Annotated in this window: 89 protein-coding genes and 1 other RNA gene (1 of these 90 cut by a window edge); 9 read left to right on the top strand and 81 right to left on the bottom strand. The window is 48.9% G+C overall.

All coding sequences use genetic code 11. The features are described 5' to 3' along the window. Nucleotides 1–81: 81 nt before the first annotated feature. Nucleotides 82–1206: a class I SAM-dependent methyltransferase gene (locus tag ABRS97_RS21040; protein WP_367817210.1), complete on the bottom strand. Its 1125-nt coding sequence runs from the start codon at nt 1204–1206 to the stop codon at nt 82–84. A gap of 88 nt (nt 1207–1294) precedes the next feature. Between ABRS97_RS21040 and ABRS97_RS21035 the strand changes: the two genes are divergently transcribed. The 3 genes from ABRS97_RS21035 to ABRS97_RS21025 all read left to right on the top strand — a co-directional run bounded on the left by ABRS97_RS21035 (nt 1295) and on the right by ABRS97_RS21025 (nt 4031). Continuing rightward, on the top strand, nt 1295–2254 hold the full coding sequence (locus ABRS97_RS21035) for a hypothetical protein (RefSeq protein WP_367817208.1): 960 nt from the start codon (nt 1295–1297) through the stop codon (nt 2252–2254). Between the two features lie 103 nt (nt 2255–2357). Then, nucleotides 2358–3455, top strand: coding sequence for a coiled-coil domain-containing protein (locus ABRS97_RS21030; RefSeq protein ID WP_367817206.1), 1098 nt, complete (start codon nt 2358–2360; stop codon nt 3453–3455). Nucleotides 3456–3542: 87 nt separating this feature from the next. Continuing rightward, the gene (locus ABRS97_RS21025) at nt 3543–4031 is read left to right on the top strand and encodes a hypothetical protein (protein ID WP_367817204.1); all 489 of its coding nucleotides are present in this window, start codon (nt 3543–3545) and stop codon (nt 4029–4031) included. A 47-nt stretch (nt 4032–4078) separates the two neighbouring features. Here the strand turns inward: ABRS97_RS21025 and ABRS97_RS21020 are convergent, their stop codons facing one another. Continuing rightward, a complete protein-coding gene (locus ABRS97_RS21020) occupies nt 4079–5410 on the bottom strand; it encodes a PhoH family protein (RefSeq protein ID WP_367817203.1) in 1332 nt (443 codons plus the stop codon). 119 nt (nt 5411–5529) lie between these two features. On the opposite strand from ABRS97_RS21020, the gene ABRS97_RS21015 reads away from it, so the two are divergent. Continuing rightward, the gene (locus tag ABRS97_RS21015; RefSeq protein WP_367817237.1) at nt 5530–6078 is read left to right on the top strand and encodes a YhcN/YlaJ family sporulation lipoprotein; all 549 of its coding nucleotides are present in this window, start codon (nt 5530–5532) and stop codon (nt 6076–6078) included. Here ABRS97_RS21015 and ABRS97_RS21010 read toward each other — a convergent pair. The 8 genes from ABRS97_RS21010 to ABRS97_RS20975 all read right to left on the bottom strand — a co-directional run bounded on the left by ABRS97_RS21010 (nt 6054) and on the right by ABRS97_RS20975 (nt 15028). Continuing rightward, nucleotides 6054–6332 carry a hypothetical protein gene (locus tag ABRS97_RS21010; protein WP_367817201.1) on the bottom strand — a complete coding sequence of 93 codons (279 nt, stop codon included), beginning with the start codon at nt 6330–6332 and terminating at the stop codon, nt 6054–6056. The genes ABRS97_RS21015 and ABRS97_RS21010 overlap by 25 nt on opposite strands. Before the next feature lie 179 nt (nt 6333–6511). After that, nucleotides 6512–6793, bottom strand: a complete 282-nt coding sequence (locus tag ABRS97_RS21005; RefSeq protein ID WP_367817199.1) for a hypothetical protein — start codon at nt 6791–6793, stop codon at nt 6512–6514. A 1-nt stretch (nt 6794) separates the two neighbouring features. After that, nucleotides 6795–7229: a hypothetical protein gene (locus tag ABRS97_RS21000; protein ID WP_367817197.1), complete on the bottom strand. Its 435-nt coding sequence runs from the start codon at nt 7227–7229 to the stop codon at nt 6795–6797. A gap of 18 nt (nt 7230–7247) precedes the next feature. Next, nucleotides 7248–7529, bottom strand: coding sequence for a YlaH-like family protein (locus ABRS97_RS20995; RefSeq protein ID WP_367817196.1), 282 nt, complete (start codon nt 7527–7529; stop codon nt 7248–7250). A gap of 119 nt (nt 7530–7648) precedes the next feature. After that, a complete protein-coding gene (typA, locus tag ABRS97_RS20990) occupies nt 7649–9490 on the bottom strand; it encodes a translational GTPase TypA (RefSeq protein WP_367817195.1) in 1842 nt (613 codons plus the stop codon). Between the two features lie 164 nt (nt 9491–9654). Beyond that, entirely contained in the window at nt 9655–10137 is a 483-nt protein-coding gene (locus ABRS97_RS20985) for a hypothetical protein (RefSeq protein WP_367817193.1), read from the bottom strand. Nucleotides 10138–10278: 141 nt separating this feature from the next. Then, nucleotides 10279–13149, bottom strand: a complete 2871-nt coding sequence (locus ABRS97_RS20980; protein ID WP_367817191.1) for a VWA domain-containing protein — start codon at nt 13147–13149, stop codon at nt 10279–10281. Beyond that, nucleotides 13133–15028 carry a VWA domain-containing protein gene (locus ABRS97_RS20975; RefSeq protein WP_367817189.1) on the bottom strand — a complete coding sequence of 632 codons (1896 nt, stop codon included), beginning with the start codon at nt 15026–15028 and terminating at the stop codon, nt 13133–13135. The genes ABRS97_RS20980 and ABRS97_RS20975 overlap by 17 nt, the downstream gene beginning before the upstream one ends. Nucleotides 15029–15126: 98 nt before the next feature. Here ABRS97_RS20975 and ABRS97_RS20970 point away from each other — a divergent pair, with 98 nt between their 5' ends. Then, nucleotides 15127–16344, top strand: coding sequence for an MFS transporter (locus tag ABRS97_RS20970; RefSeq protein ID WP_367817187.1), 1218 nt, complete (start codon nt 15127–15129; stop codon nt 16342–16344). A gap of 18 nt (nt 16345–16362) precedes the next feature. On the opposite strand, the gene ABRS97_RS20965 is transcribed toward ABRS97_RS20970, so the two are convergent. From ABRS97_RS20965 to ABRS97_RS20895, 15 genes are all read right to left on the bottom strand, one after another. Next, a complete protein-coding gene (locus tag ABRS97_RS20965; protein WP_367817185.1) occupies nt 16363–17244 on the bottom strand; it encodes a DUF58 domain-containing protein in 882 nt (293 codons plus the stop codon). Next, nucleotides 17241–18230 (bottom strand): AAA family ATPase, encoded by a 990-nt coding sequence (locus ABRS97_RS20960; RefSeq protein WP_367817183.1) that lies wholly within the window; start codon nt 18228–18230, stop codon nt 17241–17243. Before ABRS97_RS20960 ends, ABRS97_RS20965 begins: the two co-directional genes overlap by 4 nt. Nucleotides 18231–18268: 38 nt before the next feature. Further along, nucleotides 18269–19942 carry a hypothetical protein gene (locus tag ABRS97_RS20955; protein ID WP_367817181.1) on the bottom strand — a complete coding sequence of 558 codons (1674 nt, stop codon included), beginning with the start codon at nt 19940–19942 and terminating at the stop codon, nt 18269–18271. 52 nt (nt 19943–19994) lie between these two features. Further along, entirely contained in the window at nt 19995–20828 is an 834-nt protein-coding gene (locus ABRS97_RS20950) for an ABC transporter permease (RefSeq protein WP_367817179.1), read from the bottom strand. Further along, on the bottom strand, nt 20803–21756 hold the full coding sequence (locus ABRS97_RS20945) for an ABC transporter ATP-binding protein (RefSeq protein WP_367817178.1): 954 nt from the start codon (nt 21754–21756) through the stop codon (nt 20803–20805). Before ABRS97_RS20945 ends, ABRS97_RS20950 begins: the two co-directional genes overlap by 26 nt. Beyond that, nucleotides 21753–24173 (bottom strand): DUF7408 domain-containing protein, encoded by a 2421-nt coding sequence (locus ABRS97_RS20940; RefSeq protein WP_367817176.1) that lies wholly within the window; start codon nt 24171–24173, stop codon nt 21753–21755. Before ABRS97_RS20940 ends, ABRS97_RS20945 begins: the two co-directional genes overlap by 4 nt. A 119-nt stretch (nt 24174–24292) precedes the next feature. Then, nucleotides 24293–24973 (bottom strand): TerC family protein, encoded by a 681-nt coding sequence (locus ABRS97_RS20935; protein ID WP_367817235.1) that lies wholly within the window; start codon nt 24971–24973, stop codon nt 24293–24295. 54 nt (nt 24974–25027) lie between these two features. Then, the gene (gene thiI, locus ABRS97_RS20930; RefSeq protein WP_367817174.1) at nt 25028–26236 is read right to left on the bottom strand and encodes a tRNA uracil 4-sulfurtransferase ThiI; all 1209 of its coding nucleotides are present in this window, start codon (nt 26234–26236) and stop codon (nt 25028–25030) included. Beyond that, entirely contained in the window at nt 26233–27411 is a 1179-nt protein-coding gene (locus ABRS97_RS20925; RefSeq protein ID WP_367817173.1) for a cysteine desulfurase family protein, read from the bottom strand. The genes thiI and ABRS97_RS20925 overlap by 4 nt, the downstream gene beginning before the upstream one ends. Nucleotides 27412–27559: 148 nt before the next feature. Next, the gene (locus ABRS97_RS20920) at nt 27560–28258 is read right to left on the bottom strand and encodes a lytic transglycosylase domain-containing protein (protein WP_367817171.1); all 699 of its coding nucleotides are present in this window, start codon (nt 28256–28258) and stop codon (nt 27560–27562) included. Nucleotides 28259–28364: 106 nt separating this feature from the next. Beyond that, complete coding sequence (locus tag ABRS97_RS20915; protein ID WP_367817234.1) at nt 28365–29657, bottom strand: hemolysin family protein; 1293 nt, start codon at nt 29655–29657, stop codon at nt 28365–28367. 342 nt (nt 29658–29999) lie between these two features. Then, nucleotides 30000–30431, bottom strand: coding sequence for a hypothetical protein (locus tag ABRS97_RS20910; protein ID WP_367817170.1), 432 nt, complete (start codon nt 30429–30431; stop codon nt 30000–30002). A gap of 21 nt (nt 30432–30452) precedes the next feature. Continuing rightward, nucleotides 30453–30668 (bottom strand): DUF1540 domain-containing protein, encoded by a 216-nt coding sequence (locus ABRS97_RS20905; protein WP_367817169.1) that lies wholly within the window; start codon nt 30666–30668, stop codon nt 30453–30455. A 47-nt stretch (nt 30669–30715) separates the two neighbouring features. Next, the gene (locus ABRS97_RS20900) at nt 30716–31810 is read right to left on the bottom strand and encodes a glycoside hydrolase family 15 protein (protein WP_367817167.1); all 1095 of its coding nucleotides are present in this window, start codon (nt 31808–31810) and stop codon (nt 30716–30718) included. Nucleotides 31811–31891: 81 nt separating this feature from the next. Beyond that, nucleotides 31892–32392, bottom strand: a complete 501-nt coding sequence (locus ABRS97_RS20895) for a YpuI family protein (RefSeq protein WP_367817166.1) — start codon at nt 32390–32392, stop codon at nt 31892–31894. 150 nt (nt 32393–32542) lie between these two features. Between ABRS97_RS20895 and ABRS97_RS20890 the strand changes: the two genes are divergently transcribed. Further along, nucleotides 32543–34474, top strand: a complete 1932-nt coding sequence (locus tag ABRS97_RS20890; RefSeq protein WP_367817164.1) for a S8 family peptidase — start codon at nt 32543–32545, stop codon at nt 34472–34474. A gap of 56 nt (nt 34475–34530) precedes the next feature. Here the strand turns inward: ABRS97_RS20890 and ABRS97_RS20885 are convergent, their stop codons facing one another. From ABRS97_RS20885 to rsgA, 27 genes are all read right to left on the bottom strand, one after another. Further along, complete coding sequence (locus ABRS97_RS20885; protein ID WP_367817162.1) at nt 34531–34995, bottom strand: MarR family winged helix-turn-helix transcriptional regulator; 465 nt, start codon at nt 34993–34995, stop codon at nt 34531–34533. A 143-nt stretch (nt 34996–35138) separates the two neighbouring features. Next, nucleotides 35139–35585, bottom strand: an RNA gene (rnpB, locus tag ABRS97_RS20880) — RNase P RNA component class A. A gap of 76 nt (nt 35586–35661) precedes the next feature. Continuing rightward, a complete protein-coding gene (locus ABRS97_RS20875) occupies nt 35662–36771 on the bottom strand; it encodes a Nif3-like dinuclear metal center hexameric protein (protein WP_367817160.1) in 1110 nt (369 codons plus the stop codon). Then, nucleotides 36747–37511, bottom strand: coding sequence for a tRNA (adenine(22)-N(1))-methyltransferase (locus ABRS97_RS20870; RefSeq protein WP_367817159.1), 765 nt, complete (start codon nt 37509–37511; stop codon nt 36747–36749). Before ABRS97_RS20870 ends, ABRS97_RS20875 begins: the two co-directional genes overlap by 25 nt. A 3-nt stretch (nt 37512–37514) precedes the next feature. Further along, on the bottom strand, nt 37515–38345 hold the full coding sequence (locus ABRS97_RS20865; RefSeq protein WP_367817158.1) for a hypothetical protein: 831 nt from the start codon (nt 38343–38345) through the stop codon (nt 37515–37517). Between the two features lie 120 nt (nt 38346–38465). After that, on the bottom strand, nt 38466–39584 hold the full coding sequence (gene rpoD, locus ABRS97_RS20860; protein WP_367817157.1) for an RNA polymerase sigma factor RpoD: 1119 nt from the start codon (nt 39582–39584) through the stop codon (nt 38466–38468). Nucleotides 39585–39620: 36 nt separating this feature from the next. Then, the gene (gene dnaG, locus ABRS97_RS20855) at nt 39621–41468 is read right to left on the bottom strand and encodes a DNA primase (protein ID WP_367817156.1); all 1848 of its coding nucleotides are present in this window, start codon (nt 41466–41468) and stop codon (nt 39621–39623) included. A 52-nt stretch (nt 41469–41520) separates the two neighbouring features. Next, nucleotides 41521–41982: a YaiI/YqxD family protein gene (locus ABRS97_RS20850; protein ID WP_367817154.1), complete on the bottom strand. Its 462-nt coding sequence runs from the start codon at nt 41980–41982 to the stop codon at nt 41521–41523. Between the two features lie 90 nt (nt 41983–42072). Next, nucleotides 42073–42891, bottom strand: a complete 819-nt coding sequence (locus ABRS97_RS20845; RefSeq protein WP_483312486.1) for a pyruvate, water dikinase regulatory protein — start codon at nt 42889–42891, stop codon at nt 42073–42075. A 230-nt stretch (nt 42892–43121) separates the two neighbouring features. After that, nucleotides 43122–43871: a DNA repair protein RecO gene (gene recO, locus ABRS97_RS20840; protein WP_367817230.1), complete on the bottom strand. Its 750-nt coding sequence runs from the start codon at nt 43869–43871 to the stop codon at nt 43122–43124. 38 nt (nt 43872–43909) lie between these two features. Next, the gene (locus tag ABRS97_RS20835; RefSeq protein ID WP_367817153.1) at nt 43910–44062 is read right to left on the bottom strand and encodes a YqzL family protein; all 153 of its coding nucleotides are present in this window, start codon (nt 44060–44062) and stop codon (nt 43910–43912) included. Between the two features lie 104 nt (nt 44063–44166). Then, nucleotides 44167–45066, bottom strand: coding sequence for a GTPase Era (gene era, locus ABRS97_RS20830; protein ID WP_367817151.1), 900 nt, complete (start codon nt 45064–45066; stop codon nt 44167–44169). Then, complete coding sequence (locus tag ABRS97_RS20825; RefSeq protein ID WP_367817150.1) at nt 45063–45482, bottom strand: cytidine deaminase; 420 nt, start codon at nt 45480–45482, stop codon at nt 45063–45065. The genes era and ABRS97_RS20825 overlap by 4 nt, the downstream gene beginning before the upstream one ends. A 23-nt stretch (nt 45483–45505) precedes the next feature. Next, entirely contained in the window at nt 45506–46216 is a 711-nt protein-coding gene (locus tag ABRS97_RS20820; protein ID WP_367817148.1) for a diacylglycerol kinase family protein, read from the bottom strand. Next, nucleotides 46216–46731 carry an rRNA maturation RNase YbeY gene (gene ybeY / locus ABRS97_RS20815; RefSeq protein WP_367817228.1) on the bottom strand — a complete coding sequence of 172 codons (516 nt, stop codon included), beginning with the start codon at nt 46729–46731 and terminating at the stop codon, nt 46216–46218. Before ybeY ends, ABRS97_RS20820 begins: the two co-directional genes overlap by 1 nt. 120 nt (nt 46732–46851) lie before the next feature. After that, complete coding sequence (locus tag ABRS97_RS20810; RefSeq protein WP_367817226.1) at nt 46852–49080, bottom strand: HD family phosphohydrolase; 2229 nt, start codon at nt 49078–49080, stop codon at nt 46852–46854. 39 nt (nt 49081–49119) lie between these two features. Further along, nucleotides 49120–50085 carry a PhoH family protein gene (locus ABRS97_RS20805; protein WP_367817146.1) on the bottom strand — a complete coding sequence of 322 codons (966 nt, stop codon included), beginning with the start codon at nt 50083–50085 and terminating at the stop codon, nt 49120–49122. A gap of 6 nt (nt 50086–50091) precedes the next feature. Next, entirely contained in the window at nt 50092–51285 is a 1194-nt protein-coding gene (yqfD, locus tag ABRS97_RS20800; RefSeq protein WP_367817144.1) for a sporulation protein YqfD, read from the bottom strand. 48 nt (nt 51286–51333) lie between these two features. Next, entirely contained in the window at nt 51334–51612 is a 279-nt protein-coding gene (gene yqfC, locus ABRS97_RS20795) for a sporulation protein YqfC (RefSeq protein ID WP_367817143.1), read from the bottom strand. A gap of 195 nt (nt 51613–51807) precedes the next feature. Continuing rightward, on the bottom strand, nt 51808–52272 hold the full coding sequence (locus tag ABRS97_RS20790; protein ID WP_367817141.1) for a hypothetical protein: 465 nt from the start codon (nt 52270–52272) through the stop codon (nt 51808–51810). Nucleotides 52273–52335: 63 nt separating this feature from the next. Further along, on the bottom strand, nt 52336–53319 hold the full coding sequence (gene floA / locus ABRS97_RS20785; RefSeq protein WP_367817139.1) for a flotillin-like protein FloA: 984 nt from the start codon (nt 53317–53319) through the stop codon (nt 52336–52338). A 66-nt stretch (nt 53320–53385) separates the two neighbouring features. Beyond that, nucleotides 53386–54045 carry an NfeD family protein gene (locus ABRS97_RS20780; protein WP_367817137.1) on the bottom strand — a complete coding sequence of 220 codons (660 nt, stop codon included), beginning with the start codon at nt 54043–54045 and terminating at the stop codon, nt 53386–53388. 149 nt (nt 54046–54194) lie between these two features. After that, a complete protein-coding gene (locus ABRS97_RS20775; RefSeq protein WP_367817136.1) occupies nt 54195–54638 on the bottom strand; it encodes a GatB/YqeY domain-containing protein in 444 nt (147 codons plus the stop codon). Between the two features lie 8 nt (nt 54639–54646). Further along, nucleotides 54647–54820, bottom strand: a complete 174-nt coding sequence (gene rpsU, locus ABRS97_RS20770; RefSeq protein ID WP_010491812.1) for a 30S ribosomal protein S21 — start codon at nt 54818–54820, stop codon at nt 54647–54649. 112 nt (nt 54821–54932) lie between these two features. Further along, nucleotides 54933–55283: a histidine triad nucleotide-binding protein gene (locus ABRS97_RS20765; RefSeq protein ID WP_367817134.1), complete on the bottom strand. Its 351-nt coding sequence runs from the start codon at nt 55281–55283 to the stop codon at nt 54933–54935. A 97-nt stretch (nt 55284–55380) separates the two neighbouring features. Next, on the bottom strand, nt 55381–56847 hold the full coding sequence (locus ABRS97_RS20760; RefSeq protein ID WP_367817133.1) for a methyl-accepting chemotaxis protein: 1467 nt from the start codon (nt 56845–56847) through the stop codon (nt 55381–55383). 464 nt (nt 56848–57311) lie between these two features. Continuing rightward, a complete protein-coding gene (gene rsgA, locus ABRS97_RS20755) occupies nt 57312–58373 on the bottom strand; it encodes a ribosome small subunit-dependent GTPase A (protein ID WP_483312485.1) in 1062 nt (353 codons plus the stop codon). Nucleotides 58374–58569: 196 nt separating this feature from the next. Here rsgA and ABRS97_RS20750 point away from each other — a divergent pair, with 196 nt between their 5' ends. Further along, nucleotides 58570–60492, top strand: coding sequence for an FAD-dependent oxidoreductase (locus ABRS97_RS20750; protein WP_367817131.1), 1923 nt, complete (start codon nt 58570–58572; stop codon nt 60490–60492). A 140-nt stretch (nt 60493–60632) separates the two neighbouring features. On the opposite strand, the gene ABRS97_RS20745 is transcribed toward ABRS97_RS20750, so the two are convergent. The 8 genes from ABRS97_RS20745 to addB form a co-directional block, all read right to left on the bottom strand. Beyond that, complete coding sequence (locus ABRS97_RS20745) at nt 60633–61049, bottom strand: exosporium protein C (protein WP_367817129.1); 417 nt, start codon at nt 61047–61049, stop codon at nt 60633–60635. Nucleotides 61050–61162: 113 nt separating this feature from the next. After that, nucleotides 61163–62437 carry a hypothetical protein gene (locus ABRS97_RS20740; RefSeq protein ID WP_367817127.1) on the bottom strand — a complete coding sequence of 425 codons (1275 nt, stop codon included), beginning with the start codon at nt 62435–62437 and terminating at the stop codon, nt 61163–61165. Between the two features lie 636 nt (nt 62438–63073). After that, on the bottom strand, nt 63074–65026 hold the full coding sequence (locus tag ABRS97_RS20735) for a stalk domain-containing protein (protein ID WP_367817125.1): 1953 nt from the start codon (nt 65024–65026) through the stop codon (nt 63074–63076). 135 nt (nt 65027–65161) lie between these two features. Beyond that, the gene (locus tag ABRS97_RS20730; RefSeq protein WP_367817123.1) at nt 65162–66250 is read right to left on the bottom strand and encodes a chymotrypsin family serine protease; all 1089 of its coding nucleotides are present in this window, start codon (nt 66248–66250) and stop codon (nt 65162–65164) included. Nucleotides 66251–66414: 164 nt separating this feature from the next. Continuing rightward, on the bottom strand, nt 66415–69909 hold the full coding sequence (locus ABRS97_RS20725; RefSeq protein WP_367817122.1) for an AAA family ATPase: 3495 nt from the start codon (nt 69907–69909) through the stop codon (nt 66415–66417). A gap of 100 nt (nt 69910–70009) precedes the next feature. Beyond that, nucleotides 70010–71179 (bottom strand): exonuclease SbcCD subunit D, encoded by a 1170-nt coding sequence (locus ABRS97_RS20720; RefSeq protein WP_367817120.1) that lies wholly within the window; start codon nt 71177–71179, stop codon nt 70010–70012. A 24-nt stretch (nt 71180–71203) separates the two neighbouring features. Further along, nucleotides 71204–75181: a helicase-exonuclease AddAB subunit AddA gene (gene addA / locus ABRS97_RS20715; RefSeq protein WP_367817118.1), complete on the bottom strand. Its 3978-nt coding sequence runs from the start codon at nt 75179–75181 to the stop codon at nt 71204–71206. A gap of 26 nt (nt 75182–75207) precedes the next feature. Continuing rightward, a complete protein-coding gene (addB, locus tag ABRS97_RS20710) occupies nt 75208–78735 on the bottom strand; it encodes a helicase-exonuclease AddAB subunit AddB (RefSeq protein ID WP_367817117.1) in 3528 nt (1175 codons plus the stop codon). 210 nt (nt 78736–78945) lie between these two features. Between addB and ABRS97_RS20705 the strand changes: the two genes are divergently transcribed. Beyond that, nucleotides 78946–79389 (top strand): Rrf2 family transcriptional regulator, encoded by a 444-nt coding sequence (locus ABRS97_RS20705; protein WP_367817115.1) that lies wholly within the window; start codon nt 78946–78948, stop codon nt 79387–79389. Between the two features lie 478 nt (nt 79390–79867). Here ABRS97_RS20705 and ABRS97_RS20700 read toward each other — a convergent pair whose 3' ends face one another. After that, a complete protein-coding gene (locus ABRS97_RS20700; RefSeq protein ID WP_367817114.1) occupies nt 79868–80968 on the bottom strand; it encodes a citrate/2-methylcitrate synthase in 1101 nt (366 codons plus the stop codon). Nucleotides 80969–81363: 395 nt separating this feature from the next. Next, on the bottom strand, nt 81364–82731 hold the full coding sequence (locus tag ABRS97_RS20695; protein ID WP_367817112.1) for a class I SAM-dependent rRNA methyltransferase: 1368 nt from the start codon (nt 82729–82731) through the stop codon (nt 81364–81366). Between the two features lie 120 nt (nt 82732–82851). Here ABRS97_RS20695 and ABRS97_RS20690 point away from each other — a divergent pair, with 120 nt between their 5' ends. Further along, nucleotides 82852–83859, top strand: a complete 1008-nt coding sequence (locus ABRS97_RS20690; protein ID WP_367817110.1) for a Na/Pi cotransporter family protein — start codon at nt 82852–82854, stop codon at nt 83857–83859. A 284-nt stretch (nt 83860–84143) separates the two neighbouring features. Here ABRS97_RS20690 and ABRS97_RS20685 read toward each other — a convergent pair whose 3' ends face one another. The 19 genes from ABRS97_RS20685 to lepA all read right to left on the bottom strand — a co-directional run. Beyond that, nucleotides 84144–84569 carry an NUDIX hydrolase gene (locus ABRS97_RS20685; RefSeq protein ID WP_367817109.1) on the bottom strand — a complete coding sequence of 142 codons (426 nt, stop codon included), beginning with the start codon at nt 84567–84569 and terminating at the stop codon, nt 84144–84146. Nucleotides 84570–84657: 88 nt separating this feature from the next. Next, entirely contained in the window at nt 84658–85998 is a 1341-nt protein-coding gene (gene mtaB, locus ABRS97_RS20680; RefSeq protein WP_367817108.1) for a tRNA (N(6)-L-threonylcarbamoyladenosine(37)-C(2))-methylthiotransferase MtaB, read from the bottom strand. A 5-nt stretch (nt 85999–86003) separates the two neighbouring features. Continuing rightward, nucleotides 86004–86771 carry a 16S rRNA (uracil(1498)-N(3))-methyltransferase gene (locus ABRS97_RS20675; protein ID WP_367817107.1) on the bottom strand — a complete coding sequence of 256 codons (768 nt, stop codon included), beginning with the start codon at nt 86769–86771 and terminating at the stop codon, nt 86004–86006. A 126-nt stretch (nt 86772–86897) separates the two neighbouring features. Further along, entirely contained in the window at nt 86898–87569 is a 672-nt protein-coding gene (locus tag ABRS97_RS20670) for a site-2 protease family protein (protein WP_367817106.1), read from the bottom strand. A 10-nt stretch (nt 87570–87579) separates the two neighbouring features. Next, nucleotides 87580–88554, bottom strand: coding sequence for a 50S ribosomal protein L11 methyltransferase (gene prmA / locus ABRS97_RS20665; protein WP_367817105.1), 975 nt, complete (start codon nt 88552–88554; stop codon nt 87580–87582). A gap of 249 nt (nt 88555–88803) precedes the next feature. Next, complete coding sequence (locus ABRS97_RS20660) at nt 88804–89175, bottom strand: hypothetical protein (RefSeq protein ID WP_367817104.1); 372 nt, start codon at nt 89173–89175, stop codon at nt 88804–88806. Next, nucleotides 89175–89318, bottom strand: coding sequence for a YfhD family protein (locus ABRS97_RS20655; protein WP_367817103.1), 144 nt, complete (start codon nt 89316–89318; stop codon nt 89175–89177). Before ABRS97_RS20655 ends, ABRS97_RS20660 begins: the two co-directional genes overlap by 1 nt. 80 nt (nt 89319–89398) lie before the next feature. Continuing rightward, a complete protein-coding gene (locus ABRS97_RS20650; RefSeq protein WP_367817102.1) occupies nt 89399–90211 on the bottom strand; it encodes a hypothetical protein in 813 nt (270 codons plus the stop codon). Nucleotides 90212–90227: 16 nt separating this feature from the next. Further along, nucleotides 90228–91451 (bottom strand): ABC transporter permease, encoded by a 1224-nt coding sequence (locus ABRS97_RS20645; RefSeq protein ID WP_367817100.1) that lies wholly within the window; start codon nt 91449–91451, stop codon nt 90228–90230. Beyond that, entirely contained in the window at nt 91448–92125 is a 678-nt protein-coding gene (locus ABRS97_RS20640; RefSeq protein ID WP_367817098.1) for an ABC transporter ATP-binding protein, read from the bottom strand. Before ABRS97_RS20640 ends, ABRS97_RS20645 begins: the two co-directional genes overlap by 4 nt. An 83-nt stretch (nt 92126–92208) precedes the next feature. Then, nucleotides 92209–93939, bottom strand: a complete 1731-nt coding sequence (locus ABRS97_RS20635; protein ID WP_367817096.1) for an alkaline phosphatase — start codon at nt 93937–93939, stop codon at nt 92209–92211. Between the two features lie 1019 nt (nt 93940–94958). Then, nucleotides 94959–96080 carry a molecular chaperone DnaJ gene (gene dnaJ, locus ABRS97_RS20630; RefSeq protein ID WP_367817094.1) on the bottom strand — a complete coding sequence of 374 codons (1122 nt, stop codon included), beginning with the start codon at nt 96078–96080 and terminating at the stop codon, nt 94959–94961. A gap of 145 nt (nt 96081–96225) precedes the next feature. Further along, complete coding sequence (dnaK, locus tag ABRS97_RS20625; protein ID WP_367817093.1) at nt 96226–98070, bottom strand: molecular chaperone DnaK; 1845 nt, start codon at nt 98068–98070, stop codon at nt 96226–96228. 64 nt (nt 98071–98134) lie between these two features. Then, nucleotides 98135–98695 (bottom strand): nucleotide exchange factor GrpE, encoded by a 561-nt coding sequence (gene grpE / locus ABRS97_RS20620; RefSeq protein ID WP_367817091.1) that lies wholly within the window; start codon nt 98693–98695, stop codon nt 98135–98137. Nucleotides 98696–98785: 90 nt separating this feature from the next. Beyond that, the gene (locus tag ABRS97_RS20615) at nt 98786–100327 is read right to left on the bottom strand and encodes a TCP-1/cpn60 chaperonin family protein (protein WP_483312484.1); all 1542 of its coding nucleotides are present in this window, start codon (nt 100325–100327) and stop codon (nt 98786–98788) included. Then, nucleotides 100324–101355, bottom strand: coding sequence for a heat-inducible transcriptional repressor HrcA (hrcA, locus tag ABRS97_RS20610; RefSeq protein ID WP_367817087.1), 1032 nt, complete (start codon nt 101353–101355; stop codon nt 100324–100326). The genes ABRS97_RS20615 and hrcA overlap by 4 nt, the downstream gene beginning before the upstream one ends. A gap of 178 nt (nt 101356–101533) precedes the next feature. Next, complete coding sequence (locus ABRS97_RS20605) at nt 101534–102004, bottom strand: N-acetyltransferase (RefSeq protein ID WP_367817223.1); 471 nt, start codon at nt 102002–102004, stop codon at nt 101534–101536. Between the two features lie 160 nt (nt 102005–102164). Then, nucleotides 102165–103316, bottom strand: coding sequence for a radical SAM family heme chaperone HemW (gene hemW / locus ABRS97_RS20600; RefSeq protein ID WP_367817085.1), 1152 nt, complete (start codon nt 103314–103316; stop codon nt 102165–102167). Between the two features lie 74 nt (nt 103317–103390). After that, nucleotides 103391–104921, bottom strand: the 3' portion of a protein-coding gene (gene lepA, locus ABRS97_RS20595) for a translation elongation factor 4 (RefSeq protein WP_367817083.1). 284 nt of this gene lie beyond the right edge of the window; only the last 1531 of its 1815 coding nucleotides appear in the window; its start codon lies beyond the right edge, outside the window; its stop codon occupies nt 103391–103393.

Raw genomic sequence — 104921 nt, 5'->3', positions numbered from 1 at the left:
GTACAGCCTCCTCCATTTTCTTGAAGGACTGTACCTTTTTCGTATGAAAGGACTTTTTCAGTGGCCTCCTTTATAGTCGGGTCACCTTTTTTTCGTAGCTATAAACACTTTAAACAGCTCACTCATCTGATCGCTCAATAGCAACTGCCGAATCGCTCGATTTCGTTTGGATACATCACTAAACGGATTGGGGTCATAATGATCCCGTAGCTTATCTAAAATCCCCTGCTCAACAAGGAATTCACGTTGGGTTTCCAGGGTATAGCTTGTGAATCCACTCTGAAGAACCGCGCTCATGCACATACTGAAGTTTACATGTGATGTAATGTCCTGCCCTCCAGCATAAACGAAAGGATTGTCATGTGCCTGATGGTTGCGATAACACATCAAGGTGCCTCGGTGCCGGTGCGCAGCATACAACTCCTCAGACCGGTCGCCGTAATCAATCATGATGCAGCTACCGCTGTGCATTTGTTTAGCTATAGCACCAATCCAAACTTCTGCGTCGAGATTCAACTCCGCAATTTGTCCATCGATCCATTGAACTTTTAATCGTTCTATATAGTCTAATAGGGGTGCTGAATCAAGCAATAGCCATCTTTCTTGGAAAGCTTGACTTTGTTCGTGCCAGTGAACGAAAGATTCATAAAACTTGCCTTCTTTGTACTGGACCCGGTGAACAGGAAATGCATCGAGCAGTTCGTTCGCAAGGACATAAACGTTTTCACACGGGCTTTCGGCAAACCATTTTGCATCGTCCATAAAACGAACAATACCCAGGTGCGGCGCTAAATTGTGCCGCTGTACTCCCCTATGGTATGAACTTGACTCAATCATGGTATACATCAACTTTTCATATAAAGCAGGGGCTATCGCTTTTAATTCATCCAGCACATGAAGAGCTAGACGGCCTGTGCCTCCTCCCCATTCCACCAAATGAATCACCTGACTTTCGGCACCTGCCGCATTCTCTTGCTTGTAAATGAAGGATGCCACCATCTCTCCCATCACAGTGCCGATTGAGGAACTGGTGTAGAAATCCCCTTCTTTGCCGATTTTGGGACGCTCACTTCGATAATAACCGTCGGCTTCATGGTATAAACATACTTGCATATAATCCCGAAATGAGATCATTTGCTTTTCACTTTGGCTTATTAACGTTCTTAAAGCAATGACAACACCCGGAACTCCGAGCTCTGCGTTCAAATGAACCCCTCCAATTGTTTACTTGAAGACAAAAGAGCAGGAAAGCTTTATAATAAAGAAGCATTTACGGAAGGAGAGACATACTAGCATGTCCAACAAATGGTTTGCCTTAACGGTGATAACGGCCCTCAGTGTAACATCGTTAACCGCATGTACTGACAACACGAAAATTAAAGAAGCAGTCGAAACAGCGCTCAACAAGCAAAAGGAAATGAAATCATTTACGTTTGAAGGCAACTCAACGTTATCGATTAGCGATGCCTTATTGAAGTCTCCTAATCCACTGACGAATGGCTTATTATCTCTATTCAGGGAAAGCACCCTGGAATGGAAGGGGATTAGCAACATCGACCCTCTTCAATTTCAAACGGACTTCAAATTAACACCTAAGGGCTCTACATCCCCTTTCGAGATTCCAGTTCTCATTAAAGATAACAAAATGTATTTTAATATGCCAGCATTAAATAAAGCGCCTGACGAGTACTACGCTATTGATTTGCAGCAGATGAGCCAAAATAGCAAGACACCGTTAACGCTAGATAGCTTGAAAAATACATCACAGCTAACAACCTCGCTTGCCGGATTGCTATTTAGTGGAACAGACGCCAAATGGTTTAAACAAGAAAAAGATCCTGTTAAACTAAAGGACGGAACTATGGCTACATCGATAAGTATCGACTTAACAAGCAAAAATGAAAAAGAATTGAATGCCGTGCTTCAAACAAAAATGCCCGAACTCATCGGCCTGCTTCAGAATAACGGATTCCTCACCGCCGACAAAGCCGAACAGATGAAGAAAAATCAAACGCAACTGCAAGCGCCTGGCAAATGGCAGATCGCGATTGATCAGCAGGGTTTTATCCGCGATGAATCGATTGATCTCCACTTCTCTGTTACTGGAGATGACGGGAAAGCAGCAAACAATCAAATTTCTATACACCAAGCCTATGATGCTGTTAATCAAGCAACACCTTTAACAAAGGAAGTACCAAAAAACATTAAAAGTTTCGATGAAATTCTTAAATTAATTACGCCTGCAAAAAAATAATCGAAACCCGAAATACTTGCCCCTTTCCTGGGGTAAGTATTTTTTTGTGCTTCATTTAATAGAAATATATGATAATCTGTTCATAGGGGGAGAGTATGTTTAGATGAAATATAAAATAACTGCCATTCTCATGTCAGCCATTGTGTTGTTATACATTGCGTTTCCAACGTGTGCCGTTTGGGCGGAAGAAACGAAGGAGCCAATTAGTGAAGCAAAAGAGCTCGTACAAAAAGGATTGACCATTTACGAAATCGACAAAGAGGTAGCTCGATTAAACGAGCAAGACGCCAATATCGTAGAACAAATCCAACGAAATGAACAAGAGATAGAGAAGCAGGACAGAGATGTCCAAACCACGCGGAAACATGCCGCCAAAGTGCTAAGAGCTTATTATACGGGGGATCGTGATTCTATCTGGATGCTGATCTTCTCGGTAAACTCATTTGCCGATGCGCTAAAAATGTTTGAGTATTTACAAATGATTCTGAATAATGATCATCGGTCTTTATCTACTTTTACTGAATCGTTTACGAAGCTAAAAAACTTGCAGATTGACCTCGTTGCCAATCGCGGCGAGCTACAGAAAACAAAAGATAAGTATATGCTTCAACGCGAACGGATTGTTCGCCTACAGGAAGAGTTGGATAAACAATTAGCGGTCAGCGCACAAGCTAACGTGATTGAAGATCAAATAAAAAGCTTAAATACGCAGTGGAAGGAGCAAGGCGTTCCTCTTTTTCGAGAGTACCTGACGAATCTGTCCATCGCTTTCAATGAGCTTCCACATTATGTTACAGAAGGAAGCAACAAATACTTGGACTTATCCAACATTAAAAATCCAGTTATTACGATTACGGATGCTGATTTTAATACATATATTCATAATAAGAACGAATTGCTGCAGAACTTGCAATTTGAATTTACCGATGACCATATCATCGCCAAAGGAAAAAAAGACACCATCAGCATTAACCTTCAAGGGAATTTCATACTAAAAGAAAAACCGGATATGAATGAAGTTCATTTCATCGTCAATCAGCTTGAATTTAACGGATACCAATTGCCTGATACGACGATCGAAGATTTTATGAAAGAATTTCAGTTGGGGTTCGTACCTAAGAAATATATTAATTATTTAGATGTCGTAGGCGTCGAAACAAAGAACGGCTCTGCCATTGTGAAGTTAAAGCTAACATTATAAAGCGAAGCTAAACCCATCTCATTTGCATATGAATGGTGAATTCGTAATAATAAGACGTACGTCAAGTTGAAGTGAGGAAAGTAACAAATGGAACCCAAAATTGGATTGTTGATGGACCTGCCAGAAGGCAAAATTCCCGGATTCTACGCCCAAGTCATCAAGGCCCTCGCCGGCAAAGTCGAGTTATTTGATAGAGACAAAGACATGCTCATCGTGAACAATGAAGCGCAACTGACAGCCGCGCTAGGCGTAATGTCCCAATTTCATATTGAAACAGAACTCATGCAGCTTACTTTGTTGCCAGACGAATCGGAACTAACTGATTTATTTAGCGATTACGGGTTTATCAGCCGCGCAGAGCACTTCTATTTATATGCCAAGCTCGTCTGCTCGTTCATCTTCGCACCAAATAGCCCCCAAGGAGACACCGAGCAAGCGGTGCTGCAAATGGAGGAACATCTCATCGCGCAATACGAACATCAAGGTCAAAATGTGTACGTTGCTGATCGGCAGCTTACTGAGCTTATGCAAGGAATAGCGAAAGCTTACCGTTGTCAAATCGACATACGGAGTTAATCAAAGATAAGCCCCCATCCACTCGGACGGGGGCTTTTTTTCGTGCACTATAGCAAATCCGCAGCCAGTTGGGCTAAATGGGAACGTTCCCCGCGCTCAAGTGTAATATGGCCGCTAATTCCTTCCTGTTTAAAGCGTTCGACAACATAGGTAAGTCCATTGCTGGAGGCATCGAGATAAGGATGATCAATTTGATCAGGATCTCCAAGCAGAACGATTTTACTGCCTTCTCCAACACGGGATACAATCGTTTTCACCTCATGCTTGGATAGGTTTTGCGCCTCATCAATAATAATAAACTGGCCTGGAATCGAGCGGCCGCGAATGTAAGTCAAGGCTTCGACTTGGATGCTGCCCAGACCGGCAAGTATTTTTTCAATGTCTCCCGGTTTTTTCGTATCGAACAAATACTCTAAATTATCATAGATCGGCTGCATCCAGGGACGCAGCTTTTCATCTTTTTCACCAGGCAGATAACCAATATCTTTCCCCATTGGAACGACAGGCCGAGCGATCAGGAGCTTCTTGTATTTGCGTTCATCTTCAATTTTCATGAGGCCTGAAGCAAGGGTAAGCAGCGTCTTCCCTGTTCCGGCTTTCCCCGTTAGGGTAACAAGCGGAATATCGTCATTGAGCAAAAGTTCCAGCGCCATGCGCTGCTGTGCGTTGCGTGCCGCTATGCCCCAGATAGGCTCATTGCTCATAAACAGCGGCTCCAACTTTTTCCCTTCGGCATTTACTTTTAATAAAGCAGATTTGGAAGTGCCAAGCTCGTCACGTAAAATCACGAATTCATGAGGATGCAGCATATAACCTAAATTAAGTGAATTTACACTTAAGAACCGATAGGAGTAAAATTCATCAATGATAGACGGATGTACATGAAGCGTTATATACCCTGTGTACATATCCGTTTGGGCAACAATTCGGTCCGTCAAATAATCTTGGGCAGTCAAGCCAAGCACATCAGCTTTAATGCGAACCAGCGTATCTTTACTAACGATCACAACTGGTCTTGGCAGATCGCTCTCTTGTTCCTCCAAGTGATAATTAAGCGCTACAGCAAGAATCCGATTATCATTGGTAAGCTCTGCGAATGTCTCCTGCAGCTTTGCAAAACTTCTATGATTGAGCTCCACTTTAATGCTGCCGCCTTGTTCAAGGGTAATGCCATCAGACAAAGTCCCCTTTGCCCTTAGCCCATCCAACAACCTCGACACATGTCTTGCATTTCGGCCAATCTCATCAGCATTTCGTTTCTTTGAATCAATTTCCTCCAACACCACGGCGGGTATGACTACTTCATTGTCTTCAAACGCGAATAGTGCATTAGGGTCTTGAAGCAGTACATTGGTATCTAACACGTAAATTTTTTTCATATGTGTGTCCCCTCCCAGATTTGGCGTCAGATATTCGGTTGACATGGATGCATACATACAACCTAACTGTGCAGGACAAACTAAACGCGAGATTCAAGGAAAAGAAAGGAACGATGCTAGTGAGACTATTCTACCTAATGCTGTTGGTACTTTCCCTCGCTGCTGGCTGTAGTCAAGCGCCTAAGAATGGTGCTGCCCCCCCTCAAGATCCAACTAAAAATCAAGTTAAAGTGCAACAAATCGCTCCGCAAAAGCTTGAAATCAAAGATTCCAAAGCCGTCGCAGAACGTCTGGAGCAACTGGCCACCAGCATTCCTCAGGTCGAAAGCGCACATTGCGTAGTATTCGGCAATACCGCAGTCGTTGGAATCAATATTAAGAAAGACATGGATCGAGCAAGGGTTGGTACTGTGAAATATTCTGTAGCGGAAGCGCTCAAGAAGGATCCCTATGGCGTCAACGCCATCGTTACTGCCGATATGGACCTAGATCAACGCTTGCGTAACATACGCGATAATGTCAAAGCTGGAAGGCCCGTTACCGGATTCGCGGAGCAGATGGCCGATATTATGGGTCGCATCATGCCGCAGCTGCCTCGTGATATCCGCAACCCACCCAATAACCCAGTACCTAACGATACCAATCAAGTAGGAAACCCTAATCTCTGATTGCCGGAAAGATAACAAAAAGCCTGACTGCACACGCAGATCCAGGCTTTTTTTATGGCAACATAAACTTGTCCGTCCAGCTCCTTAGCTGCGCGGAACGCATTCGTTTTAACAGCATAATGCAGCGTAGTCATATCTTTGGCACTACCAGAAATAATCGCAAAAAGGCGATCATTTGCGTTCAAATGCAGAAACATCTCACTTGGCAGGACTGAGTTCAGTTGCTCCGGTAAAGTAGTGATGAGTTCAGCCATGTCGTTTGCGCCTCCTACTAGGTGGTTAGAAACGATCCTACGCTTTCAGTATAGCATAGCTAGGGGCAAGCCATCCAGCATTATGTATCCTATTTTCCAATCATGCAAACACTCCTTTAATCCCAGATATACCTTATTGTACGTTGGAATAATAAAGTTATGTCGCATAAGATTTGCGGCTATTGATTATTATATTTCGGATTGGAGCCAATGTCCGCTAGCAGTTTCTCCGCAGATTCACGATCAAATTGCTGCATTTTGCTAATCCCTTCTTGCTCGTAAGCAATTTGGATCGATCGTGCATTCTCTTGCTTTATGATATGATAGTTGCTAATGAAATGATCCTCTTCCAATATCACAGCGAAAAAATCGCGCGTCTCCCGAGCAGCCTCATCATCCGGTCTAGCTTCCAAAACAATATGCATTTGGAGCCAATTGAACAGCGCATCCTGCAGCTTCATGTTAGACCCCATCCTCTCTTAGCAAAATAACGTCCCAACCCGCTTCCAGCCAATTCAGCCAACTTCTCATCCAAAGCTGATGTAACTCACTCTGATTTCCGCTGTTATCAAGTGAAGCAACCAAACCGCAGGCTTCAAAAGTATCCAACATTCGATCCAAAAAGGCTGAAGCGCAATGTGATAAATGCAAAGGCTCTCCATCAAACACAATATCCATGGGGGTTCCTAATTCCAGCTGGACCAGCTCCGAACCGCATTGTTCCTCATCATCGCTCAATAAAAGGCTTGATTTAAACATCGGCAGCAGCCGGGGATGTAACTGATGAGCCGCATCCCGCAATTTGTTTAATTCGAGACTAGGTTCGCAGCAAATGCGTGAAGCCCCGAAACAAAGAGGCGATTTGTTAATAATTGGTGTCAACCAATATCGGGTCATGCATCCCACCTCCCCATGTTATTGACTGGGTCTCTTGCCGCTTCTCTTCTCAACAAAATAACGGACACGGACAAGCAACATGAGAAACACAGCTACTGCCAAGCTTAAAACAATGGGTAATCCAGCGACTTGGAAGAAAAGAAGCATGGCCGAGCCTACAGCAAGGAGTACATAAATAATAAGCGCCTTCAAGACAGGCAGCTTGCGTGTCCGAAACACTTTATTATACACATACGTCATAAAAACAAAAATTAACAGATAGGTAATGTAAATGTGATTACCAAACCATTCGGTTAACATCACGTTCACCCCATTCTTTCGTAGTTAAAATGAATACATACGAGCCCATACATACAGGGAAAGGGAAACGCGGCACTATACCGACATTTCCCTTTTCATTATGGAGCTTGCTCCTGAACTTACACGCTTGCTTCAGCTGTTTTACGTTGTTTCTCTGCGCGCTCGCGCTCGCTTTTGTTCAGGATCTTCTTACGAAGACGAACCGATTTCGGCGTGATTTCACAGTATTCATCATCATTCAAATATTCAAGCGCCTGCTCCAAAGAGTAAACGCGTGGAGTCTTCATTTTAACAGTCTCTTCTTTATTCGCTGAGCGAATGTTATTGACTGCTTTCTCTTTACAAATGTTGACGATGATATCGTTGTCGCGCGTATGCTCGCCGACGATCATGCCTTCGTATACTTCTGTTTGCGGATGCACGAACAGAATTCCGCGATCTTCAACAGACAGGATGCCGTACAACGTGGATGTGCCTGTTTCACTGGAAACAAGTACTCCCTCGTGACGTCCGCCAACGCCAGCCCCTTGATAAGGACCGTAGCTGTCAAAGGCATGGTTCATAATTCCGTAGCCGCGAGTCAGTGTCAAGAAGTTCGTTCTGTAACCGATCAAGCCTCTTGCAGGAATGAGGAACTCAAGACGTACGTTGCCGCTTCCGTTGTTAATCATGTTGACCATCTCAGCTTTGCGCGATCCGAGACTTTCCATTACGGAACCCATGCTGTCTTCAGGCACATCGATGATCAGACGCTCGATTGGTTCCATTCTTTGTCCGTCTACGACACGAATAATAACCTCTGGCTTGGAAACTTGGATTTCAAAGCCTTCGCGGCGCATGTTCTCGATCAAAATTCCTAAGTGCAGCTCACCGCGTCCCGATACGACGAAAGCATCCGGGCTATCCGTATCTTCAACACGCAAGCTCACGTCTGTTTCAAGCTCTTTATAAAGACGCTCGCGAATTTTACGGGAAGTTACCCATTTACCTTCACGACCCGCGAATGGACTGTTGTTCACAAGGAACGTCATTTGCAACGTCGGCTCGTCAATTTTGAGAACAGGCAACGCTTCAGGGTTAGCTGGATCTGCTACGGTTTCACCGATATTAATATCTTTGATACCCGAGATCGCAATGATATCTCCGGCAGCAGCTTCTTCAATCTCGATTCGCTTCAAGCCTGTGAAACCAAATAACTTCTCGATTCTTGCTTGTTTTGTTCCGCCTTCGCGCGTCATAACCGCTACCGTTTGACCTGCGCGGATTTTACCCCGGTTCACACGGCCTACACCGATACGGCCTAGGTATTCATTATAGTCCATCAAGGTAACGAGGAATTGCAGCGGTTGTTCTACATCCTCCGTCGGTGATGGGATATGGTTAACGATGGTCTCGTAGATAGCCGACATGTTCTCATCTTGCTTGTCAGGGTCTAGGCTGGAAGTCCCTTGAAGAGCGGACGCATACACCACATGGAAATCAAGCTGCTCGTCTGTCGCGCCAAGCTCAATGAACAGATCCAAAACTTCATCCACAACTTCAGCAGGGCGGGCGTTAGGACGGTCAATTTTGTTAACGACAACGACCGGAGACAGGTTGCTCTCAAGCGCTTTACGAAGAACGAACTTCGTTTGCGGCATCGTGCCTTCAAATGCGTCAACAACGAGCAAAACGCCGTCAACCATTTTCATGATACGTTCTACCTCACCGCCAAAGTCAGCATGTCCAGGTGTATCCACGATGTTAATCAAATAATCTTTATAGGAAATTGCTGTATTTTTCGCCAAAATGGTAATTCCGCGTTCTCTTTCAAGATCGTTGGAGTCCATTGCTCTCTCTTGAATAGCTTCGTTGTCGCGGAACGTACCCGACTGTTGAAGCAGTTTATCTACGAGCGTTGTTTTTCCGTGGTCAACGTGCGCGATAATGGCGATATTGCGAATCTTGTCTCTTGCATGCATGAATGTCAAACCCTCTCTACCCTATAATTTTCGTCTCTGTCCACAAAAGAAGCGTCGGACAAAAGCGCCGACGCTTGACATTTACACTTATTATACGCATATTCTCGACAATATGCAAGATAAAAGGCAATTACCATAAAATCTTTACAAGCTTAAATCTGCGTTTACCATACTTTGGGCTTCCGGAAAATCATCACGGCTCCTGCTAAAACAAGCAGCACAGCAATCACATAAATGCCGAGTTTAAACAGCAGCGTCATTCCAAAGAACACAGCAGCAATAATGCCCAAGACCATGGCTCCAATCCAAACGCCGCGATCGCTGCTCCGATCAAAGAGATGCAGCTCATATAAACCGACTGCTACGCCGAGAATGAACCCCGGCCACAAATAGCTCATCGAGCCCCAGCCAAATATATTGCAAAAGAAAAACATCAGTGAGTAAGTAGTTAAAATGCCACCCGGCACAAGCACGCCTGCCGGCAAGGAACGGTTAAAGAACAAGAAATGAAACAATAGTCCGGGTATGAGCAGTACAAGCGGCCACAGAAAATAAGCAAGAAAATGAAATACGCCGAGCTTACCCAGCAGCAATAGGACGGCCACACCGATTAAAAGAATCCCAATGGAATAGCTATTTCTAGCCAATTGAATCCCTCCTAATTCACATAAAGTGCGTTAGCTTTTCAGAACCGAGAAGGTAAACCGATTTGTCGGAAACGGATCGCCGCCGTATTCGACATCCTTCTACAAGTAGTGTATCGCACCTTGCCATAAATTGCTAGGCAGTTATTTGCTTCGGCGCCGCTTGGCTTCCAGCAAGCGGCTCATCGCGTCCGGCGGCGCTTCGCTCGCCGCCGAAGGCTCGGCTGCAGTCGCGCCAGGCGCCGACTGCGCGGGCTCAGTCCGCTGCTGCGCAGCAGCGGACCCTGCCGCTGGAGCGCCGCCTTCGGCGCGGCGCTCGCTCCCTAGCCGCAACTTGTGCTCCGCAAGCTGCTTCCTTTCCCGGAGACGCGCAAGCGGCGTCTCCGCCTTCGCCAGCGGGCCTGCCAGGACGGCCCGCTTCGTCCTTGCTGCCGCCCGGGCCCACAGGCCGGGCGGCAGCGAAATGCGGCGCGCTGCGATGTCGAGCAGCAGCAACAGAAGTGCAGCCATCAGCAGGTACTCGCTGATGGGCGTGAGCCGCTTCTGCGCAGCGGCAGCGAACGCGAAGGCTTCTTCCGGATGCTCTAGCGAAAGCATCCGGCCGCCTGTCAGTTCGGCAAGCTGCTTCAGCTTGCTGTACCCTTGGCCCTCCGTAATTCGATATTCCGGAGAATAAGGGATCACGAAACCGGAGGTGGAGCTGCCGATGACGCGCTTTTCCGTGCCTGCCGCACCGGCTTCTTCTGCAAGGAGTTCTGTCTTAGCGATATAGACGCCTGGCTTATCCACAGATAGTTGAGCTGAATATTCACCAGGCGCAGTCTGGTTAAAAGAAATTTCGCGTGACCCTAAGGACTCATCTGTTACCACGGCCCTCAGCTCTCCGCGGTTGGGAAGCCCGCTTTCACTTCCTATCTTCGCCTCCAGCGTCCATTCATTGCCGGACAAATGGCCGCTAAGCTCAAGCGGCGAAGCCTGGAATTGCGGAAAAGTCCATTTAATCATTTGCGTGAGCATTTGAGAAAATGCCGGCCATGCCACCCAATTCGCCGACCACGCCCCGGTAACATCACTCGTCCAAGCGACAGAGCGTCCTGAACCATACTGCCATCTTGCCAGTATCGGATCAGGCTCCGGACTTGAGAGCACTACCTCCGCCGCTTCTTTCGCGGTTGTTGCGATATATCCGTTCAGCACCGGCAGCCCCCCGCCAAGAAACCTGCTCCAATCGGATGCGCCGGAAAAAGCAGGGACAAAAGGTTGATTCACGACGTAGGTTCTGGAAATTAATACAGCTTCCCTGCTGAAAATAGCTGGAATTGTCGTCTGGTCCACAGCAGCATAGTATCTGCCTCTGGCCAATTCAGCAAGCTGCTTAAGTAAATTTTGATCTGCGTCCGTACCAATGGCAACGGTCGACATCGTAATGTTCTCTTTTTGCATACCCGCAGTCAAGGCCTCATAGCTTTGGTTCGTCGAGGATTGTCCATCCGTCAGCAAAATAATATGCTTTCGCTGCGCATCTACCTTTGACAACTTCGAGTATGCCTCCTCCACCGCGGTATAAATTTCGGTTCCGCCATCGGCCGGTATGGAATTAATTTTACGTAATACCCCCGCTTTGTCGCTTAGTTTTTGCGGCTCCACATACCATTGGGGCGACGAATCAAACCCAAGCACGCCGATCGTATCTTTGTCACGAAGCAAGTCTACGGTGCGGGAAGCCGCTTCTTGCGCTAACTTGATTTTATCACCGGCCATACTTCCGGACTTGTCGATAACGAGGACAATACCCAGTGACGGAATTTCACGCTTCCCCCGCAAATCCATATAAACTGGGAGCGCTCGCTCTATTGGCGTTTTGAAATAACCGCCAAGGCCATAACTGTCTTCGCCTCCCAGCATCAGAAGTCCAACGCTGTAATCACGAACAGCCTGCTCGATCATTTCCATCTTAGCTTGCGGAATTTGTGTAGCGGCCACATTGTTTAGAACGATGCTTTCATAACTTGCATAAGTCACAAAATCATTCGATAATAGCTCAGGCGGTATCGTATCGAAAGGGATAAGCGCAGATTGAAGCGCTGCCTCTACATTATGCGAGATACCAGGCTTCCCCTCCACGATAAGCACCTTCGGCGGTCCCTGCACCTTGCTAAACGCATAGTTCGTGTTATTAGCCGAAAGCTCGTCGCCGTCCACATATATTTCAGCCCGATATCGATGAAAGCCCGCTTCTTTTGCAAGCGACTGAACCGCATACCGATTCTCGCCTTTGTTCAGCGTTACCGCTTGGTTTGTCATTTCCCGGTCATCCTCAAATATGCGCAGCTGCGCCGAACCAGCTGTAGTCGATCGAATGACAGCTTCCAATGTATAGGCTTCCGCTTGATAAAGCTTATCCGGAACTCGCAGAATTTCAACAGCTGCATCTTTTTTTTCTTTGGAGGGAATAGGCACCACATCGACCCGCACCCCACGGTCACGCAGCAGCCTGCCTTGGCGCAATACATCGCCAACATTCTCTTCCCCATCCGATAACAAAATGACGTGGCCTTCCTGCCTGTTACTTAAAAGGCTCGAGGCAAGCTGCAAACCAGAAGCTATATTCGTAAACTGCGGATTCGTCTGTGAGCTGAATTGGAGGCCGTCCATTTTTCGAGCATCCAGAGATTTCTCCAAGGCCGCCTTCAAACCCAATGAAACGACACCTGCTTCATCTTCAGCCGAGCGAATCTGTACAGCCTCCCGAATCCACGCCGCTTCACTGCCCACTGTTTTGACGCTTGCAGAACGGTCAACAGCAAATACAACACTCTTGCGATTCATTAATGTGTACCACTGCGTACCCGCCAAGGCTAGCACCAGAAGAACCAGTACCGCCGACCGCAGAACGACAACGACTTTCTTCCGCCAACCCTGAAGCCTGTGAAGACCTCTCCACAACCACCCTATATAGAAGAATAGCGGTACCAGCGCTAACAGCGCCCACCATCGTTCAAACTGTATGCCCACGCCGGTACACCTCCCATTCCAGCAGCAACAAAATGAGCAGAGCTATCATCATCCATGGGACTAACGTCACTTCATAGCTGACTTCTTTTCCTTGCTCAACTGCTACATCAGGGTTATCTGCATTCAGCTTCATTTCTGTCTTTGCATTCACGTTTGATTCCCGCGCATCCATATAAACCTGAAGCATACGGGATTGAACCACACGGCCCTCTTTATTCATCTCGATGAATTGATAGAGCCCCGGCTCTGAGGGAACCGTTTGGTTCGCTAAAAGGACATCGGCATTTCGTTCCGCCGGCCATTCCTTTCCTTTTCCTGATTCCGGCTTCCACAATGCGTCCGCCGCCTCTGGATGCAGGGCGATTTCTTTTCTTTCCCCTGCAAGGCTTCTGCCTAAACTGCTTTCATGCGACTGCATCAGCCAATTCACTGTATTTTGAACGAGAACAGGGAATTCGGAACGCAAAGCAAAATCCGATTGCTGCAAAGAAAAGGTAAACGTTACTTGAGGAATACCCTCTTCCGTTCCAGCAAGGAGTAATGCGGTTGAATCCGAGGATACAATCGCTTTCTCCCAAGGGCGTAAGTTGTATGTCTTAGCGCCGGTTACATGGACATCCTTAAGATGCACATAGCGAGTTAGCGGGTGATCGGCAACCGTATAGGGCGGCATTGCGGCAGCGCCTTTCGTATCGCCTGCCTCTATGGGAGAAGCGAATCTCCAAACCGGAGTTGAAGCAACTAGCTGTTTCCAAAGGTCTCCCTGCAACGCCGGCGCTTCCACACCATCCATAACAAGAATGTCAGGCTTATTTCCCAGCGGGAAGGGATAGGTCCCGTCCGCGCTCTTCTGAATCGAAAGTACATCAACCTTAGCTATGGCTAATGCTTTTTCTAGAAAGAGATTGCCTTCACCTATATATGCTGCGACTGCCGGGCCGCTATTTTCCGGGAAAGCATACGACGTATTGTCGGCTTCCAACCCGTCTTTGGTATCAATTTGCAGCTTGTAAACGCGTCCTCGAGATAAATGATCGATATAAATCGATTTCTGTTCTCCTGCCTGCAGTTCCGTCATTTCGACGTGCGCCGCTTTGGCATCTATCGAAAGGGTCGTTTGCACAGAAACGGGTGCGGATCCCCAATTTTTCAAAGCTGCCGCAGCTTGGAACTCAGATCCATCCGGGAGACCTTTTACCCCAAACTGAGGAATGCTTACATTAGATGCGGAGGTCTGATCAACTAACTCCATGAAGAGCGGCACAGAAAAAGAAGGACGATCAACTCCATCCGTCCATTGCCCATCCGTGTAGACACGGATCTCTGCATTCGTTTCCTTCTTAGTTAACGCTGCGGCAAGAGACAACGCTTCTTCTGTTTTTGTTTTTCCGTAAAAGGGAGCAATTGTACTCAGAGCCTTCTGCAGCGCCGAGAGGCCGTTTTGCTTTTCTAAAAGAACTTCCGGCTCATCTTTCATCACTAGCAAAGAAAACGCGCTGTCCGAAGCTTTTTCTCGGGCATAGGTCAGCATCGCCGCCTTCGCCTGATCGAGCCTTGTGCCATTTTCGGTAGAGGTTTGCATACTGGCAGATGCGTCAAGCACAAAAAACACATGAGCTTTCGCTGTGATTTTTCCCCGAATGAAAGGCTGCATCAGCGCAAGAACAAAAAGTAATGCCGCTAGCAGCTGCAGCCATAATAAAAGCTGGCGGCGCAGCCTTTGCCAAGGTCGATTAGCTTCTTGTTCGCGAAGCACGCGCTGCCATAGCAGGTGGCTCGAAACCTCTGTATCGACATAGCGCCGTTTCAGCAAATAAAGCAGGACAATGAAGAGCGCTGATAACGAAAACCAGAGCCCGCCTAGGAATGCGAAATGCATATGGCTCACCTTTCTGAACATATCTATGCGTTCGTATGCTGCGTTTGATTTCTTCAGCTGGGTATACTACCCGTTAGGTTACAATCATGGGAGGTAGCATGAAACGAACAGTTGCCGTCAACCGTAAGAAACCGCTTTGGACAAAAACTTTTTTGCTTACGTCCTTATCGAATTTGCTGCTATTTTTCAGCTTTCAAATGCTGATTCCGACGATTCCCACACATATCGCCCAACTGGGCGGCGATGATTTGCAAGTTGGACTCGTCATTGGCATATTTACGATTTCATCGTTATTGACCCGGCCTTTTGCAGGCAAAGCGCTTGATCTGCTTGGCAGAAAGCACGTTTTGCTGGTAGGATTGTCTATTTGCGCCTTATCCATTGCCGGGTACTCCTATATGGCTGCCGTTGCCCTGATACTTGCCGCCCGCTTCGTCCATGGCATTGGTTGGGGCATGTCAACGACTTCTTTAGGCACAGTAATCGCTGATGTCATCCCTGCGGAAAGACGCGGAGAGGGAATGGGCTACTATGGCTTGTCCAATACGTTTGCGCTCGCCCTCGCTCCATTAACCGGTTTATGGATCATGCATACATACGGCTTCCCGCGTGTGCTGCTGTTGTCCACCTGCCTAGCCGTGCTATCGATCTTCAGCTCGCTATTTATCTCCTATCCGAAGCCGATACCACTCGAAAAGCCGGCTCAAAGGCCAAAACTAATTGACCGCTTGTTTGAACGCTCTGCCATCATGCCATCTGCGCTGCTGTTCTTTACGGCAGTCTGTTATGGCGGCATTGTTACATTCATTACGCTGTTCGGCCGGGAAGCCGGCATTTCGAATGTCGGTTGGTTCTTCCTTTGCAATGCATCCATGGTGCTAATCGTTCGCCCAGTGACAGGCGTTCTCTTTGATCGGAAAGGGCCCGAATGGGTGCTTCTTCCAGGTGCATGTTTTACGATTGGAGGCTTGCTGCTGCTTTCCTATGCGCACTCGGAAGCAAGCCTGGCTGTTGCGGCTCTCTGCTATGGAATTGGCTTTGGCTCTTTGCAACCTGCGCTGCAAGCATGGACAATTGCCCGAGCAGCTCCGAATCGCAGGGGAGCTGCTAACGGTACGTTCTTCTCCGCAAATGATTTAGGCATTGGCGCAGGCGCGATGCTTTTGGGGACAATTGCCACGATTAGCGGCAGCTATGCGCTTATGTATCGCTATTCCGTCCTCTTGATGATCGCATTCCTGCTCATCTATGGATGGTGCCTCTGGCAGTCCAAACGAGGGATCCGATTCGTTCAGGGCGAGAGAGCTCCCAATTAACATAATCTACTATTCAATCTATCGGACCAGCCCGCTGCGCCGGAGTTCGCTTAGCAGGAAATCCTCTACCGGCACGCTCGTCGAGGCCAGCATATAAGTAATGCCTCGCTCATAACAAAATGCCCGCAGCTTTGACGTGTATTGCTCAGCGACTTCCCGATATGCCTCAAGCACCTTCCGGCTCATCGCCACTTCTTTGGCAGCTCCAGTTTCACTGTCAATGAGACGAAGCTCTCCGAGCAGCTCCGGAGCCAGCTCTTCAGGTGCCAGAATTTGTACGGCGACAACTTCCTGTTTAGCTGCAAGCAGGTAGGTCAAAGCTTCTTCTACACCTTGTTCATACAAAAAATCAGAGAACAACCAAGTCATCCCGGGTTGTTTGGGAAGATTCGATGGTTGGCGGAAGACAGCCCCTACATCTCCTGCACCCTCTGCCTGACACCCTGCCAGGAATTCAAATAACCTTACTGCGCTTCCTTTGCCGCGAAGCAGCCCAAGCTGTTTCGCAATGTCAGTTGTGAAAGCCGTCGCACTAACGCGATCATACCGGTTTAGGGATGTATAGCCAATTGCTGCGGCAAGCTGTCTGGCGTACTCCCATTTCCCCGCAAAATCCATGGATTTTGTTGCATCCAGGCACAGGTTAACCCGTAATTCCTGCTCATCCATAAAAAGCTTAATGAACGGCCTGCCCGTCCTCCCGTATGCGTGCCAATCCAGCTGACGCGTATCATCCCCAGGGGCGTACAGCCGATAATCGGCAAATTCCAGTGAAGAGCCATAAGCGGATGATCGCCTTTTCCCCTGCATCGTTCCTCGGATCCGATGCTTTGCTGCGATGCTTATCTGTTCCAAACGCAGCATAAGGGAGGGGCTAAGCAGATTCAATCTATCGCTCATCGGGCAGGCTCCGACGCGCTAATTACGGCTTGGATGATCGCATCCGGTGAAATGCCCATGGCTTGGCCTTCAAAATTCAGAAATAACCGATGCCTTAGCGCCGGAAATGCGACAGCTGCGAGATCCTGCTTTGAAACGTGAAAGCGGCCTCCCAAGAAAGCACGGACTTTGGAGACAGCAACCATCGATTGAACACCGCGGGGGCCGGAACCGAAACGTACGTATTTTTTGACAAAATCGGGCGCTGTCACTTCTTCGGGATGGGTATTCATCAGTAATTGGATAGCATAGTCCAGTACATCTTCAGCAACAAGGATGTCCTTCAATCCTTGTTGAATGTCTAGTAACAGATCACCATCTGCTACTTGCTCGGCACGGTGTTCCAGCGAAGATGTCGTACGCAGCACGATTTCTTTGAGTTCAGACTTCGTTGGATAGGTCACATGAATTTTGAGCAAAAATCGATCCAGCTGAGCCTCCGGCAGGGGGTATGTACCTTCTTGCTCCAGCGGATTCTGCGTCGCTAATACAAAAAAAGGAGCTGGCAGCCGATAGGTTTCAGAGCCGACCGTTACCGTTTTCTCCTGCATGGCTTCGAGCAGCGCGCTTTGGGTCTTGGGCGTAGCCCGGTTGATTTCGTCCGCGAGCACAACATGACCGAACAAGGGACCACGTTGAAACCGGTAAGTGGTCTCTCCGTGCGTGCCGAACTGAATGACATTCGTGCCCGTAATATCAGCTGGCATCAAATCCGGTGTAAATTGAATCCTGGCAAAGGTGAGATCAACCGTATCGGCGATCGTTTTGATCAGCATCGTTTTGCCGAGACCTGGAATGCCCTCCAGCAGCGCATGGCCGCCAGCCAGCATACACCACAGCAATTGTTCCACAACCTCTTGCTGGCCGACGATGACGCGCCCAATCTGATCTTTCATCTGGTTGACTGCCAGTCTCCAAGCTTCTAACTGCTCCTTTGATTCGATCATGGTCTCTTCTCTCTCCTCTTCAACCCTTGTTAAGCTGATTATCGTTGCGGTTGAATTTCCAAAAAATAATCCCGCACCAAGCTCTGCATCTGTTGCGGCAAATCCGACCGATTCAAGGAACTGGCCGCCTCCGCTGCATAATCGGCATATACGTCCTCGTACGGCCGCGATGCTCCATCCAAGGCCGGCACGGAGCCGCCTTGGCTCACTTCGCCGCCGCTGCCGCTCGTCGGACCGCCGTCAGCGAACGTGCCGCCTGTGCCGGAGCGCTCGCGCGGCGTCGCTACCAGCCCGCGCGAGCCTGCGCCGGTACCGCCCTGCGTGCCGCCTGCCCCGCTGCTGCCGCCAGTACCGCCTCCAGCTGGCCCGCTGCCGGACGCTCCGCCTGCGGCACCCGCCGCCGCACCCGCCGAGCCAGCTGCGTTGGCGCTACCGCGCAGCGCAGAGCTAGCCCCTGCTGCTGCGCTGGCAGGCACTGCGCTTGCGCCAGGCGAAGATGCGCCTGCAGCGAGCTGCTCTGCGAGGCCGGCTGGCGCCCACGCCTGGCCGGACTGCGCGCCGCTGGCGGCAAGCTTGCGGGCCTGCGGCAGCGCACCTGCGGCAAGGCTGGCCGCGGCTCCAGCCGCTTGTGCCTGCTGCTGCGCAAGCGCTTGCTGCTCCGCAGCGGCAGCCGCGAAGCCGGCCTGCAGCTGTGCGAGCGCAGCTTCTTCGCCAGCGCCGCTGCGCAGCGCGCTGGCAGCCTGCTGAAGCTGCTCGCGGAGCTGCTGTTCCGTCTGTGGCGATGCCGCGGCAGCCGACTCTGCAAGTCGCTCAAGCTCACTGGCAAGCTGCTGCTTCTGCTGAGGCGTCATCTGCTGCACCTGCTCACGTAGATTCGCCATCTCCTGCGGGATTCTCTCCTCTGCCTTTTGCTGCATCGCTTGCCCCAACTGGCGCAGTGCTTCTGTACGCTGCATGGCTTCAGCCAATTGCTCAGATCGAAGCTTCTGCTTTTCCAGATCATTCAACCCGCTTTGCAGCTTTTTCAGCGCTTTTTCCATGTCCTCCAGCGCTTTGGCAGAGGTGGAAGTTTGTGCAAGTTTCTGTTCTAATTCTTGCAAGGCTTCTGTCATCTGCTTCACAGCCGGGAGCGGCGATGGATGGGATTCCGCCTTTTTCACAAGCTCCTCGACTTCTTTCTTTTGCTCCTTCACCCATGCCTGCTCCTTAAGCGCTTGAGCCAGGATTGTGTCATTTGGATTGGGCAGAAGCAGAAGCACTCCGTAAACAACTGCTGCGCTTACTCCAACCAGACACTGGCGCCGCGTTAAACTTAGCGGTAAAAGATTGTTCAGCTCCGTCTCCACAAATTTGGAGACTCTTTCTTCCGCATCTTCGCGCTGTAGTTTGGCTAAGAGTGTAGTTTGGTCCCTATAGGCTAGCGCAGTAGATACGCTGTCATCCAGTCCGTTTTGATCAAGAAGTTTGGCCGCAGCCGTAGCATCCGGTCGGCGTAGTAGAAAATAGGCAGCTCCCATAATGAGCAGCGTGACCGCACTCCATACCGCCCCATATCGGTAGCCGGGAACGAGCAGCCATCGTCCAAGCAGCAGCCACAAGCATGCTGCACTAATAGCCATAGTAACGCTCAAGGTTAGAACTTTTAACCCCAAGGTTTTCCACATACGATTTCGAACGGGCTGCAGTAAGACATGCAAGTTGCTCAGCTTCACAATGGACCCTCTCCCTTCCATGTTTGTCCGCTTCTCAAAAGACGGACCTGCACTACTTTCCACGTTTCATAATCGGCCGCAGATAACGGATACTGAGCCAAATCAACAATACGGAAACCAAGGTGTACGCGCCGATAAACAGATGCCACATTTGCAGCCAAGTATGCCCTTTGAATAGTTGCTTCGCAAAATCAGGAATCATAATGCTTATCAACACGGCCATTGGATTAAAGCTCAGGAAGTATCCAAGTGTTTCCTCATTCATGCCCTTCCCACTGAACTGTCCGAAGAACAGGCCCGCCAGCGCGGTGAATCCAAAAATAAACAGAACAAAGCCATACGTAGCAATGACCGAGATGACCGTTTTTTTCAGAATGGTTGAGAAAAAGATACCAACAGCTCCAAACAGCAGCATAACAAACACATAAAACAGGAAAACGGATAAGAGCTGCCAAGGCGATACGCCTCCAAACAAAAAGACAATGCTGTAGAGCGGCATTGAGGCAACTACAGTCAAAAGCATAAAGCTAAGGGAGGAAAACAACTTGCTTAAAATAATCGCGCTCGAGCTTTGCTGCGTCGTCAGCAGCATATTTAAGGTCTGTTTCTCGCGCTCGCCACTTACGACTCCTGCGGTTAACCCCGGCGTCATGAACGCAATCAGCACCAGCTGAGCGCCGCTCAAGAAATAAAACAGCTCACTGCTCTTGGTTGTACTAAGCGCCCCGCCAGGTCGATTGCCCATCGAAATATAAGCAAAGCCAAGCGCCAGAAGACCGATGGCGAGTAAATAGACAAGGATCGAGATGGGAGATCGAACCGTTCGCATCCGCAAGCGGAATTCTTTCTCCATCACCGGATTAATCCAACTTAATTTGCTGCTCATCGTGCGCCCCGCCTCCCTTCGTTATTTCTAAGAATACATCTTCCAAATTAGTCAGCGCTTCATTGAAAGAAACAACTTGAAACCCCTTCTCGACAAGTTTCAAAAGTAACAGCGACTGGTCCTCGTCCCCGCCCCCAAAATGAACGTGAATTCCTTTCTCATCCGTAAAAACCATCGAAACGTGCGGCTGGTGTTCAAGGAATTCCGCAGCTTCTTCCCGCTGCCCGACGACTCGCACATGCAGGACGCGATTGGCTTTCATCCGATTCTGAATATCCGCCACTTTCCCTTTTGCGATCAGCTTGCCGTACTCAATAACGCCAATTTCATCAACCATTTCCGCTAGCTCCGGCAAAATATGCGAGGAGATGATGATCGTTTTCCCCATTGCCTTCAGTTCCTTCAAAATTTCCCGCATCTCAATGCGAGCTCGCGGATCCAAGCCCGATGCGGGTTCATCGAGAATCAACACTTCCGGCTCGTGTACAAGACATCGCGCTAAACAAAGGCGCTGTTTCATCCCCCTGGATAAGGAATCCACGTAAAAATCCGCTTTTTCTGATAAATTGACAAGATCAAGCAGCTGTGGAATAAGCTTCAACCGCTCCGCTCTCGGAATGCCATAGCTGGCGCCATAGAAATCCAGATATTCCGTAGCCTTAAAATTATCATAGACGCCAAAAAAGTCAGGCATATAACCAATTAACTTGCGAACTTCCTTCGGCTTTTCAGTAACATCGTAACCCCCAACCTTCGCAGTTCCCGAAGTCGGACTGAGCAGCGTGGCCAAAATGGACATCGTAGTCGATTTACCAGCCCCGTTAGGCCCGACAAACCCGAATACAGTACCTTTATCAATCTGCATCGTCAACGTATCCAGAGCTGTGAAATTGCCATACCTTTTCGTTAACGCTTGAATATCAATCATGGCTTTACTCTCCCTTCCATCGAAACTCCGGGGATACGAAACATCGTGTTATTTTGCAGCGTAGACGCCTTCATGCGTATGGAATTCCCTTCCAAAAGATAGGTCTGCAACTTTTCTTCTTCAAAGTCCATGTTTGGTTTCAAATCAAGCGTCTCCCATGCCTTGGATTGCGCATTCCAGATCTCAACATTCACGTCTTTATTAGGTTCACTTTGAATGTTCATCTTTTGGTAGGCGGCCCCAACGATAGCAGGCAATTTGTAGTCAAACGTAATTTCTCCTTCACCCATTTGCATATACGGGCCATTCTGGAAATTAAATGAGCTCACTTTCAAATGATTATCTGTAATTTCCGGAACCAAGAGTGAACTAGGGAGTACGATCTTCCCATCTGTCGCAACATAATCCATTTTCATATGTTGTACGACTAACGTCAACTGCTCTGCGGGCAGCTTCTTGCCGCTAGCAAGGGCTAGCGGTGTGTTATCCTTCATCCACCCCAAGATCATCGGTTCGAATCCGCCGGTCAATTTCGCTTTATCAAATAGATAGGCATCCAAGAGCGATCGTTGATGCAACCCGGCATCTATTCCACCGGATGAAGAATTCGGGAAAGCAACATTGGCAACATCCTGCGCATACGAAATGCCCCAGCCGGCAGCTGAGTCGAACGCCGCCGTGGCCCCTGCTTTAATGGTTCCAATTCGGATATACGATCGATTGATAAGAACAGCCGCATCCTCAAGATCCTGCTTAGTCGAATTGGTAACCTCGCCTTTAGCCGAGTTCCCTGAAGACATAGTTACTTTATAAGCCAAATTTCCGATTGGGACGGGGCTGTCTTCATCGATAACCATTTTACTTAGCGAAGAATAAGGAATGTTTTGCAAACGAACTTGCGTTTTCTCCTGCCCCGAACGAATGACAAGTTCGCTCTCTTCATTTATTTGCTGCATCGTATACACATCATTTTGCAAGAAAGGCCGTACTTCCGTAAGATGCGGGAATTCCATGTCCAGCTGACCGCCCTTGGGCAGGAAAACAGAGACCAAGGAATGCTTAACGCCTGACCCAGAGCCATCCATTTCAATCGTATGAAAAGCTTGAGCCATCATATTTCCCCGATTCGTTGCTCCGAATTGAAAAATGCCGATGCTCGTTACAATAGCGGCAACCGGAATAACCACCCAAGCCCACTCTCTCCGATCCAAGCGCCGTAGGACGAAATAGAGCAACGGCCCAACAACGATCGCATAGAATAGCATCACCCAAGCTAAAACAGCCAATTTAGGCGTCTGCAGCTCAGGGAAATATTCCAATGCATTATTCAGTTCCCAGTACGGTTCATTGCCTCGCATCTGATTCATCGAGTTCAAATTTGAGCGGTCCAAAGGCACGGCAAGTACCTGATCCCATAGCTTAGGGTTTCCATTCCAGGAGGCAAGCGGGTTTAAGGATAAATCATAGGCTGCATAAATAATCGAACCTGTTCCATAGGATTTTTGAGCATAGACCGGAATGCCACCTTCAGCTATAAAAGTTTCAGCGCCTGTCGTAAGCTGAGCAAGTGAAAGTGTGAATGGCTGCGGGATAAGCAGCTCTTTTTCACCCTTTTTCGCTAATTGAGGCAGATCTTGTACGGTTAGCGTACTTTTATAAACAACGGGAGCCATTTCGGCAAATGGCGCTGCAGTTTTAGGGTAACCCGCGCCCCCAGCCAAAATAAGCGATCCCCCTCGCTTTGTCCACCCCTGTATAGCCTGCACTTGTCCCTGAGTCAGCGTATCCGATGCGAAATCGTTGAGCACGATCACATCAAGACCGTCTAGTCCAAGCGCGGTTTCAGGAATGTCTGTTTGTTTCAGGTGCAGGACATTTACCTTTTTCCCCGATTGGTTGAGAAGCGCAAGGAAATTTAATGTATCTGCATCTCTCGCTAATACGCCAACTTGGATCGTGTCTCTGGGAATGTTGGAAGCCTCCAGATATGTATTCCCATCCAGTGTAAGCTTTTTGCCATTTTGAACCGAGTTTTCATAAAAGGATATTCGATTATTCCCCTTGGTATAAGGATAGCTTGGCAAATTCAGCTTAATCTCCTTCGTGCTGCCCTGTGGAAGCTCCACATGCTGTGCATAGCTGAAATCCTTAGCTCCGTTTGGATTGCCGATTTGAATAACAAGATCGCCAGATACAGCGCCCCCCGCATTTCGAAGCGTGATGACCGCAGGCGTCTCCCTTCCCTGTTTCACATTGGATGTCCCGAATCCCACTTGCGTTTGAATCTCAATTTTAGCTTCTTCTGCTTGTGCTGTGCCGCTAAAGATTGGATTCAGCTGAATCAGCAAGGCAAGCACCATTCCCAGTAAGATGCCGGTCATCCAAAAGGATTGTCCCCATTTACGACTTAAATTCACTTGTCAAACTCCCTTCTTGTCTTCAACCATCTACCTATCTAGACGGTAAAAATGGAAAAAAGTTTCAATAACAAAAAAACGCCAAGCTGGGATAAAGCTCAGCCTGGCGTTCATGACCACTATTCGTTTCTTGTTTTCATCTTATATGCGCGTGCCCATTTGATTGTAAAACCGATGCCAACAACCAGAACAGTTGTTGCGATCGGAATCAAAACATGGAGAAATTCATAGTCGATTAGGAACCAATCTATCATTTTCTCATCTTTGACGAACATTTCTCCCGCGGTATATCCAAGTATCGCAGAACCGATGTAGATCAGAATCGGATATTTATGCAGCAAGTTCATAACCAAGGTACTGCCCCAGATGATGATGGGAATACTGAGACCAATACCAAGAATTATGACTGTATTATTGCCATTACCCTTGGCGGCGATAGCGAGTACATTATCTAAGCTCATCACGAAATCCGCAACAATAATCGTCCAGATAGCTTTACCTAGCGTCGAAGCCTCACGTACGTTCGCATGACTATCGTCGTCGGTCAGCAGCTTGACCGCAATCCAGAACAGCAAGATCGAGCCCCCAGCTTGGATATATGGAATATCCAGCAAGCTCACGGCTACGAGTGTAAGAACTAAACGCAAGGCAATAGCGCCGAAAGCCCCCCACCAAATGGCGCGTTTGCGATCCTTCAGCGGGAGATTTTTGCTTGCCAACGCAATCACAACGGCATTGTCCCCACTCAACACAATATTAATCAACATAATTTGTAAAAACAAAATGAGCGCATCTATCATCATTCATAACCTCCACGGATGTGCTTAATTTGGGTGAATCATTTATTCGTTATTTTAAAACAAATGTTGTTCGGCAGACTCTTCCTTCTGGTTATGAACAATTGTTATCGTTTCTGTTCGCTGAACGGCTTGTTCGATAAGCTCCGGTAAGAAGGTCATGCTGTCCTCGATCTTTTCCACCATCCGCAAGTTCGGATTCGTACTAGGCGACGGCGGCAGGAACAACGTACAGCAGTCTTCGTAAGGCAAGATCGAAATGGGAAACGTCCCTATGTTCTCTGCGATCCGGACAATCTCTTGCTTGTCCATCATCATGAGCGGCTGCAAAATCGGCAGCGTGACGACCCGCCCGATTGCGTTCAAACTTGGCAACGTTTGACTTGCGACCTGTCCCAAGCTTTCGCCCGTAACAAGCGCCTCCAGACCTTCGCGGTCTGCAACCTTCTCAGCGATGCGGTACATCGCTCGGCGAATCAAAGTAACTAATAAATTATCCTGATATACCTTGTGGATAGATGTCTGAACTTCCGTAAACGGCACCATATGTAAGGTAATGGAAGTTGTGTAGCCCGCAAGCTGACGAGCTAACTCGATGACCTTCTCCTTGGCTCGCTCGCTAGTAAAGGGCATGCTGTGGAAATGAATGGCTTCGATTTCCAGCCCCTTTCGCATACCCAGCCAGCCGGCAACAGGGCTATCGATCCCGCCCGACAGCAAAAGAAGCGCCTTGCCGCTCGTTCCCAGCGGGAATCCCCCGGCACCATCCACGACTTCGGCGTATAGAAGGGCTCTTTCCTCGCGCAGCTCGATTCGAAGCTCCACCTCTGGATGGCGGACATCTACCTGTAAGCCAGGACAAGCTTGCAGCACGTAGCCTCCGACCAAATAATTCATTCGCTGAGAATCATGCGGGAATGATTTATTCACCCTTCGCACGCTTACCTTGAAAGTAGCTGGCTGTTTGGGCAAATCCTGCATCATGCGGAGCGCTAGCTCCTGAATGGCCTCCAGCTCAAGCGGAGCGTGATAGGCGGGACTAAAAGATGAAAGCCCAAAAACTTTGATTAAAGCGGCAGAAGCCTTCTCAAACGGCGCTCCCCCTAGCTCCACATATACGCGTCCATACTCAGGAATATACCTCAAATCGGGAAACGAAGCCAGTACCTTGCGAATCTGTGCCATGACACTATGCTCAAAGCGTTTGCGATTCCTGCCCTTAAGCGTCAATTCCCCTAGTCGTAAAATCATACAATCTGGTTTCATAATCGTTTTCCCCTTCTTGCTGTTGATCTCCTAAGCATTGGGGCAAGCTCATCCACAACTTGCCTTAGCGCACTAATAAATTCATCCGCTTCCGCTTCTGTATGTTCCTCTGAGAAGCTTACGCGGAGCCCGCTTAAAGCCAGTTCTCGGGTGCAGCCCATTGCCAGCATAACCTCACTAGGATCCGCTTCACCTGATGCACAAGCAGACTTCGTCGAAATGTAAATATTTCTTTGCTCTAAAGCATGCACCACAACCTCAGCCTTCATACCGGCAAAAGCAAAATGGACAATATGCGGGGCCATTTCGACTGCTAGGTCAGAGCCCGTTAACGTTAATTCAGGTATAGACGCGATTCCTTCTACGATTCGCCGTCTGACTGCGTAACGCCGCTCCGTTTTCGCCCCCCTATCCGCCAAGGTAAGTCTTAGCGCTTTCGCCATCCCGACAAGCAGCGGAACATTTTCCGTTCCGGACCGCAAGCCGTATTCCTGACCTCCGCCGGCTAGCAGCGGCTGCAGCAGCACCCCTTGTCTGCGGTATAGAAATCCCACACCTTTCGGGCCCCTGAATTTATGAGCGGATGCGCTGCATAAATCTATCCTGCATGCCTGAGGCAGAAATGGCAAATTTCCTATCGCCTGTATGGCATCTACGTGGAATACGACTTTCGGATACCCCGCCAGTATGGCACCTATCTCACGAATGGGCTGGATACTGCCCACCTCATTGTTTACATGCATGACACTTACAAGAATCGTTTCCTCGCAGAGCGCTTCTCGCAAAGCCTCCAGCTTGACTACGCCTTTATGGTTCACCGGCAGATAAGTGACACGAAATCCTTCGCGCTCTAGCTGTCGGAACACCTCACGAACAGATGGATGCTCGATTTGCGTCGTAATCAAATGGTTTCCGCGATTCCTGTAGCTATACGCTGCTCCTTTAATCGCAAGATTGTTGCTTTCCGTCCCGCAAGACGTAAAAATGAGTTCGTCCGGCTGAATGCCTAGTACCCCAGCCATGACCTCTTTCGAGTTTTGCAGCAGCTTCTCCGCCTGCATGCCCAACCGATGGATCGAAGATGGGTTCCCATAATGACCCTTCATTACTTCTGTTACGGCATCGATGACTTCCTCATAAGGCGGGGTTGTCGCCGCATAATCCAGATAAAGCATATGTTCTTGATTCCCCTCTATCTCTTTCCATTCCCACAATCATTCTCTTCACCATTAAAACGTAAAATCAACAATAACTCAAACATTCTATATCATTTGATCAAAAACACAAAAATAAGGAGCAGCGTGCGCCCCTTATTTCATAATTTTATAATGAAAAGCCCCGCTTGTAGCCGAGCACTTTATTGACATACGTTTGCGTCTCTTTCGGCAGTAAATGAAGTTTGTTCGCCAAATCTTGATCATCTCGAATACCTAGACGGTCTACACGATTAGGCCCTGCATTATAAGCGGCAAGCGCGACTCCTTCATTTCCATTGTACTTCTTTATTAATGAACTTAAGAAATGCGTGCCTGCATCCACATTTTGCTGAGGATCAAAGGGATTCGTCACGCCATACCCGCTGCCGGTTCCGTCCATGAGCTGCATCAAGCCTTTAGCGCCTGCTGAGGATACCGCACGATGATTGAAATCAGACTCCTGCTGAATCACCGCTTTGACAAGAGATGTATCTACACCATAACGCTTACTAGCGGCATGAATCAACTCGTCATACTGAGCGGCTGTCGACGCTTTGCTAACCGTTTGCAGAGGTGTGTAAGATTTACCTAAGGCACTTAGTGAATTGGGTAGCGAACTGCTTGCGGTTCCCAGCAAGGTCGATAGCTGGTCTTGGCCATCGCTGCCCGCTCCTGAGGTTCTTCCCATTACAGTGTCCAAAAGAGAGCTGAAGTCGCTCGAATCTTCTGTACTTGAAGTCGATGATCCCCCTGTTAATAAGCTGCTCTTATTTAACAGCTGAAGTTGCAGAAGTTCTTTCATAACTCTAGGATCAATGGCGTTCACCCTGAGACCTCGTTTCTGTCAAATGTTGTTGCTTCCATTGTACACGATTTGAGCCCTGACGACTAGACAAAAAAAGAAACAGCCCTCAGGCTGTCCCTTTCCCTTTTCAAGATATGTTCTGTTGCAGCAGCTCGGTTTGTTCGGTCATCTTCCGCACAATTACCCGCGAGATGCGCAAATGATCGGTCTCCTCCACGATGAACATTAATTCATCATTGTAAACAACTTGCTGATTTTTACTTGGCGGTATCTCAGTCTGTGAATAAATCCACCCGCCGATTGTATCGTAATCATCCGACTCAATACCGACACCAAAGTATTCGTTCACTTCATCAATTAACAGCAGTCCGTCAATCGAAAATGTGTTTTCATCCTTTATTTCAATCGTCGGGCGCTCTTCATCGAACTCATCTTGAATCTCGCCTACGATTTCTTCCATAATATCCTCCAGCGTCACTAAACCTGAAGTACCCCCGTATTCATCAATCAGAAGCGCCATTTGGCTCTTCCGTTTCTGCATCATTTTAAGTAAATCGCTAATATGAATAGAGTCCGGGACCGTCGTAATCGGTCGAATAATTTTTTTAATGCCTTTAAGGTTCGCATCTGGCTTTAACAGATCTTTAATATGGACGAAACCAATAATATTGTCTTTGTCCGGATCGCAAACGGGATAGCGTGTACGCATTTCTTTTATCGCAATCGCAAGATTTTCCGCATACGTGAGACCCGCGTACAGGCATTCCATTTCCGTTCTTGGAATCATAATTTCTCGGGCGGTCGTCTCTGCGAACTCAAATATATTATCAACAAGCGTAAGCTCTGTATTATCAATATGCCCTCTTTTGTGGCTTTCTTTCATCAGAACTCGAATTTCTTCCTCCGTATGGGCGACCTCGTGTTCAGTCGTCGGTTCAATCCCTGCACGTCGAAGCATCCAATTGGAAACCCCGTTCAGCATCCAGATGAAGGGATACATCATTTTGTGAAACACGACTAAAGGGCCAGAAGCAATTAACGTTACCTGTTCCGGTTTTCGAATCGCATACGTCTTAGGAAACTGCTCACCCAAAGTAATATGGAGTGTTGTCATCAACGAGAAAGCAATGATAAACGTAATGGTATGGAAGACGGAATCCGGTAAATGCAGCGGACCGAGAATCGGTTCCAATATTTTGGCAAACGTCGGCTCACCGACATAACCAAGTCCGAGCGATGTAAGCGTGATGCCTAGCTGACAAGCAGATAAATATGCATCGAGATTATTCATAATGCCTTTGGCAAATTTCGCATTTCGGTGACCTTCTTCTGCGAGCGAATCGATTCGGCTTCCTCTAACTTTCACCATCGCAAATTCTGCTGCCACGAAAAAAGCGTTCAATAATACCAGTCCGAGCATTAATAAAAAACTAATCAACGTTGCGGGTAAAGGATCATCCAATACCTTACCTATCCCCTATAAAGTGCTTCTATCACACCAAGGAGAGTAGGTACACCTCCCTTAAATGTCAATTTAAATTTTAAATATTACTTTTCATTATATAATAATACTGTAAGCAATCAAAGGTGCGTTTATGTCACCTGACGCCAAAAAGTACGAGCAAACGGGAGCATAGGGGCTAAAATGAGCCAACAACGGTACCTTACCCGCCATAGATCCTTCTGAAACCCGAATCTTCCGTTTTTTCATTTATAAACAAAAGAAAACAAGCCGATGGACTCGGCTTGCTTCGTATAACGATTATGCATATGGAATTAACAAAAAATAGGCAGCAACAGCGACTAACCCAAGCCCAATAGACCAGGAGCCAAGCGCTTTATTGCCGAAAAAAACCGCGATAATGCCTAAGATTACGCCTGAGACGCCTAATAAAACAGGCCACACAAAGAGAGAGGCTAACGCTACGAATAGCGCGATATAGCCGACTGCTTTGTTGCGAGTTACGGATTCGACCAGCTCCTCGATCTCTTCATCCTCCACAGGATCTGTGCGTGCGTCTCTTGCATTCGCTTTTGCAGAGCGGTATTGTTCCGCATAAGTAATTTTTCGCGCCGGAGCAGTAATCTCAGCCGCGTACTCTTCCTTATGGTTGAGTCCGCTCTCCATGCGAAGCTGGTCCTGCTGGAAGCGCTCCTTCGCTATTTTATCGAAGGGGACGTCGTCTGTTTTCATATGGCCTCCGCGACACTTCAGCTATTTGCTTTTTTTGGGCTCGAACGTATGGCAGCACGTATTCGCAGCTTTGCTTGCAGTATCCTGATGTTCGGAACCAAACGATTCTCCAGCAAATTCCTCATTGTAGTTGATGTTCGCGTGCTGATCCACTTCAATCATGATCGAATTCGCGTTGCAATTGTTGCCTTGCGTCCAATATTCGCAATTGGCAACTGCACATTTGACATCCGGCATAATGATCACCCCCCTAACAATTTGCCCGTCATCAAGGGGACCTATGCCTATTTCAGTTTGTTAGATAGCACCAAAAACATAGCTTGCGACCATAAGAGCGGCAGTGCAGGTTCCCCCCATTTGGTAACCCACTCTTCATAAGCAGAAGGATCGCGAAGATAGTCCGCTACCTGTTCAGGCAGTCTTCCCAGATCGTCAGCCTTACTGATGATCCATTCTAAACATTTAATTGCCTCTGGGCGGTCTCCCGTTTCAGCTTTCAACCAGCCATACCATGCGGTCAGAAGAATCCACTCTCCTCCCCCGTAATAAGTATCGGCAGCGTATCGCTGAATGCCTCCATGTTTCAGATCTTGCTCTATTGCCTGGACTGTTTGCTGCATGATCGGATCCTCAGGTCGACATACACCAAATGGAACTGATAACCATAATAAGCTAGCGTCCACCCCTGACAGCACAGGTTGCCAGACTTCATTCACACATTGAATTGACTTCACAAACCGACCGTCCTGAACGGCATGCGCCAATAAGAAGGCTTGAATCTGTTCAGCTCTCTCAAGTAAAGCCGGACGATGCTCAAGCTCTCCAATAGCTTTTAACCCGCCATAGACACAAGCTAAGGTAGCTGGATGTACAAAGTCGGGGAACTCTTCCCAACAGTCGAAATTGGGGTAATGCCAGAAGGTCATTAAATAATCGACCGTGATCTCAACACTTTCCCGAAGCTCTTCAAGAAGTGCACGATTCCCTGTAGACCGTATATGTTCTGTCAATCCCCACAACCAGGCGCCATAGCCATCCAACTGGAAATGCCCCCACTCGGAGCGGTCATCCCGGCCATCCAAGTAATAGCGCGTTCCGAGAAATTCGCTGCGATCAATCCATTCCTTCCGCTCATGCTTACCGATCAAAGCATCGACAATACTGCGCTTGTCCTTCAATACACGGTGTACCCAGCGATAAAACTTCTCCGAGCTTTCCTTTTCACCGGCCTGATCCATTCCGTAGGCAATGAAGGTCCCATCTCTGAGCCAACTATATGTATAATGGGTAAATAAAGGTGATGCGGCATACCCTCCCCGGGGATGCTGATTAAGTTTAATAATCGCCGTGCTGTTTGCAATCAATAGATCACGATCCATGGACATGCCTCCCTATAAGAAAAGAGATGCGCTTATAAAGTCGCATCTCTTGTTAGTCATTGTGTCTATAAACTCAACCAACTATACTTTTTCGCCTTGCATACGGCGTTGTGTAATATAGTCTGTTTCATAATAAGCCAAGTCTTCGCGCAGCTCTTCAAAAACTTTGGAAAGCTCAATCGTCAGATCGCGCACTTCGCGGGAAGGCTTTTTGCGGAAGCGAATAGCATCTTGTCCTGTATAGGCATAGCGGCCATCCTCGGAATAGCACTCGTTTTTGGGATAGAAAAATGTATTTACGCATGTATGATACACTTCATAAAGTACTTTTTCAGAAAAATCCACGTTAAACGTCGGACGACGCAAACAAACGCCTAATTTCTCATAGGCAACTTCGCAAAATACAAGCAGATGGCGTGTATCTTGCAAATAACCACGGTAAAACTCATCCATCGCCGGGTCATTTTCCACATTTAATTGGTTAAGTGAATGTTGATTTAGAAACAGCTCCATTTTGGCAGTTGTTTCTTTCAGTTTCGTACGCGTAGAATCACAAATATTTTTGACATTAAAAACAGCCATTCATGAAGACCTCCTCTAATTGCGCTATTCCTATCCTACCATAAAAAAGTCAGAAAAGGTATATGCAAAACTCTAGTTGGCATGCATAAATCAAAGCTCTGCACCTCACCCTAAAACTACAAAAGCGTTCAACCCGAGGAGGCCTATTTCATGTGGCGTTATGTATGTACATTCCTATTTGTATTAGGTTTAGGCATTTTCATGTTCACCGATCGGCACAATCCCCAAACAACGCCTGGACCTGAAGTCTATAGGGCAAAGTATGAAACTGCCAGCAAACAAACACTTCTGGATCAAGATGTCAAGCTCACCGATGATTTATGCAGAAGCCAATGCTCACTTGATTTCGCCAAAATGATCGGACGGATCGAAACCGGGGAGCCCGCCGCCCATGTGCTTAAGCAAATGAAATCCGGACATGAGAAGATGGATGTGCTCATTTGGTCGAAGCGCAATCAAGCATTAGATCAAGGCATAAAGGAAGGCGACCTGCCAAAAGTTAATACAGACCAGACTTCAAACTTCATGAAAGAGGCAAAAACAGCGGTTGATGCAGGCAAACATTATCAATCGCCGCAATTCGGCCAAGGCCAACACATCTACTTCGTGTTAGGACTGCCTTCAGATAAGGCCGATGGTTCTTTGATTGGCGTGATTCACCAGGATATTTTGCATCAGGTTGCCGATCATCAACGCAAAAATTTGCGGCTTGAGCCTTATCCAAATGAAAATCGATGGAAAGTGGAATCCGTCGATACGGACACATTGCAAGATAAAGTTGTTGATCATCCCGAAGATAATCAAGGCACGAGTCATTATCAGCAAAACGAAGTCGTCGTTCGTTTCAAGCAAAATCCTAGCGATGCTCAGCTTGCGCAAATAAAATCCGAAATCAAAGCTAACTATGTGCAAAAACTCGGATATACTTATGTATTTCGTACGGAAGGCATGGAAGCGAAACAATTAATGGCCTATTTTAAGAAATGGGATGTCGCTTATGTGGAGCCTCATTTCTTATATTTGACGAATGGCTATACCCACAGCGATCCCGCCAGCACCAGATCAGATGATTATTATTCAGATAGCACCTCTGCAAATTCAAGCACAATCAGCCAGAATTTCATGCCCAATGATAATTTGTACAGTAAATATCAATGGAACTTGCCTCTCATTGAGACGGTGCAAGGATGGCAGCTTAACCGCGGGGCCAAAGACGTGGTAGTCGCTGTTGTTGATACCGGCGTTGACTTGCAGCATCCAGACCTTCAGGGGCAACTGCTGCCCGGCTATAATGTGATCAGCGGCACCGATACTCCACAGGATGATGTCGGGCATGGCACTCATGTAACCGGCGTGATCGCAGCGCTCGTCAACAATAATTTAGGTGTTGCCGGCATGACTTGGTACAATAAAGTTCTTCCTGTTAAAGTGCTGGATCAAACTGGAGCCGGCAGCACATATTCGGTCGCTCAAGGTATTATCTGGGCCGCTGACCATGGCGCCAAAGTAATGAACTTAAGTCTCGGCAATTACGCGGATTCCGGCTTTCTTCACGATGCCATCAAATACGCCTATGATAAAGATGTTGCCCTTATTGCAGCTAGCGGAAATGACAATACGGAACGCCCAGGTTTCCCGGCGGCCTACCCGGAAGTGTTCGCAGTGGCTGCGACAGACGCTGAAAATAATAAAGCGCCATTTTCCAATTATGGCGACTATATCGATGTAGCTGCACCGGGGGTAAGCATTGCCAGCACATACCCGGGCAACCAATACGCAGCCCTGTCGGGAACGTCTATGGCTAGCCCGCATGTGACTGCCCTCGCTGCCTTGATTCGCTCAACGAATCCTGCACTTAAAAACACGGAAGTCTATGAGATTATGAGACAATCGGCTCAAGATTTAGGTTCTCCTGGAAGGGATGTCTATTTTGGTTTTGGATTAATCGACGTTGTCAAAGCCGTTCAGCTCGCCCAACAAGCAAAGGGCACAACAGCAACCTCGACCTCAACCTCAACTTCTTTTTTACCGCAAAGCCTGTCCCGCCAAATGGAGCAAATCCTCCAAAAATATACGTCTTAAGTGAATATGCAGAAACGCCACCCGATACGGATGGCGTTTTTGTATTCGCTGTAATCTTATTTATTCTCCCCTTTTAGAAAAAGCAGGCTTGTTTGGAGTAATCTAACGAGCTCTCTGCTATCTTTTTCACCCAGATGAGCGGCCAGCCCTTTAAACACATCAAAAAAATGCGCTTCCGTCACTTTGATCTGTTCTTCGCCCGATGTCGTAAGCCGCACTAATACAATTCTGCGGTCGACCGGGTCGGCTAATCGTTCCAGAAACCCGTTTTCCTCAAGCGCGCTTACAAGATGCGTCGCTCCCGCCGGCGTCATTTTCATAGCTTTGCTAAGTTCGGATATTTTGATGCCCGCAGAGTCAGGGCCAGCGTAATAGGACACTGTCGTCAACAGTCTGAACTCGCTTTGCCGCAAGCCTTTAAAGGACGCACTCGTATTGCTGGACCGTGTCAATTGACCAAATATGCATGCTAGTTCTTGAACAAGAACTGTCGATTCATCGTGAAGGTGATGATCACTCATGATAAGCCTCCCATTCGTTTAGCAAATAAATATGTACGAACTATATTAATGACGATTTGAAATGAATGTCAACAATGAGATTGGTATAACCACTCAGAAAAGTAAAACCCGCAAAGCGCGAAGCCTTGCGGGTAACCGACAGTATGGAAAGTTTGCCGTAAGCCGGGTTCTGTACTTCCAGTGGTCGTAACGGGCGTCTGCTCCCCTGCCACCATTGAAGCGACAATCATCTATCTAGGCCATACATTGCTGTACAGCTCAAGCGACCAACCCGAACGCGTCTCGGGCTAAGACTGCCGCTTCGAGAGCGGCTTGCGTTCCTCTAGGTCTTGCTCCAAGTGGGGTTTACCAGGATCTATGTCACCATAGAACCTCGTGGTCTCTTACACCACGGTTCCACCCTTGCCTGTGCGGTTGCAACCATAAGGTTGTCAACATCCGCAGTCATGAGACGGCGGCGCCATCGGCGGTCCATTTCTGTGGCCCTATCCTTCAACTCGCGTTGACTGGACGTTATCCAGCACCCTGCCCTATGGAGCCCGGACTTTCCTCTCGCATGTCGCCATGCCAGCGATTGTCTGTCAAACTTTCCGATGCATAGGCTAGTATACAAGGAATGCACATGAATTACAACTGTTGTTCGTTCCCTCGCTATCCAATATGAGCCTAGAGGAATTGAAATGGCTCCGTGTTTACTTCAGACGCGAGCACTTGCGTGTCTGTCTTTAGCAGCTGCGCGGCGAGATACTCAGCCACGCCGCGCTTCATGATCTTCTCGACGTTATGACCAACGTCGATGAGCGCAATCCCCGCCGCAAGCGCATCGTGCGCGGTGTGGTAGTCGATGTCGCCGGTGACGAGCACATCAGCGCCGGCAAACATGGCGTGCCGCATGTAGCGGCCGCCAGAACCGCCCAGCACGGCCACCTTGCGTATGGGCCGGGCCAGATCGCCGACGACGCGCACCGCCGGCACGTCGAACACCCGCTTCGCGAGCTCTGTTAGCTCGCGGAGCGTCGTCGCCGCGGGCAGCTTGCCCGCGCGGCCCAGACCGAACACTCTACCCTTGAGGTCCATCGGGTAGAGGTCATAGGCCACCTCCTCATAGGGGTGGGCCTTCAGCATAGCTTGAACCGCCTTGCGCTGTACGCTGGCGGTTACGATCGTCTCAACGCGTACTTCCTGTACGCGTTCCAGCTTGCCCGCCTCCCCGATATACGGGTGCGTTCCTTCCTGCGGCAGGAACGTACCCGTGCCGGGGATGTTGAAGCTGCAGTGGCTGTACTGCCCGATCCACCCCGCGCCCGCGATGAAGAGGGCATCCAGCACTTGCTGGTGGTGCGTCTCCGGGACGAACACTACCAGCTTCTGCAGCTTCTCCGTGTGGACATCTTCGAGATGCGTAAGGTCGGTGAGGCCTAGCGACGCCGCCATCATATCGTTGATGCCGCCTTCCGCCACATCAAGGTTCGTATGAGCGATATAGACGGCAATATCGTGCTTAATTAGTTTTTCGTATAACCGACCGGCCGGCGTATCAGTCTGCAGATGCGCAAGCGGACGGAAAATGATCGCATGGTGGGCAATAATGAGGTTTGCCTCAAGGCGAATCGCCTCTTCGACCACCTCATCGGTTACATCCAGAGCGACAAGCACTTTTTTGATCTCCTTTTGCAAGGATCCAAGCTGTAGGCCGATTTTATCGTCAGGCATCGCATAATGCTTGGGTGCCAGCTGCTCAAACAGCTGGATTACGGTTTGACCTTTTGCAAACAAGCGAGGACCTCCTTGATTTCGCGAATCTCCTGGCCGATTTGTTCAGCTTTGACTTTGGATGCTTCAGCCGAGGAATGTGATAATTGAGTCTGTATCATGTTCAGCTTTTCCAGCTCACTCTCCCATTTCTTAAACCAGACAGCGGGAGCCTCCGTTACCAAATATGGCCCCATTTGAAGAAGACGGAATTTGTCCACTGTCTTATGGCCAGGCAAGCTGCGGTTCTGGTAAAGCGACTGCAATTGATCTTTCAACTGTTTCTCATTTGGAACCGCCGTCAAGATTTCGTATATCTTCCCATCTTCCTCCAGAATAGCCTCTGTCTCCAGAAACCAGCCCTGCTCATCCAGCCAGCGCCTAACCTGATCTTCTCCCACATTAGGCTGTAAAATGAGTTTAGACACACCTTGCAGCTTTTCTTTGCCCGCATCCAAAATGCTGGCCATCAGACTTCCGCCCATACCTGCAATCGTAATCACATCCACTTCACCGGGCTCAATGACCGCTAAGCCATCACCGGATCTTACACTAATTGTTTTAGACAATCCACTTTCCAGAACTTGCCGCTTTGCCGCCTCATAAGGCCCTGGATTCACTTCCCCTGCCACAGCAAAGGTAACAACGCCATTCTGTGCCAAATAAGTCGGAAGCAGCGCGTGATCTGAACCAATATCGGCGAGCCTCGAACCTTGAGGAACCCGCTCCGCAATCATTTGAAGTCTTTCTGATAATTTCACCATGCTTCACATTACCCACTCTACCCATTTTTTACGTAACAAAAATAACGCGATTCCCGCTGAGACCAATTTCCCTGTAAACGATAATTGAATAACACGCGAGCTCATATCCACATCTACCAAAAAAGTTACCGCTTCAGGGGCAAACCAAACTAAACCACCGACCACCAGAAGAATTCCTGCTGCCTGCTTATTCGTATGATGCACAAGCCAAGCGATCCATATAAGTACTATACTAACTGGAATCCAGCTAATTTCAAGAGAAAACCATCCGGGGTACTCAAGCTTCTGGAGGAGCATCCATCCATATACAGCAACAAGCCCAATCCAACCGCAGAATTGAAAAATAGCCATACGCCCGGTCAGACCATTGATCAGCCAAACCAAACTACAGAAAGCAATATACCCCACATACACATATGACGAACTTACATCATAGCTGTGCATTAAGTACATACCAATAAAAAGCAATGAACTGGAAGCAAGACCATAAATCAGGTAACTTATAACAGGAGCTTTACTCTTTTGCTTGTATCCAAAAAAGTAACAAATCACGACAAAAAGAGTGGAAATTCCAATTTGCATTGGCATTCCAAAAGAGTTAAAATTAAGAGCAGATAAGGCTAGAGCGGTAATTACCGCCAAAGCGATTATCCAAATTTTCCAATTAATGTTTACTACTGAGGATGCGGATACACCCATTACCGATTTCGTTTTTTCCATTCCTTCGTCTACATATAAATTCATCAGAAAATCACAATAATGCTCTGGCAGCAGCCTGCTTCTACGCCAATGCTCGATTTCTTTTACAATTATTTTTCGTTTTTCGGCATCCATAGTACGCTCACCTTCCTACCTAGCTACTATATCGGAGAAATACAATAAAGCTATTAGGGGTTGTTTACACAAATAAGCAAAAAAAGACCCCACCACTTCGATGGGGCAGAGCTAAACACCTTATTCCAAGAAATCCTTTAATCTTTTGCTTCGGCTAGGATGTCTTAGTTTACGAAGCGCCTTCGCTTCAATTTGACGAATCCGTTCACGTGTAACGCCAAATACTTTACCAACTTCTTCAAGTGTGCGCGTACGTCCGTCATCCAATCCGAAACGCAAACGCAGCACATTTTCTTCCCGCTCGGTCAACGTATCCAGAACATCCTCAAGCTGCTCTTTCAGAAGCTCGTAAGCTGCTGCATCCGCTGGTGCCAATGCTTCTTGATCCTCGATGAAATCACCCAAGTGAGAATCGTCCTCTTCGCCGATTGGCGTTTCGAGCGAAACAGGTTCTTGTGCAATTTTCATAATTTCTCTGACTTTATCCGTACTCAAGTCCATCTCTTTGGCAATCTCTTCAGGTGTCGGTTCACGCCCAAGCTCTTGCAATAATTGACGAGAAACCCGAATCAGCTTATTAATCGTCTCGACCATATGTACCGGAATTCGAATCGTTCTCGCTTGGTCCGCGATTGCGCGTGTGATCGCTTGACGAATCCACCAAGTAGCATACGTACTGAACTTATAACCCTTGGTATGATCGAACTTTTCAACAGCTTTAATAAGCCCCATGTTGCCTTCCTGAATTAAATCCAAGAACAACATACCCCGACCTACATAACGTTTAGCAATGCTGACTACGAGTCTAAGGTTAGCTTCGGCTAAGCGTCTTTTTGCTTCCTCGTCGCCATTTTCAATCCGCTTGGCCAAATCCACTTCATCATCCGCAGAAAGAAGCGGTACACGGCCAATTTCTTTCAAATACATACGAACAGGATCGTTAATCTTAATGCCTGGCGGTAAAGCCAGATCATCATCGAAGTTAAATTCATCGCGTTCTTGCTCGTCAGGATTCATCGACATCTCATCGTCCGATTCATTACCTACATCGATGCCATGCTCGGAGAGCTGTTCGAAAAACTCATCGATTTGTTCCGGATCCTGATCGAAGGGAGCCAATTTCTCCATAATATCCTTGTAAGTCAGTGAGGACCGCTTTTTCCCCTGCTCGATAAGCTGGTCTTTCACCTGGTCCAGGGTTAATTCTGTCTCTAGTTCTGTACGCTGATCATTCGCCATAGTACGGACTCCCTCCTCCCTAGTCATACAGCAGTTCTAAGTTGACTTCAATTTCTTTTCTAGGGCAATAATCTCAATTGCAATTTGTGCAGCTCTTAGATGGTCGCCCGCGCGCTGGGCACGGACACTTTCCTCTTTTTTTCGTTCAATCTCTTCTTGCATCGGAACTTTGCGAATTTGGCGAATATAGTCGTCAATCACTTGTTCATTCATTCCGTGACCGGCTCCCATCATAACAATGGAGCTGGCTAAGCTCTCAAGCTGCTCATCCTGCAGCATGGCAATGTATCGGCTTGCGTCGGGCTCAGAGTTCTGAGCGTAGTAAGCATATAAATAAGCAGCTAATACTGCGTGAGCTTCAACATTAAATTCATCGCCTAATTGGGCTTCCACTTGATTACTTACGTCACGATCATGCATCATGATGGCTAGAAGCAGTCTTTCTGCATTGTGATAAGCGGGTAAAAGCGATGGTGTTTTCGTTCGTGTTCGTTCCGCTGTTCTCCCATTATTCATAACATTATTCCACAGATTTGGTTTCTTATCCCCGTCTGGCCGGTTTTTTTCCGATTGCAGCAAGATTTCATGAAGATCCAGCTTCATGGATTCGAAGGAAGAATCAGGAAATTCAGAAGCGAGCTGTTTCAAATAATGTTCACGTTCCATGGGCGAGTGAAGATCGGCAATCATCTTAACTGCGGTTTGCAGATAGCGAAGTCGGTCACCGTCCTCATGCAGCTTGAAATTTTTACGAACATACAAAAGCTTATATTTCATCGATGGCACGGCAGGCTCTATGATCTCCCGTACAAATCGGTCAAAACCGTAATTTCTAACATAATCATCCGGATCTTTACCGTCAGGCAGCATGGCTACATTAACCTGGCAGCCTGCTTCTTCCAGAATCGGAACACTCTTGAAAGCCGCGGATTGTCCGGCATTATCTCCGTCATAGCATACGACGACTTTGTCCGCATTGCGGTTCAATACTGCCGCGTGCTCCTTTGTGAGTGCGGTACCCATGGTGGCGACTCCGTTACTGACGCCTGCCTCCCAAGCTTTAATCACATCTACATAACCTTCAAAAAGCACCGCTTGTTGGAGCTTGCGCATATGCGGTCTTGCCTGATGCATGTTGTACATGGTCCGGCTTTTGTTAAAAAGTATGGATTCTGGACTGTTTAGGTATTTGGGCTGCGCATCGCCCATGGATCTTCCGCCGAATGCGATAACTTTACCGGCTGAGTCGCAAATAGGGAACATAATGCGTTCTCGGAATTTGTCCAAGAAACCATTGCCCTCTTGTCTTGCCGATATGAGTCCGCTCTTCTCCATTAACGGCAATGAAAATCCGCGTTTCTCCAACTGTTGAACAAGCGTATCCCACATCGCAGGAGCATAACCAATCCTAAACGTATCAATTAGCTTATCGGAAATTCCCCGCGAGACTAAATAGCCTTTAGCTACTTTGCCTTGCTCCGTATTGCCTAATATATAATGATACAAATTTGCAGCAAATTCATAAGCTTTCAGCATGGTTGCTTTCTCTGCCTGCAGCTCGCTCTGCTCTTCTGTTGTTTCCTCCCAAGTAATCGGAATATCGCTTTCTTCAGCCAGCTTAGTTACGGCTTCTGAGAAACTAAGACCTTCAATTTCCATTAGAAAACGGATGATGTTACCACCCGCACCGCAGCCAAAGCATCGATAGATCTGTTTCTCCGGCGTTACGGTAAAGGAAGGGCTTTTCTCCGAGTGGAAAGGACATAATCCTTTCATATAATGCCCTTGCTTGCTCAAATGTACATGCCGGCCAATCACATCAACGATGTCATGGCGCTTGAGGACAGCATCGATGACCTCTTCAGGTATGCGTCCGTACCTCATGTTGTTCCACCTGCAATTCATGTCGGTATTTCCGACTCATTACTATTCGCTACTAGATTTCAATTTCCTGCAACTGAACTAAAAGTTTTGTCAAACCATGTAGAAAATATTGGCGATCCTCATCAGTAAAAGGTTTCGGCCCCTTGCTGTGCTTGCCGCTTCTCCGCATTTTGGCAGAAGTATGACGGCGATCAAGTAAAAAATCAATCGTACTATCCGTATATTGCTGCCCTCGATTTGTTAAGCAAAACGAGCCTTTGGCCAGCCCCAACGCGGCAAGTCCGAAATCCTGCGTCACCAAAATATCGCCGCTATGAATATGATTGGCAATATAGAGGTCTACGGATTGATCAGAGCGATCCACCTGAACAATTTTGACGCCTGAACCTTCCTTCATCCGGTGATCAAAGGAAGCAACAAGCAATACTTGCACACCGAATTGCCTGCCTGCCTGCTCAATTTCAGCTTTTACCGGACAAGCATCCGCATCGACGATAATCGTTCTAGCCCGCATCTCACATCCTCCGATGCTCTGTCGAAATCTCTCCGTACTATTATATACGATGAACTTGTAAAAAATCCTGCTAGTAGGATGAGAAAACCTCTACTGGATTCGTTCGATATGATCCATGATCAGGCTAGCCGTCTCTTCAACCGCACGATTGGAAACGTCGAAAATGACACAGCCGATTTTACTCATAATTTTATCAGCGAAAGCCAGTTCTATTTTAATACGTTCCACATTCGCATAGGTTGCATTTTCTGCTAAACCAAGCGTTCGCAGACGCTCCTGCCGAATAACGTTCAATTTATCGGGGTCAATCCGAAGGCCGATAATCTTTTCTTTCGGAACCGAATATATAGCGGAAGGCGGCTGCATTTCCGGTACAAGCGGCACATTGGCGACTTTAAATCGTTTATGCGCCAAGTACATGGACAATGGGGTTTTCGAGGTTCGTGAAACGCCAAGCAGCACGATGTCCGCCTTTAGTATTCCGCTAAAATCTCGACCGTCATCATATTTGACAGCAAATTCTACGGCCTCGACCTTTTTGAAATAATCCTCGTCCAGCGGATGTATCATGCCTGGCTGCCTGCGCGGCTCTTGGTGCAGCGCTTGGCCGAGTGTGGACACGATAGGTCCTAGCAAATCAATATAAGGAATCTCGTATTCCTTTGCTTTGCTGATCAAATCGTCTCGAAGCTCTGGAACGACCAACGTGAAGACGACTATGCCGCCATGAGCCCGGATCGATTGCAGCACGCGATTAATTCCTTCGAAATCATGAATGAACGGCGCGCGCACGATTTCCACTGGCGCCGGGTAAAATTGCATGGCTGCCGCTCGCACGACAGATTCCCCTGTTTCCCCTACCGAATCTGAGACTACATAGACGCGAGTTGGTAATTGTTGATCCATCATATCCTTGTTCTCCTTCCTTTAGGGGTGGGGCCCTACATTAGTCATTAGTATGTATGCTTGGCTAGAACAGAACGAAAGCACAAGAAAAACCTCTACCGGGGTCTTACGAAGATGAGCGACCGCGTTTAGAGGCAGACTTTGATCACCAATATGCAGATGCATCCTTGATGAGACATTTTTCCACAAATAATATCAGAGCGTGATGCACATGTCAAACGGCGTTTATTTTGTCAGATGTTATACTTTTCCATTTGCTCAATAAATCCTCGCGATTTCCACTGTACACCGACATGCACATCCATATATGTGCGCATGCACTGTTTCAGTTGGGCCTTCGTTTCTTCTTTCACCTGCACGGCACCTAGCCTTCGCATATCCAATCTCGGGAATAATCTCAGCAGCTTTAAGGTCCCCTCCCAAATGGGGATGGAACCTGCATCTTTATGCCGGCAGCGCATGCACAACACCCCTCCCATTGCAGGGCTGAAGCTCGTAATCCCCGAATCCGCACCACAAGAGACGCAGGCATCCGTAACCGGCAGATAACCCGCCAAATCAAACATCTTCATCTCATATAGATGAATAACGATTTGCATATCTTTGCCTTCCTCGATGGCTGACAACCCCGCTTTAACTTGTTCAAACAAATAAGTACTGCCTTCTTCGTCGCCCAGCATCTTATCTGTCATCTCTACGAGATATGAGGCGTAAGCAGACATATGCAAATCCTCTCGCAAGGCATGATGGGCTTGGGTGATTTCCGCACTATTCAGTGAACCCATTTGGCCGCTTTGCTTGAAAAACACAAAATCGCCGTACGTGAAAAGCTGCGTAACGGCGGCATGTCTACTCTTTACTTTCTTGGCCCCCCGAGCCATGATGCTGACTTTGCCAAGCTCGGGAGTAAACAGACTAATGATCTTGTTCCCCTCTCCGTAGTCCATACTACGAAGCACGATCCCCTGTACACTGCGCAGCAAAATTGACATCCCCCATGAACGCCGCTCAGGACCTGATATCAGGCTTCCAGCCCTTCAAGCGGCTCTTCGTTACTTTGATCCTCTTCCTGTATATCCGTATCCATTCCAGGTTCTACGGTCACATGTTTATACAGTAGGTAAGCATCTACATCACCGGTCATTGAAAAATACTTCCACGAAAAGTCTTTCATGTGCAGCATCCTCCCCATCGATCGTGATAGACATAGGATGGTACGGAGGAGGTTTATCTATGCCTTGCAATTACTGGTATTGCGCATTGCCATAACAAGACTGATTATTCGTGGCGGAAACCGAGATCACGCAGAACGCGGTCTTGATTCCGCCAATCCTTTTTGACCTTGACCCATAGCTCAAGAAATGTTTTGGAACCCAATAATGTTTCGATATCTTTGCGGGCTTGTTTTCCGATCTCTTTGAGCAGACTGCCCTGCTTGCCGATAATAATTCCTTTTTGCGAGTCTCTTTCGACGTAAATAACGGCAGAAATACGAACCAATCCGCTTTCTTCGACGCGCATATCTTCAATCTGTACCGCGATGGAATGCGGAATCTCCTCCCGTGTCAGGTGGAGAATTTTCTCACGCACAAGCTCCGCGCAAACGAATTGCTCCGGATGGTCGGTAATTTGATCAGCAGGATAATACTGCGGTCCTTCCGGTAAATAGCGAACAATTTGCTCCAGCAAGGTTGTTACATTATTGCCTTTAAGCGCTGAAATGGGGATTATTTCGGCAAAGTTATAGAGGTCTTTATAACTAACGATAATTGGCAGCAATTCTTCCGGCTGAACGCGATCAATTTTGTTTAGAACCAGAATGACCGGTGTTTCCACATGTTTCAGCTGCTCAATGATGTAGCGATCGCCGCCGCCAATGCCTTCGGCAACATCGACAAGAAACAAAATGGCATCGACCTCTCCCAGCGTACCGTGAGCAACTTTGCTCATATAATCGCCTAGTTTAGAAGTCGGCTTATGAATACCCGGTGTGTCCAGGAAGACGATCTGGCCATTGTCCGACGTGTAAACACCATGAATTTTATTGCGCGTAGTCTGCGGCTTGTCCGACATGATAGCAATTTTCTGTCCGATAATTTGGTTCATCAATGTCGATTTGCCCACATTTGGACGCCCGATAATGGCAACGAAGCCTGATTTAAACTCTTTTTTGGTCACTGCTTTTCCTCCATTGAATGCAAATCTTTTGTTGTGAAAGCACCTGGCAATAACTCAGCGACAGTCGTCTGTAAAAAGTCGCCCTTTAGATTCCCCAAATATACGGGCATGTCCGGCTTGCAGAGCTCAACGAGGACTTGTCTGCAAACGCCGCACGGTGAAATCGGCCCTTCGGTATCTCCCATCACAGCAATCGCTTGAAAAGAGCCTGCTTGATTCCCGTCAGCAATGGCACGGAATAACGCCGTTCGCTCAGCACAATTCGTAGGCCCGTAAGCCGCATTTTCTACATTACAGCCGTGATGCACATGACCGTCCGCTCCCAGCAGCGCGGCACCCACTTGAAATTTTGAATAAGGCACATAAGCTTTTTTCATTGCTTCTGCAGCCTGTTGAATGAGTTCTTTAGGATCCATAGACACCATCCTTTCTGTTTATACTACCATTCCAGCCTATGCAAACAAATAAAAGCGAGAATGGTTACTACGGTACCAATCATTGCCCCCAGCAATAAAGCAGGGAATGCTCTCGTCTTTTTATCATATAAAATCATAAAAATAAGTGCAGATAGCGTATAAGCAAGCAGCGCCACAATCGTCATCTCGACGAATATCGCAATAACTGTAGACGCTGCAAAGGCAAGCGCGGCCAGCAAGCTGGGTCGCACGAGCTTCCCTTTATCAGAAAAACGCGTCTCAATAACAATGACAGTAAGAATAACGAGTGCGATCAACACCCAGATCGTCCCGGCTGAAACGGGCGTATCCTGCAGCTTCGTCTTGTGGAACCAGTAATCAATCGGCTCGTAGAAAACAACCATTCCAACGATGACGGCAAAACCCGCAGACACCAAGACGGACGCCGCGGCGACGTCCTTCGCAATCTTGGCAAGCGGGTGCCGGTCAGGCATTGCCAAATCCACCGTTTTTTCCACGGCTGTGTTGATAAGCTCCGTGACGATCATTAAAGTGACGGCTAATAAAATAAACAAGATATCCGTTCTGGGCAGCTGAAAAAACAGGGCAGCCAGTAAAACAAGAAAAGCAACGCAAAAATGGAATTTCATATTGCGCTGCGTATCAAGGGCATATTTGATTCCTTCGTATGCATACCGGAAGCTCCTGCGCCATTTACGGAAGCCGTCTGTCATTAGCGAGTCAGACCTGCTTTCTGCAAAATATCCTCCTGCTTGGCAAACATGGTTTTCTCTTCCTCATCGGTTTGATGATCATAGCCAATCAGATGCAGGAAGCCATGCACGAACAAGAATCCTAACTCGCGCTCAACGGAATGCCCGTACTCTTCTGCCTGGGCAATAGCGCGAGGCACGGAGATGATAATATCGCCCAAGGGCTCGATGAATGCTTCCGAGGCAGCCTCATCCTCATCGCCGGCTTCTTCCCCGTCCTCGTAATTGATTTGGATCTCATCTTCGCCAAACTCACTCATAGCGAAGGAAAGCACATCGGTAGGTTTGTCCATGTCGCGATATTGCTTGTTCAGCTCATGAATCGCTTCATCATCAACGAACGTAAGCGCTACTTCCCCTGCTGTTACACCTTCCAGCTCGCCTGCCAAGCTCAGCAATTCCTCAAGCTTTTGGATAAATTCGGGAGTGATCTCTTTGTCGTCTTGCTCGCTGCTCCATTCCAGCGTTAAATCCACACTTGCCATTGCAGCCGCCCCCTTCGAGTTTTCGCCAGAAAACTGGCTTCGTAAGCATGAGCTTAAAGATTTCGCCAGAAAATTGGCTTCGCAGCTTAAGCTCAGAATTTTTTATCAGCATTAGCTCCCCGTCTTTTTCGACGCCAGCTCATTCGGATATTCAATCCTTGAATGAAAAATGCCAAGCAGCGTTTCATTTAACGTTTTGGCGATCGTGTCCAGTTCCTTCAATGTTAAATCACATTCGTTGAATTGACCGTCGTCCAATCGTGATTTAATAATTTTGTGAACCATCGAGTCAATCTGCTCTAGGGTTGGATTGCGCAGGGATCGAACTGCTGCCTCGACACTGTCGGCAATACCAACAATAGCCGCCTCTTTCGACTGCGCCTTGGGTCCCGGATAGCGGAAATCCTCCTCGCGGAACGTCTTGTCATTATCCTCAGATTCGGCCAGTTTCAAGGCCTTGTGATAAAAATAATGCAGCAGTGTCGTTCCATGATGCTGCTCAGCAATGTCGCGAATAGGCTTAGGCATTTTGTAGTCCTTAAGCATTTCAACACCATCGCGCGGATGGGCAATAATAATCGATTTGCTCAAATTCGGATCAATTCGATCATGCGGATTCTCAATATTCGTTTGATTTTCGATAAAATAGCTCGGACGCTTGGTCTTCCCAATATCGTGATAATACGAGCCGACCCTGCACAGCAGCCCGTCAGCTCCAATCGATTCCGCAGCCGCTTCCGACAGGTTCCCAACCATCACGCTATGGTGATACGTACCTGGCGTTTCGGTTAGCAGCTTGCGCAGCAAAGGATGATTCGGATTGGACAACTCCACCAGTTTCAATGGGGAGAGAATGCCGAATGCGACTTCGAAAAAGGGGAGCAGCCCAATAACGAAAACAACCGTGAGAAGACCGCCTGCCGCAGCGAAGGAAAGCGACATGATCGCCTCCTTCTGGATGAAGTGATCTTCCATGAGCATCATGGCTGTAATCGTCAGCATCGAGAAGAAGGAAATCATAAGTCCCGCCTTCAGAATCGTTGCCCGTTGGCTCGCTCGCTGAATCGTAAACACAGCGCTAAAACATATGACTAAACTGACCAAACCATAACGAAAATCAAAAAGCAGCACATGCTCCGTATTAAAAATAATACTCGCCATTAAAGCAAACAAAACGGAGGAAATGAAAGCAATATGGGCGTCCAGCAGTATGGCGATTAAAATGCTTCCCAATGCCGTCGGAGCCAAATAGCCAATATACGGATAGTCCAAGTTCTGGCCCAGAGAAATAATTTTCATGCCAATAATATTAATGACAAAAATAAGAATAAACATTACAAGCTGAGAATTGTTATAAGTAATCGGCTGAGAACTCTGTCTCACGAACATGTAAATCACAAAAGAGAGCAAAGTCGCTAGTATCGCTAAACCTAACTGCGGGAGATGATTCGCCTTATCTTTCAGCAGCTCAAGCTTATCCAGTCTTGCATAGATCTCATCCGTGATCTTATCGCCAACATTCACCAACACTTCATTTTTGTTGATATAGACTGGCTTCACGCTTTCTCTAGCTTGTCCTTTGGCATCATCCGTACCCTTTTGGTCAAAAAATTTATTTGGCGTTATGACAGCCCGCACAATCTCCGTCACTAGTTCTCTTGACGTATTTTTCGTGAGATTCGAAGTATTCACAAGCTCTGCTACTTTCGCCCTCGCCGTTTGCGCGTCAAGAATCTGATCGTTCATCAGCTTCGATACAATTTCCTTGGTAACAGGCAGCATTGCCGTCAAGTCTTCCTTGGTCAAACGGGGAAGCTTGAAGTAAGCTTCTTCCGGCAAAGGGTACTGCTGTTCAGCAAGCCCCTGCTGCACTTGTTCGAGCAGCGAATCATTGTATTGACCGCTTTCGCGCAGCGATTTAATCGATTGATTTTCCAAATCGTTAATCAACTGCGGAATGACTCGGCGGTAAATGCTCACCTTGTCGTCGAATTTCACTTCTTCATCTGCGTTAATTTGCAATAATTTATCGAAAATAGCATCAATGAGCGCATCATTCTTCAAATTCACAACCCGATAGACAGGTTGAACGCGTTTGGCGGCATCTTCTTTCGCCTGTTCGGTAGCGACAGCATTCTCGATTTGTCTGGGTGCGTAGATCGTTTTCTCGCTGGTCGCGCCTAGCTGAATATCATAGACTTGCGGGACAAGCTTAGCATATAACGACATATAAAAAATGAGCGCGAGCAGGAGAAACAACACCAAGCGTACCCATGTGCTGTATTTCCATCCGATCAGCTGGTAATGAAATTTGCCTTTAACATGCACTTCATTTTTCATCACGGAGGTCATTCCTCTCTACATATCCACCGAGCAGGTTCATTTATCCTTTTCTTCGTTATAGGCCACTATAATTTTCTGTACGAGCGAATGGCGAACAACGTCCTGCTCATCAAAATGAATAAAGCCAATTTCCTCAATATCGCGAAGTATTCGGTTTGCTTCCACAAGACCGGAGTTCTTGCCGCGAGGCAAATCAATCTGAGTCACATCCCCGGTAATAACCATTTTGGAGCCGAAACCAAGACGGGTTAGAAACATTTTCATCTGCTCTGGCGTCGTGTTCTGCGCTTCATCCAAAATAATAAACGAGTCATCCAGTGTTCGACCGCGCATGTAGGCGAGCGGAGCGATCTCGATTAATCCTCTTTCAAGCGACTTCGCTACTTGATCTGGGCCTAACACATCGTTAAGAGCATCATACAATGGGCGCAAATACGGGTCAACTTTTTCCTGCAGATCGCCTGGCAAGAAGCCCAGGCTTTCCCCTGCTTCAACAGCTGGCCGTGTAAGTACGATTCGTTTGACCGCGCCTTCTTTCAGTCTCGTCACCGCCAGTACGACAGCCAGATAGGTTTTCCCTGTGCCTGCCGGGCCGATACCAAAGACGATGTCTTTCTTCTTGATCGTGGCCACATACTGGCGCTGTCCCATCGTCTTGACGCGGATCGGTTTCCCCCGATGGGTAGTTGTGATTTCGCCTTTGAACAAATCGAGCAATTGGTCCGCTTTCATTTGTTTCGCAAGTTCCACCGCATATTGAACATCGCGTTCTGTCAGTGTGTAATTATTGCGGATAAGCTGCAAAAGAACCTCAAAAAGCTGCTGAAGGGAGTTTACTTCGGCAGCAGCGCCTTGAATCGTTATTTCTTCTTCACGAGTAAAAATCTGCGCTTGAATTTCACGCTCGATCAGATGCAGAAACTTGTCCTGCGGCCCGAATAAAGCAAGCCCTTCAGCCGGATTTTTCAATGTTAATTTCACGGATTGCGCGTTTTCTACCAACAGGCCTCATTCTCCTCGTATCACAATGGGTTGTTCTTCAGCGATATTTTCTTCCACTTCAAAATGCACTTCCATATAAACTTTACCATTCTCTGTTTTCTCATGCAAAATTTTTTCGCCGGCCATGCGAGAATCCGTCCCCGCAGCCTGAAGCAATTCGGCTCTCGCCTGCTCTAAACTGTTCTTCTTGACAGTCGCTTCTTCGATGGGCTCTTCCGTATAATGAACCTCCATGACCTTCTCATGAAGCCACCCGATCGGCAGAGTAAAAGAGCGCCACTCCAACGTTTTGCGTTCAGAAAGTGTTTCGTATTTCTCAAATAGAAGCTTGCCGTATCCGCTTACCTGCAGCGCTCTTGTCCCAAAAACAAGATAATTGCGGGCTTTGGATTCTCCTGTGAATGCTTTATATGTTTTCGTTAAAGGCGCTTCGATTCGGGAGGTATACCACACAATCCCTCTCACCTTCCCGTTTGCTACCACAACTTGATTGTTCTGCTCGTCGCCGATGACCCCTGAAATGAGCACATCGCCTTTTCTCACATAGGTGTTCGGCTTAACCATAGGCCTGCCTTTCACCGATAAAATTTCAGTTACAAGCGCATTTTTCGATGCAACCAAATTTCGGGGATTCATCAGCGGCCCTTTATCCGGTATCGTCGCCTCCACGACTTTAATCGTAACATGCGTACCGCGAATTTCGACACCGACCCAAGCAGCATTCGGCAGCATTCCCTGAATTTCGCGCGATAGCTCCTCTGTATTTTTCAATCTAAATTTCCATTGGAATGTATGAATCCCTTGTTTGGAAGCTGCTTGCAGGATGTCCGCCTCTGCGATTCGTTCATTGCCCTCTACCGATATCTGCCAGACAAGCGAGGACAGGACGTACAGCGCAATGACGAATGCAGCCATCCCGCCTAAGAAAAGCTTGCGCCTGCCCAGCCTTTCCATAAAAAAAGGAAGCCCATGCCGCGACAGGACATGCACTCGACAGCCTGTCCGCTTCAACAGCGGCCGCAGCCGAAAAAAATCCCTTATGAGGATATACATTTCAAGCTTGCTGTCTCTCACGGGCTCGATATCCCACATCGATAATCCGCTTTCCATCATCGGATTAATGATACTGTCACAATCTTTGCCTCGCAATTGTATGCGCACATACCCTCTCAGCCGGGCAATGAAAATCGATTGCTTCATGAGGAAGCCTCCTTAAAGTTTTCGCCAGAAAACTGGCTTCGTAAGCTTTCATGGTATATACTTCACATCGTCGATTCTACCTTCGATAAACACTTCCTCAGGCAGGATCGCACGAATCACCAACTGGTTTCCGCTCACTTCCAGCTTGCCTTTCGTTAATTGGAGCTTCAAGGTTTCGCTTGAGAAATGAAGCACTCCCCGGTGATTCTCCACATAAAGCTGCATATTGCCGATCATCGTGATGCGCGGCAAGTCCTGTACGACATCCTGGGGGAGATCGAGGATTTTAGCTGTGAACTGGTTCCATTTGCGGGTCAAGCGACGCATAGCTGGGCAGTACCCCCTCTAACTAGATGATCATGGCGGCAGGAGCGCGCATAGACTTTCTACCAAATTATGCTGGAAGACCATGATTTATGTGAAAAAGATCCTGCCCCAGCATCGCGCCAGATAGTCAACAGATCAGCACAAAAAAGCCCCGTCTCCTTAAACAGGAGAGGGACCTGAGAATAGACCATTCGATTAACGGCGAAAAGGTTTCTTAGCTCTTGGCGGGCCGAGAATTTCTGACCATATCACACCTTGCAAAATTTGCTGACCTGTTGGTTGGTCGGGAAACAACCCAGGATTGGATAGCGATTCTGCAGGCATTAAAGCACTTTCAGGAGCAATTGAAGCTGTAGAGCCAAATGGCGATTCCTTCTTCTTCGGATTCGTCGAAGCTACCGCCGGCTCGGCGCCAGGTCGCATATACTCGCTCTGCTGCCTTATTGGCTGCATCGGTGATGCTTTGGGACTTGGCGCCAGTTTCGGTCTCTCTACGGGCTTACTCGCGTCCCCAGGACTCCCGCCGAATGAGGGCATTCCCTGCGGCTTAAAAGTTCTTTTATCCGCATGTACCCATTTATTTCTTATTTGGTAGAAGAGCGTCACAAGAATAATCGCAAGGTACCAATGTTTGAACAAGAACAAGATCAACTGTTCCACCGAGCACCCCCTTTAGATTTCTAACAAAAGCTTGTTATCATCAAACGTCAAGTAAACATCCCATTATATCTTATCGTTCTTATCCTCATTTAATTTGCCAAGTGTAGAGCGCATTTGCGTATCGGATTCAATGTTTTTAAGATTCATGTAATCCATCACGCCTAGTTTACCGCTCCGTAGCGCTTCCGCCATAGCTAAAGGCACCTGAGATTCAGATTCGACAACTTTTGCGCGCATCTCGACAACTTTCGCCTTCATTTCTTGCTCAGCAGCCACCGCCATAGCGCGTCTTTCCTCTGCCTTAGCTTGAGCGATCCGTTTATCAGCTTCCGCCTGCTCGGTTTGTAAGTTTGCCCCAATGTTTTTACCTACATCTACGTCAGCAATATCGATAGACAGGATTTCAAATGCAGTTCCCGCATCCAAGCCTTTGCCCAGCACCGTTCGGGAGATCAAATCAGGATTTTCCAATACATCCTTATGCGAATCGCTGGAACCGACAGTTGTAACAATCCCTTCCCCGACACGAGCAATAATCGTTTCCTCGCCTGCGCCCCCAACTAAACGGTCGATATTGGCACGAACCGTTACCCGTGCAATAACCTTGACTTCAATCCCGTTTTTCGCAACGGCGGATACATTTGGCGTTTCAATCACACGAGGGTTTACGCTCATCTGAACAGCCAACAATACATCGCGCCCCGCGAGATCAATAGCTGCTGCACGTTCAAATTCCAAATGAATTTTTGCACGGTGCGCTGCAATCAACGCGTTAACAACGCGGTCTACATTACCGCCTGCAAGAAAATGGCTCTCAAGTTGATTAATACTTAGATCAATGCCCGCTTTGGTGGCCTTAATCATCGGGTTTACAATTCTACTTGGCGTCACGCGGCGAAGCCTCATAGCGATTAATGTAATAATGCTGATGCGCACTCCCGATGCGAGTGCCGAAATCCATAACATAACTGGCACGACGCTTAGTAAAATGGCAAGCGCAATAATAATGACCGCCGCGAGAAGCAAGAAATACAAGCTTGGTTCCATAAAAGTAAATCCTCCTCATAGTTCGTTAATTAAGTTTTCGAAAAATTTACTCATAGCCAATTTCACTTACATCGACTGATCGATTTCTCTAACGACAACCCGCGTTCCCTCAACTTGTATGACAAGAACGGATTTGCCATTCGCAATAAAGGTCCCATCTGCAACGACATCGACCCTTTCTCCACCGATTTGGGCTGTCCCAGCTGGCCGCAATGGAGTCAAGGCTTCACCTTTCATCCCAACGAGATACGAATGATCAGGGCTGGAAATAAACCCCTTTTCCGTTGTCAACTGTTCTTTCAAAATAAAACGATTCCAAATGCCGCGATGCTTAAAGTATTTAATGGCGAATGCGATCGCGATAACAGCGATCAACAATGCTACGCCTAGCATGATGGCTGCTTCTTTGGGATCTGATGCCGCCATCAGAACTCCGCCAAATAGGCAGATTGCGCCTAACACACTTAAAATCCCGAAGCTAGGTACAACGAGTTCTAAAATCAAAAGCACGATACCAATGCCGAAGATCGCCAAATCGCCAAAGCCTGCGTAACCCGCTAAATAATAACCTAAAAAATAAAGCGCGAAACCGGCAATTCCTGCTGCGGCTAGCAGACCGCCGCTGAAAAAAAGCAGTTCCAGCGCAATGCCAACAATACCAACCACCAAGAGTACGGTTGCGGTAACCGGATGAGTCAGAAAGGCAGATAAATGATCAGCAAACATTGTCGTTCACTCCCTCCCTTAATTTTTCTCAGATCGTTTATCAATACTATGTACGTTTGAATAAGAGAACTGTTTCGTTTCCTTGGTAAAAAATAACAAAAGACCAGGAGAAATTACTTTCACCTGGCCTTTTCATACATATTTTCATTTTAGCCTAACAATTGTTGAACCAACTGATTGATAAGTTTACCATCAGCGCGTCCTTTTACCTGAGGCATTAATGCCGTCATCACTTTGCCCATGTCCGCTTTGGAAGAAGCACCAACTTGCTGGATGGTCTGCTGTACAATGGCTTTCACTTCTTCCTCAGAAAGCTGTTGCGGCATGTACTCAGCTAGAATAACAAGTTCTGCCTTCAGGTTGTCGGCCAGATCGTCTCTGCCGGCTTTCGTAAATTCTTGGAGGGAATCCTTACGCTGTTTGATCTCACGAGTAAGAACATCAAGCACTTCATTGTCATCTAAGGCTCTCTTCAGATCTATCTCTGAATTCTTGATAGTAGAACGAACCATACGGATCACAGAGAGTTTGAACTTGTCCTGACTCTTCATCGCTTGCTTCATATCTTCGTTCAATCTTTCGCTTAAGCTCATGTTGCCTCCTAGAACTTTCTCTTACGAGCAGCCTCTGACTTTTTCTTACGCTTAACGCTAGGCTTCTCATAATGTTTGCGTTTTTTAACCTCTGCTAGAACGCCATCCTTAGCGATGGAACGCTTAAAGCGACGAAGTGCAGCATCTATAGTTTCGTTCTTGCGAACTCGAGTTTCTGACACCAGTTTTCCCTCCCTCCGAACAGACCGTCCAAGACAAAGCGGTTCATCAAATCTCATTATAGGTTATAGTAATTAGAGTGTCAATCTGAAACTCACCAAGATTTTTTCTACCTTAGTTTGCGACTCCTAATGGAGCCAATTTGGCCCCTCCCATAAGATGATAATGGAGATGATGTACGATTTGTCCTGCGTTAGCTCCTATATTAGTAACAACGCGATAACCCGATTCTTCGACGCCTAATTCGCGAGCAATTTGCTGCGCGGCTTTCTGAATTTGACCAAGCACAGCCCAATCTTCCGAGGATGCAGCATCCAATGAAGGAATATGCTTTTTAGGAATAATCAGCACATGAATCGGAGCGCCTGGTTCAATATCGTAAAAGCCAAGCACCTCATCGTCTTCGTAAACTTTCTTTGAAGGAAGCACACCCTCAACAATTTTGCAAAAAATACAATCGCTCATCGTCTACACACTCCTACACATCGATAAAAACATCGCTACTTTATATTTTATCGAAATGCGAAAAAAAAAGCCAGTTTACCAATCTGTTTTTCATGGGCTAACTGTCAATCCATTCCTGTGCCAGATCAAGCGCCCGCTTAAAGCGTGATCGACCTTGATTAATCAGTGATTGCTGCGCTTTTTCATACTCACCCTGAAGCACCCATTTCGCATTCTGTTCCTTGACTTCATGAAAGGATTGCCAAGCCTCCTGCAACTTTCGAAAATATTGCAAATCTTCAGGCCTCATACTAGCGCCCGAAAGCTTCGCCGTACAAATTTGCAGCTCATTTTCAAGCACTGTTTTTTCTTCGTACCAGAGCCGGGAACGAACCTGATCACGGGATTCAATCATTTCCACCATAACAGCGCGGATACCGATTGCACGTTCAATCCAGGCATCCACATATGTTTTAAGCGGATGTGCATGGGCCGTTTGGGGCAGCTTGAACTGGGATACAGCTGATCTCAGCGACAAACTGCTGCGCCGCGCACCACGTATAGTTTCATTCATGGTTACGATACCGCGCTGCTGCAGCTCTGCGGATGCCAGCACTTCTTCGCTTCCTGCGGCTATCTGTTCAAACAGAGCGGACGTTCGATGCACCGTATCCGATACAGCCACAGTGCTGTCAGTAACGTCCGATATGGATTGATCCACGCTGTTTATACGGACGCACAGTCTTGTAATAAAAGCCTCCACCTTGCTGTACCGCTCGAATCCCTTGTCCATGACTTCCGCACCTGATTCGGCAGTATCCTTAATTCCATTTACGGAATTGGCGAGTGTATGCGCATAAGCATCTATGGTATGCAGATGTTCGCTGATATGTGAGGTTGCCATCTTCGATTGGACGGCAAGTCTGGATATTTCTTGCGCCACCACTGCGAATCCTTTGCCGTGTTCACCGGCTCTGGCAGCTTCAATATTGGCATTCAATGACAACAATTGCGTCTGGCCTGAAATCTCTTCCACCATTTTCGTTATTTCCGCGATTTTACCCAATGCTACGTTAAATTGCCCCATAGCTGTATGCATCTCTTTACTGTCTGCACTCAAATGACGCATACGTTCAGCCGCATCAGCGATTTCCTGCTTCCCTTCAACAAGCTCGTCCGATACACCAACCGCCCCCGATACAACGATTTCATTGTCGCGGCGTATTTGACCCAAGAGAGAGTGAATCTGACTCATTTGTGAAGCAGCTTCTTGGATCTGTTCAGCGGAATCTTGAATGCCTATTGTAATCTCCCGAATGGTGCTTGTCACACCTTCAACCTGATGAGAGATTGTGTCCGAGGAGGATCGAATAATCTCCATTTGATCATCCAGCTGTGATGAGGAACGGTCAACAATGCGAATAAGCGACTTCAAGCCCTGCGCGGTTTGATGTACCAAATCCGTGAACGCACGCTTCTTGCGGGGAGGCTCACTCTGTAGAATGGTCAAATCCCCAGAAGCTAACCGCGTGAGCAGTTCTGTTGAATGCTGCTTTGAAGAGGTCGAAAAGGAAATCATTTTCATAGAACTTCTCCCTTATGTCATATTTATGTTCACTTTAAAACGAAACACCAATATGTATGTAATGTTTTATTACACAATAATATAGCAATCTCTGCTGATTAAGACAATAAGTTTTCGAAAATATCCCAACTTCGGATTTTTATGTGACACTCAACTAACATGTATTGCGATAAACACTCAAACTAACGGGAAATTTGCACTAAATTCAAGCGTTAGGAAGTGAGGAAAGCAAAAAACGCCACGATTCATTCACCGTGACGCTCCCAAGTTAATATTTAGTAATATGTCAATATATGGTAACGCCAACAACCCTGCTAGCGGCACTACACAACGTACAAATCTTCGCCTAGGAACCCATAACCCGGACAAGAATACGGAAAACCATAGTATGGATACGCATACTCTGCCAACCGCATATTCATCTGTAGACAGATGGCTACTTGGAGCTGAAGAAATAGGCTTAATTAGCGATTGCGCTGACTTTTGGCCGCCTGATGGATCTTCTTCCATTTCGCTTTCTCGGCTGCTTGAAGCCCTTTATCTTCTTTACGCGCCAAATAAGCGAGTTCTTTTTGAAGCTTAAGGTAGCTGTTGAAGCGTTCCTGCTCAAGATCCCCCGTTAGGAGCGCCTGTTTAACGGCGCACCTGGGTTCGTTCTCATGTCTGCAATCTTGATAGAAACAATTAGCTCCTAGTTCTTCGATATCTTGAAAAGAAGCACTAAGCCCCTCGGAAGCATCCCACAACTGCAGCTCACGCATACCCGGCGTGTCGATCAGTATCCCTCCCCCCGGCAATGCAATCAGCTCACGGTGCGTCGTCGTATGTTTTCCTTTATCGTCGCCGTCGCGAATATCGCCGGTTTCCAAAATTTCCTTGCCATAAATGCGATTAACTAACGTGGACTTCCCGACGCCAGATGAGCCCAGCAGCGCAACGGTCTGGCCTTTGCCTACATAAGCAGCCAGTTCCGTTAGGCCGCGATTCTCGGCAGAGCTGATAATATGAATGGGAACGCCAACTGCTATCTCCGCTACCTTTGCGGCTTTGGCTTCTGAATCCTGGCATAAATCCGCCTTGCTCAGAACAATAACCGGATTCGCGCCACTCTCCCACGCCAAAACGAGATACCTTTCGATTCGCCGCACATTAAAATCAAGATTTAACGCAGTAACTAGAAATACGGTGTTTACATTCGTAGCGACTATTTGTTCATCTGTGACTTCGCCTGCTACTTTGCGGGAAAACTTACTCTTGCGCGGCAGAACAACATGAATCGTTGCCCGCCGTTCCTCTGCGCGTACAGAAAGCGCAACCCAGTCTCCTACGGCCGGATAATCCTCGCGACGCATGGCCAGATGGCGCATCTTGCCGGATACTTCAGCCAACGCTTCACCTGTTTCGGTTTGGACGCGGTACATATGTTTATGCTCTAAGGAAACCCGCCCCACACAGTATCCTTCTTGTTTATAGGGTTCAAAAGCTTCTTCAAAAAAGGGATTCCATCCCAAATCTATTAGGTTCAAACGTCGTATTCATCCTTTCCTGTGCATCTAACCCAAAGTATAGACTGAAGCATACGGCACTACACGGGAAACAATCGTTGTAAATTATTTTTTCTCCTTTATCAAAACAGGCTTAACAACGGTCAATTCTATTGTAGACTGACAGTCTAATTAGGCATATAATAAAAATAAATCGTGGTTGGAATGGAGTGAGCCGATGAGTCAGTTCATGAGAGCTTCCACCCGCAAAAAGCGGGATATGATGATGGAAGCCGCTTTAACCATGTTTATGGAGAAAGGGTACGAGAACGTATCCGTAGACGACATTATTGCTTCAACGAGTACGTCAAAGGGAACCTTTTATCACTATTTCAAAAGTAAAGACGCCATTATTTCAGCCATCTACAGCAAACAAATTGAATTGATCAGAGAATGGGTGAAACAGCCTCCTTCAAGGGTGCAATCGCTTGAAGGTCATATCAACCGGTTATTTGTAGACTTAGCGTCCAACATTTGCCAATATCCTAGGCTCATCCGCAGTTTACAAGCACTAGCTCTACAAAACGACACGGTCAAAGCGGAAGATCAGCTCCAAATGCGCATACTATCTGAAAGCTTGCTTCATTGGCTGCCTGAACCGAGAAAAATCGATCTGCTCGTAGGTATGTATCAAGGAACCATTCTCAAATGGTGCATCCAGGATAACGAAGATTTACTCTCCATGATAAGAAGCAACTTAGCCTGGCTATGGGCTGGCCTCCGTTCTGAGGAGCCCTACGCACAACTGCAGGTAGAACCAGTCCCCAAGGAGGAAAACAAAATGAAAGTAGCGATTATTGGCGGCGGCTTGGCCGGATTGACCGCGGCAGCTTATTTATCTGAAAATCCGCATGTTGAAGGTATCTTATTCGAACGTAGTCCGCAGCTTGGCGGGCGCGCGTTTACTTATGAAAAGGCGGGCTTTACCCTTAACTATGGCGCCCATGCCGTTTATGGCATCGACCGCCATACCTTATCATCCATGGAAAAAGAACTCGGGCTTTCCTTCAGTTCTAAACAGGTGGATAAACGAAAAGTGTTTTATGCCAAACATAACCAATTGACTCCTGCACCGCTAGACGCCATAAACCTACTCAGAACGGATCTGCTTAACACAGCTCAAAAAGTTCGTTTCGTAGGTGAAATTGCCGCTATCATCGCTAATATTCATAATTTGAAAAACTACGCAACATTGGCTGACTACTTAGCGGAATCGAATGCCGATGAGGATGTAAAAGAGTTGTGGGAACATCTCGTCTGCTCCAATTTCTTCATCGCGCCGGAAGATGCGCGCAACGTGTCCGGCGCAGTCATCAGTGAGTATTATCACAACCTGTTTCTTTCCAGTAAACCGGTGAACTACGTGCTAGGCAGCTGGGCGGTTATCACCAACCAATTAAAACAAAAAATGACTAGTTCCGGCAGATGGGAACTCGCTATTCAAGAAGGCGTTGACAGCCTGCGCTATGCGGATCGCAAGTTTATTTTGCAAACGAAAAACCGTGAAGAAGCCTTTGACAAGGTTATTTTCGCGATGCCGGTGCAACAGGTTGTGAAGCTGCTTAAAGCCACCGCATGGGAGCCATTCCTTGCCCCGTACGAATCGAATACGGCAACGGAAGTCATGGTGTATGATGTTGGACTTAGCCGCGTAGTCGCCAGACCTTTCAGCTACATCAGCGATATGGACAACAAACTGTTTATCAGCGACGTTTCGGCAACGGATCATACGCTCGTGCCAGAAGGCGGGCAGCTGCTGCAAGGTATCGCTTACTTGAGCGACCGTTTCGACAATGAGGAAGAGCGTAAAGCCTACCTGGAGAAAAAGACACTCCAAATGGAAGCTCTGTTCGATATGCATTATCCCGGCTGGCGCGATGTTACAGCGGTTAAACGGGTTTCAAAGAAGGCGATGGTTTCCAGCGTGAAAAACATTGCTTCCAACAACCTTTTGCCTACTCGCGTGGAGAATGTGCCCTTCTACTTCTGCGGAGACGGTTGCACAGGCAAAGGCGAACTTGCAGAACGCGCATTTTCCAGCGCCCGCAGCGCAGCCCTGTCCATTGTCGAAGAAGTCCAGCATGCGCTTCAAAACGCTTAATCAACAGCAAAAAAAGAGACCCACAGCAACGGGCTGGGGTCTAAGGTTATATATTTAAAAGGGGGTCGAGTTTTATTATAAACATGTTTCATTAATCTAAGATGAAAATTAGATTTCATTCCGATTACAAATAAAGTGAATTAGATTGCATCGATGACTAGTGCGCTAAGATTCAGAGGACCTATCACAGTAGCAGACAGGCCTGGTGTCAAAGACTCGACGGATAACGTATAACCATGGGAACCGAGAGGCGCAACGACATCAATTGCTTGCAGCGTAATCAGATAGTATTTTTCATAGCCCGATTCCAATCCTTGACGCCCGTAGTAGATTTCTTGAGCATCGCGGAAAATACGGAATAAAATGCTGCCTGTACCTGCATCGGCTCGCACACCCACAGTTGCTTTCAGCTCGACGACATTGGGGAATGCGCTGGTAATATTCACTCTGACTGCGGCAATTCCAACTCCTGCCGGCGTTTGAGGGACTGGGATTTGTACACCGTCGGTAACAGGGGTGACAGTAACACCTTCGTAGCTCAAAATTTGATTTGCCATATTCTATCAACTCCTCTCTTTGAAGATACTATATGTTATGAGAGTCATAGAGAGATAGATTGGACAAAACCATTAATTGCATGGTGCAAATGAGCACATTTCTCTTAAATGAACTAATAATCGTAAATAACATCTCGAGATAGAGAGAAGAAATATGTGTTATTACCGAATTGCACATCTGCCGTATGCGTTAATCGCATGTATGCATAGGTATAGTATGATTTCACCGCCGTCCCCGGCTGAAATCTTGCATGATATGGAGGATTAGTCAATTGCCAATATACGGTTTCCTCCGAATTCGTGAGCTTCTGCGAAGTAAAACTAAGGTCTCCATAACTGCTTGAATACCAAGAAACATTCCAAGGCAGCTTAACTGGATAATACCTCCACTCGCCATCTATGATTCTCGTATTGCTATCCAAAGGCCCCCATCCAGCAATGTCATCTTTCTGATAATAGGGAAGTTGGTGATATACGGCCAATTTTTTACCATAAGCCCCGTTATAACTATCTAAATACACGCTATCGTTGATGTAAAAAAGATCGTAATTGCTTCCTGTATCATGGCTGAAATTTCTATTTAAACTCCATTCGCTATAAAGCACCGATGCAATCACAGAAGCTCCTTCATAGTTTACATATAAATAATTCGCGTCGGTTCCTGTCAAGACGACAGCATCCGGTTCCGGTTCGGGATTACACTTCATACAAGGGTAGGGTCCATCGCCATCGCCTGGGGGGAGCATAGAGGCAACAGGTTCTCTATGTTTTCGTGCAATCATACTGACTGCGGAGAGCACAGATTGAATGCCTTCGTCATGACGAAGGGCAGAAGAAGTACTGGCGCCTTCTTCACCAGCTAATGTAATTTGTCCCATAAATAATTGATTCAAATGCCCATCTTTTTTTATTCCGAAAATTTGCAAATCTTTTACTTGCTTATCTTTGATTATTTTCTCTTTATTTTCAGGTACAAGCGTTATCCCAAACAAATGTTCGGCTGTAATAACTTTTATATGTTGGCCATACAAAAAAATCTGCTTTCCTTGATCGTACCAAGCTTTCACGGATTCTTGCAGGCCTTTAACTTCCAATAGTTCCCGTTCATTTACAGCAATCGTTCTCGGGGTATCACCGACTCCTTGCAGCAGACTTTTTATGGAATCGGAATCTTGATAAGAAGGTGACAGTTCCAGAAGAGCTTTTTGAAGTGTCTCATCCGACTTCCCTTTTATTGCTGTCAAACGCTCTATGGATTCCTTTGCTTGGCTATCAATGATCAACAATGGCGTCTTAGTTGCAGGAAGTTCCTTGCTTTCAGCCGCATGAACGGACGACATGCTAAATAGTAAACTTAAACAAATCAAGATAAATAACGTTTTATTCATTTTATGGACGTTCAATTCGCAAGAAGTAGAACCTGAGGTTGTGCCTCAGGTTCTTGTTCTAAACCCCTACGTCCAGTCATGGGGAGTGAATTGGGTATGGATTGGGCATGGGTTCCAACCGCTTTTTCCACCCCATACCCATTCCCTTTCTGCTCTACTTTGTGCTGCCTTCTTCTTCTCTTCCCCTAACCCGTCTTCCATCCGGTATTCCTATCCATGAACACCCCTATAAGAGTACGATTCCAGGTCCATTTCGCCTCCGCAAGCTTCGCAAAAAAGGTGCTGCCGGACCGCCTATTCCCCTTGCACAGCGATATCGACGGAACTACGGAGCCTTATTCCACGATAACGTCCCTTTTCTCCTCCTGAAGGGGAACTAGGGTGCGTTAAATGAGCGAAACGGTGCCTACAACCCAGCATTTCCTGCTCATAACGCACGGTAGTTCCGCGAAATGTCCCTACAACCGAAAGTACCGCCTCTTAACGCACCCACGTTCCGCTCACCCGTGCAAAAGACAAGCAATAACAGATCAAGGCGGCCTGACGACGGAGGCTATCTGTGAAAAAGACCCTTAGTAGTAACTAAGGGTCTCCAAGCTTTCCGTTTTTGATATATCCTCGAGTAGGCTGATCTCGTCATGGTTTTGTCGTCATGGTCACCGTCCGTACAGCACCGTCCCAAGTCACATTGGCTCCAAAAGCCTCCCCAACGAATCTCGCAGGTGCAACCGTGAATCCATTCACCAACTGCGCTGCCTCGTCTAATTGAAAAGCTTTCCCGTTCTTATAAGCGGTAGTCTGGCCCAGCGATAACTGGAGGGTTGTGCCGCTTTTTCTAGCTGTAATACTATGAGAAGCCGCATTATATTCTACAGTTGCTCCCAGAGCCTCAAAGATGGCGCGAAGCGGAGCCATTGTCGAGCCGTTCACGATAACAGGCGCTTGCTCAAACTTCCGCTCTTCTCCATCGATAACAATGGACACCTGTGAGGCAAGTTCGAAAGAACGAACAGCAACAAGATGATCCGATTTGTTGTATACACGCAGCTGAATCACGGAGTTTTCCGGAACTTGCCCCGCTTGCAGCTCCAATCCGTAAGGCATTTCCGTCTGTGACGCGATGACGCGGCCATTAAGTAGATACTCCACTTTAGCTATGTAAACATCGGGTATTTTCACAAAAGGAATCACCTTTGTCTGCTTCGTAAATGTTTGATGCCTGTCATCAATGGGCACATAACCTATGCCATCCGCCGGTTTAGCGCCTTGTGACACCTTCGACAGCAAATAAGGATTAGCGATTAGTTTGCTGTAATAGTTTTGTATAGCAGGCGAGTCGCTTAACGAATAGTCGTTCTTCGCATTCTCCATTTTTTGATCAACATTAAAATAAGTGATGGCTTTTAATCTCGGATATTTATAAGGCATAATCTCGTATAATCGTTGCAAATTGAGCTTGGCCCACTCCGTAAAATCCTCATCCGCCGAATGAGCGTAGTGCGGGACACCCGTTTCACTTAGCATTAGCGGCTTACGGTCCGCATAGGTGCTGTAAAGCCTGGCTAATCGCTCAACGCTGCTAGTCGCAATCATCGAGGGCAAGGAAGGATCACCATTCTCATAAGGTTCAATGTATAAGCTAACTCCCACCCAATCGACATAAGCATCACCCGGATAGTAAGGGTCGATATCGTTCGCTGGCACGTCCCCTGGACTCCATACCATCGCAATATTAGGAGCTTCCTCGGCGAACACGTCATGCAGCATGCGAAACTTCTCGATATACGCACTTGGATTGCCATTCCACGGCACCCATGCTCCATTCATTTCGCCGGCAAAACGCAAAAAGATCGGGATGCCAGCCGTTTTCGCGTCCTGCGCCCATTTATGCAAGTAACTGCCCTCCGACACAGGATCTAACCCGTCATCAGGCTCCCAAGCGATTTGCAAAGCAGCTCCTGCTTCTTTGGCTCTTCGGGCATACGCAGCCGGAAACGCTTGTCCCCAATGAGCATAAGCCAAATAAATGGCGTGCTTTTTGCCATAGACACCTTCTGTTTTTGTAAATAAATTGCCTACTTTAGGGTCCTGTTCGGCATACATGCCAAGGTAAGTGCCGAAAGCAGGCTCAAATTTGGCAAGTTGACCGTTACTAGGAAGTGCTGACGCTTGCAAATCCGTCTGATTCGCCTCTTGACGGTACAATTCTACGGTTGTTCGAATTTGATCTGCCCGCTGCAGCTTCACAGCTCCCCAATCTTTTCCCGCCTTCACCCAATTCTCGTTTTCCAATTCATAATAGCGAATGGCTTGGCCATAGTCGCCAATCTCATCAAAGTAAGCATCCAGCTTACCGTAAAAGAGCGCAGCGTTTTCCCACTCTCCTGTATCGCTGTAATAATTGGCCAAATATACCCAATGTTCCACAGCTCCCGCCCGATTTCCGCTTGCGACGAGAGAATCCGCCAATTGCCAATGATCCCACACCGCATCTGCACGGGCAGGAGCCGGAGCGATTGCCAGACTGGCAGCGAGCACACCAATGGCCAGAGCCTTTATGCCCGGTAGTTTCCTGACGTATTTAATCATGCAAAAAGACACCCCATTCTGTATGACGATCTAGTCTCTGTCAGTTGATACGCCGCGAATGCATAAAAGTAGCACGACCACACCCAGAAAACCACCGAGTGGGACTCGCTGGTTTCGAGAAAAGGTGCGATCGCGCTATTTGGACGATTTCACAAGCGTGGCGCGCGTCCGTTTATGCTGTTCCATCGTGAGAGGCTGTACATACAATTGTTTAGTGGCCGGAACAACCTTCACTGAACCTTCTTTGAACGTCCCTCCCGCAGCAGGAAGCGCCACTCGAACGCCATATGTGGATAGCACAACATCAATGGGGTTGGAAATTGAGCGTTTGCCATCCTCCGTACCCGCGAAGTTAAGCGCCGCCGCGTAACGGTCACTGGCCCGCAACCACACAGAACCGGAATCGCCTGGCAACGAAACAGCGCCGCTATCCCCTACGATGACAGATTGATTTCGGAATAGCAGCGTCCCCAGCGAACCTCCATAACTGACTCTAACGTCAACGTTGTTCGATTCTACAGTCCCGGTCACATATCCTGACGTCCGCCCGGATTTCACTAATTTCTGACCCACCGGATAGCTGGTCAAATGACCGGGAACCGTCACTAATTGGCCCGTGGAACTAATTAAATACCGAGGATTCAACAACCGATTGGCCCTAGGGATGGCAATAGCCGAATCTTGAAAATTATCTTGTCCCGCACGCAGCTTAACAAATTGATAAGCCCGTCCAATCGTGTCACGTCCAAGTACGCCTCCGTCAACAACGCCTGGCTGGACCGTTTCCGAGAATTCCGTGCTGTTGTCTTTTACAAGGACATGGTTATTGCTCAGGACGAACAGCCTGTTATTCTTTGTCACAATGAGCCCTGCTGTTCCCGTTGCGCCCATTTCCCGTTTGCCAATGCTGACACCTCCGGACACTGGCCGATATTTGCGTTTAGAAACATTTGCATTCGGCTGCGCCTTGAGATCGTGCTTTTTGAAAACGCCTGATGAAACAAAGCGAACGGGTATGGAAGTGCCGGCTTTAATCATGGTTGATTTAAGGTTATTTAAACTGGATGACATGATTTTCTTTTCTGTATACACGATAACGCTTGCTCCCAAGGCCGGTTTTTTGGGATCCGCATAACCGACTCCTACCGCAACAATCTCAGCTCTTTTCAGCAAAACGGGGGACAATCTGTTCTTGTGCTTCACAGCCTCATAAAAAGTCGCCATCGCTCTTCTCCTCTTCTGGTAAAGATGGTGCAGTGTATGCCAACTTGTACGATTTGGATTGAGGAGTTTACCTACAAGGCTTCTTATGCAAACAAAAAAAGGCTAACCGACAGATGAATCCGCCAGCAGCCTTATCGTTAAGTTTTGGTTGGAATGAATTTCTACTAAAGTTCTTCCACCACAATGCGGCTCCCTCGACCAGAAGGCTCAGCCGGATGGACGATAAGCTTACGAGGAAGTCTAGCTCTCAGTTCCGGCACGTGAGAAATAACACCAACCGCCAGTCGGTCCATATGCAGCTTCTCCAGCGCCCCAATTACCATGTCCAGCAGCTCTTGATCAAGTGTGCCAAATCCCTCGTCCAGGAAGAAAAACTCCAGGGGATACTCCCCCTTCAGCTGGATCTGAGCGGATAGCGCGAGCGCCAGCGCCAGCGAGGTGAGAAAAGTTTCACCGCCCGATAACGTGCTGACCGGGCGTTTGACTCCGCCGTTGGCATCATCGCGGATGACAAAGCCTCCCCCGGAGTCGACCTCAATCGCATAGCGTCGACGCGTTAATTCACCCAGCCGCTCCGAAGCGGCGCGGCTGACCTGCATGAGCTGCTCTTCGGCGAGGTACTCGACGAAGGCATTGGCCTTGAGCACGGCTTGCAGCTTGCCGAGCCTTTCCAGCAGCGCCGCCTGTTCCATCCGGCGCGTCTCCAGCTCACGCCATCGCGCATGCCGCGCAGTAAGCTCAGCTTCGCCCTGAACCGCTGTCGCGCGCGCCTCCAGCGCCGCCTCCGCCTGCGCCTTCGCGTTGCTCAGCTGCGCTTGCGACTGCGCCCACTCGGCCGCGCTCAGCACGCGGCCCTGCAGCTTCGCATCCAGCTGCGCCAGCTGGACGCGAAGCGCCTGCTCGCGCTCGCGGTGCTCGGCCGCGAGTGCAGCCCATTCGCGACGCTGTTCCGGCGCCAGCGTCGCAGCTGCAGCGGCTTCGCGCGAGGCGAAGCCGTTCTCTGCGAGCGCGGCGTGAATGCCGCGCTCGGTCTGCGCCAGCTGCCGCATGGCAGCGGCAGCGGCTTCAGTGGCGGCGCTGAGCTTCTGCGCCGCCAGTTGCTGTGCAGCGAGCGCCTCGGCGTGCGCAAGCTTGGTCATCTGCGCGAGCGAGCGCAGCCGTTCCAGCGCGGAGGTCGCCTCCGCGATGAGCTGCGGCACCGGCGCGCCGGGCGCGCGCTGGGCGAGCTGCCGCGACTTGTCGGCGGCGAGCTGCGCAAGACCCTGCAGCCGCTCGTGCAGCTGCAGGGCGGTCTTGTCCTGCTCCAGCGCGCTTAGCTGGAGCTCCTCGATCTTGACGAGCAGCCCGTCGAGGAACGGGATGCTCTTATCGATCCGGCCGCGCAGCTCGTCCGCGACAAGCTCGCCCGCGAGGAGCTGCTGAAGCTGCCCCTCCAGCGTATCCCACGACAGCTCCGCGTAGCGGTCGTGCCAATGGCCTAGCCGCTGGCTAGCGGCTAACGAAGCGGCGGCCAGCTTGCTTTCCAGCTCCGCATGCATGCCAACAGCCGCTTGTTCTTGCGCAGAAGCTTGAACAGCCTGTTGATCAACGATTTGGAACTCTTTTCGCAAATTGAGTAAGCGTTGCTCCAACTCATCCACTTGCCATTTATTGGCATCAAGAGCAGATTCAATCAACTTCCACGATGCTGAAACTGCCTCTATGCTTGTCTCCTGATCAAACAGACTCGCACTAGCCAAAGCCGCTATCTCACGGTCAGCAGCTGCTTCTCCCAGAAAAAGCTCGTTGCCGAGCCCAGCAACGACTTCCCCTAATCCAGGTTCATCTTCATGGCCAAGCGCTTTCGCTTGCTGGCTTAGCGATTCCGTTCTTTGCAGCAGCTGCGCATGCGTAAAATGCAGCTCCTTTGCAGCTTGCAAAAGTTCCTGTATTTGCTGAATCGACTCTTCCGTTATCTCGATTAAACCGTCCGATTTACTTCTTAATCCTTCTTGACTCACAAGGCGTCTGGGAGAAGGGTGCTCTGTTGATCCGCAGACCGCACAAGCTTCGCCCTTCACAAGCCCTTCGGCCAAAACTGCGGCAAGCGACTCTCTTTCATGCTGCTTCCACATGATCTTGCGTGCATCCAAATACACTTGAAGAGCAGGAATGAAAGCATTCAGCTCGCTATGATGTGCGTGAAGATCAGAACGAACACCCTCGGATTGCCGCAGCCATGCCGACATGTTCTTGCGGAAATCCTGCCGCTTGGCTGCCAGCTCTTCCTGGTTTCTTTTGCATGCCGCCAAGATCGTCGCCTTCTCATCCCGCTCTTTGCACAGCTCTCGTTCCTGGTCCTGCAAAAGCCCGATCGCTTTTTTCTCTTGCACCGCTTCTTGTAAATGCTGGCGGGAACTGGCGCTTGTCTCCACAAGCTTCAACTGCTCTTTGAGCTCGGCTTGTTTCGCAAGCGCTTTTTGTTTCGTTTCATTGGCCTTGCTTCGTTCAGCCTGAATAAGCTCATAACTTGCTCTCGCTGCTCGTTCCTGATTCTGCGCTTCCTGGATGTGAAGCTGCACTTGGTCTAACTCCAGCTGCAGCACCAAAGCTTGCTGCAACTGATCCAGCCGCAGCAGAAGCGGCCCCTCGTTGGCTGCCAGATCCTGCTGCGCTTGTTCGAAGGCAGCATTCGCCTGTGCGTAGCCAGTCTCCGCCGCTTTTTGATTTCGCTCAGCGATTTCGAGCTGAGCTTGCGCGTTCTGCACTTCTTTCGAGGCTAACGCCTGCTGTTCCAAATAGGGCCGTACACGTTCCGCTTGCTCCGCTTTTTGCAGCAGCGCTTCTTTCTCCCTAATCTCAGGTTCTTGATCATGCTGCTGCGCCGCTTCTTTTTCAAAAGCCGCCTTCTCGGACTGCAACTGAAATACCTGCTTCGCTTCTTCATAGACGACCTCTTGGCGTTCTAACGCTTTACGGCTGCGTTCCGCCTCTTGCTCTGCGGCCAAACGCCTGGCCTGAGCTTCCTCCAAAGCTTTCCCGGAGGCGTCGCCAAGTCCTTGCTGTTCAGCTGCCAATTGTTTGACGACACTGTCTGTTTCTTTCGCTTTGGAACTGACTTTCCCGCTAAGATGATCGCCATAATGCTCTAAATGGAACAATCTTTGCAGCATTTGCCGGCGATCTTTGCCTGTAAGCGTTAGAAATTCCGCGAACTTTCCTTGAGGCAAAACAACGGCTCGTGTAAAATCCTGCATGGACAGCCCTAATACGCCCTGTACTTGTTGATTCACTTCCCCCGCTTTATCGGCAAGAACAATCGTTTCTTCTCCCCTGATATGTAAAAGCCGGGCAATCGTACCGTTAATCGATAGCTCTGAACCGCGTTTGAATTGCCTCTCAACCCGATATCGTTCCGTGCCGGCTCCATTCGTCAGCTCAAAGGTAAAGGAGACGAACAACGTTTGCTCCGCATGATTCATAATCGCCTGCGTGCCTCCGCTGGCTCGCTCCACCTTGCCATACAACGCTAATGTGATGGCGTCTAGAATCGACGATTTCCCGCTGCCTGTAGGACCGAATATTCCGAACACGCCTGCATCGACCAGCTGGCTGAAATCGATCGTCTGCAACTCGCGGTAGCTTTGCAAACCGGACAATTGTAACTGGATTGGACGCATTGTTCACTTCCTCCTAAGTGCTTTCCTTGTAGAAAAGCTAGCTTTGCAAGCAGTAGCTGAGTTAGGTTCGCAAGGTTGATACCTTGCATAATTCTTGCAACTAGACTTCTGCCGCATCATTTTCCTGCAACAGCTCCAGAAATAGCCGCACCAATTCCGGCTCAGGCTGAGCCCCCCCGGTTTGACGCGCGTAAAAGCGCGTAAAATGCTCTTCCATCGAAAGCGCTGCAATTGGCGCAGCAACCCTTGCCGCTTCGATCTCCGGATAGACCGGACGAATATGAATAAAGCCGTCAAAGGCTTTGCGCAGCGACTGAATCTGTTCGATCGACATGGCTTCACTCATCGTAATTTCCAGGTCGATCCAAGCGGTCGCATCACGCCCTTCTTCCAGCCACTGGTAAACCTGCTGGACGCCTTCCTTTGCTTTCCAGCTTACAAGCGGACGGCCCGCTGCAATAAATATTTCCTGCGGCTCTGCCGTTTGACCCGGAGCTAAATCGAGCACGGTCACCGACTTCGCTTGGCCCGCTTCTGAAAAGCTGTATGCGATCGGAGATCCGCAGTATCGGATAGGTGAAGCGGCTTTCACGTTTTGCGGCCGATGCAAATGGCCAAGCGCGACATACTGCGCCCCTGCGCTCAGCGCTTGTGTGTCAACCGTGTAGGCGCCGCCAACTTGAATAGGTCGCTCCGACTCCGTTTCCTGACCCCCAAGGACATACAAATGACTCATAATCAGATTCACCGTACCCTTTTCGAAAAAATCCGCCTGGCGCCGAATGAGCGCCCCGACGCGTTCCGAATATTTACTGCGCAGCGCTTCCTCTTCCGCTACGTCGGAGAGCAGCTCTTTCAGCCGTGATTCCGATGGATACGGCAGCGCGATCACTTTGGCTAGTTCACCCGTTCTTGCGATGCCTATCGATTGAATATCCGGCACAGGCAGTCCAACGAGCGTAATTCCCTGTTTCGCAGCAAGCGGCCCGGAAGCTGCAAGGCGATCCGGATGATCATGATTGCCCGAAATGATGGCGACATGACGTTTACCCCCGCCCGATAACCTCGCAATCCCTTCATAGAAGAGCTGTTCGGCCACTGCCGGAGGATTCACCGAATCGTAAATATCACCGGCTACCAGGACAAGATCAATTCGCTGATCTTCAACGATGTTCACAAGCTCGTCTATGAACGCGATCTGCTCATCGATCCGGCTACGTCCTTCCAGCGTTCGGCCAAAGTGCCAATCGCCGGTGTGTAAAATTCGCATCCCTCAGTTCCCCCTTCCTCGCACTCACATTTCCAACAACATGGCCCCATCAAAGAAATATAAGTATTTGCCCGTTACTGAACGCTTCCAAATATGTTCCACGGCCTGCGTATATAACGTAATTTGCGTGTCATACCGCGCTCGCAGGTCTTCCTTGCTACTGCCCCTTACCGCATCTGTTTTATAATCAACCAGCACAAGCCCCTGCTCATCCTCGAACAAGCAGTCAATAACCCCTTGAACAAGTACGGTTTCTCCAGTCGTGGAACAATCCGAAGCCGTGTATACGTCGTCAGCCGGCAAGCCGTAACTGAATGGCACTTCGCGTTGAACGTTCGCCGCTAGCAGCATGCGCTGTCCGATTTCTGTTTGAAAAAAGTTCAAAATGACAGGAATGTCGACCACTTCACTCTGCCGCACAGTTAACGTTTGTTTGCCCAGCATGTCGTCTAATGTTCCTCTAACGCTGGCTTCCGTTGGCATGGCGCCTAGCGACAGATTCTGCATGACCGCGTGGACAACGGTTCCTTTTTCAGCGGCTGTCAGTTTTTTCTCCTCCATGAATCGAGGCCTTCGCCATAGGATGGACGCTGATTTCGACGGAGATTCCATGGACGCATTACCCATTAGGGTTTCTGTCTCTACCAAAGGGAACTCAAGCTCACCAACTACCCTGTTTTGTTCAGACAAACGCTTCATTTCCGACACAGTCGTTTTAGCAAAAAGCTTGTGGGCATCCGGGTAAGCATACGACCAGGAAAGCTGTTCCTGAAGCCACGATCCCCAGTTACCGGAAACCGTCATCGGCTGAATGCGGCGAATAGCTTCCATGCGCCCCTCATCAGGGAGCAGCTGTTCTTGCTCCTCGCTTTCGGCAGTTTGCAAGCTCTCCGGTGTAATCACCGTCAACTTCCACTCGGAAGCGTCATGCAGAAGTTTCACTTCCGGCGATGCCTCGCTGATGCCAAGACGCTCCCTCCACGGCGCAGCATCCGGATGGCGCAGCACAGCGGGGCCGACCCAATCGAGGTAGCTTTTGGCTTTAGCCAATTCAAAGTCCGGCAGATACCATTCTGTTCTGGATAAATGACGTCCCCATTGGCGCAGCTGTTTGTCGAGCGATTTGACGGTGCCAAGCAAATACAGCTTCTCTCTGGCTCTCGTCAACGCTACATACAGAACGCGCATTTCCTCGGCAAGCAGTTCCAGCTTCATGCGCCTTTTGATCGCAAGCGAAGGCAAAGTCGGATAGCTGACCCTGAGCGCCGTATCGACAAAGCGAGGGCCAAACCCCAGCTCCTTATGCAGCAGGAACGCGTCATTCAAATCACGCTGGTTGAACATTTTCGCCATCCCCGCTACGAAAACGACCGGAAACTCCAGCCCTTTACTTTTGTGAATGGACATGATTCTAACTACATCTTCCTGCTCACCTAGCGCTCTCGCCGTTCCAAGATCGCCTCCGCTCTCTTTCATCCGTTCGATAAATCGCAAAAAGCGGAACAGCCCGCGTAAGGATGTGCTTTCATACTGTCTGGCCCGGTCGTACAAAGCTCTTAAATTCGCTTGTCGCTGCAGCCCGCCAGGCAGCCCGCCGGCAAAATCATAATAGCCTGTTTGCCTATAGATGTTCCAAATCAGATCAGCCAGCGAGCCCTGTCTCGCCTCATGACGCCACAGCTCCAGCTGATTCAGGAAATGAGTCACTTTTTCCAGCAATATGGATGGCTCGCTTTCCTCAATTCCGCGCTTCGCTTCCTGGGCAAACTGCTGCACCGCTTCAAAGAAAGGCGCCGACTTATTCGCAACCCGCACTTGCGCCAGCTCTTCAGCCGTTAGCTGCACAACCGGCGAACGCAGAACTGCCGCCAGCGGCACATCCTGATACGGATTGTCAATCACCTTAAGCAGAGAAAGCATGACCTCGACTTCTGTCGCGGAAAAATAACCCGTGCTCAAATCCGCGTAGGCGGGAATGCCCTGCCGCTTGAGCTCCTCAATAATGACTGGCGACCACATCTGGGTAGCCCGGAGCAGAATGACAATGTCCCGATACGTTACGGGACGAGTGCCGCCTGTCCGTTTATCAAATGCTTGGAAAGGCTCCTGCTTGCCCCCATCGCCCAAAAGCTGCCGAATATGACGCGCGATCGTGCGCGCTTCTAATTGGGCTGTCTCCAGCTCCTGCGCTTCTTGCACAGGATCCAAAGCAGCAGCCGAAGCCTCTCCGCCTTGATCAGCCTCGGTACTTTCTTGATCTTCCGACTCGCTTTCAAACGCATCGCTTTTGTCCAGCGCATCTGCCGCACGATCGACGATGAGCATTTCAACCGAGCAATCCGAGCCGGGAGCTGGATAGCCCGCTCCATAAACAAGCTCTGCCCGTTTGTCATATGCGATCTCTCCAACCGTTTCATTCATGATTTGCTTAAACAAAAAGTTGACCGCATCGACAACTTGAATCCGGCTGCGGAAGTTGCGCGCCAGATCAATTCTGCCGCCTTGGCCCAATTCCAAGGCATCCTCTTTATTGGACCGATACGCTTTATATTTTTCGAGAAACAGCTCAGGCTCGGCGAGACGGAACTTGTAGATACTTTGCTTGACATCGCCTACCATGAAACGGTTGCCCGGTTTTGTATTCGAAATTAATAAAACAATGGCTTCCTGCACGCGATTCGTGTCCTGATACTCGTCAAGCAGCACCTCCGCGAATTGCTTGCGATAGGCAAGTGCCGGTTCCGAAGGATAAAGCTCATCAGGCGTTGAACCCTCCGCACACAAAATTTGCAAACAATAATGCTCCAAATCGGCAAAATCAATTAACCCTTTCGTCGCTTTCGCTTCTTGATACCGCCTGCCGAAATCGAGCACAAGATCAACCAAGGTATGAAGCACTGGAGCGAGCTCGGCGATTTCTTCCCCAAACTGTTCCGGCGTCCTTCCAAAAAGCTCCTCTTTGATTTTGTTCACTTGCTCCTTCGCCCGATTGCGCAGCTCCTTCACTTCTTCTTGAAGCTCCTTGTCGTAATCGTAGCCTTTGCACGCTTTCAGCTTTCCGAATTCTACGGTCTGAAAACCTCGGTACAAAACGGACCACGGATAATCCGTCGTCTCAAGCAAATTCTCCACCAGCAGCAAATCCTCGCGCAGGTTGTCCAAATAGGGAGCCGGCCCGCCGGGCAGCTCAGCCAGCTGCTGCGCCTGACGTAGCAAGTCTGCCGCTCCTTCCAGCTCCAGAGACAGGTCGCGGATCAGACTCCGCTCCCAAATTGAATAATCCGCCGGCGCCATCGCAGCGGCTACATAAGGCAGCGCCTCCTGCATAGCAGAGGCCGCTTCATCGCTCGCCTCCTGAGGAACCGGCGGCGGCCCAAACATCGAAGCCGTCGTCCGCAGCCAATGCTCTGGCCACGGATGGCTGCGTGACACATCATACAGCTTTTGCACAAGCTGCATAATCGCGTCGTCGTTACGCTCGCCGCTGAACGAATCGACCAGCCGCCAGAAGGCGCTGTTCTCTCCGCTCGCAGCGTAGTACTGCTCCAGCATCTCGCCCAGCAGATCCTGCCGCAGCAGCTCGGCTTCCGTTTCGTTCGCGATCCGAAATCCGGGGTCCAAGCGGATGAGGCTGAAATAGCGCTGCACAACTTCCAGGCAGAAAGAATGCAGCGTCGTGATCGAAGCGCGCCCCATCAAAGCCAGTTGCTTGCGCAAATGCTGAGAACCTGGCTGCTTCGTCAGCTCCTTTTCCAACGCTTCGCGAATGCGGTGCTTCATCTCCGATGCCGCTGCTTTCGTAAAGGTCGCGACAAGCAAGCGATCTACATCTATCGGCTCCCATTCGTTCGAAATGCGGCGAATGATCCGCTCTACAAGCACCGCCGTTTTACCTGAACCGGCCGCAGCGGCTACGAGCATATTTTGACCGCCGAGTGTGATGGCGTCCCACTGGTCATCCGTCCATGTGCTGCCCGGCGGCTTTGGTTGCTGTTTATTCACTTCGCATCTCCTTCCTGCTGCTTCGGTCACGTGCCCGCGCTTTGCTCCAGTTCGGACCAGAGCTGCTCTTTGCCACGCTGCCTCCATACGTTGATTTCATTGCCTTCGAATAAAGGATCAAACTGACAAACCGATTTATACGAACAGTGCAAACAGGCCGTCTTTTTGCCCAACCGGTACGGCGCGATATCGACATGTCCGTCGGTAATGCCCGTCCCGATCATCTTGACCTGCTTGCGCACATATTTACGAAGCGTATCCCACTGCGCATCCGTAGCGACGGAGGAACTGGAATAAAAGCTGCCGTCTTTTTTCAAAGCGACCGGAATGAGCTGGGAATGACCTGCGGCATGAATGAGCTGCTCGTCCATCAGACCGGCAACTTCAGCGTCAGCTGTGATCAAACCTTTCATTTTATACCGCTTGCGCAGCTCCTTCTCTACCTCCGCGGGATCCAGCGCATTTTTTTGCTGAAGCATCGGGTTATGCACGTGGAAATAAAGCACACCCGCCGGCTTCGCCGGGATACCGAGCCACTGCTCGGCATGTGTAATGATAACGTCCAGATACGTCAGCATTTGGAGCGAAAGGCCGTAGTACACCTCAGAAAGCTGCAATGAGGTTTGACTCGATTTATAATCGATGACGCGCAGCAGCACGCCTTGTTCGCCATCCGCCCGATCCACCCGATCGATACGACCGATAATTTCCATTGTGCAGCCGTTGTCCAATTGGAACGTAAGTGGCGGCAGCTCCTTGCCTGGCCCAAAATCGATTTCCAGCCCCAGCGGCTGAAATTGTCCGCGTTTCGCATGCTCGCCCAGAACAACAGCCGCTCGTCCCACGACCTGCTTCAGCTTCCTGGCGATGTAAGCGTAGCGGCTTGAGCTGAGCAGAATTTCTCCCTGCAGCCTCGGAGCGAGCTCGTCCACGACTTGAGCGGAACGCTCCATACAGGCTTCCGCAGTAAGCGAGCCCCAGTCAAGCTGGTCCTGCTGGAGATTTTGCACAAATTGATTCAGCGCCGCATGAAATAATTGCCCGATGTCCGGAGCATCCAGCCGGTATACACGTCTCTCTTTCAGTCGAAGACCGTGAGAGAGGAAGTGTGAAAACGGGCAAGCCACGTATTTCTCCATCCGCGAAACGCTCGCCCGCAAATGCTGTCCGTACAAAAGTTGCCTTGTCGAAGCGCTGAGACCAGCCTCTTTATTCGTATACTGCAGCGCGCCCGACAGGGATTGCAGCTTCATTCGCCACTCCGGCTGTGCCACATACCAGTTGTATGTTTCCCACCAGAGGTCAGCCATGCGCCCTCCCAACATCCAATGCTTCATGCGAACAGCCAAATAGGAAATCGCTTGGCTCGGATGCGCAATGTAAGCCGCTTGCTCCATCTCCGCCGATTCGTTCGAAGGCTCAGCGAGCAGAAGCGGCTGCTCCGTACCGGGAAACAGTTGGCGCATTTGTTTAATCAGCTCCGAAGGAAGCAGCGATTTCCCCTCTTCATCAGCGAGCGGATAGCTCATCCACAATCTTTTGCCTGGGACGGTCAGGGACGTATAGATGATGAACTGCTCGTCCAGCAGTTTGCGCCTGCTGCCATCAGCCATCGGCAACCCGGAGTCTGCCAGCACTTCCCGCTCCGCTTCGGTGAGGACGCCTTTTTCAATCATCTGAGCGGGAATAACGCCGTCGGTAACGCCCAGCATATACGCATAGCGAATACCGCTGGAACGCGTCCGATCCATGCTGCCGATCAGAAGTTGATCCATAGATGGCGGTACTAATCCCAGCTTCATGCTCTCCATGCCGGTCTCAATCAGTCCCGTGAAAAGCTCCAACGGCAGATGATCCTCTCCCATCGTCTCAACGAGCTGGTCGAGCATATCCATGACGCTGTTCCACATTTGCCCATGCTCGCGGGCTTTTTCGGGCTTGCCGTCCTCCAAAGCCGATTGACGCCAAGCCTCCATTTTGTCGGGGGCCTGCACTTCAACCAGAAGTTCGTACAGTGCCTCGACCTGATCTTTCACGGAATGTGCTTGTTCCAGACGTTTGGAAAATGTGAGCAAGGGCTTTACAATCCATTCCTTGCTCAGATTCAACTGCTGCAGTGCCTCAGTTTCGTCAAGAAGACTCTCATCCGTTTGCTCCAAATTCGCCCGGAGCTTATAGGTCCATGGCTTTCCGTCCGTCCATCTGTAGCCTCCAATGCCAAAAGCCAGCACATAGTTTTCCAGCTTGTCCATGTGGTGACGTTTGGACGCGGCCTCTACCGGGAGCAGCAGATCTGTTTTCACACACCGGAATATGGCATCGTAATGCCAGTTATGCTGCACAACCTCCAAAGCCGAACGGATGAATTCAACAAGCGGATGATGAAGCACCGTTCGCTTCTGGTCAAAAAAATGAGGGATGTCATAATCGGTTAGAACCGCCTTCAATAGATCCTGATACCCTTCCATGTTGCGCACCATGATCGCGATATCCCGCCAGCGCACGCCATGTTCCCGCACAAGCTGCAGCATATCCCTCACTGCGCCTTCGACTTCAGCCCGGCGATGCACAGCCTCTTGAATCACCAACTGGTCGCTTAACTTCTCGTTGGGAGATGGCATATATCGCTTAGCGCCCCCCCCAATCCGCCGATCAAACATACGTTCCAAATACGCGAGCGCAGGACTGTCCTGGAAACGAGGGGAGCTTTCCGGTGCAAGGAGCAGCACTTCAGCGGCGTCCAGCCCCAGCTGCCATATCTTCTCTTGCAGGCGCACCATCGTTGTCGCTGTCGGATGAAACAAATCCAACTCATCCGGCGTATCGCCCGCTTCCAGTGACCGATCCAGACAAAGCGTAATCGTTACGTCCTTACAAGTGGCAAAAAGCGCTCCCAGCACAGCGAATTCCTGCGGTGTGAAGCCGTGAAAGCCGTCGATCCAAATCGATGCCGAGCGCAAATAAGCGGAATGCGGAATCTGTTCCGCCAGCAGCGTTAAGTAATCCTCCCCATCCAGATACTGTTTAGCAAGCTCCGACTGAAACGCTCGATAAACAAGTCGGATATCGGACATTTTATCCCGAAGCAGGCCGCTTTCTCCTAGGGTGGTCACTCGCTTGGTTTCATGCTCATCGAGCTGTTCCGCGGTGACGCAATAGCGCTTTAATTCTGTAAATAGTTGATTAAGCCGATCGACAAAACCCATTTGCTCAGCCGAGTGCCCGAATAAGCGAAGCTGATCTTTCTGTTTATGTAAAATGCTCGTCAGGAGCAATTTTTTTCCTGTGTCGTCAATTGGAAGTCTGGCCGTACCGCCTTCCTCCTGCATCACCCGCCAAGCTAGGCGGTGAAAGCTCAGCACCTGCGCGCGAATCATTCCGCCAATATGCGGATCGGACACAAGCGCATGCTCCGCCTGGAACGTCGCTTGCTCAGGCACAAGCAGAATAAGAGGATCGCCTTCAGGCTCTGCGGTCAATCGCTGCTTCATCTCTTCCAGGCAGCGTGCGCTTTTCCCGCTTCCCGCTCGGCCGATCACAAATCGAATAGACATGCATGTGCCTCCTTAAAGGTTTGCTATATTAGCAAACCTAGCATCGTAAGGATACTCAAAGGTTTGCTTTAGCAACTAGTGTTCTCTTATTCTATCACATTTCTAGCAGGAAGGAGGGGTAGCAGATGATGGGGCTGATCTTTGACAAAGGCATCCTTGACATTCCTCCCCGCTGTAATTAAAATATGTACAACAAAGAGGGTGAAACTTATGAAAAAGTTCAGCAGCCGCTTCACCATTGGTGTCCATATCTTGTCGCTCATTGATATGGAAAAAGGCGAACACTGTACATCAGAATTCATTGCCGGCAGCATTAACGTCAACCCTGTCATCGTGCGCAAGGTGAGCGGGATGCTCAAAAAAGCAGGACTTCTCCATGTTAGACAAGGCGTCGGCGGAGCCACGCTGGCCAAACAGCCGGACGCAATCACATTGCTTGATATTTACCGCGCGGTCGAAGTGGCTGAAGAAACGGACTTATTCCAGTTTCATGAGCAGCCCAATCCGAATTGTCCGGTCGGCAGCAACATACAATCTGTCCTGCAGTTGAAGCTGCAGCAGGCGCAAGCTGCGCTTGAGCAGGAATTAGCGCATGTCACTTTAGATCAGGTCGTGCATGACCTGGCAGACAAAATCAGCTCCTTGAAGAGCTGATTTTTTTATGCCTGCTACGCTTCAGACTACTGCATAGTAAGTGAAGAGCCTGGTACGCCTGGGTTTAACAATATCCTACTACAGCCCGTCGAAAGCTTCTATGGAGATGAAGCAACCACAAACTACACGTGTACGGCTTGAAACCAACATGATGAAACATGTCTGCGGAACACAGGGATCTTATTTCTGTGTGTAATCGATTACAATTTGTGTCCGCGGAACATAGATGCCTTATTTCTGCAAATAACTCGATTTTTATACGAAAACAACTAGAATAGCGAACCTATAATCCCTCCCCCTACCAAAAGGGAGTTGCTTCATCAAATAAAGGATCTATGTTCCGCAACATCTCCGCCTTGCTGCACCTCAAGGGCTACTACGCAGAAAAGCTGTCTACAGCACCACGAACCATTGGTGTGATCGACAGCTTTTCGAAAAACAAGATCAAATTTACAAACCCACATATCAACCAAATACTCTACTCTGGCATTTTCCCAACATACACGGACTGCGGCCGGAAAATGCGATTGCAGCTCGCTTGTTCAAGCAAGTGCGCTGTCCACCCAATGATTCGGCTTACCGTAAAGGTTGGCGTGAACAGCGGCTTTGGCATGGCAACTGCGCGAAGAACAGAAGCCGCGTAAAACTCCACATTCGTATAGAGCTTTCTTCCTGGTTTGAATGCTTGGAGCAAATCAACAGCTGTCTTCTCGACATGAATGGCTAGTTGGAACCACGGATCCTCCGAAGATAATTCCGTCGTAATCGTACGCAGCGCTTCTGCCCGAGGATCCAACGTCTTATAGATGCGATGCCCAAAGCCCATCAGCCGCTCGCCAGCTTCAAGCTGCCGACGGAGCCATTGTTCCGCATGTTCCTTCGTTCCGATCTCGTCCAGCATATGAACAACCTCTGAAGGTGCACCCCCATGAAGCGGACCTTTCATCGCTCCGATTGAAGCGCAAAGCGCTGAGGCAATATCCGATTGCGTGGACAACACCACGCGTCCGGCAAATGTAGAGGCATTCATTCCATGTTCCATCGCCAATATGAAGTAGACCGTTAGCGCCTTCACATGCGCTGGCTGCGGAACAGTTCCGGTGAGCATGTAAAGGTAATTCGCCACATGGTCAAGATCTGGGTGCGGCTCAAGGGGAGGCAGACCCAAAGATTTCCGATAACGGTAGGCGATAATGGTGGGCAGGAGCGCCGAATATCGCAGAGCGGCCTCTGATTGGGGCGGCCAAGATCGGCTTATGCGATCTGCCGCGCCCGACGCGGATACCGCGGTTCGCAATACGTTCATCATGTCGCATTCTGCAGGTAGCAAATCCAGGATTGCAGTTAGCTCAACTGGAAGCTCACGGCAGCCTTTCCATTTTGCACAGAAATTTTGAAGTTCTCTCTCTGAGGGAAGCTCTCCGGTCCACAATAAATAAGCCGCTTCTTCAAAGCTTGCTCGAAGCGCGAGCTCTTTTGCCTCGTGGCCTCGATAAATTAACAAGCCTTTCTCCCCATCAACCAATGACAATTCAGTCTCTGCAGCAACAATGCCTTCTAAACCTGTAACGGATGCCATCTTATTGTCCTCTCCTTCAGATGAAGCTGAAATCACTTGATTTTCTTCATCTTACTGGAGGTTTACAACTTTATCCAATTCATCTTTTCTTACCGTGTGATAAATAAAAATATATTAAATAATTTTATCGATCATATTATTTTATCAAATCACTTTCTTTCACGCGCACTTCTGCCTTACGCTCCATGTGCAGCATCAATCGGAATGTACAGGTCTAACTCGGGGCTCTCCTCCATCGGATCATTAAATCTTTCGCCATACCACTCCAAATCGATGCCCTTCACAACTTTATAGCCATTTTACGGCACGGGAACAACCTCATCGTACTGGCTTGCCCTTAGGCAATGTCAAGCGCACAAAAAAGCAAGGCTTCACAGCCCTGCTTCGAAATACCGTTATTTGCTGCGCACCTCAAAAATGGCAAATTTCAAATAATGCCCCTCATCGACGCCCAGGATACGAGGATGATCCATACCCGCTCCGCGGAACTCGACCAAACGCAAAATTTTCCCGGCATCCGTCGCCGCAGCGTGTATGGTCTCCAGGAACAGCTCTGGTCGCATATGATAGGAGCAGCTTGCCGTAACTAAATAGCCACCTTCATTCACGAGCTTTAGCCCATGGAGGTTAATATCCTTGTAGCCGCGGCACGCGCCTTCTACGGCACTTTTGGTTTTGGCGAAAGCTGGCGGATCCAAAATAACGACGTCCCATGAACGCCCGCCGCTGACCGGCTTCGATGTATCCACTTTGGACTGGCCGACGTTTGCAGATGCGCGTATTTTCCGTTCATCCAACCCCTTGACCTGCTGGCGCAAATATTCGAACGCGTCCGCGACGACGTATTCTACACGATCCTCAAAGCCATTTAGCCGGACATTCGTTCTTGCGCTTTCTATCGCGTGCTCCGAAATATCGAGACAAGTCACTTTTTTGGCTCCGTATTTGCAGGCATTCAGCGTGAAGCTGCCCGTGTGAGAGAAGCATTCCAGAACGGTTGCGCCATCCCAGAAAGGGAAAGTTACAACTTTGCCGTTTGCATTAACTGGCAGCTCCTGGCTAACGCCACCTTCTTCAACTTGCTTCAACTCGATACCACTGCGAACGCCCCAGCCTGTCATCAGCGGAGCGATCGATGCGCGGTTTTCTCTTTGATCGAAGAAATAACCCGTCTTCTGTCCCTCTTCAATGTCGACGCGAATGCGCAAGCCGTTTTCCAAAATATCCACATGTTTCGGACAATCGCCATAGAGCAGGCCCTTGGTCATCTTCAGACCTTCCAACTCGCGAACGGAAACATCGCTGCGCTCATAAATGCCAACTGGGTTCATCACTTGAACTAATGCATCCACGATTTGTTGTCTGCATTGATCCATTCCCAAAGTAAGCAGTTGAACAACCAGTGTGTCGGCGAACTTATCAACGATCAGGCCGGGTAAAAAGTCCGCCTCCCCATAAACCAACCGATAGGAAGCCGCATCTTCCAAAAAGCGTTTGCGATGGAGCAAGCATTTCGTGATTCGTTCAACAAAAACTTCGGTCGTCAGTGCCTCAAGCGGTTGATACGATACGATTCGGACCGTTATTTGGGAAGCTTCATTGTAATAACCTGTGCCGAGATATTGCCCGAGATGCGTATGGACAGGCACCAGCTGTCCCGGTATAAGCTCGCCTTCCACACGCTCAATTTCGCTGCGGAACACCCATGGATGTCCTTGCTCCAAGCGCGGTTTCCTTTTTTTATGTAAAATTACTGCTGCCATTGTCGGGTATGCCTTCCTTTGCGTGAAACCGTTCTCTCTCGCCAGCTTGTCATGCTTGTCTGTACGGCCACATATATTAGTTGAAAAATAGTGCAAGTCCGCGAAGGAGATTCGCTGCTTATGATGACAACAATCGTTCTGCCTGTACTCGCAGGCTTAGCTTTATTCCTGTTCGGGATGAGGCTGATGGAAACTGCGCTTCAGCATTGGGCTGGCGCCCGCCTCCAATTGTGGCTGGAGCGCTTTACCCGCACCCCTGTGCGCGGCCTCGCCACTGGCACCCTGCTAACGGCAGCGCTGCAGAGCAGCACGGCCATCACGGTTATCGCCATCGGCCTCGTAAACGCCGGTGTGCTTACCCTCCCGAGAACGCTCGGCATCATTCTCGGCACGAACATCGGCACGTGCCTGACCACCGAGCTGATTGGACTCAGCATCGGCGGCATCGGCGTGCCAATGCTGCTCGCGAGTGCAGGCGTCTGGCTCGCGAGCTGGTTCGCCGGGCCCCTGCCGCCAGCGGCGCAGGGGCTAGGGCTGGACCAGACCGCCTCTGCCTCGCCAGGCAGTCGCCCTTGGCTGCGCAGCGTGCGGTATGGCTCGCTGGCAGTGGCAGGTTTCGCTCTCGTGCTGCTTGGCATCGAGATCATGCAAACGATCGGGCCGGCGCTGCAGTCCCGCGGGCTGTTCGCTTGGTTCGTGCTCCAAGCGAAAACAAGCCTGCTCTGGGGCGTCATCGCAGGCGCCGCCGTCACCGCGCTCGTGCACAGCAGCGCGGCCGTCATTGCGATGGCGATGGGCCTCGCCACCATCCAGGGCATTCCCGTCGAGCTGGGCGTTGCGATCACCATCGGCGCCAATATCGGCACCTGCGTGACCGCACTCATCGCCGGGATGAGCGGTTTACGCGCCGGCCGGTACGTCGCTTGGTCGCACATCCTCCTTAACGTCGGAGGCGCGATCCTTTTCTACCCATGGATTGCTCAGCTCGTCCATGTATCAGCCTTCATGGCAGGGAACGCATCGGAACAAATCGCTCGCGCGCAAACCATTTTCAATGTCATCAGCTCTTTGCTCGCACTGCCGCTTTGTTATTTAAGCAAATGGAATCGTATAGATTTCCGATCCTAATCTCAGCTCGATCTGAGTTCTTTGTATCTCTGTGTTGGGGTCACTACATGGAGTTTCTCCATCTAATCCAGGCTCTATCAGTTGCTCACTTCCATTTACATGGAATATCTGCCGTTAATTCAACGACGCCTATCGAATCCAACGGCAATAGCCGAATTTTACGGGAGGAATTCCTGTTATTCTACCGATATTGCCATTTTCGATCCCTATTAGATGTAGGTTTTCCAGTTATTCAGTTATTCGATTGTTATTCAATTGTTACTCAACAACCCAACTGCTCCGCCTTAAACCTCAATACCTAATTTGTACAAGGCTTTGCTAAGCACAATATTGTTGTTATCGTAGCCGGACTCATTTTGCTGGCGCCATGCTTCTTGCGGCTCCAGCCACTCCACTCCCCGTATTTCTTCAACTTGAGCCTGCAAGGCGCCGTCTAAAGCTTCGACCAAATAGTAGTGCACTTCCTTGTCTACTACGCCCAGCGTTGGATGATTGTATTGATAAGCGATCATTTCGACAGGCGCCACAATGCGGCCATGAATGCCTGTTTCCTCCAATATTTCACGAAGCGCCGTTTGTTCCACAGTTTCTCCAGGCTCCATTTTACCTTTGGCCAGTGTAATTTTACCGTAACGATCCTGTATCATTTGCACCCGCACTTGCCCTTCTTGTTTCCGGTATACAACACCGCCAGCTGAAATCTCCTTCATAAAGCCATCCCCCTACTAGGTATCAAATGACGACGAAGAAGAGGATACCACCCCACCTCCGGGCGGAATGGAATCCTCAAGCTTGTCTCTATAAATTCACAACATGAGCGGGTTCGACGATTCGAACGAGATGCCCTTTGCTTTCGTTAACGCCTGCTTCTGTTACTTGTACGCGGCATACCTGGCCAATCATGCTCTCTGAACCTTCGAACACCAACTGCACATAATTATCGGAATAGCCCATGTATAGCCCGCTGTTCGGCTCGCCTTTGTGGGCGCGTTCTGGAATGACTTCCAGCACCTGACCTACAAACTTCTGCGCATAAGCCAGCTGCATGTTCTCCGAAAGATCAATCAATTCGTGCACGCGTGCATTTTTAACTTCTTCATCTACTTGATCTTCCATGCGCGCAGCGGGCGTACCTGTCCGCTTCGAATAAGGAAATACGTGCATTTCTGAAAACTTCATCCGTTCCATGAATTTGACGCCATTCTGGAACATCTCCTCGGTTTCCCCAGGGAACCCTACGATCACATCCGTTGTAATCGCGACATCCGGCATAATTTCATGCAAACGTTCGATTTTGCGGGCGAACTCGGCCGTTGTGTACTTTCTGCGCATCCGCGCCAGTACTTGATCGTCTCCCGCTTGCAGCGGAATGTGCAAATGGCGGCACATTTTATCAGAGGATTTCAGCACTTCAATCACTTCGTCCGTAATTTGGCTTGCTTCAATAGAGGAGATGCGGATTCGCTTCAAACCTTCCACTTTGTCCAAATCCCAGAGCAGCTTCGCTAAACTGTAATCCTCAATATCCTCGCCATATCCGCCCGTATGAATACCTGTCAGCACGATTTCCTGATAGCCCGCTTCAACAAGCTGTTTAGCTTGCTGGATGACGCTTTGCGGCTCACGGCTGCGCATCAATCCGCGCGACCAAGGAATAATGCAGAATGTGCAGAAGTTATTGCAGCCTTCCTGAATTTTCAGAAAAGCCCGCGTACGATCAGCAAAATCCGGAACATCTAATTCCTCGAACTGACGTGTTTTCATAATATTTCGCACCGCGTTAATCGGCTGACGATCCTGCTCCAGCTGTTTCACAAGCGGAATAATTTTGTCCCTGTCCTGTGTCCCAATGACCATATCGACACCAGGAATAGCCAGAATTTCAGCTGGAGACGTCTGCGCATAGCATCCGGTTACCGCGACAATCGCTTCCGGATTGCGACGGATCGCTCTACGAATCATTTGGCGGCTTTTCTTGTCGCCTGTATTCGTAACCGTACATGTATTCACCACATACACATCGGCGGTTTGCTCGAAATCTACCTGCTCATAACCCTCATGTTTGAACAACTGCCAAATGGCCTCTGTATCATAGAAATTCACTTTACATCCTAATGTATGAAACGCTACCGTTGCCATAATGCTTATCCTCCCATCTCTCCGGTCTCATAGAAAAGGCACGTGAGCCCTACCATCGCAGCAGTCTCCGTGCGTAAAATGCGTGCTCCCAGCGATACCGAGCGAAATCCTGCCTCCTCGGCCTGTCTGATCTCCTGCTCCGTAAACCCGCCCTCCGGCCCAACTGCGATCAGGACTCGTTTGCCCCGTTCCAGCTTGCCGGAGGCTGCTGCTTGCTGAATAGCGGGCCTCAACTGCTGACCGTCTTCCTTCTCATAACAGATCCAGGCGCAATCCACATCCTTCAGCTGAGCAAGCAGCTGCTTCCAAGTAAGTACGCCTGCTACTTGCGGTACACGATTCCGGTGGGCCTGCTCGGCCGCCTCTTTGGCGATCTTCTGCCACCGCTCGGTGCGTTTCGCTTCCTTCTTCGCGTCGTACTGCACAACGGTACGCTCCGATAAAAAAGGAAGAAACCGGGCTGCCCCGATCTCGGTCCCTTTTTGTATGACCGTCTCCATCTTATCGCCTTTGGGCAAGCTCTGTGCCACCCAAACCTCGACAGCCGCTTCAGCATTCATCGGCAGATCCTCGACAACTTCGGCAGTCACACATCCCTTGTCCAGCTCCGTAATGCGAACTAACGCCTCGCGGTTCACGCCGTTGCTGCAGATCACTTTGTCTCCGATTTCCGCACGCATCACACGCTGCAAATGATGAGCATCGTCGCCCTCAATCGTGACTGTATGAGCCGTCCCTTGAAATTTCTCAGGAGGCAAAAAATATCGCTGCATAGGGTCTAGCCTCTCTATCTTCATAAATTACGCATTTTAGAGGAAATTTGAAAAATTCAATGAAAACTTCCACTCACCATCATACCTGTTTTGAGCATGAAAATCTACATTGGGTTGCTGGCAAGTCTAACCACCTAAAATCCAGGCAATCGGAACCTGTAGAATTGCCAATATATCATTGCCTAGTCCTAGATAAGGGTCCAATGTCACGGCTCGTAATGGTCTTACAAAAACGACCAATAAAAAAATAACGGACGCCCATTGTTCAAATTTAACAAGGGATTCGCTGTATCTTAAATCAACTAAATCTTGAATAATTCGATAACCGTCAAGCGGAGGAATCGGTATTAAGTTAAATAAGAATAATGTGAGATTCGTGCCCACCATCAAATTCAAAAAGATTTTAATCGCTTTCGCACTGCCGTCGGACATCCCACTGAACCAACCAAACTTCAAAAATGCCATAAAAATAAAAGCACTGATAAAGACCAAAATCAAGTTCGAAATCGGCCCAGCCGCCGTTACAATAATCCCCATCAAGCGAGGCTTCTTAAAATTCCCGCGATTGACCGGCACCGGCTTCGCCCAACCGAATCCGGCAATGAGCAGCATGATCGTACCGAATAAATCCAGATGAACCATTGGATTCAGCGAGACTCTCCCGAATTGGTAAGCGGTAGAGTCCCCTAATTTATACGCGCTGTATGCATGCGCAAATTCGTGGATTGTAAACGAAATAATTAAGACTAGAATAACAAACGGAAGCGTACTCCAGTCATAAAACAATAATCCTCCCATGCACGGCCTCCTACAGCTTTCTAGCGATAATGACTACCCAGTCCGAATCGTAGCTTTTGTCTACAATCGTAAAGTTCGCAGCGACTAGCGCTTTTTCCACATCGGCTTCTTTGCTCGTAATGATGCCTGAAGCCACATAATAACCGCCAGGCTGTAACACCTCATAAACGTCATTCACGAAAAGCAAAATGATCTCCGCCAAAATGTTTGCAACGACAACCTGCACTGGAAGCGTTACGCCGAGTTGGCCCGATGCATCCGTCTCGCTTGCTTTCAGAACGCCAAGTAAATCGCTGAGTTTAACGGTAATCTTGCTCTCTAGCTGGTTCAGTCTTGTATTCTCTGTCGCACTCGAAACCGCCACAGGATCCAAATCAACGGCAAGAACGTGCTTAGCCCCTAATTTCGCGGCTGCTATGGACAAAATGCCGGAACCGGTTCCTACGTCAATCACATCGTCACCTGGTTGAACCACTTTCTCCAGCGTTTTCAAACAGAGCGCCGTTGTTGCATGAGTCCCCGTGCCGAATGCCATGCCCGGATCGAGCTCAAGAATTAATTCTTCCGGCGAAGCTGTATAGTCTTCCCACGTTGGTTTAATCGTCAAGCGTTCGGATACGCGGATCGGTTTGAAATACTGCTTCCAGGCATTCGCCCAGTCCTCGTCATCCACTTCTCTAAGCTCATAGGTCGGGCTGCCTGTGTCAATATCGAAGTCACCTAGCTGCTCAATGGAAGCCTTGAGGTTTTCCATTATCGTATCCATATCGTTATCTTGGGAAAAGTAACCTTTGATCACGGCTCTGCCTTCCGGAATATCGTTCAGCGGCAGCTCGTACCATTGGCCGAGCGAGGTATCTCTTTCTTTATTCAGCGTGCCGGACTCTTCAATCGATACGCCTCCGGCGCCAAGCTCATGAACAAAGTTGGAAATCATTTCTATTGCTTCTTCAGTCGTATGTACAGTAATTTCGTGCCAACGCATGGGTGTTGCTCCTCCTTTATTTACCCCACAAAGTGAAGTATTGCTTCGAAGTTTAATCCGATTACTTTGCGGGGAGCCCCAATTTCGGGATCTCTGAGCGCTGCTCAAAGTCTCTCCTTTTGTTAAACCATAAATTCACAATGATTATTGTACTACACTTCGGTTCCCCTAGTAAAATCAATCACTGAAACGATAATAAGCATCTGTCAGCCTGTGCTTTCCGCACGAGTTAACAGATGCTTATTTGAACTAGACGTTGCCTCCGGCGCTCTCGATAACGCGAATGGCCTGTTCATAGACTTCCTCATGAACGACAGCGGCAAGAACAACATCGAGTCCCGTTACGCCTCCGCCTCCGCCATCACTCATTCCGCTTGCTGCCGGATCGGCCGCCGTTAAAATGCCCTCATCCGGCGTCGAAATATCGGAAGCCTGCGTCAGTGTACCCAGGCTGCCGAAATCTCCCGCGTACGGGTTCATGACGGACTGCAAGCCGCTTCCTGGATATCGGCCAAATCTGTCCACCGATACGTCAATCGCGCGCAGCGCCTTCAGCTTGGAAGCCGCTCCTTCCGCTTGCTCAGGCGAATGAAAATAGGCGAGAATGCCTTTCTCCGCCATTATTCTTGTTCCTGTCTGTAGTCTGCCGCTTGCGCTCTTTCCGCCGCTTCGAAATCATCTTCGTCCGCGACCTCAGCGGCAAATTCGACATCTTCATTTTTTACAATGGGCAACTCTGATTGCTGCTTGTTATTCTCGCTCATCGCTGAACCTCCTAAGCCTGTATAAGTAAACCAGTTTTATTGTTCCTATGAGCGTGAGTTTTATGCGAGCGAGCCCCTGGCTATTCTTTTATTTTCTCAAAAGAAGCGTCATATAAGCGAAACATCGTTTTATAACCTGACTCATCCAGTTTTATGCCAACATCCAGCTTGCCCGTTATCATTAAGGGTCCCGATGTATAACGCAGCTTCACATTGTCCGGCACAAAAACAATCATAATTTTGTTCCAATACGTCTCATCGCCATTATCAAAAGGACACTCCGCCCCAGGCTTAGGAATCAGGAGAAACCAATGTTTGTCAAAGGAAAGCACTTCGCCCATAAACCCTTTAATCTGCACCGTTTTGCCGCTCATGCCCCAGAAATGTTCAGATGGCTTATCCTGCTTGTCATCATCGAAAAACTGCGACCAGTTAATTTCATTTGAAGGACTCTCAGCCTTCGGCTTTGCGCTTGGCAGAGCCTCGGTCATCTTAAGCTCAGAGGCAGGCGCAGTCGTCGGACTTGGCACATTGGCCTCTGTCACCGCTGCGGGGATTGGACTTGACGCTGCCTTCGGCTGCTCTGACGGCATCGCCGTTGATGCCGTAGCTTCCGTCAATTTTGCAGCTGGCTGAATGGCTGACGCAGTTTCTGCGGCAGGAGTAGGGGACGGCGCTGCCGAAGGAGGCTGCAGCTCGACTGCCTGAGCCTCTTTAGCGCTCTCCTTCGGGCTGGAGGCAGCACTTGGACCAGGAGTCGCAGAAGGCGCAACAGTAGCTGCACTTACTGCGCTGCCGAAGGACTCTCCGGCGGTTTCGACTTTCTTTTGACCGCAGCCGCAAGCCGTTAACAGGAGTGCAGCAGTTACGACCCCTATCATAGATTTCTTCATGTACATTCCCATCACCTCAAGACCTGAATAATTGCAAAGGATCGACGCGATAAGCTTGTAACGCCGGTCCAACTGAAGCTAATACGCCGATAAGTAATGTGCCTGCAACTAGCAGCCACTCGCCCGGCATCCAATGCCAGGATTGAATTTGCAGCCCCGAGTATTCAAACACCGACTCACGACTGAAAAATCCCCCGACATGCCCGATCACTAATCCCGCAAAAAGTCCTATCAGCGTTAATAAAATGCCTTCGCCAAGGAGTGCCGCCCAAATAAATGCCTTGGATTTGCCGATTAACCGCAATAACCCGACATCCTTTTTGCGCTCGTTAACCGCAGCGATTAAGGATAAGAGAATCGAACCTGCGGCAAGCAAAATGCAGATCGCCGTGACGACGCTGAGCGCTTGTGTGCCTTTGTCCACCACATTGACGACATCCGCTATGGCTTTACTTGTATAGATGGCTTGAACGTTGCTCATTTGGCCATACTTGGTCTTAATGGATTGAGCGCCCAGCAGAGATTTCGGCTTTACGAGAATCGTAGTGACGTCTTTATGATCCGACTGCTGACTTTCGTGAACGGCCCACGCATAATCGAGCGTTGTGAAGATTGCGCGATCGTCCGAAGTCATAAGCGGCGGTAAAATCCCTACAATCGTATAGGAAAAACTATGATGGTGGTCGTGTTCCTCAGCACCGTCGCCGTCCTCCTCCTCTTGTTCGTCCGAAGTGCCCTTCACAAGCCCGTGAGCACCCTGAAACTTATCGCCGACATGCAGCCCAAGTGCGCTCGCCACATGGGAACCGACAACAGCTTCGCCTAACGCACCATAGAGCTTGCCTTTTGCCAACTGCTTTTCCGAGCCATAACGTGTGACAAAATAACCGGGTTCCATACCGACAATAGGGAACCCATTGTAGTTGTCCCCTGTTGTCATCGCATAGGCGCTTTCCACCTGCGCATCTTTACGAACCTCATCTAACAGTGAAAAAGGAATATTGCCCGTTGGAGCACCGATATGATAGTACGTATTCAAAGCTAGCTGGGAAGCACTTCCTTTCGCTCCAATCGTAACCTCGAAGGGACCATAACCCTTTTCCGCCCCCTGCTCGACGCCTTGGCTGCAAAGTAGAAGGAAAACGACAAGCGCAACTGTGACCGCTACGGAAAAAATCGTGAGGAGCGATAATGTTTTACGGTGAAGGATATTATTCCATAGTAACGAGGCCAGTCTCATCCCGCTTCTCTCCTTATAAGTTCATTCAATTCCTTGATATGGACACGTTTGGGGTACATTTCAGCCAAATGCAGATCATGCGTTACAGTCAACAAAGTTAATTTCTCCGCTTCGCAAATCTCCAGCAAGAGCGACATGATATCCCCCGCTGTTTCCCAATCCAGACTGCCTGTAGGTTCATCAGCCAGAATTAACGGCGGCTTCGCAATTAATGCGCGGACAATCGCAGCCCGCTGCTGCTGACCGCGAGATAACTGGGAGGGCAAATGGTGCTGGCGATCTTTCAGGCCTACGCGCTCGAACCAAAAATCCAGTTCTTCACTGCTCTTTCGCTTCGACCATTCCCGTGGAACAATCAGTTCCACATTCTGCTTAGCCGTCAATGAAGAAATTAAATGGAAGTCCTGAAAAATATAGCCGACCTTCCCCGCCCGGTACAAATCCCTCTTCGCTTCCGAATATTGGTGAAGCGGCTCGCCTCCAACCCAAATCTCACCCTCATCCGGCGTCATAACACCGCTAAGCAGGTGAAGCAGTGTGCTTTTCCCGCTCCCGCTTGGTCCAATTAGCGCCATGCGCTCACCTTGCTGAATCTGCCAATGCCCAACATTCAAAATGGGCAAACTTTTCCCGTTGACCGTAAATGATTTGCTGACTCCCTTTAGTTCGATCATGCGACCACTCCCTCTAATGTACTGAAACAGGAAAAGAGGACAGGGGCAACATAATCCCCTGTCCACGCTTTTCACCTATACAATTAGTTTTTCAAAAGACGCTCGTTGAAGGAATCCCATGTAAAGTTTTTACCTGTCAATTTGTTGAAAGCTTCCAAAGGCAGGTACAACTTGCCATTGTCTACATTACCAACCAGCGCGCTTGCTGCGCCATCTTCCGTAATCGCCCCTGTTTCAACGGAAACAGCTAATTTATGGCTGTCTTTAGCAAGGGTAACCGTCTTCGTTGATTCATCCCAAGTGACTTTAATATCCAGCGCTTCAGCAAGGGACTTCGCTGTAAACAATGTTTTGTTGTCGCGTGTTACTTTGAACAGCGGGTACAAATACTTGTCTTGCAGCTCTTTCGTTGCTGCTGTCAGGTCTGCGCCGATGACTTTAGCGCCGCTTTTTGCGATATCCGTATTATCGACATCACCTTTGACCAGAGAAGCAATCGGGCCGTATGCCCATACGCCTACGTCAACTCCAGTGTGACCGTGACCCGTCCAACCAACAGCCAGACGCTTGGAAACCACGGCATTGTAACCGCCTGCACGGCCATAAGAGGAACCGTCGCCTTTCAAAATCAATGCAACTTCATCATCCGTTAAATCCGTGAATCCGATGTTATCAGCTACGATTTTACGAATATCATCAGCTGTTTCCGCTTTTTTCAAAATACCGTCTAACACTTCATAGGAATGCTTCTCTTTGTTGAAAAGGTCCACATTCAGTTCATATACGTTGTCTCTAGCAAGCGACAATCCGCCTGTTTCGTGGTCAGCCGTTACAACAACGGATGTGTTGCCGTCTTTTTTCGCGAAATCGACCATTGTCTTGAACGTTGCGTCAAGTTCCAGCATTTCTTGAATGTTTGCCGGGAGGTCGTTCGCATGGCCAGCGTGGTCGATACGGCCTGCCTCCACCATCAACACGAAGCCGCTTTTATTTTTGGATAAAATATCAATCGCTTTCTGCGTCATTTGAGGTAAGCTAGGCGTTTTGTCGTCACGGTCAAGCACGTAAGGAATCTCAGGTCCAGCAAAAAGACCAAGGACTTTGTCCGTTGTTGCAGGAATGGCGTCCAAGCCGTTTTTGTCGTAAACCGTTTTATAGCCTTTTGCTTCGAAATCAGGAATGATGTTCTTATCTGTACGCTTGCCTTTTTCCTCTTTGGTCGTAAAGTTGATTTTACCGCCGCCGAAGAACACATTAACGCCGCTGTTCAAGTATTGCGAAGCGATCGCATTTTGATTGCTGCGTTGACGCACGTGGGAAGCCCATACAGCTGGCGTAGCGCCTGTAATGTTGTCAGTCGTTACAAGGCCTGTCGCTTTGCCTTGCTTGATCGCAGCTTCGATTACGGAAGCGTACGGTTTTGCAACGTCGCCATTAGACACGGAGATTGCATTGTTGTACGTTTTATTTCCTGTAGAGAAAGCTGTACCGGCTGCCGCAGAATCTGTTACCGCGCCGGATTCAGTTGAATAAGGGCCCGGTTGGGAGAATGTAGTCGCTTTACCGACGTAGAAACCGCCATCCAGTTCCAGATGTTCTTTATTTAAAAACTTTTTAGAATAATAACGAGCTGCCGTTACTTCAGCCGGGCCCATGCCGTCGCCGATTAATACAATCAAGTTCTTGGATGGAGCTGCTGCCGTTTCAGTTGCTTTCGTTGTCGTATCAGCTGCAAAAGCCGCTCCGCAAACACTTAAAGAAAGCAAGGAAACCGTTAAACCGGATCCAACGATTTGTTTCAACCCTTTTTTCATATGTATACCCTCCAACAATAATATGACAACATCATTATCATAGAGTTCATAGATTCAGAGAGTATTACTATAGTATTTGTGCAATGTAAAATGTTTGGAATTATGTTTTTGGATTGTAAAGAAAACCTGAGGCTGTGCTCAGATCCTTGCCTAAACCCATACGTTGGGGCATGGGGAGGGAATTGGGCCTGGGCTTCCAACCGTTATCGCTTTCCACCCCCTATCCATTCCCTCTTCGTTTTATCAGGTTAGCCAGAAATATCTGGTTGGCCTTTTCTGTTCGATTTTGTGCTGCCTTCTACTTCTCTCTTAACTAACCTGTCTTCGGTATTCCTATCCATCAACACCCCTGTAAGATTCCGAGGACATTTCGCCTTCGCAAGAAAACTTGAAACAGCCGCCATGCGGCGGCGTACAACGCGCGCCCGAGGAGGTACTGACGGACCGCCAATTCCCGATGCTCAGCGATATCGACGGAACTACGATGCCTTATTCCACGGTAACGCCCCTTTTCTCCCCCTGAAGCGGAACTAAGGTGCGTTAAATGAGCGAAAATGTGCCTACACCTCAGCATTTCCTGCTCATAACGCACGGTAGTTCCGCGAAATTTCCCTACAACCGAAAATACCGCCTCCTAACGCATCTACGTTCCGCTCACCCGTGCAAAAAAAGCTCTCGCAGATCGAAGCTGTGACAGCCGCCATGCGGCGGCGACGCAACGCGCGCACAGAATCCGCGCGCAGTATGGGGGGATCCAAACCGCTGTGGGCACTTCCGGATCTTCTACGCCGCCCATCATGCCAATTGCTCGTACCGCACGATGCGTGCGGAATTTCTCCGCTCTGTGGGCTCGTCACACACATACCTGACGACATATGCTTTCTCTGTTAGAAAGGGTATCCCTAGCGCTTTAGTTCTGTAAAGGATCTATTCTAGCAAAAAAACTCCGCTGGAAGAGTTCGGCAGATCTTAAAGTCTGCGAACTCCTCTAACGGAGCTTTTCATCCATTTCCCCCTTATTAATCGCCTAAAAACGCTCTTTTCATACGCTCAAAAATCGATTGATTTTGTTCATGCGTATGTTCGCCGTTCTCTTTGCCGAACTGACGAAGCAATTCCTTCTGATCGTCGGTCAGGTTCGTCGGCGTCACGACAATCACTTTCACGTGCTGGTCGCCCTGTCCATAGCCGCGCAGACGCGGAACCCCTTTTCCTTTCAAACGGAAATAGGTATCGGTTTGCGTACCGGCTGGAATTTTGAGCTTAACCTTCTCAGTCAAGGTTGGAATTTCGATCTCGTCGCCGAGCGCTGCCTGCATGAAGGTGAGTGGCACTTCGCAGTAGACATCGTCGCCTTCGCGTTCGAAGAATTCATGCGTTTTCACACGAATGACGACGTACAAATCGCCTGCAGGACCGCCGCGCGTACCGCCTTCCCCTTCGCCGGATACACGAAGCTGTGCGCCGTCATCCACGCCCGCAGGAATCTTGATGTGAATCGTACGCTGCTTCTTCACTTTACCTGCGCCGTGGCAGGTACCGCATTTTTCTTTAATAATTTGCCCTTGGCCATTACACGCCGAACATACGCGTCGGTTGACGATACGGCCGAAAGCCGTGTTTTGCACAACCTCTTGCTGTCCACTGCCGTGACACGTACCGCACGTTTGCGGCTTCGTTCCCGCCTTGGCGCCAGATCCGTGACACGTATCGCAATTTTCGGTCCGTGGAATATGGATATCGGTTTCTTTCCCGAATACCGCTTCCTTGAACTCGATTGTCATCGTGTACTGCAAATCGTTGCCACGCTGCGGCGCATTCGGATTGCGTCGATTTCCGCCGCCCCCGCCGCCGAAGAACATGTCAAAGATGTCGCCGAAGCCGCCGAAGTCTTGACCGCCCATGCCACCCATGCCTTGGTTAGGATCCACGTGGCCGAAACGGTCATACTGCGCCTTTTTCTGGTCGTCGCTCAGAACGTCATATGCTTCCTTCGCTTCTTTGAACTTATCTTCAGCATCCGCCGCTTTGTTGACGTCTGGGTGATACTGGCGAGCCATTTTACGATAAGCCTTCTTAATATCTTCGGCCGAGGAATCTTTACCGACCCCAAGCACCTCATAATAATCGCGTTTGCTCATTGTTCCACTCCCATGTTCAAGACTACAAACGGAAAGTCAAAGCCATGGAGAAACTCCAACCGGCTTTGACTTCACCCGCCCACTATATCTTAAAATTCGCGTCTAAAAAGACGGGCTCTTTAAACTTCCTTACAATAGGATATGTTTACTTTTTGTCTTCGTCAACTACTTCGTAGTCAGCGTCAACAACATTTTCTCTGCCTTTTGCGCCTTCGCCGGCTCCAGCGCCGCCTTCAGGACCTGCGCCTTGCGCCTGAGCCGCTTGCTCATAGAGCTTCACGGACAGCTGTTGAATAATTTCTGTCAGCTCAGCTGTTGCTGCTTTGATCGCTTCCAGTTCGTTGCTTTCAAGCGCAGCTGTTACTTTCTCTTTCGCTGCGTTCGCTTTATCGATCTCGCCTTGGTCGACTTTGTCACCAAGATCTTTGATCGTTTTGTCAACAGAGTACACCAGTTGATCCGCTTCGTTGCGAGCTTCAACAAGCTCTTTGCGAATGCGGTCTTCTTCTGCATGTGCTTCCGCATCTCTCATCATTTGTTCAACTTCAGCATCGCTCAAGCCGCTGGATGATGTGATTGTGATTTTTTGGCTTTTGCCTGTGCCTTTGTCAAGCGCAGACACGTTAACGATACCGTTGGCATCGATATCGAAGCTAACTTCGATTTGCGGAATACCGCGCGGAGCCGGAGGAATATCGCCAAGCATGAAGCGGCCCAATGTTTTGTTGCCGTTTGCCATGGAACGCTCACCTTGAAGAACGTGGATCTCTACGCTTGTTTGGTTATCCGCATATGTGGAGTACACTTGCGATTTGGTCGTAGGAATCGTTGTATTGCGATCGATCATTTTCGTGAACACGCCGCCAGCCGTTTCGATACCGAGGGAAAGCGGAGTTACGTCAAGAAGAACGACGTCTTTCACTTCGCCTGTCAATACGCCAGCTTGAACAGCCGCGCCAAGCGCAACAACTTCATCCGGGTTAACGCCTTTGTGAGGCTCTTTTCCGGTCAATTTTTTGATAGCTTCAACAACAGCCGGAATACGTGTGGAACCGCCGACAAGAACAACTTTATCGATTTGGCTAGTGGACAAACCGGAATCGCTAAGCGCTTGACGAGTCGGACCGAGCGTTCTTTCTACAAGCGCAGCGGAAAGCTCTTCGAATTTCGCACGAGTCAGGTTTAACTCCAAATGCTGCGGAACGCCGTCAGCGACTGTGATGAATGGCAAGGATACCGTTGTTGTCAGAACGCCGGAAAGTTCTTTTTTCGCTTTTTCAGCTGCGTCTTTCAGACGTTGTACCGCTGCTTTATCTTTGCTCAGGTCAATGCCCTGATCTTTTTTGAATTCAGCTACAAGATAGTCAATGATGACTTGGTCGAAGTCGTCTCCGCCCAGCTTGTTGTCCCCGCTAGTCGCTTTAACTTCGAAGAAGCCGTCGCCCAGCTCAAGGATCGATACGTCAAACGTACCGCCGCCAAGGTCATATACGAGAATCGTTTGGTCTTCTGTTTTCTCCAAGCCATAAGCAAGTGCTGCCGCAGTCGGCTCGTTGACGATACGCAAAACTTCCAGACCAGCGATTTTACCGGCATCTTTCGTTGCTTGACGCTGGCTGTCATTGAAGTAAGCAGGTACTGTAATAACTGCTTGCGTTACGGTTTGGCCGAGGTAAGCTTCTGCATCGGACTTCAGCTTTTGCAAGATGATCGCAGAAATTTCTTGTGGCGTGTACTCTTTGCCATCAATGTTTTCTTTATGATTCGTACCGATGAAACGTTTGATGGAGGAAATTGTTTTATCCGGGTTTGTGATCGCTTGGCGTTTCGCTGTTTCGCCGACAACGCGCTCGCCGTCTTTCTTGAAACCGACAACGGATGGCGTTGTGCGATTGCCTTCCGGATTAGGGATAACTACGGCCTCTCCGCCTTCCATAACGGCTACGCAAGAGTTTGTTGTACCTAAGTCAATACCAATTACTTTACTCATGAAAAGCTGCCTCCTTTGCTCCTGTGGAACATATTCTTGTTTAAATTTTGTATGATAAGATCAATTACACACTTACTTTAACCATAGCTGGTCGAATGACTTTATCTTTCAGCGTGTAGCCCTTTTGCAACTCTTCCACGACAATGCCTTCCTCGTGCTCATCGGATTCGACCTGCATAACCGCTTGGTGGAATTCCGGATTAAAAGGCTGACCTACCGCTTCGATGGGCTTAAGACCTTCACCCGTTAATATGCCGTCAAATTGACGGAACGTCATGTCCAAACCTTTGACCAGCGAATCGAAATCCTTCGTTTCCTTGCTGGAAGACAGCGCACGATCGAAGTTATCGACAACAGGCAAAAGCTGCTCAATCAATTTAAGAGAAGCGTATTTCGCGATATCTTCCTTCTCGACTCTCGCACGACGGCGGAAGTTGTCGAAGTCCGCTTGAACGCGTAATAAACGCTGATTGTTTTCCTCTAACTGCACACGCAGTTGATCTGCTTCGCTTAGTTCTACAGCTTCCTCGGATGCTTCCCCTTCGTTCTGGGCGAATTGATCTTGTTCTTCTGCGTATGTAGCTTTCAAATCTTGCTCATCTGTTTTTTGATTCCCAGTACTCAATTGTCCTTCACCTCCTTATAAAACTTACCTACATGACATATTCTTTAAAAATTTACCTGGCAAAGTCTCTTGCCGTCAGTGTGCCCATCTTTACGCATCTTCAAAAGGCTGCTTCATTTTGATTACCGTATGAATGCGCAGCACAGCGGCGGCTACCTCGCCAGCCGCTTGCAGGGCATGGATTTTCACATCAGCCGGGTCTACAATGCCTGCATGAACGAAATCAGTCACTTGGCCCGTGTCGCAATCGATGCCAAGGCAGTCGCTGTCTCCGGCAATCTGAGCAGCTTTCAGCTCCTCTACCTTCTCCAGCGGGTTGTAACCTGCGTTGACGACAATTTGCGACAACGGCTTCCGCAGCGCCCCCGCAACAGCGGCTACGCCGAAGCCTTCCATGCCCTTCATCGTCTCGCGCAGCCGCTCCAGATCGCGCGCGACCGCCATCTCGACAGCGCCGCCGCCGGGCAAGTACCCGCCGCGCACCGCGGCTTGGACGGCTGACGCGGCATCCTTCGCGATGCGCGAGCGCTCATGCGCCGCTTCGCGCGTCGCCGCGCCTACGATGACGGTCACGTGCTGGTCGCCGCGACCGCGGCTGACGCGCACGCGCTCCAGCCGCTCATCGTAGGCGGCGTAGCCCGCGTGTCCAAGCGCGGCGCCGAACTCTTGCGCGCTCTTGCGCAGCGCCGTGCGCCGCACCGGCCTGGCGCCGGTGTGCTCGCTTAACCGCTGCAGGTCCCGGAGGGACAGCCGCTGCAGCACGAGAATGCCATGGTCGGAGCAAAACTGCTCCGCCTCCGGATCGACCCCGCGGTCTGATGCAATCAGCCCGACGCCGAGCTCCCGCAGCAAGCCAAGGCTGCTGCGGAACTGCTCTCGCAGCTGCATATAGCGCTGGAAGCCTGCCTCGGTGGTCAGCGATTCCTCGCTGACCGCCTCAGGCTCCAAAGCGTCATGCAGCACGAGAATACGGGCATCGCGGAGCTCATGCCCCGGATGCAGGTTCATCGGCTTCTGGTTCAGCAGAATACCGGGCCAAACTTCACTGTTCGCCTCTTCATGAGCGATCACGCTGTCCGCGAAGCGGTAACCGTCTTCTCGCAGCTTCACTTCGCCGACCGCTTCAGCCGCAGCAACAATCAGCTTCGCAATATCCGATTGCTCGCGTCCCGCGGTAATGGCAATGCGCTTTAGCGCCGCGTCGCCCAAACCGCTTATTGCCCTGCTTCTGCGCTGCAGATTCGCCACGGCCTGCGCGATGCCATGTTGCATGCCGCTTACGACCTTAGCCACCGGAACGCCCCGCGTCACTTGAGCGACGCCTTCCTGAACAAGAGCTCCAGCAAGCACCGTCGCCGTTGTCGTGCCATCGCCGATTTGCCTTTGCTGGCTTTTCGCTACTTGAATCAGAAGCCTCGCGGCAGGATGCGTGACGTCCATCTTTTCCAAAATGGTGACGCCGTCATTCGTAATAATGACTTCACCCTGCGCGCCGACGAGCATCGTATCCAGCCCCTTCGGGCCAAGCGTGCCCTCTACCGCAGAGCAGATCGCTCTGACCGCAGCTGCGTTGTTCACTAGCGTAGAAAAACGTTCCTCGCCTTCGTTATGCATAGGATGAATCCCCGTCATTTGCCATACCACCGGCCTAAAATTACTTCCATGTGTCTAGATAAATGATCGAGTAAATTTATGACTCTGCCATATTCCATGCGGGTCGGTCCCAGAATGCCGATCGTACCCAAAGGCTTATCGCCAATCGAATAAGAGGCAGTAATCAGGCTGCAATTATTAATCGCTTCGATGCTATTCTCAGTACCAATTTTGACCTCGATACCTTCATTCGACGACGGTGTAAATAATTTAATGAGCGTCGGAGCTTCTTCCAATAAATCTAAAATGCTTTTTACTTTATCAACATCCTTGAATTCGGGTTGAATGAGCATATTCGTCATGCCGCTAAGAAATATGCGATCCTTCTCATCATTCTCCAGAACACTCTCCACAACGGAAACGAGTTCTTGATACCCGTTCACATATTTGCTCAATTCACTGGAAATTTCGTTATAAAGCTTGGATTTGAACTGAATCAACGGCACATTTTTAAGCCGCGTATTCAGGATATTCACCACTTTTTCAATTTCGGACATCGGTACGCCTTCGGGAATGGAAACTGTTTTGTTCTCCACATGCCCTGTATTCATCACGATAATGGCGACCGCCGTCGTTTCCGTTAACGGAACGATCTGGAGATGCTTCAGCGTCGTGCTGAACACCTCAGGCCCTAGAACGATTGATGTATAATTCGTTAGAGAAGAGAGCATTCCGGCAACATGCTGAATCACATCTTCCATCTCTTGAATTCGTTGTGCAAAAACCACCTTCATCGCATCTAGCTCATGCGTTTGCAAGGAGCCGTGCTGCAGCAGATGGTCGACATAATAGCGATAACCTTTATTGGAGGGAATACGACCAGCAGACGTATGCGGTTGTTCGAGAAAGCCCATCTCTTCCAGATCGGACATTTCATTCCGAATCGTAGCCGGACTGAACCCAACGTTACCCCGCTTCGAAATACTTCTTGAACCGATCGGCTCTGCTGAGCGAACATAATCGTCAATGATTGCACTTAGAATCATGCGCTGGCGTTCCGACAACATAAGTATCCCCCCTAAAAGTTTTCTATAAAAACCCGCATCTAAGTTTAGACTTTTATTCCTTTTTTATGAAGGAAGCAGGCATCGCTTTATCTGTGATTTACCACCGTCGTTAGCACTCCTATTTAGTGAGTGCTAAATCCTAATACAAAAATAACAGACCCTAAGGTCTGTTGTCAAGTCAATCCAATCGTTTAAGCACGGCAATTTCATCGCAGCAATACTGCTTTTTGCAATGCATACAATCCTTCCAAACCTTCTCTGGGAAAATCTCTTTCGGCACTAGCGTGAACCCATTTTTTTGAAAGAAGCCAACCTCGTAGGTGAGCGCCATAACCTTAATGATCCCTTGGCTTCTTGCCTCTTCAACCAGAAAATCGACAAGTTTGCCCCCGATCCCTTGTCCTTTATAGCCAGGCGTCATGCCGAGCGAGCGAATCTCAACCAAATCAGGTCCCAAACGCGTTAAGGAGCCGCAGCCGATAAGCAATGTGTCATGCTCCGCTACAACAAATGTGTCGATTTGTTCCTCCAGCACTTCTCGCGTTCGCGGCAGCATAATCCCTTGTTTGGCATAGCCTTGTATAATATCATACAGCTTCTCGATATCGTTCACGGAAGCTTTTCTAACGGTTACTGTCGTTGAACTCATCATTATCCCACCAGTCGCGATAAAAAATGCATAAAACCCACGACAGCGCCATTGCGGTTTACCGCTTCATCGCTAGTGGATTCATGTATAAATATACAGCAAAACGTATATTTGCACAAGCGTTATTTATATCGGCATTCAGACGGATGACGGTTTATTTCTAAGAAAGAAAAGAAGCAAAAACTTCATTTCCCAGCAAAATGCCTTGCTTCGAAAGCCTGTACCCCTCAGCCGTCCGCTCAAGCAGTTGCTTGCCCAGCCACCGATCCAGCGTATCCCCGAATTGTGATTCAATCGTCGTGCCGAATTGTTCCTTAAAATCAGTGTTCCTTACGCCTTCAAGCAAGCGCAGGCCAACCATCATGAAATCCTCCATGGCTTCCTGGCGGGTTACTTCGAACTGTTCCATTATCGGCAGGCCCGTCATCGACGCATCGATATAAGGTTGAATCCCTTTGATATTGACATGGCGCTGACCGTTCATATACCCATGGGCTCCCGCACCAAGGCCGTAATACGAGCGATTGCGCCAATACATGGAATTATGCCTGCTTTCATAGCCATTCTTTGCAAAATTGCTAATTTCATACTGCTTATAATCGGCCTCTTCCAGCCTGCTCATGATGAGTTCATACATATCAACTTCCTCATCTTCACTTGGAAGCGGCAGTTGATTTTTATTAAATAATGTGTGGAACAAAGTATTCTCCTCTACTTTCAAGCTGTAGATAGAGTAATGCTGCAGATCGAGCGAAAGAGCTTCATTTAAAGTTGCCTGCATAATTTCTACGGTTTGCTTCGGCAATCCGAACATCAAGTCGATCGATAAGTTGCGAAAGCCAAGTTTTTTCGCATTCTGGATACTTCTGTGCACGTCATCCGTGTTGTGTATACGTCCGATAGCCGCGAGCAACTCGTTATTGAAAGACTGTACGCCGAAGCTAATGCGGTTTACGCCGCCTTCTTTCATAACAGCCAGCTTGTCCTCGTCTGTCGTTCCCGGGTTCGCTTCCATCGAAAACTCAACAGCCTCGCTATCAGCGGGAAAGTAAGTTCGAACCATTCGCAGAAACCGCTCCATTTGATCCGGCAGCAGTACGGTAGGCGTCCCGCCTCCCACAAAAATGGTTTCCACCTGCGTCGGCGGGTTCTGTTTCACGGTGAGCTCCATCTCGCGCTCAAGGGCGTCCAGATAGGCCATTACCGGCTGTCCTTTAAGCACATAGGAGTTGAAATCGCAATAGTGGCATTTGTTTGTGCAAAATGGAATATGAATATAAACGGCTGTTGGGGCCGCGTAATTTACCAGCATAAGGTCTTTCCTTCCTTCTTAAGAAAAAGCCAAGGGGCAGCGTACTCTGCCACCCTGGCTTTTTAAGTGTTTGCCTACTCGTCGATTTTGAGCACGGCCATGAATGCTTCCTGCGGCACTTCGACACTGCCGACCTGCTTCATGCGTTTCTTACCTTCTTTTTGCTTATCAAGCAGCTTACGCTTACGGGAAATGTCACCGCCGTAACACTTGGCGAGAACGTTCTTACGCATCGCTTTTACCGTTTCGCGCGCTACGATCTTTTGTCCGATCGCGGCTTGGATCGGCACTTCGAACATTTGCCGCGGGATGAGTTCCTTCAATTTATCGCAAATGATTTTGCCACGGTTATAGGCTGTATCACGGTGAACGATGAAGGAAAGCGCATCGACCTGCTCGTTATTTAGCAAGATGTCCATCTTCACGAGGTTGGACTTCTTATAGCCAGTTACTTCATAGTCGAAAGATGCGTACCCTTTCGTTCTTGATTTCAATTGATCGAAGAAGTCATAAACGATTTCGGACAATGGAAGATCGTAAGTCAAGGTAACACGGTTGGAGTCCAAATACTCCATATTAATGTACTCGCCGCGTTTGCCTTGGCACAGCTCCATAATGGTTCCTACGTAATCGTTTGGCACGATCACCGATGCTTTGACATACGGCTCTTCAACATACTCGATCCGCTGCGGATCCGGGTAGTTCGAAGGGTTATCAATGTCCATCACATCGCCATTCGTTAACTTCACGCGGTAAATAACGCTAGGAGCTGTTGTAATCAACGGGATATTGAATTCCCGCTCAATCCGTTCCTGAATAATTTCCATATGCAGCAGTCCCAAGAAACCACAGCGGAAACCGAAACCTAGCGCCGTTGATGTCTCCGGCTCGAAACGCAATGACGCGTCATTCAGCTCCAGCTTTTGCAGCGCTTCGCGCAGATCGTTGTAATCGGATGTTTCGATCGGGTACAGTCCGCAGAATACCATCGGATTGATACGGCGATAACCTGGCAGCGCCTCAGGAGCCGGACGGCCTGCTTCGGTAACGGTATCCCCGACGCGTGTGTCTCCAACGTTCTTGATACCGGCGACGATAAAACCTACATCCCCCACATCAAGTGAGTCAACAATCGACATCCTTGGCTTAAACGCGCCAACTTCAATGACTTCAAACGTTTTGTTCGTCGCCATCATCTTGATCTTGGAACCTGCTTTAATGGAGCCGTCCACGACCCGCACATAAACGATAACACCTTTGTAGGCATCGTAGTGGGAATCGAAAATCAACGCTTTCAGTGGTTGATCCGGATCGCCTTCCGGTGCGGGCACCTTCTGGCACACCTGCTCCAAAATTTCTTTAATGCCGATTCCAGCCTTCGCAGAAGCAAGAACAGCTTCGCTGGCGTCAAGTCCGATAACGTCCTCAACTTCCTGCTTCACTCTTTCGGGATCTGCGCTCGGCAGATCGATTTTATTAATGACAGGCAGGATTTCTAAATTGTTGTCCAGTGCCAAGTACACATTGGCAAGCGTTTGCGCTTCAATGCCTTGAGCAGCGTCAACAACGAGCAGTGCCCCCTCACAAGCCGCCAGGCTTCGGGAT

Source organism: Paenibacillus tabacirhizosphaerae (assembly GCF_040812395.1).
In the GTDB taxonomy this organism is placed as follows: Bacteria; Bacillota; Bacilli; order Paenibacillales; family NBRC-103111; genus Paenibacillus_E.
Note: the sequence above shows the minus strand (reverse complement) of the source record. Positions and strands in the feature narration are given on the sequence as shown.

Coding starts and splice junctions, on each gene's coding strand:
- ABRS97_RS20915 (WP_367817234.1), bottom strand. CDS start 29,657: ATGCTCGGACTGGTATTATTGAACGCTTTTTTCGTGGCAGCAGAATTT.
- ABRS97_RS21025 (WP_367817204.1), top strand. CDS start 3,543: ATGGAACCCAAAATTGGATTGTTGATGGACCTGCCAGAAGGCAAAATT.
- thiI (WP_367817174.1), bottom strand. CDS start 26,236: ATGAAACCAGATTGTATGATTTTACGACTAGGGGAATTGACGCTTAAG.
- prmA (WP_367817105.1), bottom strand. CDS start 88,554: ATGCGTTGGCACGAAATTACTGTACATACGACTGAAGAAGCAATAGAA.
- ABRS97_RS21000 (WP_367817197.1), bottom strand. CDS start 7,229: ATGACCCGATATTGGTTGACACCAATTATTAACAAATCGCCTCTTTGT.
- ABRS97_RS20675 (WP_367817107.1), bottom strand. CDS start 86,771: ATGCAGCGATATTTTTTGCCTCCTGAGAAATTTCAAGGGACGGCTCAT.
- ABRS97_RS20635 (WP_367817096.1), bottom strand. CDS start 93,939: ATGAAAAAAGGGTTGAAACAAATCGTTGGATCCGGTTTAACGGTTTCC.
- ABRS97_RS20730 (WP_367817123.1), bottom strand. CDS start 66,250: ATGGCGACTTTTTATGAGGCTGTGAAGCACAAGAACAGATTGTCCCCC.
- dnaK (WP_367817093.1), bottom strand. CDS start 98,070: ATGAGTAAAGTAATTGGTATTGACTTAGGTACAACAAACTCTTGCGTA.
- typA (WP_367817195.1), bottom strand. CDS start 9,490: ATGCATGCAAGAGACAAGATTCGCAATATCGCCATTATCGCGCACGTT.
- ABRS97_RS20645 (WP_367817100.1), bottom strand. CDS start 91,451: ATGAGACTGGCCTCGTTACTATGGAATAATATCCTTCACCGTAAAACA.
- ABRS97_RS20660 (WP_367817104.1), bottom strand. CDS start 89,175: ATGGCGGAGAAAGGCATTCTCGCCTATTTTCATTCGCCTGAGCAAGCG.
- ABRS97_RS20835 (WP_367817153.1), bottom strand. CDS start 44,062: ATGAAAGACTTTTCGTGGAAGTATTTTTCAATGACCGGTGATGTAGAT.
- yqfD (WP_367817144.1), bottom strand. CDS start 51,285: ATGAAGCAATCGATTTTCATTGCCCGGCTGAGAGGGTATGTGCGCATA.
- dnaJ (WP_367817094.1), bottom strand. CDS start 96,080: ATGAGCAAACGCGATTATTATGAGGTGCTTGGGGTCGGTAAAGATTCC.
- yqfC (WP_367817143.1), bottom strand. CDS start 51,612: ATGCGTCGCTTGACCCGCAAATGGAACCAGTTCACAGCTAAAATCCTC.
- hrcA (WP_367817087.1), bottom strand. CDS start 101,355: ATGTTGTCGGAACGCCAGCGCATGATTCTAAGTGCAATCATTGACGAT.
- ABRS97_RS20825 (WP_367817150.1), bottom strand. CDS start 45,482: ATGGATCCTAAAGAACTCATTCAACAGGCTGCAGAAGCAATGAAAAAA.
- ABRS97_RS20760 (WP_367817133.1), bottom strand. CDS start 56,847: ATGAAAATGATTTCCTTTTCGACCTCTTCAAAGCAGCATTCAACAGAA.
- ABRS97_RS20655 (WP_367817103.1), bottom strand. CDS start 89,318: ATGAGCGAGAATAACAAGCAGCAATCAGAGTTGCCCATTGTAAAAAAT.
- ABRS97_RS20865 (WP_367817158.1), bottom strand. CDS start 38,345: ATGGATGCCGAAAAACGAAAAATAATTGTAAAAGAAATCGAGCATTGG.
- ABRS97_RS20775 (WP_367817136.1), bottom strand. CDS start 54,638: ATGAGCTTAAGCGAAAGATTGAACGAAGATATGAAGCAAGCGATGAAG.
- ABRS97_RS20690 (WP_367817110.1), top strand. CDS start 82,852: ATGATGACAACAATCGTTCTGCCTGTACTCGCAGGCTTAGCTTTATTC.
- ABRS97_RS20965 (WP_367817185.1), bottom strand. CDS start 17,244: ATGAGCGATAGATTGAATCTGCTTAGCCCCTCCCTTATGCTGCGTTTG.
- ABRS97_RS20870 (WP_367817159.1), bottom strand. CDS start 37,511: ATGGTGAAATTATCAGAAAGACTTCAAATGATTGCGGAGCGGGTTCCT.
- ABRS97_RS20900 (WP_367817167.1), bottom strand. CDS start 31,810: ATGGATCGTGATCTATTGATTGCAAACAGCACGGCGATTATTAAACTT.
- ABRS97_RS20890 (WP_367817164.1), top strand. CDS start 32,543: ATGTGGCGTTATGTATGTACATTCCTATTTGTATTAGGTTTAGGCATT.
- ABRS97_RS20950 (WP_367817179.1), bottom strand. CDS start 20,828: ATGAGCAGCAAATTAAGTTGGATTAATCCGGTGATGGAGAAAGAATTC.
- ABRS97_RS21020 (WP_367817203.1), bottom strand. CDS start 5,410: ATGAAAAAAATTTACGTGTTAGATACCAATGTACTGCTTCAAGACCCT.
- ABRS97_RS20605 (WP_367817223.1), bottom strand. CDS start 102,004: ATGAGTTCAACGACAGTAACCGTTAGAAAAGCTTCCGTGAACGATATC.
- addB (WP_367817117.1), bottom strand. CDS start 78,735: ATGTCTATTCGATTTGTGATCGGCCGAGCGGGAAGCGGGAAAAGCGCA.
- ABRS97_RS20745 (WP_367817129.1), bottom strand. CDS start 61,049: ATGGCAAATCAAATTTTGAGCTACGAAGGTGTTACTGTCACCCCTGTT.
- ABRS97_RS20700 (WP_367817114.1), bottom strand. CDS start 80,968: ATGGCATCCGTTACAGGTTTAGAAGGCATTGTTGCTGCAGAGACTGAA.
- ABRS97_RS20945 (WP_367817178.1), bottom strand. CDS start 21,756: ATGATTGATATTCAAGCGTTAACGAAAAGGTATGGCAATTTCACAGCT.
- ABRS97_RS20925 (WP_367817173.1), bottom strand. CDS start 27,411: ATGCTTTATCTGGATTATGCGGCGACAACCCCGCCTTATGAGGAAGTC.
- ABRS97_RS20780 (WP_367817137.1), bottom strand. CDS start 54,045: ATGTTTGCTGATCATTTATCTGCCTTTCTGACTCATCCGGTTACCGCA.
- ABRS97_RS20705 (WP_367817115.1), top strand. CDS start 78,946: ATGAAAAAGTTCAGCAGCCGCTTCACCATTGGTGTCCATATCTTGTCG.
- ABRS97_RS20975 (WP_367817189.1), bottom strand. CDS start 15,028: ATGCATTTCGCATTCCTAGGCGGGCTCTGGTTTTCGTTATCAGCGCTC.
- ABRS97_RS20810 (WP_367817226.1), bottom strand. CDS start 49,080: ATGAAAAATGAAGTGCATGTTAAAGGCAAATTTCATTACCAGCTGATC.
- ABRS97_RS20725 (WP_367817122.1), bottom strand. CDS start 69,909: ATGCGTCCAATCCAGTTACAATTGTCCGGTTTGCAAAGCTACCGCGAG.
- ABRS97_RS20670 (WP_367817106.1), bottom strand. CDS start 87,569: ATGGGAGGATTATTGTTTTATGACTGGAGTACGCTTCCGTTTGTTATT.
- ABRS97_RS20905 (WP_367817169.1), bottom strand. CDS start 30,668: ATGCCGGATGTCAAATGTGCAGTTGCCAATTGCGAATATTGGACGCAA.
- ABRS97_RS20735 (WP_367817125.1), bottom strand. CDS start 65,026: ATGATTAAATACGTCAGGAAACTACCGGGCATAAAGGCTCTGGCCATT.
- ABRS97_RS20885 (WP_367817162.1), bottom strand. CDS start 34,995: ATGAGTGATCATCACCTTCACGATGAATCGACAGTTCTTGTTCAAGAA.
- mtaB (WP_367817108.1), bottom strand. CDS start 85,998: ATGGCAACGGTAGCGTTTCATACATTAGGATGTAAAGTGAATTTCTAT.
- ABRS97_RS20820 (WP_367817148.1), bottom strand. CDS start 46,216: ATGACAGACGGCTTCCGTAAATGGCGCAGGAGCTTCCGGTATGCATAC.
- ABRS97_RS20895 (WP_367817166.1), bottom strand. CDS start 32,392: ATGGCTGTTTTTAATGTCAAAAATATTTGTGATTCTACGCGTACGAAA.
- dnaG (WP_367817156.1), bottom strand. CDS start 41,468: ATGAGGTACGGACGCATACCTGAAGAGGTCATCGATGCTGTCCTCAAG.
- ABRS97_RS20765 (WP_367817134.1), bottom strand. CDS start 55,283: ATGAGCGATTGTATTTTTTGCAAAATTGTTGAGGGTGTGCTTCCTTCA.
- floA (WP_367817139.1), bottom strand. CDS start 53,319: ATGGAACCAAGCTTGTATTTCTTGCTTCTCGCGGCGGTCATTATTATT.
- ABRS97_RS20995 (WP_367817196.1), bottom strand. CDS start 7,529: ATGTTAACCGAATGGTTTGGTAATCACATTTACATTACCTATCTGTTA.
- ABRS97_RS20750 (WP_367817131.1), top strand. CDS start 58,570: ATGAGTCAGTTCATGAGAGCTTCCACCCGCAAAAAGCGGGATATGATG.
- ABRS97_RS20970 (WP_367817187.1), top strand. CDS start 15,127: ATGAAACGAACAGTTGCCGTCAACCGTAAGAAACCGCTTTGGACAAAA.
- rpoD (WP_367817157.1), bottom strand. CDS start 39,584: ATGGCGAATGATCAGCGTACAGAACTAGAGACAGAATTAACCCTGGAC.
- hemW (WP_367817085.1), bottom strand. CDS start 103,316: ATGCTGGTAAATTACGCGGCCCCAACAGCCGTTTATATTCATATTCCA.
- ABRS97_RS20935 (WP_367817235.1), bottom strand. CDS start 24,973: ATGATAGATGCGCTCATTTTGTTTTTACAAATTATGTTGATTAATATT.
- ABRS97_RS20615 (WP_483312484.1), bottom strand. CDS start 100,327: ATGACGGGGATTCATCCTATGCATAACGAAGGCGAGGAACGTTTTTCT.
- ABRS97_RS20910 (WP_367817170.1), bottom strand. CDS start 30,431: ATGAAAACAGACGACGTCCCCTTCGATAAAATAGCGAAGGAGCGCTTC.
- ABRS97_RS21005 (WP_367817199.1), bottom strand. CDS start 6,793: ATGAAGCTGCAGGATGCGCTGTTCAATTGGCTCCAAATGCATATTGTT.
- ABRS97_RS20650 (WP_367817102.1), bottom strand. CDS start 90,211: ATGAAGAAATCTATGATAGGGGTCGTAACTGCTGCACTCCTGTTAACG.
- ABRS97_RS21010 (WP_367817201.1), bottom strand. CDS start 6,332: ATGGCTGAACTCATCACTACTTTACCGGAGCAACTGAACTCAGTCCTG.
- ABRS97_RS20845 (WP_483312486.1), bottom strand. CDS start 42,891: ATGATGGATCAACAATTACCAACTCGCGTCTATGTAGTCTCAGATTCG.
- ABRS97_RS20685 (WP_367817109.1), bottom strand. CDS start 84,569: ATGAAGGAGATTTCAGCTGGCGGTGTTGTATACCGGAAACAAGAAGGG.
- ABRS97_RS20850 (WP_367817154.1), bottom strand. CDS start 41,982: ATGCGGGCTAGAACGATTATCGTCGATGCGGATGCTTGTCCGGTAAAA.
- ABRS97_RS20695 (WP_367817112.1), bottom strand. CDS start 82,731: ATGGCAGCAGTAATTTTACATAAAAAAAGGAAACCGCGCTTGGAGCAA.
- ABRS97_RS20720 (WP_367817120.1), bottom strand. CDS start 71,179: ATGCGAATTTTACACACCGGCGATTGGCACTTTGGCCGAACGCTGGAA.
- ABRS97_RS21030 (WP_367817206.1), top strand. CDS start 2,358: ATGAAATATAAAATAACTGCCATTCTCATGTCAGCCATTGTGTTGTTA.
- ABRS97_RS21035 (WP_367817208.1), top strand. CDS start 1,295: ATGTCCAACAAATGGTTTGCCTTAACGGTGATAACGGCCCTCAGTGTA.
- ABRS97_RS20960 (WP_367817183.1), bottom strand. CDS start 18,230: ATGATCGAATCAAAGGAGCAGTTAGAAGCTTGGAGACTGGCAGTCAAC.
- ABRS97_RS20640 (WP_367817098.1), bottom strand. CDS start 92,125: ATGATCGAACTAAAGGGAGTCAGCAAATCATTTACGGTCAACGGGAAA.
- ABRS97_RS20740 (WP_367817127.1), bottom strand. CDS start 62,437: ATGAATAAAACGTTATTTATCTTGATTTGTTTAAGTTTACTATTTAGC.